Raw genomic sequence first — 115,343 nt, 5'->3', positions numbered from 1 at the left:
ATAACACCCGAACAAGTTTCTAAAGTCTTATACTCTTCTCCTGCCTCAACTTCAATGATTTCAAAAGGAATCTCTGTAGGTAAGTTGCCTAAAAAATAGGGCAAACAATGATCATAACAATTCGTATCTGTTAAGATAAATATCTTAGAATACTGTTCTTTATTTAAAAAGTCTCCTAATTCTTGGTATGCTTCCACACCAAATAAAATATCATAGTTCTCTGCTTCTATTCTTTTCATTTCTGTCCTTTTATCTTACACAAACTAAAGAATAAAAAATTAAAAAGACGACAAAACACTGTACAAATATCCCCTCCCAAGAGTAGATTTCTTTAAATTAAAATCATTTCAAATACCTCCTACTCTTTCTTTTTTAAAAATTCATAACATAAAATAAAAATATCCTAAATAATTACTAAAAGAGTATTTATATTTGCGAAACGATTTTAGTTTTTATAATGGAAAATTTATTTAACAATACAGAAGTTGCTTTCGCACTAAAAAGCAATAATGAATTAAAAAGAGCACACTTTCTTTTTAATATGATCAGCAAACCTACACTTGTAAAAATGGGTTCTGCACTTGCAAATTTTGCAATTAAAACACACCTTCCTGTTACAGGTTTAATTCGTTCTACTGTGTTTGACCATTTTTGTGGTGGAATCAGTGAAGATGACTGTTTAACGGTTGTTGATAATATGTACGGTAAAGGAAGAGTTGCTTCTGTCTTAGACTATTCTGTTGAAGGAAAAGAAACAGAGGAGCAATTTGATGCGGCATTGAATATGACAATTAAGACGATTGAATTTGGAAAACAACGTCCTGATGCAATTCCTTTCGCAGTTTTCAAACCTACAGGTTTTGGTAGATTTGATATGTTCGTTAAAAAAGGTGAAAATGTAAAGTTTACAGCTGAAGAAGAAAAAGAATGGGAACGTATCGTTTACCGTTTCAATATGGCTTGTAAATATGCTTATGATAATGATGTATTACTTTTAATCGATGCTGAACATAGTTGGATGCAAGATGCTGCTGACGAGATTTGCTTAGATATGATGCGTAAATACAACAAAGAAAAAGCACTTATTTACAATACAGCACAATTATACCGTTGGGATCGTTTACAATACCTTAAAGATTTACACCAAATAGCTAAAGCGGAAGGTTTCCACGTAGGTATGAAAGTAGTTCGTGGTGCATATATGGAAGTTGAAAGAGAACGCGCTGCTCAAAAAGGATATAAATCTCCTATTTGTGTTGATAAAGCGGCTACTGATGTTAACTATGATGCTGCAGTTACTTTTATGATTGAAAATGCTGATGTTATGGCATTATTTGCAGGAACTCACAACGAAAAGAGTTCTTACTTAATCATCGACTTAATGAAGAAACACAATATCGCTCACAATGACAAGAAATTGTTCTTCGGACAATTATACGGAATGAGTGATAATATCAGTTTCAACTTAGCTAAAGAAAACTACAACGTAGCGAAATACTTACCTTTCGGACCAGTTCGTGACGTTATTCCTTACTTAATTCGTAGAGCAGAAGAAAACACTTCTGTTGCAGGACAAACGAATAGAGAGTTAGATTTAATTACAACAGAATTAAAACGTAGAAAGCTTAAATAGAGCTTGATATATTTCATAAAAAAAGCACTACTAAAAGTTTAGTAGTGCTTTTTTTATATTAAATCCTTAATACATCGTACCTCTAATATATTTAACCCTTGTTCTACAGTATTGAAATTGTCTTTAGCAACACGAAACAACTATTCTTATTTAACCTCCCAGTTAATTGCTTGTAAACCTCTTGATACTAAGTAATCGTTCGTTTTCGAAAATGGCTTACTTCCATAAAATCCACGATAAACCGACAAAGGTGATGGATGTGCAGTTTCTATAACCAAATGTTTATTCCTATCGATATTCTTTCCCTTTTTCTGAGCGTAACTACCCCATAAAATAAAAACAATACCTTCTCTTTTTTCTGATAAACATTCTATAACCTTATCTGTAAATGTTTCCCAACCCATTTTTTGATGCGAACCTGCCCTCTTTTGCTCTACTGTCAATGTTGCATTTAATAATAGAACTCCTTGTTGTGCCCAAGTTGTCAAATCTCCACAGCGATTTTTAATACCTAAATCAGTCTCTAATTCTTTGTAAATATTAACCAAACTCGGAGGTAATTTCACCCCTCTATTTACAGAGAAAGACAACCCATTAGCCTGAAACATACCGTGGTAAGGATCTTGTCCTAATATCACAACACGTACATCGTTAAAATTAATAATCTCAAGAGCATTAAACACCTCTTCTTTTGGAGGAAAAACTACCGTAGTTTCATACGCTAAGTTTACTGCTTCTGCTAAATTCTTAAAATAGTCTTTTTCGAATTCCGCTTTTAAATATTTATTCCAACTTGAAGATGTAAGTTTCATTTTTCTATAATTTACTCAAAGATAATGAACTCACACAATGCTTACAATAAATAAATTTAATTGCTTTATAAATACCTCTAAATATTACAGCCTACAAATCACCTATACCTTTAAAGTTTGGCAAAAAAGCACCTCTAATACAGAAGATCTCCATAATATCTGCCGGATCAACATCTAAGTTCTCATAACTTGAGTTATCACTAACAAACAGTAAATGATTGTTTTCTAAAATACGCTTAAATCTATACGTCATCAAGCCTCTTCCTTTCAAAACGAATAAATATAAATGCCAGGGTTGCATATCTTTTATGCGTATCTTTTTGGTAATAACATAAGACGAAACTTTTAAGGTAGGATACATATTTTCAGAGGCTACTTGAAAAGCAATATCTACTTCATCTGTCGTTGGAAAAACAAACTTTGGTGCTTCTTTTAATGCTTTCTCTGCATCCAAAAAATACTCGAACTGATGATCTAATGAAATCATCTTTACTTGTTTCTTTAAAAAAGAATTACTCTGTGTAATAGTAGAGTCTTTTAAAAACAATTCATTTAAATCAATACGATTCTCCTTACATATTTCAATAATTCCTTCATATTGCAAACTATTTCTCTTCTTCCAAGAGGAAATAGTATTAGGTTTTACCTTCAAAATATCAGATAATTCCAAATCCGTTTTAATCTCAAGTAATTTCTTAAGTTTCTTAATTACAGTAGTTGCGTTTTGCATAGTTCATAGTTTTACTTTGTTTAGACATATGTTTGCGTTAAGGATAAACACATCCTTACCTAATTATTTAACAAAACGAACTTTCTATACTAATAATCCTTAATAGTTATACAATTAAACACTTATTACTAATAAAAGTTCGCAATAATAAATTATATACACATAAATCAATTATCTTGCCAATACACAATCCTTTAAATGACCATACAAAATTTTAACAATTACCATATAGCTTAATTATAAAAAACTCAATAATAAATCACCCTAAAAACAACTACTAACATCTGTTTTTATAATAATAATCAAAGATATTCTCAAATGAACTCCCGTTTTTTTTAACACATATCAATACAGCAACTTCCCTAACATAAAACGACTTAATAAATTATCTCTACAATCTGCGATAGTCAAAATGTACAATAATCGAAGATTTGATATCTCCATATCATACAAGACTTATCTTTCACTATTTTTTTACTCATATTTTTTTTAATTAACAATAAAAAGAACTAAAAAACACTTATTCTGAGTTGTTTCTGTCACTCTACTTTTCGTGTATTAAACAACAAAAAAGCGTAAAGTCTATTTCTTTCCTAAAAAATGAGAGTTTAAATCCAAAAATTAGCAAGGCAAACTACTCCTTAAAAAAACAATAATTCTATCCCTAATTATAAGTTCTACCCTCCAGTATTAAACTTTCTAAAATCGGTTACTTTTTATTCTTGACTTCTATAAAGTGAAATCAAAATGAGTAATACCTATAAAATTGAAATAAATAGCTCCCCTATTTAATCATACGGAAATTATGTTAATGCTTTCGTTTATAATTTTATACAATTTTCAAACTTTCCTTTTTGTTAATAAAATATTACTTCTCAATAATTTTAAACATTATCTAAACAAATACCTCTTTTATTATCCAATTAAAATCTCATTTAATATCAAAAAATTAATCACCATTTGGCATATTTCTTGACTAACACATTTTAAAAAAAGTATTTAATCTAATTATTGTAGTAGCTTTATTTAACAATGAGCATCACTTGACAATTCTCTAACCGAATTCTAATCTTGCTCTAATCTGTATTTAATCAAACTCAAATAAACCTATAACAACCAGATAATAATTTTGTCATTCAAATTAGTCAGAACCATGTTTAAGAAGATTTTTTTTACACTAACCTGCGTTATCTCAACGATGTCTTACGGACAACAAACTGATAACACTATACTACAGCTCTCTAAAGAGCAAGCTGAAGCTTTATTCTTAGAGCAAAACTTAGATATACTTGCTAAGAGAATGGAGATCTCTCAAGCTGAAGCACAACTCCTACAAGCGAGATTATGGCCAAACCCTACTTTTGAAATTGCAGAGGTAAATCTTTGGAAAACAAGAAATATAGAAGAACAACCTATCTTATTTGGAAACTATGGGGAAACGCAACAGTTTGCTTTACACTTAGAACAACTGATTCAAACGGGGGGTAAACGCCGTAAGAATATTGCGCTTCAAAAATTAACTATTGAAGAAAAAACTCAGGAGTTCGAAAGTGTATTAAGAGCAGCTAAGCTTGAATTGAGAAATACATTCTCACAACTTCAAGTGCTTCAACAACAGAAGTTGATCTTTGAAAAACAAATTGATAATACAAAATCACTGATCGTTGCTTATAAGAACCAATTGGACCACGGAAATATCAGTCAGGCTGAATTCATCCGTCTTAAAGCAGCTGAGCTTCAGTTCAAAAAGGAACTGATGTCTATTAATAACGACTTAGAGGAGGCATTGAAAGACCTGAAGAACTTCATCAACATCGGTCGATATACTAATATTATCATTACGGATCCTCTTTCGGTTCCTGCAAAAGAGCTTTCGGAAATCGAATTAGAAAATTGGATTATTACGGCTCAAGAGCAACATCCTGATGCGTTGTTAAGCAAAAACTTAGAACAACAATCGCTTAAAAAGCTTGAGATTGAAAAAGCAGAACGTGTACCTGATATCACATTGGGTGTTGATTATGACCGCGGTGGGGGTATTATGACTGATTTTGTTGGTTTCGGAATCTCTTTTGATTTACCAATTTTCGACAGAAATAAAGGAAATATTAAAGAGGCTAAACTGGATATTGAAATTGCCAAGTTAGAAACGCAGAATAAGATGAACGAACTGGCGAACGACATTGTTGAGGCTTTTAGAAATTACTACCACGCCAATGAGTTGTATAAAGATATTGATAGTGATTACGAATCGCAATTAGACAACCTTTTAGAGGCTTACAATAAAAACTTCCAAAAGAGAAATGTGAGCTTAATTGAATATTTAGATTTTGTGGAAGCGTATATCGACAACAAAACAATATTACTTGAAACGAAAAAAGACCTAACGGATCACTACGAAAAACTACAGTTTGCTATTGGAAAAGAATTATAAAATGAAAACAATCAAAATTATGCCAAGATATACCTTATTAACTGCTGCCCTTTTTAGTGCATTCCTTGTGAGTTGCAATAAAGAAACTAAAAGTGCTGAACAGACTGAAAGTACTTCTAACTGCATCACTGCAAGCATTAAGGAGGGACTTACTTTTGAAAAAGTAACACTTAAACCTATTGAAAAGAGTTTAACCTTAAATGGTTATGTCGATTATAATCAAGATAAAACAATTCCTTTTACAAGCCTTGTGGATGGTGTGGTTACAAACACTTACTTCTCTTTAGGTGATTATGTGAAAAAAGGACAATTGTTAGCCGAGATAAAGAGTACGGATCTAAACGAATTCTATGACGAACTAAAATCAACTGAAGCGGAATTGAAAGTAGCGCAACGCGAACTCCAATCTGTTGAGTCTATGTTTAAAGATGGAATTGCTTCTCAAAAAGAACTAATTGAGGCACAAGAGGATGTTAATGTATTGAAAAGTAAATTAAACTCTGCTAAGAATAATTTAGCTGTTTTCAATAATGCTGACCACTCTGGCGTATTCAAAGTTGTTGCCCCTCAAGCAGGATACATTGTTACAAAGACTATTGCAACAGGAATGCCTATTGCTGGTGGCGAGGAACCTTTGTTTACAATTGCCAACTTAGAGGATGTTTGGATAATGGCGAATGTGTATGCTACTAATATGAGACACATTGAGCCTAATTTAGAGGTAAAAGTTTCAACACTTGCCTACCCTGATGAATATTTCTCTGGTAAGGTATCTAAAATGTCTCAAGTTTTTGATAGTGAAGAACGTGTATTAAAAGCGCGTATCGTACTTGAAAACAAAGAAATGAAACTTAAACCGGGTATGGCGGCTGATATTATTATCCAACTAAAAACAGACAAAGGTCAAGCACTTGCTGTTCCTAATAACGCTATTGTTTTTGACAACAATCAAAACTATGTGGTTGTTTATAAGGATGAATGCAACTACGAGATTCGCAAGATAACACCTACGTCTAAAAACAACTTATATACGTATATCAGCGAGGGTGTTGAAGAAAATGAAACAGTAGTAACGACAAACGAGTTACTATTATATGAGCAATTAAACAATAGTTTATAATCTCTAAAGCTTAGCTAATTATGCAAAAATTTGTACAGAAAATAGTTTCCTTCTCTCTTAAGAATACATTCATTGTAATTTTTGGAGTACTCTTATTGCTGTTTGGGGGAATCTATAGTTATATACACACGCCAATTGAAGCCTTTCCGGATGTAACGAATACAAGAGCTCGTATCATCACCCAATGGCCTGGCCGTAGTGCAGAAGAAATAGAAAAGTTTATTACACTACCTATTTCTAAAGAAATGAATACAATTCCTAACAAAGCAGAGGTTCGATCTATATCGCTTTTTGGTTTGTCTGTGGTTACTGTATTATTCAATGATGAGATTGACGATTTCTACGCGCAACAATATGCGTCTAACCGTATGGGAAGTGTTGACTTACCTGAGGGAGCCGACTTTGAAATTGAAGCTCCGTCTGGGGCTACGGGGGAAATCTTTAGATACATCATTAAAAGTGATTTACCTATCAAAGAAGTTACAGCTATTCAGGATTGGGTAATTGAAAGAGAACTTCTTTCAGTACCTGGTATTGCTGACGTTGTAAGTTTTGGTGGAGAAGAAAAAATCTATGAAATTCAGATTAACCCTACGGAGTTAGTGAATTATGACTTGTCGCCTTTAGACGTTTATGAAGCAGTTGAAAAAAGTAATATCAACGTAGGTGGTGATGTTATTCAACGTGGAGACCAAGCGTATGTTGTTAGAGGTGTTGGTCTTTTAGATAATTTAGAGGATATTGAGAATATCTTAATTGAGGTAAAAGGTAATACTCCTATTTTAGTTAAACACGTTGCTAACGTGTCTATTGCAGCTAAACCTCGTTTAGGACAAGTTGGTTTTCAAGATGAAGATGATGTAGTACAGGGAATTGTGGTTATGTTACGTGGAGAAAATCCAAGTGCTGTAATTGCGAGTTTAAAAGAGAAAATAGCAGACCTAAATGAGCGTATCTTACCTAAGAATGTTGAGATTGTTCCGATTGTTGATAGAACTGACTTAGTAAATACAACGGTTCACACGGTAACTAAAAACCTTGTAGAGGGAATTATCTTAGTGTCGCTTATTGTATTTATCTTTTTATACAATTGGAGAACTACGTTTATTGTTGCTTCTGTTATCCCATTAGCTTTCTTATTTGCTATTGTTATGCTTAAAATACAAGGACTTCCAGCCAACCTTATTTCTATGGGGGCTTTAGACTTTGGTTTACTATTAGAAGGAACTCTGGTGATTGTAGAACACGTGTTTGTGGGGCTCGAGAAACGTGCTGAAACCGTGGGGATGCAACGCTTTAATCGTATGTCTAAATTAGGTACTATTAAGAAAAGTGCGAGTAGCGTAGCGGGATATATCTTCTTTGCGCTTCTTATTTTGATTGTTGCCTTAATGCCTATCTTCTCTTTCCAAAAAGTGGAAGGTAAAATGTTCTCACCGCTTGCATTCACATTAGGTTATGCTTTATTAGGGTCGTTGATCTTGAGTTTAACGTATGTGCCTGCGATGTGTAAATTGCTATTAACTAAAAATATACGCGAACGCGAAAACGTTATTTCAAGATTCTTCAAAAAGAATATTTACAGAATGTTCAATTGGAGTTATATGCACAAAAAACTAACGATTTCAATCTTCGCAGTTATCCTTGTTGTTTGTGGGGTTAGATTCCATTACTACGGTTCTGAATTCTTACCTAAACTAAACGAAGGGGCTTTATATATCCGTGCTACATTACCAAGTAGTATCAACTTAGACGAGTCTGTTCGCTTGACAAAAGAAATGAAAGCGATTATTCGCGAGTATGACGAAGTTGATTTTGTATTAACGCAAACTGGTCGTCCTAATGATGGTACGGATCCAACTGGATTCTTTAATATTGAATTTCATACAGAGCTTAAACCGCAAGATGAGTGGAAACGCCATATTTCAAAAGACGAATTATTAGAGGAAATACGTGTTTCTTTAGAGAAATACCCTGGTGTAAACTTCGGGTTTAGTCAGCCAATCCAAGATAACGTTGAGGAGTATGTAGCGGGTGTTAAGAGTTCACTTGTTATCAAAATATTCGGAGACGATTTGTTTGAGCTTGAAAAATATGCTAATCAAGTGGCGAGTAGCATTAAAGATGTTGACGGAATTACAGATTTGAATGTGTTTAAAAACATTGGATTACCTGAACTTCGCATTGCTCTACACGACCAAAAGATGGCAAAATATGCGGTTACTACTGCTGATGCTCAAGCGGTAATTGCAATGACAATTGGCGGACAAGCAGCTACAACATTCTATGAAAATGAAAGAATGTTTGATGTTGTCTTGCGTTTTGAAAAAGACTATAGAGATTCTGCTGAGAAAATTGAAGAGATCTTGATTCCGACATTAGACGGAAAACAAGTACCTCTAAAAGAGATTGCAACTATTGACTACCACACTGGTCCTGCTTTTATTTATAGAGAAGGTAGTAGCAGATACATCGGTGTTGGGTTTAGCATTGAGGGACGTGATTTAGGAAGTACAATTGCTGAAGCGAAAGCGAAAGTTGAAAAAGAAGTACACTTACCTACGGCTAACAAAATGGAATGGGCTGGTGAATTTGAAAGTAAAGAGCGTGCTGCAAACCAATTGATGTTAGTGGTTCCTGTATCGCTAATCTTAATTCTTGTGTTGCTTTACTTTAACTTCGGAAATGTAAAAGATACCGCTATTTCAGCCTTGACAATTCCGTTTGCTTTCATTGGTGGATTTATATCACTTTGGGCTACTGGAACTATCTTTGGTATTTCTGCGGGTATCGGATTTATTATCTTATTCGGTGTAGCTACAATTGATGGTATTGTACTGATTGGTGAAATGCGAGAAAACCTACGCAGTAGAATGCCTCTGAAAGATGCTATTCACGAAGGGGTTAAAAGTAGAATTCGACCTGTTATTATGATTGCCCTAATGGGGTCTATGGGACTATTACCGGCTGCATTGTCAAATGGTATGGGGTCTGAAATTCAGAAACCCTTAGCGATTATGATTGTAGGTGGATTGATTATTTGTATGATATTATCCTTTACTGTCTTGCCACAGGTTTTCTACTGGGCATATAAAGACAAAGAGAAAAAATAAAGTTCATATTCCTTTTTTTTTGAGAGACCGTTGCTATATAGTAACGGTCTCTCTTTTTTATATACGCCTCAAAACCAGCGACCACGGGACTTATACGAGTTTCAATAAGACCATGTTCGAGACAAGTTCGAAACAAGTCCCACATTTGCTCGGAAATCCCCCCCTTTTCCCGAAGGTCTTCAGAACTTGTGTGGGACTAATCCCGAACTTGGTCCCTACAAAACACAAATAAAAAAGCACCTTGTTTGCTATGAGGAACAACAAGCATTGTTATACAAAACAAATCAAGCCCAATTACAACACCCTCGCCTGTTCACCCTGCTTACAGACTATCTCCTACTTACTTACCTCCTATCGGCTACGAAGTGTAACAGAACTAACAGATTAGCTATTCAAACCAATAGGTTGATATTATTGCAATTAAACACAACTTCTTCTTATACAGCCTAAACTTCTGTATAAAGTGTATTTAGGCCAATAAAAAAGGCCTTATCAAAACGATAAGACCTTTTTCAGTAAGTGCTGTGTTGTATAGTGATAGTGTGTATCCTAATTAGTGAAAAGTAACTCTCTGTACTTTGTCAAAGTCCACAATTCATTGTCAACCATCATTTCTAACTTATCGCTATGGTAGCGAATTACGTCAAAATAAGGTTTTACATTGTTACAGTAAACTTCCGCTTGTAATTCAATATCATCAATATTGTTTGCTTTTTTACGCTCATTAGTCATTTCAACTACTTTCACGTTTATTTGCTCAATATGGTGTGATATTTTTTTGATGATGTGGATTTGTTCTGTCGCAACAGATGCAAAATCATTCTCACCAAAAATCTCTTTTAATCCTTTTACGTTTTCGATTACTAAGTTTTGATACTTAATCGCCGTTGGAATCACGTGGTTTTTAGCGATATCACCTAAAACACGTCCTTCGATTTGGATACGTTTAACGTATTCTTCCAACTCAATTTCATATCTCGCTTCCATCTCTACTCCTGTCATTACTCCCATTTCTTCAAATAGTGCAATTGACTTAGGGTCTTTCTTAATTTTTAAAGCACTTGGCGTGTTTTTATTATTACTCAATCCTCTTGCTTCAGCTTCTTTTTCCCATTCATCACTGTATCCATCTCCTTCAAAAAGAATTCTTTCACTTTGTTTGATATACTCACGTAAAACGTTGAAAATAGCCTCATCGCGTTTTAAACCATCGTTTCCAATTAAGCTGTCAACCTCTGCTTTGAAGTCTCTCAACTGCTTAGCTACAATTGTGTTTAATACAGTCATCGGTCCAGCACAGTTTGCTGTAGAACCAACAGCTCTAAACTCAAATTTATTTCCTGTAAACGCAAATGGAGAAGTTCTGTTACGGTCTGTATTGTCTAATAATACATCTGGAATTTTTCCTACTACGTTTAATTTTAAATCTGTTTTCTCTTCTGGAGATAATTTACCATCAGTAACATCTTTAAGCTCGTTCAACACTTTAGTCAATTGTTGTCCAATAAAGATAGATACAATTGCTGGTGGTGCTTCATTTGCCCCTAAACGGTGATCATTACTTGCAGATGCAATTGACGATCTTAATAACTCTTCGTTATCGTTTACAGCTTTAATTGTATTGATAAAGAATGTTAAAAACTGTAAGTTGCTCTTTGGTGTTTTACTTGGGCTTAATAAGTTAACCCCAGTATCTGTTGCCAAAGACCAGTTGTTATGTTTACCTGATCCGTTAACACCTTTAAATGGTTTTTCGTGGAAAAGCACTTTAAAATGGTGTCTTTCAGCCACTTTTCTCATTACATCCATTAACAATGAGTTGTGGTCCACTGCTAAGTTTGTTTCTTCAAAGATTGGCGCTAACTCAAATTGGTTTGGTGCTACCTCGTTGTGTCTTGTTTTTACTGGAATACCCAATAAAATACATTGGTTCTCTAAATCGTGCATATAATTCAATACACGTGTAGGAATAGAACCGAAATAGTGGTCATCTAATTGTTGCCCTTTTGCTGCTGTATGCCCTAATAAAGTTCTACCAGTAGTCAAAATATCAGGACGAGATGCTGCCAAAGCGGAGTCCACTAAGAAATATTCTTGCTCCCACCCTAAAGTTGGAGTTACTTTACGTACATTTTTGTCAAATAATTTAGCCACTTCAGTTGCAGCGTCATCAATAGCAGTAATTGCTTTTAACAAAGGTGTTTTGTTGTCTAATGCCTCTCCTGTATAAGAAATAAATACAGTTGGAATACACAAAGCTGAGTTAAAGATAAACGCTGGAGATGTTGGATCCCAAGCAGTATAACCTCTTGCTTCAAAAGTGTTACGGATTCCTCCGTTAGGGAAACTTGACGCGTCAGATTCTTGCTGAACTAACTGACTACCGTTAAATTGTTCTAATGGATCACCATCGAATTGTGTTTCAAAGAAAGCATCGTGCTTTTCTGCAGTAGTACCGGTCAATGGTTGAAACCAGTGTGTATAATGAGTAACGCCTCTTGACAGAGCCCACTCTTTCATACCTAATGCTATGTATTCTGCAAGTTTACGGTCAATCTTAATACCTAATTGAGCGTTTTTAACTGCTTGATAAGCTTCTGGCGTAAGAAATTGACGCATTGACTTATCGTTAAATACATTATCGCCAAAAATTAATGATTTTCTACCCAGTTCTTCTACCTGTACAGTTTCTCTTGAAGCTGCTTTTTCAATTGCTCGAAAACGAAATGTTGACATAATATTGTTTTTTGAGGTTACCCCCTTTGTTATAGACTACAAATTTATACTATTTCAACTTATTTTCGACACACACCCCCTATTTTTTTTTGAAAAAAAATTTAAAACACCACTTTTTACGAGTTGACCCCCTAAAATTTAGGGGTTAAAAAATAAAAAAGGCGAAATATCTCTATTTCGCCTTTTCTGTTTATTTCTGGAATAGCAACTAATTTTGATTTTTCACTGTTACATTTTGTAAGTTATACTTCGCTACTGCTTCTTCATAACTTAATGGTGTTCTTACATTTTTACCTTCTACAGATTTATTTACTTGTCTTGGGTCTTGTGCTGGAATATAAGCTACTCTGAAAATTCTACCTTTTAGTAAACCATTTTTTCCTTGAGCATCCCCATTAAATAATCTTAATTTAGTTGAAGCACTTGCAGTAATCTCGATATCATACGGACTAAAGTTATAGCTAAACTCTAACTCCTCTTCTTTATTTGTATCAATATCAGTTACAAAATAGCGATGAGGCATTGGTGTCCAAATTGGTCTATTATCCTTAGTCAATCCTGTCATTATATAAGCTAAAACAATATCTCCATCGTAAACCTTTACTGGAGCTTGTTGTAAATGTCCTACTACCTCTTTATCTAAGTCCCCATCAAAACTGAATGTGTATTCAAATATTTCTGGATAGATAGCTGGACCTGGTTTACCCTCTGGCCCTGTTGGTCCTTCACAACTTCCTAAAAACAATGCACCTGTGATAAATGCAACTATTAAACTTAACTTTTTCATACTTTACATTTTTATATTCTATGCAAAATAAGGATTATTCAATTGCAAGTATCAATTTTATATTTTTTTTTAGATATTAACGATCTCCGTGAAGTCTTTTTCTCATCTCTTCTTTGATCGCTTCATACTTATCTACTAATTCTTGGTCTATTTCTCCTGCGTGTTTCTTAATCCTTCTCAAGAAGAAACCATACATAATACCATATATACCTAATAATATAAATGAGAAAGCAGTCCAATACACAATTGTAAATGCTCCAAACTCAAGATTCCACAACATAAAGAAAGCGAAAATCATTCCTAATAAAGCGAACACAAATAAGCCTGTCCACGATTTAACACCGTAATTCTTCAAGTCAAATGCAATTCCCATACCTCTCATAGAGCGGAACATCAATCCAAATCCTACAAAAATAGGTAAGACAACTGCTGATAATGATGGATTACCAATCAAGATTGTACCTAAGATTAAATCAACAATACCCGAAAATAACATCCATCCCCAACCGTCTAACTGATCACGGTTAGAAAATGCAAAGGCAATTTCAAATATCCCTGATATTAAGAACATACAACTGAACAATACCGTCAGTGAAAAATAAGAAGCCAACGGCGTCATAAATATATAGATTCCACCAACCACAAATAGTGCCCCAACAATAGCGGGAATATACCAGTTTTTAACTCTGTCTTTGACAGTTTTTACAAATGAATTAGTCATAATTGTTTAAATTTTATATATTATTCTAAATTACAACTTTTATACTGCAGGTAAAAATATTAAGCCCTAACTTTGAAAAAGTTTTATTTATAGGGCTTTTACTTATATCTAAGTTTAAATATTACAATTTATGATTAGAAAAATTCTACTAACTTGTTTATTTGTTTCCTCGCTTTCTTACGCCCAGAACTTAAAACCTCAACTTGAGAAACAAGAGGTATTAAACAGTGCTATATTGGCAAATGATATTCACGAGGCATATAGCGTTGACTCACTTCGTCAAATGACAGGGTATACTAATATATATCGATCACCTGAAGTGGGACTTACTAATATGTGGGGACTTTACAAGAACAATGCATCAAATGTGCACGAGGTTGTTATACGAGGTTCTGTCAACAAAGGCAGTAGCTGGTTAGCAAACTACTATGCAGCAATGATTCCGAGTCAGGGTAAGATACAACTTGATAATAAAACAACGGTAGATTACAAATTATCTGATGATGAAAGGGCTACGGTACACGCTGGATGGACAATTGCTTCGTTATACTTATTGCAAGACATCAAACCGAAAATAGATAGCTTGTATAAAAATAATGTAAAGGAACTTATTATTTCAGGACATAGTCAAGGCGCAGCGATTGCTTTTTTGCTAACTGCCAACTTAATACAAATGCAACAACAAAGCTTGTTACCAAAGGATATGCAGTTTAAAGTTTATGCTATTGCTCCTCCCAAACCGGGTAATATGTATTTTGCTTATCAATATGAGAAGATGACTAAAAACTGGAGTTACGCAATTATCAATACACAAGACTGGGTTCCGGAAGTACCTCCAACAACACAGACCTTGCGCGACTTTAATGAGATTAGTCCCGTTTCTGATGGTGAAGTGAAACAAGCGCTTAAAAAGCTTTCTTGGCCGAAGCGCATCTTTGCAAGAGCGATATTCAACAAGATTAAGAATCCACCTGAAAAAAGCGTTAAACGAAGTAAGAAATACTTGGGTTCGTTTGTTTTCTCTATGGTGCAAACACACCTACCTGAATTAAAAGAACCTACTTATAGTTCAAATAGCAACTACGCTCGTTGTAGTAATCCTATTATATTAGACGGACAAGCTGATCCTGAATACCAAAGGGAGTTTCACAAACCGGAGAGTATTATGACACATCACTTACCTCCTGCTTATCTACACTTAATAGAAAAACAATTATAAGCACACACTGAAGATTGATGTTCGTTTTGAAGAACACAATACGAGATAAAACAACAAGAGGCTGTCTAAATAGACAGCCTCTTGTTGTTTCTACACTATGCAGAACAAATACCAATAAAAAAAGAGACTTAAAAAGTCTCTTTCAGAAATAAAACAATCTTTCAATTGTTATAGTTATAGTTTGGTTAGGGTTTCGTATCTAATGACTCACTTGCAAGTCTCTTTTAATCTCTTTAAAAACGCAATTCTATTACCTCATCTATTGCCATTCTATTTCGTTTTTTAAAGTGTTCCAATATACACAACTTTTTTATTCACTTGCAAGCAACTTAAAATTTATACAATATTTAAACAAAATATCCGAGATATCGAAAAATAAAACATTGTCATTAAGAGTTAAATTACACTATTCTTAGTATTTTAACTTTATAAAAACGTGATGCGTTTTTTAAAATGGATATTTTGAATAGTTTTCAATAAAAAAGGTTTAAAGAAATACATCTTCAAACCTTTTTAGATATTATTTTGTTTAAAAACAGCCTACATATTTCGTCTGTATTGTCCACCCACTTCAAACAAAGCAGAAGTAATTTGTCCTAACGAACACACTTTTGAAGCATCCATCAACGCTTCGAAAATATTGCCATTTTGAATAGCCACTTCTTGAATATGCTCCAATTGCTGAGCTACCAAGGCTTCGTTAGCTTTATTCAGATTCTCCTTAGTTTTAATTTGGAACAACTTCTCTTCTTCTGTTGCGCGAATTACCTCAGCTGGAACTACTGTAGGCGACCCTTTAGAACTCAAGAAAGTGTTTACACCGATAATTGGGAAACGGCCGTCGTGTTTTAAAGTCTCGTAATACAGCGACTCCTCCTGAATCTTAGAGCGTTGGTACATTGTTTCCATTGCCCCAAGTACTCCACCTCTTTCAGTAATTCTATCAAACTCTTGTAACACAGCCTCCTCAACCAAGTCAGTCAGCTCCTCTATTATAAATGATCCTTGTATTGGGTTCTCATTCTTAGCTAAACCTAACTCCTTGTTGATAATCAACTGAATTGCCATTGCACGACGTACAGATTCTTCTGTTGGTGTTGTAATTGCCTCATCATACGCATTTGTGTGCAATGAGTTACAGTTGTCATAAATAGCATACAATGCTTGTAAAGTTGTACGGATATCGTTAAAATCAATCTCTTGTGCGTGAAGTGAACGCCCTGAAGTTTGAATATGGTATTTCAACATTTGTGCACGTTCATTAGCGCCGTACTTATTTTTCAATGCCTTAGCCCAAATACGACGTGCTACACGCCCTATCACAGCATATTCTGGATCAATACCATTAGAAAAGAAGAACGACAAGTTTGGCCCAAATGCATTGATATCCATTCCTCTACTCAAATAATACTCTACATACGTAAACCCGTTAGCAAGGGTAAATGCCAACTGCGTAATTGGGTTAGCACCTGCTTCTGCAATATGGTATCCTGAAATAGACACAGAATAGAAGTTACGCACATTCTTATTGATAAAATACTCTTGAACGTCTCCCATCAAGCGCAGAGCAAACTCTGTAGAGAAGATACACGTATTTTGTGCTTGGTCTTCTTTTAAAATATCCGCTTGTACAGTACCGCGCACTTGCGATAGGGTATTCTTCTTAATTTCGTCATATACTGCTTTTGGCAACACTTGGTCTCCCGTTACCCCTAATAGCATCAGTCCTAAACCATCATTCCCTTCTGGTAGTTCGCCATTGTAACGTGGTCTGTCCACACCTTTTTTCTTGTAAATCTCAGCAATCTTAGCTTCTACCTCATCTACTAAATCGTGTTCTTTAATGTACAATTCACATTGTTGGTCAATTGCGGCATTCATAAAGAAACCTAATAACATTGGCGCAGGCCCGTTGATTGTCATAGATACAGAAGTAAGTGCGTGTGCTAAGTTAAAACCAGAGTACAACTTCTTTGCATCGTCTAAACAACAAATAGACACTCCCGCATTACCAATTTTCCCATAAATATCAGGTCGATGCCCCGGATCATTTCCATATAAGGTAACCGAGTCAAAGGCAGTAGATAGTCGCTTAGCAGGCATTCCTAAGGACACATAGTGGAAACGTCTATTTGTACGTTCTGGTCCACCTTCTCCTGCAAACATACGCGTTGGGTCTTCTCCCTCTCGTTTAAACGGATATAGTCCTGATGTAAACGGAAACTCCCCTGGTACGTTTTCTTGTAACGACCAACGCAAGATATCTCCCCACGCCTCATATTTAGGCAAAGCTATCTTCGGAATTTGTAAATGAGACAAACTCTCTGAGTGAGTAGCGATCTTAATCTCCTTGTCGCGCACTTTAAATGAGTACACCGGATTCTTATATTTATTAACCTTTTCATCCCACATTAGGATAACCTCCCAATTGTACGGATCTAAGTTCATCTTAACCTTGTCAAACTCTTTAATAAGTAAGTTCACAAACAATTGTGTATCCTCGTCTTTAGAAGCAACACTTGCCTCTACAATACCAGACTTATCTATTTCAGGTTGCTTACCCGCTACACTGTGTAATGTTTTGAAAATACCGTACAACTTTTGAGCTACCTCTTTTTGCGTTAATACCGTATCGTCATATTTGCGGTTATTCTCTGCAATTTCAGACAAGTAACGCGTGCGGTTTGGTGGAATAACGTAAACCTTCTCACTCATCTCTTTGGTAATCTCAAAGCCTGTTTTTAAGTCAGCCCCTGTTTTTTCAACCACCTTATCCATAATTGCTTTGTATAGTGCATTGGTACCAGGATCGTTAAACTGCGAGGCAATCGTACCAAATACAGGCATCTCATCTGGGTTTACATCCCATAAGTTGTGGTTGCGTTGATACTGCTTCTTCACATCGCGAATAGCATCAAGTGCACCTCTTTTGTCAAACTTGTTTATCGCAACAATGTCTGCAAAGTCAAGCATATCAATCTTTTCTAACTGAGTAGCTGCACCAAATTCTGGTGTCATAATGTATAAAGACGCATCTGAGTGGTCTAAAATCTCTGTGTCAGACTGACCAATACCAGAAGTTTCTAAGATTATAAGATCATAATTAGCCACTTGAAGTACTTGTAGCGTTTCCTCAACATAGCGAGACAGTGCTAAATTCGATTGACGGGTAGCCAACGAACGCATATACACACGAGGATTGTTGATAGAGTTCATACGGATTCTATCTCCTAATAACGCACCACCAGTCTTACGTTTAGATGGATCAACAGAAACTAAGGCTACTATTTTTTCAGGGAAGTCTATAAGGAAACGACGTACTAACTCGTCAACCATTGATGACTTACCAGCTCCTCCCGTTCCTGTAATCCCTAATACCGGAGTGTTTTTATGTTTCGCTTCATCAAACTTAAATAGTTTCAAAAAGTCTTCTTCTCTATTCTCCGCTAATGAGATTAAGCGTGAAATTGTAGTAATGTCTTTATCGGCAAGAGATTGATAAACATCTTTCCCTTCTGGCAATTGCAAGTCCATCGTAGGATAGTCTGCCCCTTGCACCATATCGTTAATCATTCCTTGTAGTCCCATAGCACGACCATCATCTGGAGAGTATAATCGGGTAATTCCATAATCCATCAATTCCTTGATCTCACTCGGAAGGATTACTCCCCCGCCTCCTCCAACAATTCGAATATGACCTGCTCCTTTTTCTTGTAATAGATCGTACATATACTTGAAGTACTCATTGTGTCCTCCTTGATATGACGTCATTGCAATAGCGTTAGCATCTTCTTGTATAGCAGTATTCACAACCTCCTCAACACTTTTATCGTGTCCAAGGTGAATGACTTCACAGCCTGTTGCTTGAATAATACGACGCATAATATTTATAGCTGCGTCATGGCCGTCAAATAAAGCCGCTGCTGTAACTATACGCACCTTATTCTTAGGCACATACGGTGTATTTTGTTGCATAATATAGTTTTTTAGTTTTTGTAGAGTAGCAATATAGTAAAATATTCAATATTGCAAACAAAATCTACACAACTCCTATAAAATCAAATTATTATCTAATTATAAATATAGTATTAATAATTATATCTTAATAAGGCTATCCTATTGATATATCAAGCCTATTTTATGCCTTTAAACTTCAAAAGGACATTTTTACATAATTCATAAAAAAAAGTAAAAAAACGCTCTTAAAACTGAATATCAGCTTATACGTAAAACAACTTAATTGCCAAAAACTCAATAATTACAACAAATAACAACATCATAGTTAATTATAACGAATAATAATAACGAAAAAAGTTTTTACATATAGTGTTTTTTAAAAAATTTTATATAAATTTCGAATTCTAACAAGACAACTAACAAACCACTCTTAAATTATGAAACTTGAACTTTTTGAAGAGGTCTCAGATACCTTGGCAAAATTCATTAATGAATTTGTCGACATCCCAAGCTCTGCAAATAAGTATAGCATTGCTTGGCAAAGATTCCACTACAACTTTTTTAAGTCGATGACAACAAGCCTATTTGAATCGATGTTACACCTAAACTATGCTACTTTACTGAACCAAAAGAAGGAAATTCAATATGCACAAGCATTTAGTATCGTTGTAGATAGTAATTATAATATTATCAATACAATTGACTTTGATACAATTGATGAGACTACTCAGTATAATGTAATGGATGTAGTAATTACAGAATGTAAAGGCCAACGCGACAATTGGCAAGAAAACAAATATCACTTTATTAAATTTAACTGCCTCAACAGAAAAAACAAACTTTGTACTATTAGTGGTACTGTATTAAAAGACGTACGTAATAATAAGTTTATATTCAATCTTTTCTATATCAATATTAAAACAAATCTAAATGATGTTTTATTAGAAATTGACTATTACACTAAAGACAAGAAAAAATATAACGACTTATATCACGAACTTATCAGTATTAATAATATAACTGAAAGTAAATTATATGCTATCTTAGAGGATAAAGGCATTTCTAAAACTACATTTAACGATGATTTTATGTACTTCTACGGAGACACCTTTTGGAACTTTTATAACAAAGAAAGATATATTAGAGGTTTACAATTATTGTTTTTTACGAAAGATTCTCTCTATGAGATTGCTACACAATGTGGTTTTAAATCTATTCGTCCGATGTATGTAAAATATATTAGAGCAAATCACTTAAAGAAACATTCGCTTATACGTTATTCTAATATGATGTAAATAGCGTTTAGAATACACACCTTATAAAATAATCGCCTTACACTAACCGATTGTTTTAAACACTAATTTCTCGCTTATTAAATTAAAAAGGGCGATACATCACCAAATGTATCGCCCTTTTAATATCTACACTTATCTAATCTATTAGATAGCTTTTGTTTTCTCTTTTAACCAAGCTGCTTCATCAGCAGATAATTTAGAAGAAATAGAGTCATAAACCCATTGGTTATAGTTATTTAACCAATCAATATGCTCTTGTCCTAACAATGATTTCTCAACTAAGTCTGTAGCAATATAGCAAATAGTCAATGTTTCAAAGTCCATAAAGTCACCAAACTGATTTGATGCTAAGTCTTTAGACAACACTAAGTTTTCAATACGAATACCGTGTTTTCCTTCTCTATATAATCCTGGCTCAATTGACGTAATCATCCCTGGTTCGATAGCAATATCAGTTGCTGTACCATTAAACACTTGTGGACCTTCGTGTACGTTTAAGAAGAAACCAACTCCGTGTCCTGTACCGTGTCCGTAATTACGCATAGTAGCCCAAATAGGACGACGCGTAATTGCATCTATCTGATACCCTCTTGTTCCTTTAGTATAAATAGCCATAGATCCTTCAATTGTTCCTTTTAAAACAATTGTATAATCTTCTTTCTCTTCTTGAGTTGGTGTACCTAAAGCAATTACACGAGTAATATCAGTAGTTCCTGTTTCATACTGACCTCCTGAATCGACTAATAATAATCCTGTTGTTTCTAACTTATAGTTACTATGTTCTTCTGCTTTGTAGTGCGGTAACGCTCCGTGATCTTTATATCCTGCAATTGTATCAAAACTGATATCTTTGAAACCAGGCTGTTCTGCGCGAAGTCCTCTCAAATGATCAGCAATGTTCATCTCTGTCAATTCTCCTTTAGCCACGTTCTCTTCAATCCATTTAAAGAATTTAGTCAACGCTACACCGTCATTAACCATCGCTTGTCTTTCGTGATTAATCTCCACTTCGTTCTTAATTGTTTTAAGAAGCGTAGAAGGATTCATATCTTCAATGATCTTTACTCCATCTGCAACTGAATCGTAAGTAGCAAAACAAGTACGTTTAGGATCTAACAAGATTACCTCATCTTTACCTAATCCTTGTAAATAAGCTTTTACTTCTTCATATGGCTTAATTGTAATACCATAGCTTTCTAATTCTGCTCTTGTTGCAGCATCAAGTTTCACAGCATCAATAAACAAAATCACTTGTTTGTGATCAATGAAAGCAAATCCTAAAGTAACAGGATTACACTTAACGTCTGTTCCTCTAACATTTAACAACCACGCTAAATCGTCTAAAGAAGAAACTAAATGTGCTGTTGCTCTTTTTTGTTTCAATGCTTTACGAACAGCTTCAATCTTATCAACTGTTGCTTGTCCTGTCGTAGTAATTGGTAATGTATACGCTTTTTCTGTTGGCAATGCAGGACGTCCTTTCCACACTGGATCAAGTAAATCCACGTGTCCATTCACCTTAATTCCCAATGGGTTTAAAATACTGTTCACTGAATTAGCAACTGCTAATGAAGCAAGATTACCATCAAAAGCAACCGTAGCTCCTTCAGACAATTTCTCTCCTAACCAAGTTACATATTCTGGTGCGTGTTGTACTTTCAACTTCACTAATTCAAAACCAGTACCTGCTAATTGCTCATTTGCCTGCACAAAGTAACGTGAGTCTGTCCATAATCCAGCAAAGTCTTGTGTAATAACAAGAGTCCCTGCAGAACCTGTAAATCCAGATGTCCACGCAATACATTTATAAAAATCAGGTAAATATTCACTAATATGTGGGTCAGATGAAGGAATGATATATCCGTCAATTCCCTTTTCTTTCATCAAGAAACGGATCTCTGATAACTTTTCTAAATTTGTCATTTTTTCAATAAGTTTTTCAAGCTAAAGGTACAAAATGACAAGAAGTATTAGAAGATATTTTTGTTAAAAAGCCCCTTAAAACTACTCGCCTTTAAATCACAAGCCTAATAATCAGATTTTCAAGCTTATCTATAGAAACCTAATTACCTATAAATAAAAAAAGCCAACTTTATTAAGTTGGCTTGTTATTTTCTATTTTGGTTAACTGCTTACTTTAAGGTAAACAGGTTTTTCTTATCTTCTTTTAAGTGCAATACGTGTGTTGATAACAATTGGTCAAAAGAAAAGTCTCCTAATCTCACGTCTATTCTAAATAACTCAGGGTTATTAGCTAAAGCTACTAAAACGTCAAAAAAGACACTTTCTTTCTCTATAGCCTTATCTAATACCACCCTCGCTCTTAGCACCTTTTTATTAGAATTCTTCACATAATCGAAAATGTACTGATTAGGCTGATTCCAACCACTTGGAGCAAAGTTCTCAAAGTAAATATCAGAAATAGACTTACCTTTTTCTGTACGTGCAGTTATGCGCTTTCTGTCTAACCCCATATTTTGAACTACTGCATTATTGACAAAACCTCCTTTTACAATGCCATCAACGACAGTAAAATGCTGTTCATACACATAAATAGTATGACCTTCTTTCTCAAGATACACATAGTGCAACATACCTTGCTCATCACCCACTTTAAAAATCATCTGCTCTACTTTAGCATCTGGGTTAGTTAGGCGAATTAACTCTCCTTCTCTACCTCCTAAGTTGATTGTTGATCTCTCTCCTTGTTTGTCCCATTTACTCCAATCACCATTTACATACATCTCCTTAGTAGGTAATATATCTCCTTCCTCTATATCGTAAAACAAATCACGTACATCTTCATTTTTCTCAATTTCTGCTCTAACATACGTGTAAAAATGATTATCTGTATCTAACACATAGCGATACAAAGGTTGTCCCTCGTTGTAATAAACAAAACTAAAGTCATTTGACTGTATTGGTTCTAACACAACTCCTTGCATCAACTCATTAACAGCGTATGTAGCCTTAGCCGTTGCAACACTATCATTAACCGTAACAAACGATTGTAACAGTTCGTCGTGCTGTTCAATAAACTTTAAGCTATTGTACATTTGCTTAGCCTCTTGAGGAAAAGAAACAACTCTCTCTTCAATTGACAAACTATCATTTACTATACAGTTTTCTACATTAAACTCCTGATTGATAAACAGTACTTTATCTTGTTTACAATTAGACAAAGAGTCTACAACCTCTTGCGCCTGTACTGACGCAGTTAGAGTTAGTAGGTATAGTAAGGTTATCTTTTTCATATTTCTTCTTTTTATAACAACAATCCCTTTGAAACAATTAGTTTCTAAAACAGTAAAACAGCTTACAGGGGTATTTACCCAAATTTACGAATTTCAAAGGAAAGTTACCTGCCTTTTCAAAGCGATCCTCATTTCACAAGCTTTTAAAGTGAACAAAAAACACCAACATTCTAATTTTCAAACAACTATCACTTAAATAAATTCATAATAGCATAGACTATTTTCTCTAAAAATGTTGCAGATTGACTTTTAACTGCTTGTTGTTCATACAAACATTTCTTTAAAGCCATCTCTACTTTTGCTTTCTCTAACGTAAAACTATCCTCATTAACTGAAAATTGTAGAAAATCAACCTCATTTATCAATTTAAAAGGTTCACTACTTTCAACATAAGTATTTATAATCAACTCTTTTACATCCGTAATCCAATTGTAAAATTGATCAACAAATACCTTATCTCCTTCACGAAAATTGTCATAACTAAACAATTCGCTTTCTCGCAATAATTCTATAATTTTATATTCCATCTGTACGAGGTATATGCTTGTAATAATATATTAGTTTTCAGTTCTATAGGTCTTAAATATTTTATCCCAAAATAGAGTATAAAACCCGTAATTACAATCTGGGTATTGATGATGACGATTATGAAAAACACTTAAGCACAACACCTTACTTATCCATTTTTTTAATCTCGTTTCTTTTAAAACCTCTTGATTCAGATGTCCAATTGTGCCCCAAATTAGATTAATTGTTAAGTATGCTGTGATTGCCCATACATTGAAAGGATACAATAGCAATAGAACAATAAAGAGCATCCCAAAACCAATTGCTTCAACGGGATGTAAGACAAATAAGCTTAAAATATTGACACTACTATGTTCGTGATGCTTTCCGTGTACTAAACTATAAAGCCCTGGTAAATGTGCTATGCGATGAAAAACATACATCAGGAAATCCATTCCACCAACTAAGACACCTATTTGTAGTAAAATGGTAAAGACTGACTCCTTCTCTGAAACAATGATAAAACCACGTTCCCAAAGATATTCACCTAACAGAAATACAGCTGAGTTACAAACTAAGACCAATAATGCAAGCTGTAAATCCCCCTTGGATAACTTCTGTTCTTTCTCTTGAATTAATTCCTGTGTTGAAAACTTTTTTACTAATGTGTACAAGCCAACCGAACTTGCAAAAAGCACGATATTTATTGCTAAACTCAGCAATAATAATTGTAACCACGATAAGTGTGAAAGGGCCTGTAACATTGATATTTAACAATAATATTTTATAGCAAAAGCAAACTTACAAAAAGTAGTGTAATATTTGTGTACCTCTCTTTTAATAACCTTTAAAATAATCGAAAAATATGCTGTTACACAATTCATTTTTTATTTCTAAAATACCCCCTTTAAAGAAAAAACATCTACGTTCTATAGCCTTTCTTCTTTGCCTCTTAAAAAGAAATAAATAAAAAAGAGGCTGTCTTTTATTAGGACAGCCTCTTACTTTTATATTTATAGCACAGATTATTTTTTCTGTTTTTTTCCTTTTTCTTTCGTACTTAACTCCGCTACATTAAGTCCAATTTGTCTTTTAATTAAATCCAATGCCATTGTTAACTCTGGATCTTTTTCTTCCACTAAACCAGCGTAAAACATCGTCTCATCTACAACATAATCAGGAATTACCCCTCTACAAGCACCGCTTTTACTTGCTGAATTATTAAAAAACACTTCCGAACGAGGTAGATCAACAATTGTCTGTGTATTCGGCAATTTATAATTTATAAACCAAGATGCAGTTGTAAAATTACTACAAGTACGTGTTTCTTGTCCTATCACTACTCCTCTCTTGTTCTCTTTAAATAAAGCTGCAAAATAAGCTGCTGCCGACACCGTATTATTATCTATCAATAATATGGTATTCCCTTCAAACACATTTCTATCACGTGGATAATTCTCTACATACGATTCGTCTAAGCGATTGTTACCATAATAATACTCATCATCTTCACTTTTATCATAACGCTGCAACATAAAATTGTTCATATTCTTGATATCTAAATCAGAATACTGACGTCCGCTACCATCTATTAAATTCTCTCGAACTTTTATATCAACAACTTTCGTTGCATAACGGTAACTATTCTTAAACACCTTATCTTTTGAAATAAAAGAATAAAATAATGGAATATTACTTAAAAGCCCTCCTCCGTTACTACGAATATCTATGATTAAGTTTTTAATTCCTTTTTCATTTAATTTTTCAAAAAAAGCACTTAACTTTTGATAAGCAAACTCTTCTGAAAAGGCAAACGTTTTTATTGTCAAAATATAAGTATCTTCATTTACTTCTCTACCATAAATACCATAAGAATAAGTAATCAAATCGAATGGTAAAATTGACTTCTGAACGTTGTAAAAATTCCGGAAATAACTCACTGTATTGATTGTCACTTCTTTTACCTCTTCACTTTCTAAACTATCTTGATAAGTAATAACGTATTCCTTAGCATCTGGAAACATTAGCGATATATAAAACGTAAAATCCTTAGCATCATCAGCTTTGATCTCTCCATCACTACTCACATTTATACGACTTAATATCTTACTCGCTTCAATTCCGTTGACACTCTTAATTATACTACCTGGTGGAATGTACGGATTGTGCTGATTAACAAATACTTTACTATTAAAGACAAGCGTAGCTAAAGGAAAAAAATGAGTCTCCTTAGTAAAGTCTTCAAAAATAGTTGTATCTGTTGACAAAGAAGAATGTGCATCGTGAATATAAGGTATAGGATTTGATAGTAAAAACGTAGCATAGCTCGGATTCTCTTCTAAAGTCTTTCTTATACTCGCAACTTTCTTATCAAAGTCTTTCTCTGATATTACGCGATATGGATTTGGATGTTGATTTTTTACGATATTGATTAAAATGTCGAAGTCTTCAAGATAATCTTCTTGTGTTAATTCCGAATATTTCTTTTGACCAAAAACAAAACATTGACTCACTAATAAGGTAACTAATAATAAACCTTTTTTAATCATTTCTTAGTATAATATTTAATTGAATAGAACCTGTAAAAAACATTACTCTTTTTTTAGAAGTTCACTTCTATCTCACGATTCTATTTCCATTTACAGTAAATACAAGCTATTATAATTTAATTAGCTTTATTCTTAAATACTTTATATTTTTATATAACAGATAAACTTAACTTTTATTATATAATATTACTACTAAGTTTTCTTTTTTTCATATACTATCTGACTTGACATATACTATCCTTTCATATTTTAAGGTGTTACTTATTCGAATTTAAGAAAATAAAACTTACTGAGTACATATTTTTACATATTTATATTCTTGTTAAGAGCTTTCATTGCTCTTTAAAGAGTATAATATTCAAGTAAATCTATTAAAAACAACTGTTTGTCAATCTAAAATCTATTGTTGATATTTACAGAAACTAACCTATTAAACAAAGACTTATGACAAAAGCAATTCAAGACTTATACCCTGAAAACTTAGCGCATTGCTACGGCTGTGGAAAAAACAATCCTAATGGTTACCAACTCAAAACTTATTTAATTGGAGAGGAAACTACTGCCGAGTTTACTCCAGAATCTAAATATACTGCTCTTCCTGGAAGTGTATATGGTGGATTAATTGCGTCTTTATTAGATTGCCACGGTACTGGTTCTGCTGCGGCTTTTCTGTGTAAACAGGAAGGCATTTCCCTTGAAGTAAGCCCTATTCCTGTACGTTGTGTAACAGCGTCCTTAAAAGTTGATTTTAAAGCCGCTACACCGATGGGTGTTCCTTTGCTATTAAAAGGTAAACTGCGCAGCATAGAAGGCCGTAAAGTATGGGTAGATATGAGGCTTAGCGCAAATGATGTTGTATGTGCTACTGGAGAACTTTTAGCTATTCGATTAAAAGAAGAATAACCTTTCGTACTGAAGTAAGATTACTTACTAAAAACATCGCAATAATTATAAAAAGGGGTATCAAATTGACACCCCTTGTATTATTTTATATATTTCTATTTATCTCAGTCTTCAAAACTAAGCTTTCTACCAAATCAGGGCTCCTAATGCTATAAAGCAAACAAAGAACATTAGTTCTATTCTTAGAATACAGTTTTCAAATACTCTTGAACAATAGGAATATCTGCTGCTGCCCATTCAAAATCCATTAACCTTTGCTTATCACTCCAAACAATATTCTTGTGTTCCTTCTTTTCAAAATGAGCCGATTCACAGCTACAAACAAAAGGAATTAATTCAAGTGAAAAAGTATCATAGTGATGTATCACTGGGGTCAGCGGCTTAACTACGGTAATATCCATAGCTAACTCTTCTTTTATTTCTCTAACAATACACTCCCCAACCGTTTCCCCTACTTCTACTTTCCCTCCTGGAAATTCCCATTGCAGAGGAAGCAACATTGTTTCACTTCTTTGAGCAACTAATATCTTCTCTTGATGTTCTATTATTGCACAACAAACTTTAAGCATTTCTTTCATTTTTTACTGCGTACAAAGATAATCAACTTTACTATGCTTGTTTATTATCATTTGGAACCACAAACTCATTGCGGTATATCTTAATTAACCAGAAGAATAATGAAAATAAGATTGGACCAAAGATTATTCCTATAAATCCAAATAGATTAACCCCTACTATTACACCGAATATTGTAATTAAAGGATGTACATCAGCCATTCGCTTTTGTAACATAAAACGAATTAAATTGTCAGATAACCCCACAAGAATCAAACTGTATAGCAATAGCCCAATTGCACCTGTAGTATCGCCTTGTGCTATTAACATACCAACTAAAGGAATATAAATTAACGCCGCTCCAACTACCGGTATCATTGCAGCAAATCCTGTTAATACAAAAAAGACAAAAGCATCATCTACTCCAAATATCAAATATCCTATATAAGCAACCACAGCTTGACAAAAAGCAGTTAACGGAACACCTATCGTATTTGAAACTACTAATTTCTTCATATCAATCTTCATATTGTCCATATTTGCTCTGCCAAGGGGAATGTACTTATTAAACCAACGTTCTATTGATTTATAATCAACCAACATAAAATAAAGTAATAGATAAGCAACTCCTATTTCCATTAGTCCATTCACTGAGGTATTGACAATTGACTGTAATACCTTACCTCCTATTTCAGTAGCCTTTTCTAAATTACTTTGGTCAAAAATATCAATATTGTATTTCGTGTGAAGCAAATCTACTACACTCTTAATTCCTGTTTTTATCTTGTCTTTATCGTCCAACATAACTAATATTTTCTTAGTTAATGTTTGAATCAACAAGTACATCGGACCTAAGATTAAACAAGCACTACCTATGATCAAAACTACTATTGACCATATTTTTTTCCAACCTTTTTTTTCTGTTAGCCATCGAAATGGATTGATCAACAAAACAAACAGACAGATAGCTCCTAAGAAACCTGGTAAAAACACAACTAAATTCTTTACCAATAAAAAGAATACGAAAACAATAACAAGTAAAAATGCTATTTGCACTAAAATACCACTTGGTATTGCTGATTTTATTTTATCATTCATCACAATATGAGTTTTAAACTTTGCTAAATTTATGAAAACCCCTTTATAATTGTATCTCAAATCAATTTTAATAAACAATATTTTTATTATCGCAACAAAAACTTATTGGATAGAGGGCTATGCTTATCCCTTTGGGATAACATTTGTTAAAAAACAACATATAATGTCATTTTACAAAATCACTCACTTATATTTGTATCAGTAAGATGTAGAATAATTACCACTTCTTATAAAATTACTAAAATGCTATGAAAAAGAAACTCCATAAGTTTTACACCTATGGAGTTTTTTTATTTTATTTTAATTGTAATTCTTTGACTAAATTACTTCTTTGACTGCTTTTAGCTTTTGTTGATTTATTAGTTCTTCTAAATTCTTCAACTTCCTCAATATAAGACACCTTATCATAAAATCTAATCGATGAATTATAAAATACTTCAAGATTCCCTATCGGTGATTTAATAGACATTTCTGTATTGATTGTCCCATTCAAATAACGATCGTCATCGTGTTCTTTATAATCATAATCATCATCAAACAATCCATTCTTTGCTACTTCTAAATTTTGAAGCACTACTTTTGAATCTAATATTTCATCAAAGTACACATCGTAAATATCTCCTTCAACATTAGCATAAATACTTTCTATCATATTATCTTCTCCTTTTTTGGGCAATGCACGTACTCCGTAATCTACAATTTTTCCGTTTTTCTTGATTATACTCGGATTTGCTACAAGAAAATCTACAAATACAACATCCCAATCCTCACCAATCTTTCTACCCAATAGATAATAATAGACATTTGCTAAGCGGCCATCAGGCAATTCTCTAACTTCATCTACTACTTTTTCGTTACCAAGCTTATCAATATGCAATTCTCTACTCAATACTAAAATATAATCATCTATAGCAAAAGTTTGCCCTTTTAAAACAAACCTATCTACAGGAGCATTAACCTCTATAGTCACTTCATAACTATCACTATATCCTGTTGACTTTGCTATGAAACTATAAGTACCTGCTTCAGTTGGCTTAAAATAAGGAGAATCTAATACTTCATTTGTTTTATTGTTATAAATAAACACTTCTTCATTTACCTCTTTATTGTTGTATAATACAGAAAACGTTACATACTCATTTACATTGACTTTTGTTTTATCTGCTTTTAAAAGCAATCTTTTAGCACCAACGGTTACTTTTAAAGTATTGCTATCTGTATAGCCTGTTCTTTTAGCAATAATATTAAAAGTTCCCTCACTTCTAAAGATATGCTTTGTTAAAGCTGGCGCACCATCAATAAAGATATTACTCTTAATACCTCCGCCCTCTGCGTTAGTAACAATAAACTTAACCTCTTCACCAACTGTCAAATCTTTTTGTTCTATTTTTAAAACAAGTGCCCCATTATTTGTAATAGCATCTACACTATCATCATTTTTAGAACATCCTACTAATACAAAAAATGCTATAATACCATATAATAAATTTTTCATCTCTTTCATTTTTAAATAGTTAAAAAACTAATTCACATTACTTTTAGTTGGCTTAAATATTGCATTCTTTACGCGAATTGCACTTTCACTTTGATTGCTTTCAGGAATCTCAGAAAAATTAATTTTACCAGTGTAGTCAACAAAAATATCAGCTTCAAAATCTTTATATGAAATATTTAAAGAAGCTTCTGCATCTATACCATCAATTCCTGCATTATACCCTTTATCTTTCACTTTCAAAGACTTAACATTTAAAAAAGCTTCAGATTCCTCAAAAGTACTGTAGAACATATAATCATTCACGACAACCCAAGTTTCAAAATACAATGTGGAATTTACTTCATTTGGAAAAACACGTCTTCCTAAATCTACTATTGCACCATTTTCTACTTTTATCGTTTCATTAGGAACAAAGAATGTAAAGAACACACGCTCTAATTTACCTGATTGATAACTTTTGAAAAGGAAATTATATTGATTTGCATATAACCCATTTCCTAAATCAAAAACCTTATCTATTTCAAAAATCTCTCCATCTGTTTCATTTACCACATCCATACGTTCAACACTAATAGATACTCCAGAAATAAGATACTCATTGTCATTTATAATGAACTTCCCTTCTGTCTGACGTTCCTCTACATTAATAGTAATCACATTACTATCTATGAATCCTTTTCCTTTTGCTCGAAACTTAAATTCTCCTACATCATCACCATAGAACATTTTATCTTGAACAATTTCATTTGTCTCTATATTGTAAATCGCAACTTTAGAAGACACATCTTCTCCTTGCCAAGTAGCACTAAACAACGCCCTTCCTTGTAGAAATAAATTTTCCTTGTCTACTTCCAAAACCAATTGTTTAGTCCCTACATTAACTTTGACAACATTACTATCCAAAGCTCCTTTTTTTCTTGCAATCACATCAAATTGACCTTCCTTTTCAAATACAAACGGATTAGAAGCTTTTACTCCATTTACATATATTTCAGCATCTACTTTATCCGCATTTGCATCTTGAATAATAAAAGACAAAGAGTCGTACACAAAAATTGACGTGTTCTCTACAATTAAAAAAAGCTCTTGGTTTTTCGTCTCTGCTACCTGATTATCATCACTGCTACAAGACAGAAAAGACAATCCAGTGATCAGAAAAAATAACAATTTCTTCATATTAAATACTAATTATGGTTAATAAAACAAATAAAGAGCATTTTAATTAGAAAAAATATCAACAATCAAACACATTTAACACTAAAAAATAAACAAATCAAATATTTTATAAACATCCCTTAATTATAAATGCTTTATGTAATTAAAAAGGCCTTTAGCTACTGTAGCTAAAGGCCTTTTTAATCTCTTATCAATAAATATTTATTTATCTAAAAATCACTTACGTTTTCTGTTTTCTCACAAAATCTAATTACACCGTCATAAACAATATGAATAGGCGTATTTCCATCTTTATATATTATTTCAAACGATCCTTTAGTATCTAATCCCAAATACCCCACTCCAACTCCCTTATTCACTAATTTATCTGCTCCAACTTCTAACTCTGAACTTGCAAGATTCCAATCTCTTGCAGCATCATAATTATCTATTACAACCCAAGAGTTGTGATAAATTATATCCTTACTATCTACTTCACTTGGCAAGACACGCTGTCCATAATCAATAATGTTATTGTCTTTAGCAACAATTGTTTTATTTGGTACATAATAACATATTTCAAATCTTTCGTACCCAGTACTACCGTTAATTCTAATATCAAAGTGATAAATATTATACCATTCTCCATTCGGTAATCTTATCGCTTTATCAACATAATACTCCTTACTCGCCTCATAATCTATTTTACTTATCTGTTCCACAGACATTGAGACACTTTTGATATCGTAATACTGTTTATTGATATTTAAGTAATTCAATCCTGTTTTTTTAATCACAGTAATCTCTATCGGATTGCTATTCTCATACCCCTTTTTCTTTGCTGTAACCTTATAACTTCCTATTTCAGAGAATTTATACGGATTGTGCACTAAAACACCCTCAACATATAAATCAGCATTGACATCTAAAGAAGAGCCATCTAAAACAACAAAATGTACTGCCTTCCCCTCCTCAACAGTAGACTTCTCTGAAGACAAATGCAGTTTTTCTTTTGTCATCTCTTGAACATCACTGTTATCGCTACCAGAACACGCTATAATGGTCATACTAACCAATAAAAGAAGTATAACTTTCCTCATATTTCAACTTAGTTTTTGCTACGTTAATCAAAAAATATATTTTTAGTTAATACTAAACAATTAGCTCAATATTTTTGAATAACAACCCTATTCATTCTAATTTATATAACAAAAAACTCATTTTTTACTATATTTCAAAATTAATAAAAATAAGATAGTTAAAATCCTTTTAAATTATTTTTAAATTATTTACAACACTAATAACCAATGAGTTACGTATAATTCAAAAAACTATAGCAATAACAGAGGATATGCTTGTATAATCGCTGAAGCACTCATTGTTGTTAATCCATTTTCTTTGGTAAATGTCAACACACTACAAACAAAATTCATTGCATTTTGTATAGCATCGCCTACTTTTCTGCCATTAGCTAATTGAGAAGTCATAATAGCTGTAAACAAATCTCCTGTTCCTACTACCTCAATATGTATATTTTCTGTACTAAATCTCGAAATTTGGCCATTTTCTACAACTATAACTTCTATTTGGCCAGCTGGTGTATCTGCCAACACGGCACTTGTAAGTATAACTCGTTTATTATTTAAAATTGGATGATCTGCTATTAAAGAGCTTAATTCAATTTCAGTAGTAATTTTTTGTCCTACAATAAACTCTAATTCAAACTGATTTGGAGTCAACACATCACATAAAGGAAGTAATGTAGCCACAGAATGCTTCGCAATAGCTTCTGGAATATACAGTCCATTTGCGCGAGTGTCCCCTAATACAGGATCGTATATATAGATAGCCTCTTTCTGAACCTTTTTCCACCCCGTTATAAATTCTGCTGTCACATCAATCAACTCAGAAGTATTGATATAACCACTGACAGCGAACTTGGTTTTTTCTCGAAGTCCAACCTCGCTAATACCTCTTATCAATTTCTTGAATAAATCTGGAGAAACTACATCTCCGTAATATATATTTTGTTCAGCGTGGCTCGACAGCATAACTGTCGGCAAAATAATAGGATTTATACCGTGTAACTGAATTGCTAAACCAGCAACACTATTTCCAACATAACCTGCCGAAACTAAACTTTGAATAGAAATGATATTTCTTTCAAATATTTCCATCTTCTAAATAATGATTTCAAATACTTTTAAATTAAAAACTATTTGAACTATTAAACACTCCTTTTATCAGCTATAAAAATAACCTATGTACAAAAGTATTTTAAAATTAACGAGCAGAATAGTTATTACAAACATATTTACTCATAACAACTTTTTTTAAAGCGATTTTACACCTAAGGCATACAAACTCCTCTTTTTTTGTTTAAAGTTGCTCAAATTGCTTTAAAAAAGAAAAAGGAGCTATTATGCTCCTTTTCTATTTTTATATTCCTTGCAATCTAATCCATAGTCGTTTTAGCAACTTCACACCATCTTTTCTTTCTTTCTTAACCTCTTCTGCTTGTAACTCACCGTCTTCATTTACAACAAATCGGTAACTAAAAGCAAACTGAACATCTTCTCCTTCATTCTTCAACAAACCAAATCGCAAATCATTAAAGTGAATTTCATCATTGTATTCAGAAAAAGTATAATAACCTTCTGATATTTTCACTAATCTATTAAACAAATTGTGATTAGCTATATTGTTAATGAAATGCTCATTTTTATCAAAACGTTGGAATGTAATGTCTGAATGATCAAAAAATGAATACTCGCCAATTAAAAAAGCATCATCTGTTTCTACCATTGCATTCCACAAAATAGTATTCATTACAGTGGGTTTAACAGACATTTCTTTATACTTAATACCTTGTTTATCCAAAGCATCAGTAAACTCGTAAAAAGCCACTGCTTTTAACAACAACGTTAAAAACAAATATGAACTACTAACATAAATACCTAATCTATTCAAACGCATCCTCCTGTCTATATCTACTTTTTCACGCATAGAACGAACCAAAAAATAGATAAACGGAATAGTGTATAGAGGGTCAATGACAAAAATAGACTTAAAAGCAAAAGCATAATCAAAAGGCCACAGTAATCGTGTACCCCAAGTCGTAAACATATCTAACAACGCGTGTGTAAACAACCCCCAAAAAAACAACCAATATCCCTCTTCATAGGTAACGCCGTTTTTCTTTTCTAATTTGTACACAAGATAGCCAAACATAAAAGAAGCTAAAATGGCAAACAAAATAGAATGCGTAACCCCTCGATGCATTTCTACAGCGGATATTGGATCAGTAAAAAATACAGATAGAACATCTAAGTCTGGAATTGTTCCTGCTATAGCACCATATAAAACTGCTCTATTACCAATCTTACGTCCAGCTATCGCATTCCCTACAGCTCCACCTAATACAATTTGTGTTAAAGAATCCATTAACTTTTTTTTCAAAAATACAAATAAAAAAAAAACTGCCATAGGGCAGTTTTTATTATTTCTTCTTATAAGTGTTTGATCTCTTATAATTCTTTAAAAATCGTATGCATTAAACGTTTTTTATCGTTGATGCTTTCTTCTAAAGAAATCATTGATTCAGTTCTGTAAACTCCTTCAATATCATCAATCATATAAATAACCTCTTTTGCGTGACGTGTGTTTTTCGCTCTAATTTTACAAAAAACATTGAATTTACCAGTTGTAACGTGTGCTACAGTTACGAAAGGAATTTCGTTAATACGCTCTAATACAAATTTAGTTTGCGAAGTATTGTGTAGGAAAATACCAATATAAGCTATAAAAGCATATCCTAATTTTTCGTAATCTAATGTTAATGAAGAACCTTGGATAATTCCTGCATCTTCCATTTTCTTAACACGAACGTGAACAGTACCTGCAGAAATCAGTAATTTTTTTGCAATATCTGTGAAAGGAACTCTCGTATTGTCAATCAACATATCTAAGATTTGGTGATCGATTTCATCTAAACGAAATTTACTCATAAAACAATTATTTATCTTATTATAATCTATAATTCTGTACAATAATACTAAATAAAATTCTTATTTTCTAAAAAACAACAAATTTTATTATTTATTTAATAATCCATTATCCTGAGATACGGTAGAATCTACAACCTCAAGATAATTTTTATCTAATGCATCTTCTATTTTAACCAAAGAGTTCTTAAAAATTATACTCTCTTTTATATAATGATGGGCAAATTTACTTTCTTTTTTAATAATATCCACAATAATGGGACAAAATTTAACATTATTATTTTTTAATTGCTCTAAATACTGAATTTTCACAATATATTCTTCTTTACTACCAGCCAAGGAAACTGGTCCAATTGCCACATCATTAAAGCTTTTCTGATTCTCCGGAATGCTTAAATAAGATTCTATAGAATTATTCTCATAATTCTTAGTAAATATACTACAAATTACAGATAATAAACTTAAAAATACAATTTCTCTGGTTTTTTCTCGATTATAATCATTCTGATAGTGTCCTGCTTCAAACAAGATTGTTGGAACTCCTTGGCTTTGAAAATAATCTCCTATACAGTTAATATTAAATCCATCATCAAATCTTCCTACTTGTCCTGGAATCACTTTCTGAACTTCTTGATTCATTGCTACAATTAATTTTATAGCTTTTTCTCTATTAGCATTTATCTCACGTTCCTCATTATAAGAAGGTGCTAAAAAAGAAATCGTTGCTGGCATTGGTTGATCTCCTACACCAAAAATAGTTCGTTGATCGTGAAGGTTAAATGCATAGTCAGGTTTAAAGTCTTCAAAAAGTTTTCGCAACAACTGACTTTCGGGTTGAGTCAAATTTATTGAGTCTCTATTTAGGTCAACTTGATTTGCATTTACTCGCGTATAATAATGTGCCCCATCTATATTTAAAATAGGTACAATTAAAAACGTAAAACGCTTTTTCCAATCTGCTATAAAAGACTCTTTTTCCTCGTTCAATAAGTTTAATAAATCGAGTACAGCTTTTGTTGTTGTCGATTCATTTCCGTGCATCTGTGACCACATAAAAATCTTCGTTGGTCCTTCTCCCCAAGTCACCGTTTTTATGTCTCTTCCTTCAACTGATTTTCCTTTGACCTCTACTTTAAAGTAATCCTTTAAGTCGTTCAAAAAAGAAGCTATTTTTTCACTCGTAATATATCGACCACTTATTTTATGATAGGTGTATTTTTCTACTAAATATTGATAGTTCATATCTGCTATTTTTTTACAATTACAAATGTAAACAACTTATTTTTTACATTTGTAAACAATTTAAAAAAGTGTTTTAATTACAAATGTAAACAAATCTCCTATTCACAGCTGTAACGTAACCTTTAGAAGTTTACATTTTTAAATTCATAATCATAATCAATTGATTACCAAATAAAAAACAGAAGTAACCTAAACCTTAAATTTAATACTATTTACAATATTATCGTTGTATACATTTGTGATATCATTATTTTTATTACATTTGTAAACAGTTGATTCATTCACTTTCTTAAACAATTTACTATGGAACATTTTGTAAACAGGCTCGCTTTTCTTCTTGAAAATTTAGACTATACTGCCTCTGCTTTTGCAGATAAAATTGGGGTTCAAAGGTCAAGTTTGTCTCACCTATTGTCAGGTAGAAACAAGCCAAGTTTAGACTTTGTTATGAAGATAAATGATGCCTTTCCTGAGATCAGTTTAACCTGGTTATTGAAGGGAAAAGGTAATTATATAGAGAGTGAAAATGTTACTTCTATCACTAAAATTATACAGCAACCTACTCCTACAATTGCCCCTCCTATTGACCCTTTGACTGGTCATATAATTACTTCGAAAGAAGATGATCAAACGGGTAATAAAACACAAGAAAGCAATAGTAATACAGTTCAAAAACAAGGAGATAACGCTGCGCTTAACAACAGTGATTCTATCTTAAACCAATTCCCTTTACACGTAAATTCTAACGTAGATCAGATCGTTGTTTTCTATAAAGACGGTACTTTTAAACAGTTTAAACCACGCCAATAATATACATTACCTGCTCTTTTTATACAGTAAATTGCCTTTAAAAAGAGCTTTTTTTACTTGTATCTACACTATTTTTAAACCTTATTTTGGCCTAAAAATGGTGTTATTTCTATTACAATACTCTCTCTTCTCCCCTTTATTTTCAAGACTTCCCAAGGTTTTAATGCGATCAAGTTCGGAACAAGTACCACATTAGTACCACACTTCTTCGGAAAAAAGGCTTATTTCCGAACGAATATGGTACTTGTCTCGAATATGTCTCGAACAAGTTACAATGAAAACATATATAATACGTGTATACAACCGCTTACGGCTATCATTTGAAGTCTTCATAGAGCTAATTCCGCGGTTTTCCTTAGTTTTAGACATCAATTAATAAAAACGCCATTTTTTGCATAAAAAAGAACTGATTTTTCCTTGATTTTTTCTCCTAAAACAGTTCTTCTATCCTCTTGCTAAAAAGGTAAAACACCTCCCCTCCCCCACCGTTGCTGGGATCAGCTATTTTTTACAACCTGCTTCATACGCGCTTAAAGGCACTTTTTTCATTTTTTAAAAAAGCCAACTCCCTTTTCTCTTAGGTTTTCGGAAACAGGCAAAGCTTACTTTTAGCTCCCCTTTAAAGGAGAAAAAAGCCTTGTAAATACACTATCTTATTAGCTTTATTTTAAGTTTGAGAATGACTAAATATTTATTTAAACTATCTTTGACTTTTAGCAAGTAAAATGAGATGATTAAAAGATTCCTTAGTTATTTTACCCCTATTATAGAAAAGAAGATTCCGTCTAAAGTTAGCAAACAGCTTGAAGTAACGTGGAATAGCGGCCAATTGGTAGTGGATACTGAACATACCAACTACTCTTATGGAAACCTGGAAAAAGTGCTTAAAAAAGGCTTACAATTCGTTGGTTACGAGAAAGTAAGAGCTATGGAAAATGTACTTGTTCTCGGACTGGGAGCTGGTAATATTATCGCGCTTTTAAGGGAAGATGTCAAGTTTAACAAGCAAATTGATAGCGTAGAATTAGACCCTGCTATTGTCTATATCGGACAGAAATACTTTGATTTAGACAAGTATTCAGAGCGACATACAATACACCAAATGGATGCTTTTGAGTATGTTTTAAGATGCCAAAAACGCTATGATCTAATCGTTATAGATATCTTTCAAGATGCTAATATGCCTACGTTTTTGTTTGAAAACTACTTTGCAGAAAGACTTAAACGAATACTTAATGTAAATGGCTTTATCTTGTTTAATACCATTACATTAAACGAATTAGAAAAAAGGAGAAATAAAGAGTATTGTGCCTTATTTCGACCGGAAGAATACTCCGTTAGAAGTCACCCAAAACTACAGAAATACAACGAAATATTAACCATTAAAAAATTGCGATAAGATAATAGCGTAAACACTTCTATGGGATAAAAATAGATATCGCACTGCTTTTATTTATATTTGCATTAGACTTAGTGGAAAGAAAAATACTTGAATTAAAATGGTAGAAATTAGAGAAGCGAAGACAAACCAGCAAATGACAGAGTTTGTTAAATTTCCTTTTAAATTATACAAGAACAATGCGTATTGGGTTCCTCCAATGATTAAAGAGGAAATCAAGAGCTTTGACAGAAACAACGATATTTTCAAAACGGTTGACGTACGCTTTTACTTAGCGTATAAAAATAACGAACTTGTTGGTAGAGTTGCGTGTTGCGTCAATTGGACTGAGGTAAAGGATTTACACAAGCCTAAGGTACGCTTTGGATGGTTAGAGATGATTGACGACGTAGAGGTAACTAAAGCGCTTATAGACGCTGTAATTGCTTTTGGGAAAGAACACGGTATGGAGTATATCGAAGGTCCAATGGGGTTCTCTAATATGGATAAGGCGGGAATGCTAACAAAAGGGTTTGATTATATCGCTACAATGATTGGTATTTACAACTTTGAATACTACCCTACTCATTTGCAACAATTAGGGTTTAAACCTGAGGCAGAGTGGATTGAATACTTACTTGACTTAAAAGCTTACGACAAAGAGAAGATTGAAAAGATGTCTGCTATTGTCAAAAACAGATACAATGTCAAAGTTTTAGAGTTTAAGACAATTAAGGAGCTAATGCCTTATGTTGATGAGATGTTTGCTTTATTAAACAAAACGTATGCTGATTTACAGAGTTTTGTTCCTATTCAGCCTTTCCAAGTAGAACATTATAAAAAGAAATACTTGCAATTTATACATCCTGATTTCATTACTTGTATTATGGATGAAAACAATAAAATGGTGGCATTTGCCATTACAATGCCTTCTTTTTCACGTGCTTTCCAAAAAGCGAATGGTAAATTATTCCCATTCGGGTTCTGGCATTTGTTACAGGCTATGAAAAAGAACAACCACGCAGAGTATTACTTAATTGGTGTGGATCCAGAGTACAGAAATAAAGGGGTTACTGCTCCTATTTTTGAAGAAATCTACAAGTGTTTCACTAAACACAATATTACTATCATAGAAACAAATCCATTATTAGTTGAAAACAATAAGATTCAACAATTGTGGAAAAATCTAAATCCGATTATTCACAAAGAAAGAAAGACGTACCGTATGGACATCTAACTTTTCACTACAATATAGATAGGCAGATAACACTTTTATTAAGCGGTTATCTGCTTTTTTTATGTCCTTTTTTCTATTTCAAATTCATAATCAACTACTTATATCTCCCTTCAAATCCACTGCTTTATTTATTTTAACAAAAAAATAAGGTTTACAACAATCTCCTCTCTTTTTCATCTTTAAAAGCGACACCTTAGCTGCTGTATTCCCTTTATACTTGGGAACATAGCCCCTCTTTTGTTTATTAACAAATAATTTTACACATTTTAGAATTAATGCAATTATTCGCCTATTTTGTTAGCAAAAAACACACTCCATTTGCCTATTCTGTTATATTTCAGTAAATTTGTACTCATCAGATTTGAAATCTAACCAAGCTTATTTAGCTTTTTTAAAAAATGACACTGTTATAATTTGCATTATTCTTTGGTCATTCCATTTCATATAAAAGTCCTTATTACGCCGACTTTTATTCTATATTTACAATCAATGGTTTTTATTATTAACGCGAATAATGCGCTAAAAACATCTATTTTATGCTTACTATTTTAAAGAAAAATAAAGAAACTCCCATCACAAACGAAGAGATAGCTACATATACTGCCTTTTTATTTCAACACCTTGAACAATATGGTGATAAGCAAGAGGACATTACAAAGGCTATTGACTACGCTTTAGCGCGTAATAATAAGCCTGGTGGTTTTGTCTTAATTGCTAAGGATGAGCAACAAGACATCGTGGGAATTGCTGTTGTATTGGACACATTAATGGACGGATTTATTCCGGAACACATTCTTGTTTACTTAGCTGCAGATGCGAAGGTGAGAGGAAAAGGTATTGGTGGTCAATTGATTGACCGCATTAAAGAAGAAGCTCAAGGTTCTATTGCTTTGCACGTGGATAGAGATAACCCTGCACAAAACTTATACGAAAGAAAAGGTTTTGAGAAGAAGTATATTGAAATGAGATTAACAAAATAAGCATGGCTTTTATAACATTAAATAAAAATAAACTTAAACACAACTTTACAAAATTATCTGAACTATTTGACGAGAATCAAATAGAATGGGCAGTAGTTGGAAAACTATTGTGTGGTAACGACTTGTTTTTAAGAGAATTACTAAGTCTTAACCCGAAACAAATTTGCGACTCAAGGGTTTCTAACTTAAAGAGTATCAAGCGAATTGACCCTGATATCGAGACTATTTACATCAAACCTGCTCCTAATGGGAGTATTGACGAGATTGTAGAGTATGCTGATATCAGCTTTAACACCGAACTGGAAACTATCAAATTGCTTTCTACTGAGGCTGTTAAACAAGATAAAACCCACAGAATCGTGATTATGGTTGAGTTGGGAGAATTGAGAGAAGGCGTTTTAAGAGACGACTTGATCGACTTCTATGAGCAAGTGTTCAACCTTCCGAATATTGAAATTATTGGTTTAGGAACGAATCTTACTTGTATGTATGGGGTACTTCCTAATAGTGATAAGCTAATTCAATTGTCGCTTTACAAAGAACTGCTTGAATTAAAGTTCAACAAAAAGATTCCGTATATATCTGGTGGCGCATCGGTTACCATTCCCCTTGTGTTAAACAACACAATGCCTAAGGCTATTAATCACTTTAGAATTGGGGAAACGCTGTTTATGGGTACAAATGCTTATGATAGCTCGGCTTATGAGAGTTGTGAGCAAAACGTGTTTAAACTTCACGCAGAAATTATCGAATTACACGAAAAGCCAATGATGCCTGACGGTGAAATTGGTTTGAATATGACGGGAGAAAAAGTAACGTTTAATCCTGAATGGGAAGATAGTACGAATTACAGAGCTATTATTGACCTTGGATTATTGGATATTGATATTGAACACATTACTCCTATTCAAAGTGAATTAGATATGGTGGGGTCGAGTTCTGATATGATGGTCATCGACTTAGGAAACAACCCAGACAACTTAAAAGTAGGTGATACAATTGCCTTTCATATGAATTATATGGGGATATTGAGAATTATGAATTCTGATTATGTAGATAAAAAAGTTATCTAAATAACAGCAAACTAAACCTTGAGAAAGAGGAATACGAAGCCATAAACGCTTGGTATTCCTCTTTTTTATGGTAACACACCAACACATCATTAAGAAAAACCTATACCAAAGGAATGTTAAAAGATATTTACACAACAATACTCTTAATTAAATTTGTTTTCTATAACAAGAACAATCATACGGTATGATTACAACAAACATCCCCTTAGGTGTAGTTGCACCTTCAGAGTTGATAGTTGTTGTTGCAATCGCTCTATTACTTTTTGGAGGAAAAAAGATTCCAGAATTAATGCGAGGACTTGGAACAGGAATTAGAGAATTTAAAGAAGCGACAAGAGAAGTGAATACAGCAACGCCTGTAAAGACTCAACCTACAGTAGTAAAACAAGAGAGTGTGGATAACAATATTCCCCAATCTTAATGCGAGAAAGAGCTATCTCTACCACAATTGAGATAGCTCTTTTGCTTTTATAGTCAATCCTCTTTTTGATTTACCCATAAAAAAAGAGAACATCCGCATAATAGATGTTCTCCTTGAAACTTTTATTGCATAGTAATGATATGCTGACACTGCAACATACGCAAGTATATAAGCATTCTTTATTGTTTACAATAGTTAGACTGCAATGTAAATATTCACACCCTTCGCGTTTTCACCATATACTTCATAATCATAAGTGTATAAGCGATTTAACGCTGCATCCTTTGACCAGATGTTATTCCACGCCTCTCCTACTGCTTGCGGCATCTCCCCAACTGCTTCATAGACAATAAAGTTACCTCCTTCAAAGGTTCTGCCCACTAAACCAGTCGGTATGCGTTCTAACGAATTTACAGCAACCCCGATAATAGCTGTGTAACTCCCCGTATAATCACTTTCATAATCTGTATAAATACAATAAACACAGCTGTTTACCTTATTAGCAATTTTTTGGGGGATATTCTCCTGTATAAAACGTTGCCACAATTCCCCTAAATCACGCATTGCTTGTCCTCCCTGATTCGTTGTCTCTACTGCAAGGCCAATGATATGCATTCCCTTTTTTTCCATCTATTGATTCTTTAAAAAACAAAAATACCCCAAACATCGCTGTTATGGGGTATTTGTATTGCTATTAAAATTAGCAATTATTGTAAGAATTCTCTCTCTAAATCCAATGGTGCAATATAAACTCCGTCTTTGTAAACGCGCATATTACCTCCTGAAATTTCATCAATTAAAATGATGTCGTTTGTCGCAGCATCTCTACCAAACTCTAACTTAATATCATAAAGCTCAAGTCCTTTTTTACCTAACTCCTCTTTTACAATTGCGCAAATCGTTTTAGTTAAGTCTTTTAAAATGCTGTACTCTTCTTTGGTAAGGATTCCTAACATTGCTAAAGCGTCGTCAGAAATAGTTGGATCTGCTCTCTCGTCATCCTTAATAGTAACCTCAACAAAGCTATCTAAAGCTTGTCCTTCTGTACAATAAGCGCCATATCTTCTAAAGAAACTACCTACAGCTCTGTATCTGCAGATTACCTCAAGTCCTTTTCCAAACGGAATAGCCTCTTTTACTACCATTGAAACGTCTTCAATATCAGCAGAAACATAGTGCGTAGGAATTCCCTTTTCTACTAATACCTCAAAAAAGTGCTTTGTCATTTTTAAACCACTCTTTCCAGCTCCGTCAATTGTAAGTCCAACTGTGTTTGCTCCTGGATCGAATACGCCATTCTCTCCTGTTACATCATCTTTAAACTTTAAAAGAACCTGATTGTCTGAAAGACTATATACATCCTTAGTCTTTCCTTGATACTTTAGTGTCATATTTTGTGTGTGTTGTTATTAAGCATCAAAAATAACACAATTGTAGTAACTGCCTAAACTTAATGACGAAATCTTACAATAAAAAAATCCTTAAAAGCTTTCGCCTCTAAGGATTTGATATATTTTGTGTCTAAAAGCCTACATCACTTCAAAATCACATCTTCTAAATTCTGCACTTCCTCTGCTTGCTCCTTCTCTTGGAGCTACATTAGAACTAACTCTTTCTACCCATTTCTCCAATCGTGAAGCTGGGATTCCTTGACTGATTATATAGTCAATTACTCTATCTGCTCTACGTTCAGACATCCACTCATTATACTTAACATTAGATTTTGTTCCTAAATATACGTGTACTCTAACTTTCGCATCAGGACTATTCTTCATAAAGCTAACAATTTGATCAATTGTGTATTTATTAGCATCAGTCAAATAAGAGCTGTTGAAATCATAGTAAAAGTAAGGTAATGACGTACTTACACCTGCTCCGTTTGAAGCTTTAGTATTTACTTTTAGTACTTTCTCTTGAGTATAAGGTACATTGGCAATTGTAGTAGTGGCAATTTCACTCTTTGGCAACTTTAATCCAGTTCCCTTAGAATAACTAATTGAATATTGTACGTGTTCTTCTGTATTAAGTTCATTTAATCCAAAATTAGCAGTTAACCCCTCTTTTACCTCACTAATCAACACTTCTGCTGTATTATAGTTTTTGGCTGAAGTAACTATTTTGTGTACATTTTCCAATTCATCTGCATCAAACGAGTAGATTCCCTTTGCATTTGAATACAATGATAATAACTTGTTTTCCTCATCGTCTATAAATGTAATCTCACTTCCTTTAATTGGCTCATTTGTCTTTAGGTTAAACACTCTACCTTCAACTTTTTGTGCTGACATAGAAGCGAAACTCATTAATGCTACACCAAAAGTAATTAATTGCAGTTTTTTCATAATATTAAACAAGTATAGTTTAGATTTTGTTTTTCAACACAAACATAATCAATTATTTAATATAAAACACTCTCAAAAACACTCCTATTCTTCTCTTTTTAACAACTCCTGACTAAGCAAAACTTGCTTGCGTATGATACCCCAACGATAGCCTCCCAAAACACCTGATTGTTGTATAACTCGATGACACGGAATAAGATACGCAATTGGATTAGCACCGATAGCTGTACCCACGGCTCTACTGGCTTTGTCGTTACCAATCTGTGAAGCAATAGCCCCATAGGTAGATAATTGTCCTTCCGGAATCTGTAATAAAGCTTGCCATATCTGCATTTGAAAGGGAGTACCTTTTAGGTGTAATTTTATCTGTTCTATATCTCTTTCTCCGTGTAAAAATGCCATCACTTGCTGATGTGCTTCTGTAGCTTCTTGTACAAAAGTCGCTTTAGGGTATTGTTGTTTAAAAATAGCCAACTCTTCACTTCCTTCATCCATAAAGACAACTTTACAAATGCCCTTATCTGTTGAAACAACCAATACATCGCCCAATATACTGTTGCCCACAGAATACTTAAAGGTTAGGTACTTACCTCCATCTCTATATTCTGCTGGAGTCATCCCTTCTATGGAAACAAACAAATCGTGCAAGCGACTACTACTGCTTAAGCCAACCTCATCGGTTAGATCAAATAATGTAGGGGCCTGCTGTTGCTGTATTAAATACTTCGCATAATTAATGTTTACAAATTGCAGAAACTTCTTCGGACTTGCCCCTACCCATTGGGTAAACAAGCGTTGTAAATGGGCCTCACTTAAACAAACTTCTTTAGCTACATCTCCTAAAGAGGGTTGTTCTTGATGATGAACTACTAAATAGGTAATTGCTTGGGCTATGCGGCGATAATTATCTTGACTTTCGACTACTTCACTCATTGTTAATGGCTTTGCTACAAAGTAAAACAATAATCAACTCATAAAAAATCCATTTCTTGCTATTTATACCCTTTTCTTCTAACTAAAAGAGAATCAAAAAGTTACAATTGCATTTAATTCATCAATACGTTGTTAATACTGCATTAAAACAATTTTAACACGAAAAAACTAAGGAAAAAGTAAATAACTAATTAAACGTTTGTTTAATTTTGTCACAGAATTCAAACTTATAACTACAGTAATGGTACTTAATGAGAAGCAAAAAGAGATATTATTAGTTGCTGAAAACCTATTTTCTATGAATGGAATTGACGGAACAAGCATCAGAGATATTTCTAAGGCTGCAGGAATTAACGTGGCAATGATAAGCTACTACTTTGGTTCTAAAAACCAACTGATTAGTGCTCTATTCGAAATTCGATTAACGCGTATTAGAGAGAAACTAACCAACTTAACACAAAACCACGACCTAAATCCTCTTGAAAAGTTGGTCTTCTTTGTAGAAGATATGCTGACTATTTTAATGAAGAATGCTGATTTCCATATTATTATGATTCGTCAGTTTTCTAAGAAAAACGTAGATGAAGAAATCAGTGATAACATCTTTTTACTGCAACGCGAAATAATGAAGGTTATCAGAGGATTTATTCAAGACGGACACCAACAAGGGTATTTTAAGGCACAGCCAGACCCTGAGGCTTTGGTTATCATAACAATTGGTAGTATCAGTTACTTAATACACCACGAAAAGATGTATTCAAGTTATTGGAATACAGAAAATCACGAAGAATATAGTTTGTATATCAAACAACATATATATCCTTATTTAATAAACTCACTTAAAGCAATCTTACAATACAATGAGCAAAAGTAATTATATCCTTCTTGCCTCTTTGTTTGCCTTTAGCGTGTTTGCTCAAGAACCTCATAAGAAACCACTAACGCTTGATGAGGCAATTGGGTTGAGTATGCAAAATGGTAAAGAAATCAAAAAGGCTAATGCTAAAACAAACGCCTCTAAATTACAGGTAAACAGTGCTAAAAACCTGAGATACCCTACTATTGAGGTTTCCGGACAATATATGCATTTGTTTGAAGGAACAGACGTTAAACTGAAAATGCCTTTACCTGGGCAAGGAGCTGCAAACGGGGCTTCTCCTGTTAAACCAGAACATTTATTAATGGGACAAGCAAATGCTATCATTCCTATTTTTAGTGGGTTTAAGATTAGAAACCTTGTGAAACAAAGCCAACAAGCGTATGAAATGGCTACGATTGCAGAAAGTGCAACAGCCGAAAATACAGTGTGGCAAACAATTAACTTGTACTTTGCTCTTTATAAAACACAGCAGTCAATCGACTTGTTGCAGGAGAACTTGAAAAGAGCACACCAACGTGTTACTGATTTTCAAAACTTCCTTGATAATGGGCTGATTGCTCGTAATGACTTTTTAAGAGCGCAATTACAAGAATCTAATGTGGAACTGTCGTTACAGGAAACATTGACTTCGTTTAAAAACCTAAATATGCGTTTAAATACCATTTTAGGATTACCTATGGAAGAGGCATTCGCTATTCAACCGATTAAATCTCTTGATGTATTGCCTACTGGTGAAAGTGATATTGAAAGCAGAAAAGACTTGCAAGGGGCACAGAAAAATACTGAGTTAGCCCAATCGTCTATTCGCGTTGCGCGTTCTGACTACTACCCTTCTATCGCAGTACACGGTGGTTATGCTGCTATGCAGTTAGACAAGGTAATTGATATTACGAATGCTAACAATATCGGTATTGGTCTTAAATACGACTTGTCGTCCATCTTCAAAAATAGAACGGAAGTTAAAATTGCTAAGGCTAAAAAGATAGAAGCTGACTATCAGTTGCAAATCGTTGAAGACTATGCAAACTACGAGATTAAGGAAGCATTCAATGCGTACGAATTAGCGTTGAAGAAAAACAACGTATTGGCACAGGCATTGGAACAAGCAAATGAGAATTACCGTATTACAAAAGATAAATACGACAATGGTTTGGCAGATACAGACCAACTTCTTGAAGCTGATGTGCAACAACTACAAGCGCAAATCAACGAAATGATTGGTAAAGCAGACGAGACAATGTCTTTATACCAATACGCTTACAAAACAGGTAAATTATTAGACAATATTGAATTACAATAACAATGGAAACAAACGATAAAGTACAAAAGAAACCACTTAACAAAAAGTTCATCGTAGCCCTTAGCGCCTTGGTTATTTTAGGTGGTGGTTATGGTATATATAAATATGTACACTCTCTTTCTCACGAGGTAACGGATGATGCACAAGTAGAATCGAGAATTACACCTGTTGTTTCTAAGATACCAGGTTATATTAAGGAGATATTGGTTCACGATAACCAGGTTGTGAAAAAAGGTGATACGCTTATTCTTTTAGATGACGCGGAATACGTTATTAAAGTACAACAAGCTAAAGCTGCTTATGACGCTTCTGTGAGTCAATTACAAGTAGCTGAGGCTGGTAAAAATACGACAGAATCTACTGTGGCTTCTTCTCAAGCGGGTGCAAGTACTGCCTTAGCCAATGTTTCTACAGCGAAAGCGTATATCGAAACAGCTAAAGTACAATTGTGGAGAGCAACTAATGATTACAACCGTTACGAGAAGTTGTTTGCTAATCAGTCAATCACTAAGCAACAGTTTGAACAGGCAGTTGCTGCTAAGGAAACGGCTGAGAAACAGTTACAAGTTTTACAAGAACAATATAAAGCAAGCGAAAAACAAGCATCTGCTGTGGCTCAACAAGTAAACATCAGCAAATCTCAATCGGTGGCTTCTGTTTCTCAAATTGACGCCGCTAAAGCAATGGTTGAGCAAGCGAAGGCAAACTTAGACAATGCGGAACTTTACTTGTCTTATACGGTAATTACAGCAAAAGAAGACGGACAAATTTCTAAAGTAAATTTACAAAACGGACAGTTGATTCAACCCGGACAAGGATTGTTCAACACAGTTCAAAAGGATAATATCTGGATTGTAGCAAACTTTAAAGAAACGCAAATGCAATATATGCGTGAAGGACAACCTGTTGAAATTAGAGTTGACGCGTTTCCTAAACATAAGTTTGAAGGGGAAATAAACTCTATCTCTCCAGCTACTGGGGCTAAGTTTGCTTTATTACCTCCTGATAATGCTTCTGGTAACTTCGTGAAAACAGTACAACGTGTACCTGTTAAAATCTTATTTACTAATGCTAATGACGAGTTGCGCGACCACATCCGTGCTGGATTAAATGTGGAAGTGGATGTAAACATTAAAAGTGCTCGCTAAAAATAAATAGTATGACTGAAGAAAGCTTAGTTGAACACGGCTACAGACGAGTCATCATTACTATTACGGCGATCCTGTGTGCTTTACTTGAAATTGTTGATACTACGATTGTAAACGTAGCAATGAACGATATGAAGGGAAGTTTGGGGGTATCGCTAACGGACATTGCTTGGGTGGTTACTGCCTATGCTATTGCCAATGTAATAGTAGTACCAATGACGAGCTGGCTGTCTCAACAATTCGGAAGACGTAATTACTTTGCGGCATCGATTATCATTTTTACGGTTGCCTCGTTTTTATGTGGTTATTCTACCACTTTATGGGAAATCATCTTATTCCGTTTTATACAAGGTCTTGGTGGGGGTGCGTTATTAGTAACTTCACAAACGATTATTACGGAGAGTTACCCAATTGAAAAACGTGGAGTGGCTCAGGCAATTTACGGAATGGGTGTTATTGTTGGTCCAACGTTAGGTCCTCCTTTAGGTGGATACATCATTGACAATTACTCTTGGCCGTTTATATTCTATATCAATATTCCGATTGGAATACTGGCTACAATACTAACCGTATTATATGTGCGTAGTCCGCGTTATGCAGAGAAAAGTAAGTTAAGTGAAATCGACTTCTTAGGAATCATCTTTTTAGCCGTTGCTGTTGGTTCGTTGCAATATGTGTTAGAACACGGACAGCAAGACGATTGGTTTGAAAACAGTACGATTCTTACCTTGAGTATCACTTCTTTCTTTGGTTTCTTCTTCTTTGTATGGAGAGAGCTAACGTGTGATAAGCCAATTGTAAACCTACGTGTATTAAAAGACTCAAACCTTGCTATTGGTACGGTATTGTCGTTTGTACTTGGTTTTGGACTATATGGTTCTACGTTTATCATTCCAATCTACACACAGTCTATCTTAGGGTGGACAGCTACAGATGCAGGGATGTTATTAGTACCGAGTTCACTGATGACTGCTTTAATGATGCCGTTAATTGCAAGAATGTTACAAAGAGGTGTACCTCCAAAATACTTAGTAGCCACAGGGTTCCTTGTATTTTTCGTGTACAGCTTCTGGGCACATAATATATTGACACCTGATACGGGGAAAGAACACTTCTTCTGGCCGTTAGTTGTTAGAGGGGTTGGTTTAGGACTATTATTCGTTCCAATTACTACCCTATCGCTTTCTAATTTGAGAAACAAACAAATTGGAGAAGGTGCTGCTTTTACGGGGATGATGCGTCAATTAGGAGGTTCATTCGGAATTGCCTTAATTACAACATTTATTTCAAGATGGACAGTAAATCACAGACTTGCCTTGGTGAGTCATTTAGATACAGCTTCTGTTGAGGTACAAAATCGCGTGTACGCTCTACAACAAAGCTTTATAGCAAAAGGATATCCTGTAGATGAGGCACTACAAAAAGCATATACCCTATTGGATTTAGGTGTTAGCAAACAGGCAACAGTACTAACCTATATGGATGTATTTATGTTTTTAGGTGTTTTATTCTTAATCTGTATTCCCTTTATTCTAATCCTAATTAAAAAAGGTGCAGGGAAAATAATCGCAGGTGCAGGACACTAATTAAATTTATTTTCGTTTTTTTCAAAAAGGTGTAGTCTCGCAAGGGACTACACCTTTTTTATTTGTCATAATTACTGCGTCGTTCACAAAAAACATACAAAAATTATAAATCCCTCTACTCCTTTTCTATCTTTGTGATAAAATATGTCTTTATGGAAAAGAATGCGAATATCCCAGTTTACAACATCTGTAATTTAATTGATACCAATAACAACTTTCAAGATTGTGTTGTCTATCGCTTAGAAGATTACATTTCGAATAGACCTACTATCGTATCCTCTCCTCATAGACACGCATTTTACCAAATCCTTTTTGTAAGCAAAGGAAAAGGAATCCACTCTATTGACTTTGAAAAATTCTCTATTGAAGAGAAGTGTTTGTTCTTCCTAAATGCCTCTCAAGTGCATAAATGGGAGTTTGAACCGGGTACTGAAGGGTTTCTTATCAACTTTAACGACAACTTCTTACGTACGTTTTTAGTGAATCCAAGCTACTTAAATCAGTTTTCTTTTTTCAGTGGTAACGCACAGTATTCTAAGTTTTCTTGCCATAAGTGTCACGAAACTTTACACCAACGATTTGAGAAGATTCTTTATGCCTCTATGGATGATAGCCCTTTAAAAAAGGACTATATGAAGGTGTTGATGCTTGAATTGTTCTTAGAAACACAGTTATTTTTGGTTACAAAAGTGTTTGATAATGAAGAACATCACGAAACAAATAATGCACAGTTTGTTATTAGAAACTTCGAAGAGCTGTTAGAACAAAACTTTAAGACAATGCGCCTTCCTGGTGAATATGCAAACTTGCTTAATATTACTCCTAACCACTTGAATACCCTGTGTAAAAAAGTACACGGGTTAACCTCTGGAGAAGTTATACGAAATAGAGTGATTTTAGAATGTAAGCGTTTACTTGTAAATGCAGACGTTTCGGTTTTAGAAATCGCCTATGAATTAGAGTTCAAAAACACAGCTTATTTGTCTCGCTTCTTTAAAAAGTACACAGGCCTTACACCAGAGGAGTTCAGAAAGCAAGCCAAATAATCTAAATAAAATTCCGCTTTTCTTACATCAATTGCGTTGAAAAGTGTAAACATCCCCACGATTAGTGTAATATTTTTCAGTAGATGTCCTACTAACTTTGCTGAAAAATAACACTACATGGATTTTCCTTTATTTCATTTAGACTGGTTGAATGATCGTTTCCTCATTGCGATGATAGCGATTATTCACGTATTCATTAACCACGGTTTAGCCGTAGGTTTTATTCCGTATATTACATTATTAGAACAACAAGGTGTTGTTAAAAGTGGCCGTAATGAAGTCACAGATTTAGCTTGGGACGCTACGGTTCACCGTATGATGATGGTGGGGTTTGTAGTTACCACTACTCTTGGTGCTATGACCGGAGTTGGTATTTGGTTCTCGGCTGCCTTGATTAGTCCAAACTCAATTGGTAGTTTAATCCGAGTATTTTATTGGGGCTGGTTTACAGAGTGGATTGTCTTCGTTTCAGAAGTTGTATTCATTATGATTTACTTCCTTACTTGGAAAAACTCAAACAAATCGCTTAAAGCAAAACAAAGACACATCCGTTTCGGTTGGTTCTTATCAGGATTCTCTTGGTTGACAATGGCAATCATTGTGGCAATCCTTGGATTTATGATGGACCCAGGTAACTGGTTAACACATCATTCGTTCTTCAACGCTTTAACAAACCCTATTTACTTACCTCAGCTTTTATTTAGAACACCTACTGCTATGGTTATTGGTGGTGCTTTTGGACTATTGCTTATTATGCTATTTACTAAAAAAGATAGCTTAGTGCGCAGACCTGCTCTAAAAACTACTGCTATCTGGATCTTAGTTTGGTTGCCTTTCTCAATCTTAGCGTCTATTTATTACTACAACGTAATTCCTGAAGCAATGACTGCTAATATGAGTACTGCTGTTGGTACAATGGACTTTGCGAAGTATTACAACTTATTAAAATACATCATACTTATTGCTACGAGTTCACTTGCTTTCTTAGCGGTGTTTATCTTGTGGAAACCAAAACGCGTAAACTTTGTTATGGTGTTAATTCCGTTCATCCTTTCATTAGGTTTCTTAGGAATCTTCGAACGTGTGAGAGAGTTTATCCGTAAACCTTACGTAATTGGAGACTATATGTACTCTAACTTAATTAGAGAAGAAGACTACCCGCTATTGCAAAAAGAAGGTATTTTAAAACACGCTACTTATACTGGTATTACTGAGATCACAGACGAAAACAGATTAGAAGCTGGTAAAGATGTATTTATAATTGCGTGTTCAAGATGTCACACAAGTCAAGGGATAAACTCAATCGTTTACGTATTCGAGAAAATGTATGGTTTTGACAAACCGTTAGACATCAATTCGATGAAAGCTTATATTCCGAATATGCACAACGGTAGAACGTATATGCCTCCTTACCCTGGAAATGCAGAAGAATTAGACGCTTTAGCACATTACATTTTTTACTTACAACTAAGTGGTACTTCTGTACAAGGGGCACAAAGCGCTGGGGTTAAACTAAACCCAGGACACTCAGTTGAACATTTTATTGAATTAAAAACACAAGAATAATATGAATACTCCATTACCAAAAGATATTCCTTTAGACTTACCACTACCAGAATGGCTACTTGTCGTTTTATTAGTAGTTTCTTTCTTAGCTCACATTGTATTTGTCAATTTGATGGTAGGTGGTTCTATAACTACGTTATGGGCCGAAATAAAAGGACTTAAAAACAAAGAATACGATACGTTAGCAAAAGAGATTGCCGCTACAATTACGGTAAATAAAAGTATGGCTGTTGTACTTGGGGTTGCTCCTCTTTTAAGTATTAACGCTTTATATACTATCTACTTTTATACCGCTAACTCCCTAACAGGAATTATGTGGATACTAATTATTCCGTTAGTAGTGATTGCTTTCTTATTGACTTATTTACATAAATATGCGTGGGAGGCTATGAAAAACATGAAGTATTTACACATTGCTATTATGGCATTGGCGGTACTTATCTTCCTTTTCATTCCACTAATATTCTTAGTAAACATCAATTTAATGCTGTTCCCTGAGAAATGGACTACTATTCACGGATTCCTTTCTGCTTTAACTCTGCCAAACGTATTCCCAAGATACTTCCACTTCTTGTGTGCCTCGCTTGCCTTAACTGGTTTATTCATTGCGTGGTATATGGGACGTAAGAACTATCCTTTTGAAGAATACTTCCAAGTATTTACAAGAGCAAAAGTAAAACGTATTGGTTACCAAATTGCAATCGGTGCTTCTGGAGCTCAGTTCTTATTCGGACCTATTGTATTAGCTACATTACCTTCAAAAGGGGTTAATTGGGGATTAATGGCTGTTATCCTTCCTGGAGTTGCTATTGCTGCTTACTCTGTTTACTGGATGTGGCAAACACTGAAAGGAAAAGATGAGGATTTAGACAAACATTTCTACAAAATTGTTATTTCAATGGGAATTGTAGTCTTGTTTATGGGTAGTGGACGTCACGTTTACCGTGCAAATGCATTAAACCCACACCGTGAGTTAATGGCTCAGAAAACAGAACAATTCTTAGAAGCTTCAAGAAAAGCGAGAGAAGAAGCTGCTAATCAAGAAGCTGAAGAAGCGCAAGCTATTGCAGAAGCAGAACAATCAGGAGATACTACAGCTAAAGGTAAAGCTGTTTTCAACTCATACTGTGCTGCTTGTCATAAAGTAGACTCACAATTAGTAGGTCCTCCTGTAACTGAAATGAGAAGTATTTATGAAGGAGATAAAAAAGACTTAATCAAATGGATTAAATCACCAGGTAAAAAACGTCCTGATGCTCCTCAAATGCCACCATTCCCACAGATTAACGACCAGGATATGGAGGATTTAACAGAATTTATTTTAAACATTTAATATAAAACTTATTGTTATGATCATAGCCCTATGTGTTATCGTTATTATCGCAATACTATTGGTTTGTGTCTCAATGATCTCCAGAGTACTGCGCGTTTACCTATTGGTCTTTAAAGATAAAGAGCTATGGGATAAAGAAATTGAAGAAGATACTAAATACCAATTTATAAAAGGATTATACTAAAAGCTTTTTCCTAATTTATACATATACACTTTTTCATTTTACTCTAAAAAAGGGAATTACAACTGAATGTAATTCCCTTTTTTCTTTTGATGAGGTAAGTGGTTTTAGTTTACCAATTTAAAGTATAATGTGTACTTCTCCCTCCTGCCCCTGCTTTTATAAGTATGTTTTTTTCTACTAAATCAGTAATATCCCTCAAAGCAGAATCTTGTGATGTCTTTGCTATTTTTGCCCACTTACTCGTTGTTAAATTACCTTCAAAGCCTTCTATCAACTTATTCAACATCAAACGTTGTCTATCATTACCTACTTTAATAGCATTTCTCATCCAAAATTGATGTTTCCTTATTACTTTATCAATAATTACATTTGAGTCAATTATCGCCTCTTTTAATCGTTCTAAAAACCAAACTATCCAATCTGTAATATCCAAGTCGCCTCTCTGGGTACGTTCTAATATTGTATAGTAAGACTTTTTCTTATCCTTTATTTGCATAGACATACTATAAAATCGTTGATTAACACCATCTGATTTAGACAACTGCATATCTGCTATTGCTCTAGCTATACGACCATTTCCATCGTCAAATGGATGTATTGTCAAAAACCATAAATGAGCGATGCTTGCTTTTATAATCGAATCTATCTCAGAAAAATTGTTAAACCAATCTATAAACTCACTCATTTCCATCGATAAACGCGAAGGTTTTGGTGCTTCATAATGGACTATTTCTCTTCCCATACCACCTGAAACAACTTGCATATCTCCCTCTCGCCAGTCACCAACTTTAATTTTATGCATACCACTTCTTCCTGTTGGAAACAAAGCTGAATGCCAGCCAAACAACCGTTCTTCTGTCAATTTTTTACTCTCATTCTGAGTGGCATCAAGCATCATATCAACTATACCATCAATATGTCTATCAGAATGTTCTATACCTGAATTTTCAAGCCCTAGACGAGTTGCAATAGAAGAACGTACTTGCTCAGGATTTAGCACCTCTCCTTCAATTTCAGACGACTGAACAACATCTTGAATCAAGGTTTCTAAATTAGCTTCATCTTGCAATTCAAAACCTAATAATTCTATCTTACCCATTAATTTGCCCTGCAAGTTTCGAACTTCACTCAATAAAGTAATTAAATCTTCTTCATCCCATTGGAAATCAGGCCATTTTTTCAGATTATGTATATAACTTGACATACTTTTTTTCTTTTATGCGGTAAATATACACCTTATTCACCGCAAAATGTGCGGTGAATAGAAGCTTTTTTCACCGCAAAAAGACAAAGAAAGGCTATCATTAGAGTTACTAATAATTAAAAAAGCCCTAAACAGATTACTGTTTAGGGCTTTTTTATTGTAAATGAAGGTAGCTTATTCCTTTTAAAATAATCTACCAAGTATATCCTTCAAAGGAACAGTAAGATCAAAATACTTAAATGCTAAGCCTTTATGCTCTTTTAAGGGTAATATCATTTTAGAAAGTGCTTTTCTATCTTTAGTAATAAAAGCATCAATATTTCTATTTTGAATTTGAGCAAACAACTTTAAATCATTAATTATAACCTTTCTTTCCTCAACCTCTCTCAATGTTTCATCACCTTTCAAAAGTGCAAAATAATTTCCAGAAATTTTAGCATCTCCATAATCAAACTCTAATATGCGAAAACTATTTAACTCCAATAAATTATCGGGATTATCAGCTACACCATACTCACTAATTACAATTGTAGACAAATACATCTCAATCTTATTTTCCAAAAAGTACTGATAATATTCAACTACGCAATCATGGTATTCATCATCAGATTTCAACAATCTGGTTACAAAAGAATTATCTACTAAAATACTCTTTATCTCTCTCATATTCCCTCCACTTTAATAGTTTCTATCCACGCATCAACATCTTTGATTTTACTCAAATTAACAGAGGCTTTCGCAATAGCTTTATCTAATAAAGTACGGTCAAAAACAGGACGGTAATCAATAAATTCAATTAGAGATAAATCGCTTAATTTACCATTTTCCACTAAATTTTTTTTCCCTCTAACTTTAACACCATAGGGTTTATAGGTTTTTTTCTTTCCATCCAATATCTGGTTTTTCGTCGCTGAAATTGCTAAATTTCCATATTGGGTAGTTGATATATGAATATTAGGATTCTTTCCCCCCTCTTGATAGATCTCTCCATATAAATAAAACTCACTTTCTACGTATTGAATCTTACTCATTTCATAAGATGTTTCTGAATTTATTACCAATAAAGGAACAGTAGTTAATGAGCTATTAAACTCAATGCTATATCCATCTGTACTTGCTCTTTTCTGAAATCTTGAAATAACCTCTTGTCTTTTATAATCTAAAAAACTTAAATCTCCTCGTTTATTAATCTCTGTTACAAGTCCATTAAATAATAAAACAGCAGAAATAGGAAGGAAAAACTTATGTCTTGCAGACCCTGCTTCAATATCATAAGCTATATGAGGGCGTAGTTTTTTTTCTTCTCTGGTAGGATACAAAAAAGCCTCGATGTCAGATATAATACTTGCTATTTCACGTATATCAACATCTTGAGGTGTTAGAGTTTTATTATAATTTTCAACTCTTAATTCTATGTAACCTTGTTCTTCCATTTTGCAAATTTATGAAACTATTTCTTGTAACAAAATTCTTTTCTCATCACTGATAATCAATACAATAAATATAAATAAAATTTAATAATTATACAGTATACTTCCTTTATTTTCTTATTTTCTTGTTCCTTTACTCCTTTCATTTCCCCCTCCCCACTATATTCCTTAACTTTACCCTTCCAAAAACACCGATATGAACTGCACCTTGTGTCACACACCGCTTGTTGATAAAATCGATCCTGAATACTTTCAATGTCCTACTTGTAAGGCGTATGTAAAAGACGAAACACTCTATTTTAACCAAGAGAAAGAGAAACAACACTACGAGTGTCACAACAACGATGTGAACGATATTGGATACCAAAAATTCACTTCACCGATTACCAATACCATCTTAGAACAGTGCTCAGCAACAATGTTGGGACTCGACTTTGGCTGTGGTAAAGGTCCGGTTATCACCAAGCAATTGGTTGACAAAGGATACCAAGTAAAACTATACGACCCCTATTTTTATCCAGATATGGATTACCTCAACCACCGCTATGACTACATCTTTAGTTGTGAGGTATTTGAACACTTTTACAACCCTTTTGAAGAAATTGTAAAACTAACCGATTTGTTGCATTCGGGAGGATTATTAGTAGTTATGACTCACCAATACACAGGACAACAACCCTTTGACAAGTGGTATTACCGCAAAGACCAAACCCACGTGTTTATCTACACCCCACAAACAATCACATACATTGCCAACAAATTCGGATACCACATTGAATCACAAACAGAAAGAATGTTTGTATTGAGAAAAAAGTAGGCTTACACACCAACTGAATCAGCAGTATTTTAGGTATAATTATTGTAGTATATAAACCTAAAAAACACAATGAAAACACTGCTAATCAGCTTGTTATTTTCCACTTTTTGCTTTGCACAACAAGAGGCGAATCCCCCTACCTATCGCACGCGAACATTAGATCAAAAGAACATCGCTAAAATACACTTTGACAAAGAAGGTAGTCAGACATATACGTATCTATTAGATGAAAAAGACTTTCTCAAAGAGCTAACACAATATTACCAAGCGATAGTACCCTATACAATTCAAGTGCAATCGACAGCGATAAACTACATAAAAGACAACTATTACCTTCAAACAAATACAGACACACACAGCATTACAACCCTTTTACACAAAGTAATGGTTCGCGATATCACTACTCCCTACCTCATCATTGGTACGAATCACTGCATCGTAGCCAATAATTCAAAACTGTGCTACCCACATCAAGATGGAATAAACTGTATTGACCAACAGTCCCATTGCCAGAAAATAAACTCTAAAAAATAAAAATCGGAATAAACTTTCTCCCTATTAGCAGCAAACCAAGTCTCAAAACACCTTATCATTTCCCTACGATATGGTGTTTTTTATTGGGTTTTATACAGAGTGTATGTATACTCTATGTATAGTCCTTGTATACCCAATGTATAAAATCTATGTAAAAAGATACATTGAATATACATAAACATTATATAAGATATACATACACTATGGTATAATTATTGATATAACTAACAAATAATCAGTCATTTATAAAAAATAAATATATCAAAAATCAAAGAAAACCACTTACAGAAAAGCCTTTAAATTAATTGCATTAACAACAAGGGTACACACAAGAATATGCTATACTTATTGCTGTTTTAACAAGGACAATCAGCAATGCTAATCGACCTCAACTGTATTAATTACAGATTTTTAAAACATAAAAAATCAAATAATTTATAACTACACTACCTTATGGCAAGACTTGACAACAAAGGAAAACTTCACGGATTAGTTGGTACTGTTATCGCAAGAGAAATTGGAGGTAAACAATTCATACAATCAAAAGGAAAGAAAAGAAAGATGAACAAACAATCGCTTGAAAATTTTAACGAGTTTAAAATTGCAAGTTCAGACGGAAAATTGATTCGTGCTAATATTGAAAAGATATTAGACAACAAACACGATAAATACTTATACAGACGATTTACTGGAGCACTGTACAATGCGCTGAAAAGTAACAAAGAACTCGATAAAGGACAACGCAATCTACTTAACAGTTCAATGGAAGGCATAAAGGGGTTTGAGTTTAATACTACACAACCCTTTGAAAAAACATTTTATGCAAAAATTAAAACGGAATTATCAGAAGACAATAAACTACATATTACTATTCCTCCTTTTGAGCCAAGCAAATTTGTAATGTTTCCCTATATAGCCACAACGGCTTGTTTAAAATTTAGTCTATACACTGATGAGTTAAAGGGAGAAAAACAGACAGTTTTACCAAATCATATATTTGTGTTCTCATCGTCAAAGACAGCAACAGAAGAATTTCAGTGTTATTTTGAAATACCTAAAAAAGAACACTTTACAATTGTAATTGCAGAATTACTCTTTTACTATACTGCTGAAGATGATAGTGAAAATTTGTACAACAACAAACTATATCATCCAAGTACAATTATTTTCGGTAAATAAATTACTCCTCTAAATTAATATAAAACAACAAAAAAGCACAGTTCGTTTAAACTGTGCTTTTACTCTTTTATTCGTTTACCAATGCTACGTCATCCCCTTATAATAAATGTCTTTACATAGAAATACCAATATCTAAACCAAAACATTTAAATAGACAACATACCTTTAACCTTCATATCTTTCTGATTAATGTTATCCAAAGGCATAAAAAGAAATACGTTTTATACACTTAACATAGATTACACAAAAAACAAACTACCTAATTAAGTTTTGCTTTCTTTACTTATCCCGTTATAAAATGCAACAAATTTTTCTTTTCTCTTTATAACTAACATTTGTTTTTACTCACTTTTATTCTACTTGATATTCTTTCAAATGTTAATTTATTTACACCAAATTCGACCAAATAATAACAATCTGTCAAAAAGCAAGGACATATTGCGTCAAACGCCATTAATTTTTATCCTTATTTCTCTTTAAAAATAATTGTTTTAGTAAAAATTCAAGGTTTAAAAAACAAAGATTAACAATCCCAATAATTTATTCGCAAAAAGCAATAATACACAAAGTTTTAGCTACTTTTTAAGTCTTTGCAGTACCTATTTTATCTATTTTTGTACAAGAATAAATCAGTAGAGTAATAATAAGTACAATACTTTAGATTAATTTTAAGTAAGAAATATTACAAGTAAATATTGATTCGCAATATGTAGAATTACTTTTAAAACATCTTCTTCAATTTAATAGCTATAGACTCATTAATTACCTAAAATATTTCCTGCTTAAACAAACATTCTTGTTGTTATGAAGCACTATAATATTCATCCTGATTTATATGTTGATATATTGTGTTAAGCTATCTTATCCAATATTTATAAATCAACACTAAATTCGAACTATATAGAACTCGTTTCTATAACGTTATATGTTGTTTCCTAATTAAAGCTCTATTGTTGTTGATAGAGCTTTATTTTTTTCTACTCCTTTGAAACAGCTATTCTAATCAAAACCATTTACGCCACTTGAAGTACAATATCATTACGATAACCAAGGCAAACATTCCACCTAAAGTCCAATAATACCCATTCTCATACTTCAATTCTGGCATATTCTCAAAGTTCATTCCGTACACCCCAACGATAAATGTCAAGGGAATAAAGATGACAGATACTATTGTCAATACCTTCATAATCTCATTCATACGGTTGCTTTGTGCTGAAAAGAAGAAGTTTGTAGCACTGTCTAATTTGTTGAGGTTATACTCTATCTGATCAAGCAACTCCACCGATTTAAACTGTAAACGCTCAAAAAATACCATACTCGACTTGCTGATAATACAATCCGTATTTCCTTTGTCGTGTTGGGTTTTAAGACTATACAATACCTCTCTCAGTGGAATAATAGCTCGTTTAATATCTTGTAACTCCTGCGTATATCCTTCAATATTGACCAACGTACGTCTTTGATACTGCGTCTTCGCATCTATTAACACCGTCTCTACCCCATCTTCAACTACATCTAACACCGTCAGGAAGCTGTCCATCAACGACTCCATTAAAGCGTACAACAAATAACTCGAATCACGCTTGCGCACTAAACCCGTTTTCGTGCGAATACGCTCTCTAATTACATTGAAAAAATCGCCTTTCTTCTCTTGAAACGACAGTAATATTTCGTTTTTCAAGATAAAGCTAACTTGTTCTACGTCTATAGTAACATCCGTTTCTTTAAACGGTAAAATTGCCTTGACACTAAAAAACATAACATCATCCAACTCCTCAACACGCGTACGTCTTGAAAAGTTCAGTATCTCCGCCATAATATAAGATTCGATATTAAAGAAACGCCCTATCTCTTGAAGCAACTCAATATCGTGTAATCCGTGTAAATTAAACCATTTGATAGCATTTGGACTTGCCGCATTCAGAATATCCTCTATTTCCTTTAAACTCAAATCGTTGTACTCCTCAAATTTGTTTTCATCATAGACAAATAACTGCATTGAAATAGGAACATCCGGAAAATCACCTGAATATTCTAAATAATTGCCCTGAAGTTTTCTTATTTTATTATATTTAACTCGCCTCACATTTCTTAATTTTGAATAAATATACTGGTTTTTCCAATTAAACAGTATATTGAGGACTAATAACAAAACAAAAAACAATGACTATACTACTGAAAAACATCAAGGAAATTCTACAAGTTAGAAATCAACATATCGACAAATTAGAAGGACAAGAAATGAAAACACTACCTGTGCTTGAAAATGCTTTCCTTTTAATTGAAAACGACATCATTAAAGACTTTGGTCCGATGAGCGATTGTCCGACTGCTGATTTTGACGAGGTAATTGATGTTACGGGTAAAACTGTTTTACCAACTTGGGTAGATAGCCACACTCACTTAGTATATGCTGGCAACAGAGAGTTGGAGTTTGTAGATCGAATCAACGGATTGAGTTACGAGGAAATATTCAATCGCGGAGGGGGAATTTTAAACTCAGCTAAGAAGTTACAAGAACTTTCAGAAGAAGAATTATACGAACAATCGCGCAAACGCTTAGAGGAGGTTATCCAACAAGGTACAGGTGCGGTTGAAATAAAGTCTGGATACGGACTTACATTAGAAGCGGAACTAAAAATGCTTAGGGTAATCAAGAAGTTGAAAGACAACTACCCTATTGAAATAAAAGCTACGTTTTTAGGGGCTCACGCATTCCCAACAGCGTATAAGGACAACCACAAAGGATACATCGATTTACTGGTTGATGAAATGATTCCAGCTATCGCAAAAGAAGGGTTGGCGGAATATGTAGATGCTTTCTTAGAAACAGGATACTTCTCTTGTGAAGAAACAGAACGCATTATTCAAGCAGGACAAAAACACGGAATGATTGCTAAAGTACACGTTAACCAATTTACGGCTATTGGCGGAATTGAAATGTGTGTGAAGAATGGTGCCTTGTCAGTTGACCACTTGGAAATAGTAACCGATGAAGATATTGCTATCTTAAAAGGGAGTAAAACAATGCCTGTAGCCCTACCTACGTGTTCGTTCTTTATTTCGATTCCGTACACACCAGCACGTAAAATGATTGACGCTGGATTGCCGATTGCCTTAGCCTCTGACTCAAACCCAGGAACTACACCTTCAGGTAATATGAACTTTGTAGTATCTACGGCTTGTATTAAGATGAAAATGACTCCAGAAGAGGCTATTAATGCCGCTACAATAAACGGGGCTTATGCTATGGGCGTTGGACAAGATTATGGTAGTATCACAAAAGGGAAAAAGGCAAGTTTGATTATCACGAAACCATTGCACTCTTTTTACGAATTGCCATACGCATTTGGTAGTAACAACATTGAGCAGGTTATCTTAAACGGAAAGTTGCAATAAGACAGAGGAACTCCTCTTTTTTACACACCACAAAAAATTGAACTATGAATAGTCAAAAGATAAAATTATTCAAGAAAGCTGATTTAATTGCCCTTACAAAGTTTAGAAGTGGCGAAATTAAGTTTGGCGAGAGAATACATACCTTAGAATCAGATGCTAATTGGGAAGACGAATTAGCAACGATAGATGCAAAATACGCTATTATTGGTATTCCGGAAGACATTGGGGTTAAAGCAAACCTTGGTCGCCCTGGAACCGCTACAGCTTGGCAATCGTTTTTAAATAGTTTCCTCAATATTCAACACAACCGCTTTTGTAAGGGAAGTTGGACTACAATTGTTGGTCATTTAGACTTTGAACAAGAGATGGCTGAAGCGAGAAACTTAGACACAACAAGTAAAGAGGACAGAAAACGCTTGTGTGAATTGGTTTCTTGTATTGACAAAGAGGTATCTCATACAATTACCAAAATAGTTAATGCTGGTAAAATTCCGATTATTATTGGCGGAGGACATAACAATGCTTATGGTAATATCAAAGGAGTTGCTTTAGCAAAAGGGAAGCACATCAATGTCATTAACTTTGACGCGCATTCTGACTTCCGTCCTTTAGAAGGTCGCCATAGTGGTAATGGGTTTTCTTACGCCTTTGAAGAAGGGTTCTTGAAGAATTACTTCATTTTTGGACTACACGAAAACTATACTTCAAAGACTATATTTGCTGATATAAAGGCGAATGCAGACCGTGTGAAGTACAATACGTATGAGCAAATACGCATTAGAAAAGAAAAGTCTTTTGACACTGAGTTAATTACAGCTCAAAAGCACATAGACTATAATTACTATGGAATTGAGATTGATTTAGACGCGGTGCCAATGATTGCAAGTAGTGCCATTACACCAACAGGTTTCTCGGCTGAGCGATTACGTCAATTCATCCACTTCTTTGGAAAGTCGCGCAATGCAAGCTACCTACACATTTGTGAAGGAGCGCCGTCGTTAGACTTTGAACAAAACAGTCACTTAGTAGGTAAACTGATTGCTTATTTGGTAACTGATTTTATGAAATCAAATATGGAAAGACTTTAATTGTGAATATACTATTAGTTGAGGATGACACACGCATTAGCGATTTCATCGTAAAGGGTTTAGAGGAAAACGGAATGAGAGTTGAACTCGCACAAACGGGTGAGCACGCAAGAGAGCTTATCTTAAATGGAGAGTGGGACTTAATCTTGATGGACATTATGCTGCCGGGCATTGATGGTATTCAGTTGACTAAAATGATTCGTTTTAAGAAGAACTACACGCCTATTCTAATGTTGAGCGCTTTGAGTGAAACCTCAGACAAAATCTCTGCTTTAGACGGTGGTGCTGATGATTACTTGACTAAACCGTTTCACTTTAGCGAGTTGATTTCTCGTATTAATGCACTGACAAGACGTACGAAGTTTAACTACGAAAAAAGGGAACACGTTTATGTATGCCGCGATTTAAAGCTTGACCCAGAAAAACACCTTGTAATGCAAGGAGATAAACAAATAGACTTGTCTCCTCGTGAATACAAATTGCTGTTGTTCTTGTTGGAAAACAAAGACAAGGTCGTGTCGAGAATGCAAATTCTGGAACGCGTGTGGGGTATTCAGTTTGACACCAATACAAATGTAGTAGATGTGTATATCTCTTATTTGAGAAATAAACTGGATGAATCACAAGGCAAAATGATTCACACGATCAAAGGAACGGGTTATATGTTACAAGAATAATTATGAATTTACGCAACCGCTTGACGCTTTATAGTACGATTACCTTTGGTATTGTATTCTGTTTGGCTTCTCTACTGATATTTTTGGCTTACTACAAACGAGCACAAGACAATATCTTTAGTGAGCTTGAGAATACAACCCTGCTTTCGGCTATCTACTATTTAGAACAAGACGAGTTGCCTCAAAATGAGCATTCAGTTATTCGCGACCAATTTAGGACTACTATCCTAAGTAAGAACGTGGCTGTTATCAATGCTAATAACACAGTGGAGTTTGGTCAACTAATTGACGACCCAAATATTACAGATAAGATCCTGTCGTTAGTACGCAAGAATGAAACCTTCTATTTTAAAAAGGACAACTCTTTTTACTACGGAATGTTTTACCCTGATAATCAAGGTGATTTTGTGGTCTTTACAAAAGAACCCGGTACTGAATATGCCTCTCAAATCAAGAGTTTACTACTGATATTGGGTATTGTTTTACTATTGGGATTAATGGCTATTTACCTATTAAGTCGCTATATCTCTAATGTGGCGTACAAGCCGATTAAGAATATAGTACAACAGGTAAACGAAGTAAACTACTCAAACTTAGAGCAAGGAATTGCTGTGCCTAAAACAGATGATGAGTTAGAAGAACTTATCACAACGTACAACAAGCTATTGGCTCGTTTGTCTGAAAGTTTCCTTGTACAAAAGAACTTCATCAACTATGTGTCTCACGAATTTAAAACTCCGCTTACGGCAATTAGCGGAAGCTTAGAGGTATTTGCACAAAAAGAACGCTCTCCTGAAGAATATAAACAGGTAACCCAAGAGGCATTAGACAATGTTTATAAGATTGAAAGCATCTTATCTAACTTGCTGCTATTATCGGGGTTAAAAAATGCAGAACACCAGTCACAGCTTGTGCGTATAGACGAATTGATATGGGATATTAATGAGGCATTGCACAATAAGCTAACGGAGTTTAAAACACAACTGCACATTGATATACAAGTAAACGACTTCTCGTTGTTAGAGTTCAAAGGGAATGAAACGTTGATTCACCTGGCATTGTACAACATCATTGAAAATGCCATTAAATACTCTAATAACAATCCGGTTGAGATTGTATTAAAGTCTGTCAATGGTCGCCTGAACGTTGTGGTTACAGACCACGGCAAGGGTATTGCCCCTGACGATTTAACCTTTATCAAACAAACATTTTATCGCGGTAAGAATGTAGGGAATATCAAAGGAAGTGGTATTGGGTTATCACTTGCTACAATTATCTTTGACCAACATAGTATAGGCTTTGATATACAGTCGTCTCTAAAGAATGGTACTGTTATCACATTGACGTTTTAGGTAGTCAAGCAAAAGGACATCTATAGAGTCCTGTCTGGTTTTAACACGATTACGTCTACTTTATAATGCTTTGTCATTTTGTCAAACAAGTGTATTTCATCACAACTAAACCACAAGGATAAGACGATGACAACAATGTATTGTAACACTTATTAGAAGGCTTTATTTAAGTAAGTAAACGACAATACCTATAAGCAGTGTATCCCTCGTTGATACAAGGTTTACGTTGTCACATACATCTAAAGCCATTATATCCGTAACTATACTGCACACCCCTTCTATACCTACTCTACCCCTATAAACTAAGGAGAATAGCTATTCATTACTTGACAACAACAATAAAATAGTGAAGCTATAGAGGTCAATTTAATCCCCTATTTTTGTTTCTTATAACCGTATTGTTCGATAAACATATCCGCTAAAGTAATTGCGGTCATTGCCTCAACAATAGGCACTGCCCTTGGTAACACACAAGCATCGTGGCGACCTTTCCCTTGTACTGTAACGACTTCATTTGCGCTATTGATAGACTGCTGATCCTTCATCAAAGTAGCCGTAGGTTTAAACGCCACACGAAAATAGATATCCATACCATTACTGATACCACCTACTATTCCGCCTGCGTTATTCGTAGCCGTTTTTCCATCAGGTAAGATAACGTCATTATGCTCACTTCCACGCATCGTAGTACCAGCAAACCCACGTCCGAACTCAACACCCTTAACAGCGTTAATCCCCAACATTGCCTTTGCCAACTCCGCATCTAAACGATCAAAGACAGGTTCGCCTAAACCAACAGGAACGTTTTGAACCACGCAGAAGATAGTTCCCCCTATAGAGTCTCCATCTTTCTTTACCGCTTTGATTAACTCCTCCATTTGAATTGCAACAGCAGGATCAGCACAACGCACTGGGTTTTGTTCGATTGTAGAAAAGTCGAGTTCTTGATACGGTTTATCAATTGAAATATCACCTACAGACGCCACATAGGCTGTAATCTTAACAGAAGACAACACTTGCTTAGCAATAGCTCCAGCTACTACCCTACAAGCAGTTTCACGAGCAGAACTACGTCCTCCTCCGCGGTAATCTCTATGCCCGTACTTTTGGTCGTACACATAATCAGCGTGGCTTGGGCGGTAAACATCCTTAATATGGTCGTAATCTTTAGACTTTGGATTTGTATTTTCAATGATAAAACCAATTGGCGTACCCGTTGTTTTACCCTCAAAAATACCCGACATAAAGCGTACTTCATCAGCCTCTTTACGTTGCGTTACTATCTTCGATTGCCCTGGTTTACGTCTATCCAACTCCGCTTGAATTTCCTGTAAATCCAATGCTATTCCAGCCGGACAACCGTCAATGATACCACCAATCGCATCACCGTGCGACTCGCCAAATGTTGTTACTCGAAAACGATTACCAAATGTATTACCTGCCATAACCTATGTATTTACTACAAGTTTACTACATTTTTCACAGATAGCGTGTCTGTTTTGGCATTTTTCTACGTGAAAAACAGTTATAAATCTTGTTTTAATAGCAGAATATTAAAAAAGTAACTAAACAAGAATAATACAAGGGAACCCACCAAAACCTCAATCAACAGAGATAGTTATATGTCAGCAAAACAATTTATTTACACGCACAATGCTTTGAGTAACAAGCTAAAATACAATCACATAAATAAGACAACACAAAGAAACAAAGCCACTATAATACTTAATAAATTCCGTTGCCCACCTATCAGTTGATTGCCTAACCCCTTAAAAGTAGACATAAAAAAACGAGGTATTGCTACCTCGTTTTATATTATTAAAAATAATCGAATCTTAATTTGTTTTGTACATAACAATTGATGTACCCTAAATAATCGCGGAATTTAGGTAAACGGTGAGAATCTTCAACAAATAATATCTCACTGTTGTAAGACCCTTTTTCTTGAAAACCTTTGTAATCAATTACTTCATCTTGTTTTCCAATCAAGATAAACGCATCTTTAGGATCGTCTATAGTAATCAAACTATTCTTTAAATTGTCTGGAAACTCTAAGTTTGACCCTTTACGCATACCGTAATCTAAAAGCGGACTAACCATAACAAGTACAGACGCTAATCCTTTCTTCTTTCTACGTTCTCTCAACTGATAGGCAAAATTAGCACCGGATGAGTCCCCCATAAGAATTACTTGCTCCTCTTCAGCTATACTTGCTTCAACGATATTTAGAATACCATTAAAGTCGGACTCAGGTGTCCATTCAACACAATAGCTTGACGAGCTTTTAAACAACTTTTTGAAGTCTTGGAATTTACGAGAAGTACGGTCAGACCCGTATCCGTGAAAATAAATCATTATCATGGGCGTAGATTTTAGTCTTTATTACAAAGAGTTAAATTACGGAGTTTTACGGGGTTTAGGAAATGATAATTGTCAATTTAACAATAAATAATTCGAAAACTGTACTATTTCCTATAAAACCTTTAATCTACACGCTGTAAGATGCTTTTACAACATATTGTTAATCAGCTTATTTTGTTAAAAATAAAGTGTATTTTTAGCCTTATATTTTTTTAGATGAAAAAACACCTTGTATTACTTACCCTATTCTCTTTTTTAGGATGTCAAAACAATAAAATTGTTAGTTCGCACGAGCGTATTAACTACACACCTACGTTGTATGAACCGAAAAGAGAAGTGATTGGAATAGACGAAACAACAGGTAAAGAGCGCTTTACGACACGTTTAGTTTCTTATCGACAAGATGTAAACCACAACAAAATAGCAGCGATACACATTAAAGAAAACCAATTGAACTATACTGTACAAGGATGGTATCCATCATCTGGGTTATCAGTAAGTAAGATGTCGCTAACTAAAGAAAAGAGCATTGACAACGATACGCTTATACTAACCCATCAAATTCACATCACAAAACAAGCCGGTAAAGAATCAGCTATGGTTTATGGATATAACTTTAGACAAGCCAACAAAGCGCAAATTAAATCAAGTTATACAGCTGTTATCATTCGCCTTAAAGACACCAATGGAGCGTTACTTGACGAACAGATTATTGCGTTATAATAGTGTTCTTTAAAGTATATATTTACAGTTACACTACAAAACTAAATAATGACAAATTACACGAATACTTAATTGATTAACATACTAAACAGCAACTATTTAAACACAAAAAAGCCAAGGTTACCCTTGGCTATAAAAAAACACGTAGTATGAGTAAGCAAATTCCTACTTCAATTTATTTTCTGCGTCGTTAAGACCTTCTTTTAACTTATCTCCTGCTTGTTTAGCAGCTTCTTTTACATCTTCAAAAGCTTCTTTTGCTCTATCCTTACCTTCTTCTACAGTACCTTTAATATTGTCTACAATTTGTCCTGCATCAGACTTCATATCTCCAAGCCCATTCTCTGTCTTCTCTTTACTTTCCTCTACAGAAGCTTTTGCCTTATCAATTACTTCATTAGCTTTATCTTTAGCCCCTTCATAAGCATCTTTAACAGAATGTTCGACTTTTCCGACCTCTTCCTTAGCAGCTTCTCCCAAATCTTTAAGACTATCTACAACATCTTCCGCAACGTCCTTCGCTTTATCCCATAAGTTTTCAATAAACCCCTCCGCTTTATCTTTAGCTGAATCAATTACATCATTCGCTTTTTTCTTCAAATCTTCTTGTTTTCCTGATTGATTGTCTTTCATAATAATGCTTTTTTGATTTTTAGTTTCTCTAAAATACAAAAAAAGCTTTTTAATGAAGAGATTTTATTAGTTTATTTTAAAATAAATTACATTAAACACACGAAAAACACCCGATATAAAACAAAAAACATATTTAGCCTATTACTATTCGAAGTGTTGTACCTTTACCTTTAGCACTTTGAATATGGAAAAACGCATTCACCAAATCACATCGATCTTGTATATTATTTAGTCCTAAACCCCGTTTAACTTTCTTTACTTCAAACCCTACTCCATTATCTTTAATTAACAATTCTATCCCCCCCTCATTAAGTTTTCTAAAAATAACAATACAATTGGTTGCCTTTGCATATTTATGAACGTTTTGTAAAGCCTCTTGTATTATTCTATATAGGTGAATCTTAGTTCGGTGACAAAGGTTTTGTAAATCTAATTCAGGTGCAATAACTAACGTAAACTCTGTTTGTTCATTTCGATTTTGTATCTGCACTAAGTCTTCTAACAGCTGATTATAAAAACTAATCTTAAAGCTTTCTTCATTACCAAGCGAATGCGATACACCTCTAATATACTCTTCAACTTCTTTTACTTCATTTATCAGTAAATTTCTTTGCTTTTCAAGTGTATTTTCTGTTATCTGCATTAATGAAAAACGAGTTACAAAAAGCTTATTTAGTACACCATCGTGTAGTTCTTTAGCGACCTCTTTTCTCTCATGAGAACGCGCCTGTCCCATTTTGTCGTGAATCGTTAAAATAGAGCTATAGTATTTTTCAGTGTCCTGTTGAAATAACTTAACCATTTTTACTTCACGCGATTTCTGTCTAAACAAAATAATAAAAAAGATAAGTACAGCTAAACCTAACATTGTACTCCCCACTTGAGTTATTACATCTTTCTGGCTTTGTAGTTTTTTATTTGCCTTAATTAAGAAATCTGCCTCATAACTGATACGAGCAAAGGTATTTTTGATCATCCTATTTTCATCAGTCAATAAATCACCTAATTCCTCATATCGTATAAAATATTCTTGATGGTGAACTTTATCAAATTTCAGCAGTTTAGATAAAACTTCCTTTTCTAACGCAAGATCATTGAATTTTATGGTATAAGCTCTAACCTCATTCAAAACAGATACAGCTTGTTCTGAATCCCCTTTTAAAAACAGTAATTCACCTAAAGCGATCTTAGCAATATTTTCATCTTTAGGATTTGAATGCTTTATATTAAAAGCAATAGCTTTCTTCAGTTCACTTTCAACTCCATTTACTTTTTTTTCTGCAATATTTGCTGTTGCTTTTAAAGTAATTAATTGTGCAGTTAATATATCGTCATAAGCCCCCTCACGTCCTAAGTACTTATCTATAGTCTCATCTACAAGTTGACGAACTACTTCATAGTCCTCTTTTTTAAGATAAGCTTCAACTATATTTTTGTAAACAGTGACAAAGTTTAATCGTTTTACATTCTCATTGTAAATTTTATCAATTCGAGGATCGTATAAATAATCAAGAGCTTCAAATAAAGAAACAATTGCTTCATCAGTTTCTCCAAGTCCTGCCAAAATACTACCAAGAATTAATTTTGACATATAGTCAACCTTTATATCATCTTGATATTTATTTAAACGTATTAGCTTTAAAACATTTGACTGAGCCTCTGTAAAAATGCGATTATTTAATAAAACAACACCTTTAGAGCGATAAACATCTCTTAATAGTACAGTGTCATTAATAGCGGTATAAATATATTCTGCTTTTGTGTAGTAATAATACGCCGTATCAAAAACAAATCTGCTCTCGTAGTTAACTCCTTTTAAATAGTAACTCCTTGCCTCAAAACGTTGATCGTTGTCTTTAGTAGCTAATTCCGATAATAAATCAATATAAGACATATCGGCATAAGTTTTTCTAATGTAATGAGCCATCAATTCTCTTGTTTCCTCTGAATTTGGCAACTTTTTTACTAACTGCCCTATAGAATCTATTTCTGCCTTTTCTTTTTCATTTGCAGTAATTCTATCATACTTATCTATATGCTGTCTTAGAATATCAACTTGAGAATAACTCGTGTCATTTTCCCGATGGCAAGCCATACTCATAACACCAACCAGTGTGATAAAGCCAATATAGCCAAATGTTACCTTTATATTATCTCTAAACTTTTCCATCGAGTTCTAAATCAACTAACAAAACGAATATAACCTCACGAAAATTCAAATATATAAGCCTATAATTCAGTACTATAAACTTAAAATTGACATTTCATTTCCAAAAGTACTCATTACAAAACTATTTATGTTATAATAACAATAATAATTACACTATTTATAAAAAAATAAATAATACTTTCTGCTATAATTGACAATAATTCGATATTTTATATTTATATTAACAAATAAACCTATAGTATATACTTCAAATGTTCTATTACTTTTTAAACACTAATAGAACAATAGTACCAACTCCAACACTGCTTTTAATTTCAAACTGTCCACCTATAAGTTCTGTGCGTTCTTTTATATTGAGAAGTCCTTGTCCGTATTTAACCCCACGCTGATCAAACCCTTTTCCATTATCATTAACTTCAATTTCAAACGTATCCTCTGTTTTTTGTTTTATAGTTACGTAACACTTTGTTGCTTCAGAGTGTTTTTGAACATTCTGTAATACCTCTTGTAAAATTCTATATATATTAATCTTACAATGATGTGATAAATTATCAATATCTAATTTTTCATCAATATGATATCTAAACTTTATTGCCAAGTTTCTATTCTGTAGTTCAACTAATTCTCTTAATAACGGAACAAACTGTTCAATTAGCATACTATTTTCGTTGGCTAAAGCGTGTGATACACCTCTTAAATAGTTTTCAACATCTTTAAGTTCATTAACAAGTAAATTTTTCTGTTGACTAAAATTATCTTCTTCTAACTGCATCAATGAAAAACGCGTTATAAAAAGCTTATTTAATACACCGTCGTGCAGTTCTTTTGCTATTTCATTTCGCTCACTTTCTTGAGCCTCAGACATCTCATTATGACTCTTAATAATTGAATTATAGTACCTCTCAGTATCCCCTTGTAACATTCTTACAATCATTAATTTTCTTTTCCTCTGTAAATAGAAAACAACTAATAAAATTAATAAAGACAATAAAAATAATATTCCACTAACTACTACAATTGTGTTCTTTTCTTGTTTTAAGGCAATATTTGATTTTTCTAAAGTAGTTGCTTCATACTTAATTCTTGAAAACTTATTTCTTGTAAGATTGTTCTCATCCACTGCACGTCTTTGCAATGACAAATAAGTATTGAAATTTTCAGATGCTTTGTCTTCTTCATACTTCAGTAATAACTCTACAGCGTTCAAATTTGTTTGAAAGTCATCTTCCTTTTCAGCATAGTCTAAAACCTCTTTTATTATACTATGTGCAGTCTTAGGTTTATTACTCAAATAATTATATTCTGCTAAGCATAATTTTGCTAAGTTTTCTAAGACTAAATTTCCGAACTTTGTTGAAATATCCATAGATATATTAGCTAAACTACTTACTTTAGATAACTCACCACTTTTCATTTGAGCAATTGCTAAATTAAGTGCTAAAGCTGAATAAACCTGTTTATCTATTGGATGATCAAAATCTATCTGTTTATCTATTGCGTCTTGTAAAGAGGTGATAGCTAACTCATATCGTTCTTGTTTTATTAAAATACGAGATACATTATTATGGATATTCGCACGATTTAATCTCCTATAATAATCTGTTGTTAGATTTCTTAATTCCTTAGTATCCAGCATCTCATATGCTTGATTATATAAATCAATCGCCTCATCATTTTGTCCTAATCCAACAAGTATTTCTCCCATTATACAGCATTGTTGAAATAGACGTTTAGAATCGCGATTGCTTAATCCATAACCAATAGATTTAGTCATTTGATTTTCAGCCTCACCATAAATTGAATTTCCTGTTAACAGTTCGGCTTTATGGATATAAACCTCTTCTAAATCTAATGAATCTTGCGTTTTTAAAAATAACTGCTCTGCTTGTGTGAAGAAATAATAAGAACTATCAATCTTAAATCTATTTTCGAAAAACTTACCTAATGACATATAAGCACGAGCCATATCTGTAGAGTCTTCCGCTTGTTCTGCGTACTTCAAAAGATGATGTGAGAAAACTTTATCTGCTTTTGTTTTTGATATAAAACGATGTATTATTTCCCTGTTTTCCTTAGTATTGGATAAACCTAAAACTTTTGCTTCTATATCACCAAGTTGTTTGACTTGTAAGCTATCTTTTCTATAATAATCGTATTTATTTATAAATGTACTTATAGCTATGCTATCTGAATGCAATTTTGCTGCATTCCTCTTTTGACAACTATATAATACCAACAAGAATAATACTGCAAACAGTAGTACTGATTTCTTAATAAACACTCTTAAATTCATACTGTGAAAAGCCTTAATTAAATACCAAAGACAAAAGCTAAAGTGACAAAGTGCGAATTTACTATTATTTACATAAATAAAAATATGATATATCACTATTTTTTCAAAAAACAATATAAATCACTCATATCATTTAAACATATTAGTATTTTTAGGATAGTAAGAATTACTATCAAAAGGTAGTGATTACAGCCTATACGGTGCAATTATATTTAACATATAACCTCTAATTAAAACTCTTACTATTTTAAAAACTACAAACAAAAAAAGCACCCCTTTTTCAAGGAGTGCTTGTTATATAAAGTAAGAATATTCTTATTTATTATGAGGGAATACCTTCAATACAGAAGAACAATTCTCTCTAATTTCAGCTACCAATTCTGGATGCTCATTCAATTTTAATCCAAAAGAAGGAATCATTTCTTTGAATTTCGCTTGCCATTCAGTTGATTGAAACTCTTGTTTGAAACATTGAGAAAGTAATTTCAACATAATAGGTGTAGCTGTAGATGCACCAGGAGAAGCTCCTAATAACGCAGCAATTGACCCATCAGCAGAGTTTACTACCTCTGTACCAAACTGTAAAATACCTTTACCGTCTTTGTCTTTTTTGATAACCTGAACACGTTGTCCAGCTTTCTCTAATGACCAATCTTCATCTTTAGCATCTGGATAGTACGCTCTTAACGCTTCGTAACGAGATTTCTCAGACTGTAATACTTGTCCGATCAAGTATTTAGTCAAATCCATATTACGCATTCCTACACCAAGCATTGGTCCAATATTATTCATTTCTAATGATTTGAATAAATCAGCATTTGAACCTTGTTTTAAGAACTTAGTAGAGAAACCAGCATAAGGACCGAATAACAATGAATGTTTTCCATCGATAAAACGAGTATCTAAGTGAGGTACAGACATTGGAGGTGCTCCAACAGATGCTTTACCATACACTTTAGCCATATGTTTTTTCACTACTTCAGGATTACGACATACAAGCCACTCACCTCCTACAGGGAAACCACCATAACCTTTACTCTCTGGAATATCAGCCTTTTGTAATAACAAAATAGCTCCACCACCAGCACCTACAAATACAAACTTAGAGTTAACTACTTTCTTAGCTCCTGTTTTGCGATCTGTAGAAGAGACTGTCCAAACATCACCTTTGCGTTTAATATCTGTAACTTGAGTATTAAAACTCATATTTACACCATTCTCGCTTTTTAAGTGATCAAATAACTGACGAGTTAAGTCTCCAAAGTTAACATCCGTTCCTAATGGCATATGCGTAGCAGCATAAACATCATCCGTTTTACGGTTGTCCATTAATAATGGCGCCCACTCTTTAATTTGTTTTGGATCTTCAGAAAACTCCATTCCGTGGAATAACGGGTATTTTTGAAGCTCTGCATAACGTTTTCTCAAGAAGTTAACGTTATTTTCTCCCCATACAAAGCTCATATGAGGCACAGTATTAATAAAACTATTTGGCTTTTTAAGAATGTTTTTCTTTACCAAATAAGACCAAAATTGTCGAGACACTTCAAATTGTTCAACAATATTGATTGCCTTAGTAGCATCAATTGTACCGTCTGCTTTTTCAGGCGTATAATTTAATTCACAAAACGCAGAGTGTCCAGTTCCGGCATTATTCATTGCATCAGAACTTTCGGCAGCTGCACTGTCGAGACGCTCAATAACCTCAATGGTTAAGTTTGGTTTCAGCTCTTTCAATAGGACACCGAGTGTAGCACTCATAATTCCTGCACCTACCAAAACAACATCAGCCTCTGATTTTTGTATACTTGACATTATATCGGATTTATTTTTTTGCAAAATTAATCTATATTATAGAGAAATTGTAGGAATCTCTCAAAAAATATTTTAAAAAGACAATTTAGAATTTATTCATATAATCTTGAAGGATTATAGTAGCAGCAATTTCGTCTATCAACGCTTTATTTTGTCGCTGCTTTTTCTTCAACCCACTGTCTATCATTGTTTGAAATGCCATCTTAGAAGTAAAGCGCTCATCAATACGCTCTACTGGCATTGCTGGAAAGTTCTTTTCAAACTTACCAATAAACTCATTTAGCAAAGGAACTACTTCAGATGGTTCGTTATTTAAGCGCTTAGGTTCTCCTATAATCACCTTTTCCACCTTCTCCTTTGCAAAATATTCTTTTAAAAATGGCAACAATTCCGATGTATCAACCGTCGTTAAGCCTGAAGCTATTATTTGAAATTCATCAGTAACTGCAATTCCAGTGCGTTTTTTACCGAAGTCGATAGATAGTAATCTTGCCATTTTTATATGTATTCTTTTTAGTAATTAAATGTTCCGTATTCTGATGTAATCGTTAGTTTCTTCTCTTCTGAAGCCTCTACACGACCTACAATTTGTGCTTTTACATTAAACGATTCTGAAATAGCAATGATATCTGCCGCTACTTCTGGTTTAACATAAAGCTCCATTCTATGACCACAGTTGAACACTTGATACATTTCTCTCCAATCCGTATTAGATTGTTCCTGAATCAACTTAAACAAAGGTGGCACAGCAAATAAATTATCTTTTACAATATGTAAATTATCTACAAAGTGCAATATTTTCGTTTGTGCTCCCCCACTACAATGTACCATTCCGTGTACGCTATCTGCTTTGTATTTAGACAGAATAGCTTTGATAATTGGCGCATACGTTCTTGTTGGAGACAATACCAACTTACCAGCGTCTATTGGAGAACCCTCCACTGCATCAGTTAAGTTCACCTTTCCTGAATACACTAATTCTTCTGGTACAGACGAGTCAAAACTCTCTGGGTATTTTGCTGCTAACGAGTGATCAAACACATCGTGTCTTGCTGAAGTAAGTCCATTACTTCCCATTCCACCATTGTATTCTTTTTCATACGTTGCTTGTCCGAATGACTCTAATCCTACGATTACGTCACCAGGTTGAATATTCGCATTGTCAATCACATCACTGCGTTTCATACGAGCAGTAACAGTCGAATCAACAATAATTGTGCGAACTAAATCTCCCACATCTGCTGTTTCCCCACCTGTTGAGTGGATCGTTACACCAAATGCTTTCAATTCTTTAATCAAATCCTCAGTACCATTGATGATAGCAGAAATAACCTCACCTGGAACCAAGTTTTTATTACGACCAATTGTACTTGACAACAAGATATTATCCGTTGCACCAACGCACAGTAAATCGTCGATATTCATAATAAGCGCATCTTGAGCAATTCCTTTCCAAACAGAAATATCTCCTGTTTCTTTCCAATACATATAAGCTAAAGACGATTTTGTACCTGCTCCATCAGCGTGCATAATCAAGCAGTAATCTTCATCTCCTGTTAAATGGTCTGGAATAATCTTACAAAAAGCTTTAGGAAATAACCCTTTGTCAATGTTCTTAATAGCATTGTGAACATCTTCTTTTTCCGCAGAAACTCCGCGTAGTGCGTATCTATTGTTAGTATTCATAAAAAGTGTGTTGTTTGCGCAAATTTAAGCTTATTGTTGATGTAAAGCAATGTTATTTTAGAGCAACATTATTTTTATTTCTCAAAAAGCCTTAGCCTTGAATATAAGGCAAAAAAAAATCTACCGCCTTAGCAGTAGATTTCTATAAATCTGTTAGATAGTTTTTAATACATCTATCAAAATATCAATATCTTCTTTTGTATTTTCGTGACTAAAAGAAAGTCTTAAACTCGGTTTCTTTAAATCCTCAGCACATAAAAACTGAGACAATACGTGAGATGGTTTTTGACTACCTGACTGACAAGCACTACCTCTTGATACAGCGATTCCTTTCATATCTAATTGAAACAACATCATTGCTGCTTTCTCTTCTGATAAAGGTAATAACACGTTTAAAATATTGTAGAATCCTGTTTTGTTACCATTAAAATGTACATCTGGATACACTTCAACTAATCGCTTGCTACAATACTCTTTTAACGAAGTAATATGAGCGCGTTCTTCATCCAACAACTCGTACGCCATTTCTAACGCTTTTGCCATACCAACTACTTGATGTGTTCCCTCTGTTCCTGCGCGAAGTCCTTTTTCTTGTTCTCCTCCAAACATTACTGGTCTCAACACGTTTTTCTTACGGATAAATGCAAAACCAATTCCTTTTGGTCCGTGGAATTTATGAGCACTTGCCACAATAAAGTCTACAGGAATTTCAGCTAAATCAATTCTTGTTTTACCAACCGATTGTACTGTATCACAGTGAAACAAAGCATCATTCTCTTGACACATAGTAGCCACGCGTTTCAAGTCAAGTTCAGTACCAACCTCATTGTTTACGTGCATTAAACTTACTAAAGTTGGCTTATCACCCTCTTTTAATAATTGTTCAAGTTGCTCGTAATCAATTTCACTTGTTTCTTTTATATCTAAAAACACCATCTCCACACCATATTCAGCATTTAATTGCTTTATAGTGTTTAACACAGCGTGGTGTTCTAATTTTGTACTAATAATTCTCTTAACTCCTAAATCTCTAACAGCAGAGCGCAAAATCCAGTTGTTACCTTCCGTTCCACAAGAGTTAAAAATAATCTCAGAAGAACTAACGTTAAACTGTTTTGCGATTATCTTTCGTGCACTTTCAATTAACGCCTTTGCGTGTCGTCCAATAGAATAAGTAGATGACGGGTTTCCATAATCATCTCTTAATACTTTAATCATTTCCTCTACTACTTCAGGACGCACAGATGTTGTTGCTGCACTGTCAAGATATACTTGTTTCATTTCCTAATAATTTGTTGGTATTAATACTATGCTTTACAAAGAAAGCAGTTGTTGTGTTCTTTAGTTAATCAATAAGCAAATATAATAAAAACTCGAAAAAAGAGCATAATTATATTAACAGTTTTACATCAAATGTGATTATTTATAAATCATTCAACGTTATCTATGATAATATCCTGTTCTTTTAAGACCTTTTTAGCAATGATTCCAAATAAAAGCAAATACACAAAACACAATAAACTAACAATATATGATTGGTGTATTCCTATTATATCTGCTACTTTTCCTTGTATAGGTGGAATAATACCTCCTCCTAAAATCATCATAATTAAGAAAGAAGACCCTTGTGCGGTATATTTTCCAAGACCGATAATTGCAATATTAAAAATAGCTGGCCACAATACACTACAAGCTAATCCTCCTGCTAAAAAGGCATAAACAGCAGTCATACCTGTTGTCATCAATCCAATCACCATTGCTACGAGTCCAAATGTACTAAATAACACCATTGTTCTGGCAGATTTATTTTTACTCCAAAAAGAGAATAATATTTGAATAACCACACAGATGATATAATAATACAAATGTTGAATATCATTTCCTGCTAACACATTGGCAAACAGCACAACAACGTACGCTAACAAGGGGACTACCACTAAAGCTAATACGCGTTTTGTTTTACTTAAATTAAATACGCTTACAGCACCTGCCCATCTACCAATCATCAAACTCCCCCAATACATCGAAATATAAGGCGCAATCTCTGACGACTGCAACGACCCAAATTCTTCAAGTTTTAATAATTCTCCCAAATTACTCCCGATTCCAACTTCAACACCTACATAAGCGAAGATGGCAAACATACCCAATAACAATTGCGGATACTGCATAGCTCCCCATCCTTCTTTATTTTTTCTACTACTTACATAAGCAAAAGCTATACTCCCTGCTATAACGACTAACGCACCACATAGCAACAAAATACGCTTGTTCTCTAAGGGCACTTTTAGTACTTCAATCGCCTGATCTATTGTTTGTAAAGGGTCTCCTTCAAGTAAAGCAACTTGTGGTAAATCACCATTTTCCAAACGTTGAGCTAATACTATACGTTCTGATTCTAATTGTTCAATATCTTTACTCGCCTGACTGCTATATGTTCCAAAAACAGGAATAAACAAGGCAATAAGTAAGCCAGTCATAATTAACAATAACTTAATCGACTTACTTGCAGGCTCAATCTCCTCTGTACTAACTCCGGCTGGAATCTTCTTTGAAAAGTAAAACATCGCTGCCGCAAGTAAAAATAGTCCACCAACAGCGGCATATAAAAATGTCATCGTATCCAAACTTAAATGCTGAATTTGATCATCTGTCAACGCTTCCGTACTTCCAAAAAGCGCATACGCCATTAAAAGCGGACCTACCGTTGTTCCCAACGAATTAATTCCCCCTCCAAGACTCACTCTACTCGTTCCCGTTTTAGGATCTCCCAGAGAAATAGCTAATGGATTCGCCGCAATCTGCTGTAGTGAAAACCCAAGGGCCACGACAAACAAGCCAACCAACAACGCTACGTAAACACTCACCTGTACTGCCCATATCATTGCAGCTGCCCCGATTGCAGAAAACAGTAATCCATAAACAATAGAGCGTTTAAACCCCCAATTACCGATCAAATCTTTTCGCTTGTAAGAACTCACTAAAAACAAGATTAGCGCCCCAAAATAATAAGCTGTATAAAAAGAAAAGTCGATAAGCTGTGATTGAAACTGGTCTAAATGAAAGAAAGCTTTACAGAATGGAATAAAAATACTATTACCCGCAGCAAAAAAGCCCCAAAAGAAGAAAACGGTAACCAATATATACAACGCTGGATAATTGGTTTTTACAGATGAATTACTCATATATAAGTTGTTGGATTACGATTTTAATAAGTTTTCCAAATATAGATAAATCCATAATCTCCTAAGCAATTTATCCTTTCAAAAAAGAAACTCTGTGCAAAAGTTGTTGTTCAAAAAAAGAGCCTTTACTGATTGTCTACGCAAAAATCAAAGGGGACAAACAGAAAATCGCGTTAAAAAACGATTAACTACGTTGTAATTTTACTTTATCCCAAGAAAAAAACTATTTTTGTCACTGAAAATAATTCTAAACTTAATATGAAAAAGTTTTTAGCCATTGCAAGTATATCTTTGCTAACTGTTTTATCTTCTTGTGACGACGGTGATCTTGTATATAAAGATATCGATTTTAGTAAAAACACCTCTGTTTCAAGATGTAGCACAGTAGGTGCAGAAAAGATATTTTACAAACTTCAGAATGACGAAGCACTTATCCTTGTAGTGGATGCAGAAAATCTAATGAAAGACCCAACACTTAAAACTATTGCGGTTAATATTGATGGTCAATCAACTTCATTAGACTATAGAAAATACACAGATAAAGTAGATAGTAAATCTATTTGTAACCTACCACCTCCTGCATCGCCATCAGTGATTCAAAGCATTCCTGCATCGCCTGGGGGAACAGTTATTATCAATAGAGAAATCGCTTTAAACAACAATACTTCTGAAACAAACAATTCTGTATCGTTGACTTACCAATACGCGTTTTATTTACAAAACATCAACTTCAAAGAGGGAGAAACGAATATTAAGTATGATAAAATGTTATTTGGAACGAACAACTATGCCAACCGTACTTTAGAGTTTAAGTTTACTGGAGCAGATGGAGTCTTAAAAACATTGAATGAATGTGAAGGACGCACTGTTACACTTTCTAATAGAGAGGCTGTTTTAGTTGGCTTATCAATTGATGAATTACCTAATGAAGAAACTGTTAAAACGATTAACTTAGACAATGAAAGAGTAGCTACTTTTAGATATTACAGTCGCACGGGAATTAATCTACCTAACGTATGTAAATATGAAGGAGATATTCCTGGTTCATCTGAAGCAAACGTAAACAAGTTAGAAGAACTGTGGACTGCTACTAAGGGGCAAATCGTTATTGAAACACGTAAGACAAATCCTGTTGAAGGACCAGCAAAATTGGTTCACAAAGTAACACTTAAAGGGGCACACTTTATCAAAGACCAGTATGACAACCTTTCTTTTACAAAAGATATTGTGTTAGGTGAATATACTACTGATATTAAATAACATAGATTATATATAACCAAAAAAATGCCACCTGATTAGGTGGCATTTTTTGTTTTGTATTAATCGATTACAGCAACATATTTAAAAAATACATAGCCTATTTGTTTCGTTCTTTTGTTTTCTACTTTTACCCATTCTCCTTGCATAGATAAAAAAACTAATAAATCACCTTTATACAATTTATCAGTAGTTGCATAATGTGTTCCTGGTCCGGATCTTACATTCAACATATTTGAAGTTACCACTAAGGTTTTCAAGTAATATTACTTTCTTTTAAAAACATTTATTATACTGAAATTCAAATTAATACCACTTGTAAAATCCACCTTTTAATTTCTAATTAAATGGTAGAATATGATCACTTACTTTTTTTAAATTCCATTTAAAAAAACCACCGCAGTCATTTAATTTTAAACAATTAGAACATTCAGGCAAATACTCATTTTTCCAATCTGAAATAGATTTTCTAGAAACCCCTCTTATGCTCATTGGTAACAAACATAAAGGAGTATTATAAATAGAAACATTCATCCCTTTATCTACTAAATATTCAACGGCTTCTTCTAATTCATCTTTGTAGTCGTAAGGATCAATCCATAATTTATCTATGTTGTAAGGCGTATAACCTATATACTCCAAGCCCATAAAAGCAATATGCTCTACAAAAGGTAAATTTTTATAAATATACTTAGCTAATTTCACAAGCCTATGAGTTGTTTGTTTATGAAGAACAATCCTAATCTCAATACGTTGATTAAATCTATTTAAATTATAAAGACCTAAAATAGTTTGATCAAAAGCATCTTTAGCTTGAACGATATAGTCATGAATTTGATAAAAATCAGAATATAAAGGTATTCCAAACATAATTCGATTACTAGAAATATCTGTTAATTGCTCCGTAAAATCATACCATGCAAAAGTCCTTCCATTTGATAATATATGAACTTCTGTTTCTGGTAAATACTCGACTATCATTTTTAATAATTCAAAAAAATACTTACCTAGTAGCGTAGGCTCTCCACCAGAAATTCCTAATTCGACACAATCTTTTGGAATTAATGGAATTAATTTTTTATGTATATTAAACAAGCGTTCAATATCATCAATATTCTTAGGAGGCTGTGAACACATCAAGCAATTACTATTACATCTTTCTGTAACTAGTAAAGTGTTATGAAGTGAATTAACCCTATATAATGTATTTACATTACCATCATCTGAAACTACAATAATATCTCCCTCTTCTAAATATTCTAATGTACTAATACCCTCAACTAAGGTTTGATTATAACCATTTACATTTTTAGATGTAGTCAACACAGCTAATGAATCATTTAGAGGTATTTCTCCAACAATAATGTCAATTATTAAAAATGTATTTTTATCTATTTTATTAAAATCTCTTGTAACTGAGCCAACAAGAAAATCGTTAATGTTTTTTGACCTACCTTTTACTCGTAATAACATTTATTTAAAGTATTTCATGTTTACTCCTTTAATTTGCTGTTCTTATCCAACCTTGAAAAATTTTTTCTATTCTAACATCTGAATCCATTAACTCAAATAAATATCTAATAATTTCCATATTTTTAGAACAAAAATCACTCGTTGGTCTATGTCCATACATATGCCCTTGCGTTGCATAGTTATGTACAGGATCTGCTCCACAATATTGTTGAAAGGCACATTCTGAACACCCAGCAAGACTCTCATTTGCCCATACTTCTGATATTTCTTGTGCCTTCTCTCCAAAAAACAAATGTTCATATGAGTCTTCCAAAGACCCCATTCTGAATGTAAAGTCATTTTGTTCTGCTAGCATTCTACTTTCATCTGTTGCATACACATCCCCATCATAATTAAAAACAACAACACCTGTTATTAATCCAGCTGGTGATTGTAAGTCAACAAAACCAACATTGAAAGGGGTTAACATTTTTGTTAAAAAAATCCTCGCTAAATCCTCCGAGAAAAACTCCCCCTGGAAATTATACTCCAATATTCTTTGAAGAGCTTTTTTATAAAAATCTAAAAATCGATCTGTTTCATATCTATCTTTCTGTGTTCTCAGAGCAAAGCCATAAGGACTTATATTTCTTAAAAAAACACCATTAAAACCTCTATTTTTATATTCTTCAACAATTTCTATCGGATAATCTAAAGAAAGCTTTGTTGTAGTCATTAATGCAGAAACCGCATCTTTTCCGTTTTTTTCACGTGCTAACTCAATACCTTTGATTGCTAGATTATAACTACTTGCATTAGGTTTTCGCCTATTTGAATCATGAACTATTTTCGGTCCATCTAGTGACGCAGACAAATAAACATTATGCTCTTTACAGTATTCCAAAACTTCCTCAGTCAACAAGGCTAAATTAGTACAAATTACTTTTGTCAAACCTCGATTAGTTCTTATTGCTATATCTTCTGCTTTGTTTACTGCATACTTAATATTGTCAAATGCCAATAAAGCCTCACCACCTTGAAACTCCATTGTAACGTGTGGATTAGGTGATTTAAACATTATTTCAATACCTTTATCAATATGATAACGAGACATATCGTATTTCTCTTTATCCTGTGTAACTCTAGAAACTTGGCAATAACTACATGTATGTTCACATCTTAATGAAATAACAAAAATATGAAGACCCGTAAAATAATTTAAGAAAAGTTTTTTTGTTCTATATCTAGTAGCTAACACATCAATCAAAGGACTGACTATTTTTTCTGAAATAAAAAAATTAGCAATTAAATCCCCATAAAGTTCATTATCAGTTTCTTTACTAATTTCTTTTTTAACTATACGTTCATATGTTCCTTTAGGTATTATTAAGAAATCTCCTACTTCATTGACAATTAATTCTTTATTTTCATTAATTCTATGAAACCTAAATGGTAATAAAAAATAATTATGATTCTCTGATTTTAAATCAAAATGCGAATCATCTTTAAATTTACGACTTTTCTTTTTATCTGTAATCTGCATAATTTAGCTAATATTAAACCCAACAGGATCTGTTACTTCTCCTGGAGGATTCTCATCGAATTCACCATTTGAAAAAGCTTTTGCAATCAATAAATCTCTGATATTTTTTGTTTCTTTTGTAACTATATCCCTTAAATTAAAATCAATCAAATCATTTTCTAATTTTTTTAAAACTAATTTCAAATTATGCTTATTTTGTTCTAATGGCACCAATACAATTTTAAAATACTGATTGTCCTCGATATTCACTATATCAATATTGCAATGAAAATCATTGCAATACCAATACGTACATTTAAAAACACTATCTTTAGAATATAGCTCTGCATTTGCAAAAGCTACAATCTCATTTTCTAACACTCTATTCATTATTAAAATTTTTTAAGCGTAACTGCTAGAATAATGTGAACGATGAGAGCTATGAGAGCTATGAGAGCTATGAGAACTATGAGAGCTATGAGAACTATGACTTGCTATAAACTTACTATCTTCTAAATTATTTATATTAAGCTTTAATACTGGCATAGGCCTAACTTTTTGGGCATTTACTTTAATTTCGACTGGTTCAAAATTAGTATTTGGTAGTTCAACTGCTTTAACTTGATTAGAAGTCAATGCTGCTATTGCTAATCCAAAAATAGACGACACTTTTTTAGTCAAATTACTTGTGATTTTCTTATTTCGATCTTTCATACTCTATTAAATTTTATTATACATTGAGTAAAACTATAACAACCTAAATCACAAATAGCAATTTGAAATTATAGGCACTATAAAAATACAAATACATAAATAATTTTCATTTAATTATTTAGTGAATTAGCCCTTTTTTTGAGTATATGAATTCTAATTTATCATCAATCAAAAAAATAAGAAAAAATCTCCTATTTCATATATATTAATAATTAACTTTAAAAAACAGAAAAATCCGTTTAAATCATACATCCATAGGTTAATAGATTTCGCTTTCTTAATATCTATATTACTACTACTCCTCTATATTCCAACTCTTGCTATGAAACATAGTTATTATTGCATCAACATAATGTTTGTAAACAACATATTTTACCAAAACACCTCTTCTTACACCAACAATTCTTACAAATTAAGAAATTAAACTATGATAACTTTTAGAAGCCAGTATGCTGGCTTCTTTTTTTACTTATTGGACTACATATTTTTATCGGACACCACTAATAGTAAATTATACATAACAATCAACCCTATTTCTTCAAAATTGTAATCTCACCTACATACTGACTTTTAGAGTTACTTTGTATCTCATCTGCACGCACTTGATACCAAAAAGCCCATACGTGAACCCGGTGATTTTCCCAGCTTTTAAATATTGGAAGAACTAACTTGTAATGTATATCTTCAGCTTCATATTCGTAAATAGTGGACTCATGTACTATCGGATTGAACAAATAAACTACCAGTATGTTCTTTTTATCTGAATCTTCACTTGATTTAAACCTTCTCCATTGCATTGATAATTGAAGATTTGACATCATTTTTAAACTATGTAACTTCCGTTTTTTACCACGACCCGTAGTAAATCCCAACTTACTCATATCAACATATGCGTGATTTCCATATTGAAAAGTTGCTTCTTTCATTCCTTTTTCAACCAAAAAAGGGGTTACCATTTTTTTCAGGGAATTAAGCCTGTAAAAAGGATTTGTGAACTCTTCTAAATTGGTAAAAAAATTAGTCAAATATTCCTCTTCTTCGCCTGGATTTACACTTACATACGTTTTTTCATAAAAGGAATCCTTCTTTTCTTTAGTACCTTGATGACGAATCTCCGTGTGGTTTAGCACATTTTGCTTGGCTTTTTTAACCTCCCCATCCACTTGTAAACATTCATTATTTTTTTTCATAGCTTTTGTTTTTTTACGAACCAATTGATTTTGAAATAATTACAAAGCTATTTTATAATTTACTATCTTTTCTTCACCCTTCCACTTTTGTCCTTTCTTTTCTCTTTTTTTCCTTTCTTTTCTCTTTTTTTCCACTTCTGTCCTATTCCCATTTCTACGCATCCCCCTTGTTTTTACCTGTAAACATAGAAAACCACAAACTACTGTAAAACAAACAGATAGATATTTTACACCACCTTTTATTTAGCATCGCTTTGCATAAACAGTAGTCTTGCTTGCAAAACAGGGGCCTTTTCCGAAGAAGTCCCGATGAAAGCTACAACCGTTCTCGATGAAATGACTTAAAGAAACTCACACTTAGTTAAGGCATCATTTTTGAACTTATACAAAAAATTGTCAATCAAATAATATTCTTATTTTTATAAAAAAGCAACACTAAAAAATAATTAAGTGTATTTTTAACACATTATAATAAATACTACTCACTCAAAAAAACAAGACACTCACTAATCTTTTAAAAAAGCACAAATAAATTTTACTAATTTTATAATAATTAAATAAAGTTAATTATGGCTATATACAAACATAAACTTGTTTGCATTCTACTTCTTGTTACAACTTTATATAGTTGTAATAAACCAAAAGAAGATGAAAATTTATCTACCTCACATTTTGGGAAGTCTATTTCTTATGAAAAATTTCTTTGGAAAGATGCTCGAAATGATACTTTACAAAAGTCTTTTGTGTATTCATTTAACAATTGGGCAACTGAATCAAACTCATCCGTTACAATAACTTTAAATAACGGAGAAAACGAGATAATTAAAAATAAGACTCCTTACCATTTTCTAGTAAATAATGCTCCTATTACTGATGGTAAAATAATTTTGAAATCAACTAATAAAACTGGGGATACAATCAATTTGAAATTAGTTATTCCTAATCAAATTAATACTGACTTTTTTGGATACATTACAATTGCAGATCACAATCTTGATCGTGTAAATGATATCGAAAATCCTAAAAACACTAATATTTACAAATGGTCTGCTACTCAAGAAATTCAAATGAATCCCTTGAAAGTTATATTACTTTGGACATTAGCCATAACAGCAGCTTTCCTATTTATTTATTTGTTAATACTGAGACCTATTATTTTTAAAAGAATGGGAAAAGGACAAATTACAATTCAACAACCTTTCTTTAAAAACATAAATGTTAAAAATAACATTGAATTAGTTTTTACTAATAAAAAACATAAACAAGGATTCTTTAATAAAATATTTCAAGGAAAACGAACAACAATCACTAATAATTTCTTCACCAATCCTATCTACTTTACTCCAAGTGTAAAAAGTAAAATTAGAATTAGAACAGGAGGTCATTATAGTATAGAGCCCTTTACCACAACTTTTGAAAAAGGGATTATTTATGAGATTACAAATAATAACACTAACGAAAAAATAACTATTACATATTTATAGACTATGGCACATACTTTAAAAAGAAGTTTATTCATTGGATTAGGAGGAACTGGAGCACAAGCATTATTACATACTAAAAAGAGATTTTTAGATACTTATGGTGAAGTACCACCTATGATCGGCTTTCTAGCGATTGACACAGACATAAGCACAGGAGAGAAAACAATTATGAGAGATAATATATTAGATATTCACTCTAATAAAGACAATAAAGTCTCTTTTACTCCCTCTGAAATTATTCACATTGGTGTACAAGGTGCTGCTTCTGCATATCAAATAAACAAAGACACCATTTTTGATTGGATGCCTCAAGAAAATGAGTACGCTTTAAGAAATTTATGGCAAGGTGCTGGTCAGGTAAGAACAAATGGTCGTTTTGGTACATATTTCAACCAAAACAACATTATGAATGCTGTTCAAACTAAAATTAATGCTATTCAAAATATAGATATAGCAAACCAAAACAAGTTCATTCCTAAAGACGCTGGAATTGAAATTAACTTTGTCTTCTCTATTGCAGGTGGTACTGGTAGTGGAACTTTTATTGATACGGTTTATTTAGTTAAGCACGCTTTAAGAGGTAATGATAATATTAAGTCTATCGGATTTGCAGTGTTGCCAGATGTATTTAATGCGATGCAACAAGGTATTTCTATGGCAAATACAAGACCTAATAGTTATGGAGCTTTAATGGACTTAGATTATTTAATGAGTAAAGATGTACATAACTTCGGGTTATCAATCAATCTAAATCAACAAATAATTCCTGTTACGGAAAACCCTTTTGATATTTTATTTACCATAGGTAATAAAAATACCAGCGGTGCAGTTGTAAACCATATTTCAGATATCTCAGAACAAATTGGACTTGCTATGTTCACAGGAGCAAGTGAGTTAAGTGCTAATGTAAATAGTGTTTACGATAATGTATTAACAGTTCTATCTGGAGGTCAATTAGATATTCTTAATAAACGTGCTTGGGCTTGTGGTATGGGAGTTAGTGAATTATATTATGATGGAAATACGCTCGGAAATATTTATGCAAGAAGAGTTTATGGAAATATGATAAGCAACTTATTATCAGAAGATTCTAATGCTCAACCTCTTGCTTCAGCTTTTATAGATAATCCTTCTATAAATATTAGAGAGAATAATGGTAATGACAACCTTATTAATGCGTTATTAAATAAAAACCCGCAAAACCAATTCCCTAATATTGATGATATCACTGACTTAGCTAATCAAATTAATGCTTATCTAAATAGTGTGGAGAAAACGGCTGATCAAGCTATCACTTTGAGTGAAAAAACAAAATATAGTGATGTCGTTTCTCAATTAAAAGAATTCATTACAAAATCATTAAATGCTAATTATGGTATTGGTAATGTCAAACATTTCTTAGGTGATTTAAAAGAGCAGTTAACTATTTTCTTTAAGGAAATGGATGAAGAAGAAGAAAGCTTTATTAAAGAAAAACAGAATAATGAAAATGCTATTAAGAATGAAATAGAGAGTTTACAAAACATTTCTACAGGATTAGCTTCTTTTTTAAAGAAATCATCTATAAATGAAAGTAAAGAAGGTTTAGGAGACTTAGTTAATCGCCAAGCAATTACTATTAATGAAATTAAAAGACGTGTTTTCGCTAAGCAATTCTTAACAAAATTAATTGATAATGTAAATGATTATCAAGCAACCATTGCTACACTTATTAGTAAATTAACACAAGTTAAAGAGAGTGCTACAAGCTTTGTTAATAGCATCATTAACTCAACGAATGAAAAACAAAAAACATTTATCATTGACTTGCACAAAGAAGATTTAGACAAGACATATGCTAAAGATGGAGACTTTTTAATTGCTGATTTCATTGCTACATTTAACGATACGCTTGATAATGGTATGTTATCTTTTGAAACATTAAAAAACGAGCAAATTGAAAAGATATTCTGGAAATATACAAAAGGACTACCTAAAGCTTTAGCTTTTAAAAATAAATCAATTGACGATGTATTAAGAGACTTATCTCCTGAGAAAACAAATGAAATAGCGAATAAGCTTATTGCTAAATCTCACGCATTATGGCAACAAAGCTCTAAGGGATACGCTATTGGTCAGCAATTATTTGATTATTTCGTTATTGGTTTACCTACAGCAAACTCAACTTTTAAAAACTCTTTTAAAAATTTAGTTCAAAATCAAAATATAGAGTACGTTTCTACAGGAATTCACAATAAAGTTATTTGCTACAGAATGGAAGCTGCTTCCCCTATTTTTGGAGTTTTAGATGTAGAAGGATATGCTAGAGACCACGATAAAATTAAAGAGAATTCAAACTCTATGATTTACCATATTGACAAAAATTGGTTGACAAAAATGGAACGAACAAACTTCTCTATCTGGCCTGCAAAAAAAGAAGACAACAGCTTACAGGCTTGGGTATTAGCTTTTGGTTATGATCTTATTAAATTAGAACCTACTACCAATAAATATAAAATATATTCGACCAAACAAGGTGACGCTTTAGATGGTTATTGGCTTGAGCTTTCTGAATATAGAGATGAATCTTTTGACATATTTAAAAGAGGCAAATTTATTGATGAAATCATTAGTAGTATTGAAGCAAAACAAGCACAAGATGGTGAACAACAAAGTAGTGGGCTAATCGCTGATATAAAAATGAACTATATCACAAATTATGCTCAGATAAATATTAGTCGTGATGATCTAAAAAAATCAATCTACAGCAAAGTTGCTGACTTACTTAGAAAAGAAATTGACTTTGTTACAAAAGAATTAAAATAACAATGACACTTTATGATTAGTCCTTGCATTAACATAGCAATTGGAAAAGATGGGACAATTTGTGTTCAAAACCTTGCGAGTATTTTCCATACTCGTGAGGATTTGTTTCCACAACTTATGTCTTTCTATTCCATTGAGATAGAAAACGAAATACAATTTGATGTATTTGATAAAACTACACATCAATTTATAAATTACAGACTACCTAATAAAGAAGATGACAAACTAACAAATAACCATATTTTTATTGCAAATGCATATAATGACTTAATTTCTATCATTAATGTATTGTTTAAAGATTTGCAATACACTTATATTAATGTAAATCTTGTTTACTCTGCATTAGAAGTAGACCTGAGTATTATTGAAACCATAAGTAATATAATCAAGCAATACACACTTGATGGTACTTTTGGTACAGTGATAGTTAAAAATTACGTAATACTATCTGATGGTACAGGTATATTATCTACTAAACAAGAAGAACTAATTACATCAAACTTATCTTTTTTAGAGAATGTCAGAGAAACTAACCCGATTGTAGATAGTATTTTTCTGCTTGATGATAAAAACATCAATGCTGTTTTCTTGGGATATAAGCACGAGTATTTGTCTTTTGCATTATATGAGTTTCTCATTGCTATAATGACTAATCAGTATAAACTAATTAGCAACTTACCTGGAAAAAATAAATTAATGTCATTTGGAATAGGTTCTGTCTTTTTTGATAAGTTTTATTTCAATGCTTTTTTTGATAACAAAATATTTAATGCTTTCCTTGAAAAAGAAAGTATTGCTACTAACAAAAGAAATTATTATAACATATCCGTCTTTGATAGTATAAATGGAATTTTTAACAATTTTTATAGCGATTGTACTATTGACATTTCAATGCTTTTAAAAATAGTTACTGCAGATTCTAAAGAATCTGAAAACTTAAACATTGGTTCATATTTACATATGTTGCAATTATTACTTGGCAAAACACAAGACCAAGTTATCAATGAAGAAAAGTTCACGCTACAATACAATATTAAAGAACTAATTTTCAATATTGTTCACGAATATATCTTAGAAAACAAAAAAGAATATATTTCAGTCAATGAAGCAAAAAGAAAGTACGTTGAACATATGTACAACGAAAAGGAACTTTACGAATTAAAGACTTTAGAAGAAGATTATAGCGAAGAGATTAATACTTTAGAAAAAACGATTAAAGACAGTAATACAATATTAGCTGCATATAATAAGCAGTTAGAAAAAAGCTTTTTAAAATACAAGAAACCTTTAGAACGAAAGTACTTACAATTAAATCAACTAACTGATTTAAACAAACGTTTAGAGGAACTAAACAAGAAAAAGCAAATTACTAAAGAGCTTCACAAACAAAAGAACTTCTTTTCAAGACTTTTTACAAATAGAGCTTTTAAACGTGAGATTATAGAAATTAACCATGATATTACAGCTTTAAAGCAGGAAATAAATTCTAAAAGTAAAAATATTGAGCAAATTCAAAATGCTCTAAACGAATTATATAAGCTATATGAGATTTGTAATGATTTAAACAATAAAATTAGTTTAATTGTTGATGATCTACACCAACATCAATCATTCCTTTACCAAGAATGGAAGGGAACTCCATATATCGACTATTCTTTCGTGCAGAATATCTTAGATATCGAACTTTTAGAAGACTATTTTATAAAACATAAATCTCAATTAACTAGAAATACAACTATACCAATAATTGAATTAATAGACGAGAAAAGCGATATAATAGACATTGTAGGTGACTATATAACAAAGACCCTAAATAATAGATATGAAATAATTGATTTCTATATTTCTGATTATATGCTTGGTGAATACGATCATTTAAAATTGTTTACACCATTTGATTTTAACACGGATATTCAAAAGTTGAAAGAAAGAAGTAGACCTTTTGTAAATGTTATTCCTACTTATATAGTGCAAACACACGAATTATTTTCAATTTGTAATTGTAAAAAGAAAGACCAAGTGTTACAACAAATGACTAAATATTATAGTAGCTCAATTCCACAAACAATGGAGAACCCTAATAAAGATCGCTTTATAGCAATCAATATTGAGAGTATAGTTTCTACTAAAAAAATTGCAAAATCAACTAAAAAAGATAAAGAATGAAATTCAAAACATTTTTAATATTAATATGTTTTCTCTTTTTAAGCTTTCCTATGTTTTCACAGCATAGTTTGAAAGAAAAAAAATACATATTTGAGCTTGATATCACCAAATCAATGTGGGGAATTGGTGAGCCTGGATCAATCAATATTTTCGATCAAGTAAGAACTCAATTAATTAAAGCAATTGAAAATATAGATGATCCTTCTGCTGAAATTGTTCTTGTGACTTGGCAAGACCAAATTATTAGTACGTGGAAAGAATCTGCTAACTCTGTTGGTAAAGAACGTTTAGTAGAACAACTAAAAAAAATCACTGTTAAATCTGTACCTGGTCAAAATACCAATATCTATAATGCCTGGGTTGAAGCTAAAAAACACGTAAACCCTTCTAAAATTAATATTGTATATCTATTAACTGATGGTAGGCATAGTGTTCCCAATCCTCCTATTTCTAAATTGTATAATGAAATTCCTAAATGGGCTTCATTCTCTGCTGAAAAGGATGCCTATATGTTTTTAGTTGAACTTACTTCACAAGCTATTGACAATAAAATGCGTTCACTTGTTGAGGCAACTGATAAAGTGGAGTTTATTCATGGTATTGAGTTCTATACGCTATTTGTAAATAACACTTCCCCTATTATCAATATTGATGAGAAGCTTGAATTCACACTTAATATCAATAAACAAAATTTACCTGAAAAGTATAATGATATTAAAATAGGCTTACAGTTGAATAGTGATCTATTTGAAATCGTAAATTCGTCTATTACATTAGAGCAAACTCCTACTGCTATAAAACTACGTTTGAAAAAATCGTTAGAGGAGGTTAAAGCTTCTTTATCAGAGTCTTCTATTCTACCAATTACTATTATTTTTGATGACTCTAAATACAAACATATTAAGCTTATCAATAAAGATATCAATTGTAAAATTATAAATAAGAAAGAGAAGGTATTCTATTTCAATGAACTTTAATGAATCATTTCATTCTAATAAATTCAATAATGCCCTAAAAGTATTTAACTTTTAGGGCATTATTTCTATATAAATTCTCCAAACCAACAAAACTCACAAATAGGAAATTAAACTTCCTACACTCCCCTTTACTTTGTAGTGTTCAATAGGCAGTGATTTATTCTTTAAATACATAGAGCTGACTACAACAAAAAATACAATCATTCATTTTAAATTCTAATATTATGGCAACGAAACCTATTTTAAGCAAGAACCCAACTAATCAAGATAGTATTCCAGAAGGAATTGGAGAGTTTGGATGGGATGTTACAAACCCAATTCCTACCGCTTCTGTAGCTCATAATCGTCTATACTTAAATGCATTAACAATGCCTAATGGAAATAAAGTACAATACACACGTATGGGAAGTGTAGGGGCAGAAAATATTCCTGATATTATTGATAAATACCAGATTTCTTGTGACTCTATTCTTGTCGGATATTTACACTTGTGTCCATATCACTTAAAGACATCTGAAAAGGCACCTAAAGACTTAAAGTTATCACATTTAGGTAAGGATATCTTGTTAGGTGTTGCTGTTGCTGATGCAATGGGTGCTCCTGTTGAGTTCTTTAAACCGACCTCAATCGACTTGAATGAAGTTCGTTCAAATTACGCGAGTGATCCTGATAGATTAACAGCATTTGGTGCCTGGCATAAACCTGTGGGTACGTTTACAGATGATTCGTCTATGACTTTTTGTTTGGCTGAATATTTAGCGAAAGGAAAGACTGATTTAAAAGATTTGATGCAGTTGTTTACAATGTGGGCCGATTCGGGATATTGGACTGCAGATGGAGAAACATTTGATATTGGAAATACTTGTTCTGCTGCTATTCATAATTTCTCTCTAAGCAATGATCCTACTACGTGTGGAATGGCTTCTGAAAAAGATAATGGCAATGGTTCGCTTATGCGTATTCTTCCTTTATTATTTCCTTTTAGACAGACAAAAGATAAAGATAAATACCAACTTGTTTCTGAGTTTAGTGGTCTTACTCACGCTCATAAAATATCGGTAGATTGTTGTTTTATCTACTTGTGGTTTGCTTCACTTTTAAATGATCGAAAGGATGTTACTGTTGCTTGGAATCAATTGCTAAAAACACTTCCTCCTCATATTTTAAACGATGAGCTTTATGCTAATTTGTTTAAAGGAGACATCACACAAGCGGATGCTTCTACATTTAATGCTAAAGGATATGTATTAGGTACATTGGAAATTGCTATCTATTGTTTATTAACTACTTCTTCGTATGAAGATGCTGTTATAAAGGCTATTTCTTATGGAAATGACACGGATACAAATGCTGCTGTAACGGGTGGTTTAGCAGCTATTATTTATGGTTATCAAACAATTCCGCAACATTGGTTAGCTCCATTAAAAAGAGTAAACAAAGTGGTTGAATTAGCCGAAAACCTTGAACTTGAATTTGAAAATGGATATGTTGATGCGACCTTTGACCCTATTGGCAAGTATACAGAGGAACAATTAATCGAAATTGTATGTAAGTTACAAGGTAAAGTTCCGAGTTATATTGATGATTATAAAAATAGAGATTTCTTAGACCCCGAATCAGACGATTTTCATAACTATTGGATAGATATTTATACGCATCTTGCCTTTGCTTATGGTGTCAAATATGGTTATATAGACTTTGATGCGTATTCACCCTCTTTCCAATTCATTTATTTTGGGGAAGATTTTAGCCATCCTATTGCTAAAGATAACTATGATTTTGATATTTATGGTTATTATAGAGAACTTGTACCAAATGGAGATTACTATATTCTAAATAACTTAGAGTTTTATCAACACGAAAATATTGAAGCTATCTTAGATTTTGTTTAATTCTTTCTTAAACAAGCTTATATAGTTTTACCAAAATACGCCCTTTTAAAAGGAGGTATTTGAAAACAAAAGAGGATGTCTTAAAAGTTCATCCTCTTTGCTTTTTGTTTTTATTTTTAATTAAAAGTATACTTTAACCCTACTTGTATTTGATATGGATTACCTGACTTGACAGGCGTCCCCTTTGTATTTACTCTGTAATTGAACTGTTCTAAAGCACTATCAAAACCAGGTAGTGCAGCCTGTGTATCCGTTTTTGGATTTCCTAATGCATATAAAGACTGTGTTCTCATAGACTTATTTATTCCCCAATCCTTATTTAATAAATTCGCAACATTAAAGATATCAGCAGATAACTCAAATTTATGCTTACCTTTAATTTTAAACGCTTTTGATACTCTTAAATCAAAAACACCATAAAACCCATTTTCCCCACCATTTCTGTCAGCTACAGAACCATAACTACTTTTAATATATCTTTTTAAACTATTGCTTACATTGGGATTATCTAAAATTGCTTGTAAACCATTTTTGATATATTCAGGAGTATCTGCACTATTAATATCAAACACATATGCTAAGTCATTAGAAACACTCACAAAATCTCCATTCGTATTTCCCCCAGATAATAAGCTATATCTTGTTCCTCCAATACCCGAAAATCTAACTCCTACATTTACACCATAGAAACTTGGGACATTTCCATAGACAACTACTTTGTGTCTAAATTGATTATTTGAATAAGACATTCTATTCAAGTCTCTTGGATCATCAACTACAGGAAGTCCTAAAGTAGCAGAGTTAGCCACATTTCCATTATAAGAAGTATTGTCTTTTGTTGAGTTCCAAGTATAGCTTACAGATATTTCTCCATCTTTGTAATAATTAAAACTTGAATCAAAAACTAAAGCATAGTTGTTAACCTTACCTTCACTCACTAATTCCAAAACTCTTCCTAACTTATCTGTTTTACGACCTGCCTTCCAATCAGATGCTCCATTTGCTAAAATAGAAGTACTTGGCACATACACTCCTCTATTTCCTTCATTTTTCAAAGTAAAATAGGGTGTATCTACCATATTTCTATCCTTGTAGAAATAGTTATTTCGTCCTAAGTTCATATAACCTGTTACTCCTACTCTAAACTTATTACTGAAAAAGTGCGTATAAGATATATTAGCTTTATAAACCACTGGTACTTTCGCATTCTTTCCTGTAAAATTAATAGTACTCAATTGGTGCTCTGGAAGTACAGGAATACTATTCTTATCCCTTCTGTAGTCGTTGAAATTAACTATAGGCAATGCATCACCCATAACATCAACAGTAGCCAACTTACTTCCATCAAAAGTCAAATTATTAATCAGTACATAATTATTAATATCAGAACCAAAAATTCCTCCACCAAGTCTTACAATATCTGTATTAGCTTCATTGATATTCCAATTAAACTGAACACGTGGTTGTATAATTAAAGAATTAAAACTATTATCCGTTTTTAATCCTAATTCATCATATACTGTTTGATTAAACTTAGCCTTTGGATAACTCGCATAGTCCATTCGCAAACCAACAGTAATATCTAAACCTGCTGCAAGATAAGTTTGCATCTGACCATAAAGTCCAATATTAAAAATATTACCCCTTACAGCCAAATCATCCACTAAAGGAACTTCTCTATAAAAACGATATGGCCGTAAATTGGTAAAATTATCTATTGATGTAGCTTCAATACTCGGATCTGTATTAAAGTGAAAACGTCCATTAACCTCACTACCATAAATAGACTTTGCATTAGTTTGCATTAAGTCAACCCCAAAAGTGTAATTAATTTTATCCGTCGTATAATACAAGTTATTTACTAATTGAAAAACATTATTGGTAAACTTCTCTTGTGCAAACCTATGACCTCCTATTTGAATATTAGCAGAACGCACACCATTGCCTATGTTAGACGTTACATTTTCTACTATTGCTCGAGGAATATTCCAGCTTGGTAAATCGTCTCCAGGGTAACTATCTTGAAAAGTATACAAATATTGTAGTTTTAATTCATTCGTTAGTTTAGGATTAATATTTGTTCGCAAAGTTGCCAATAAGCTATTGTCTAAACTTTTATCATTTGCATATGATTCATATAAATTAATTTGCGTATTATCTGCAAGTCCAAGCGGATTCCTATCACTTGTAAAATTGTTTCTAATCGTCAATAAATTATTCTCATTTATTTGCCAATCCAAGCGTAAAAAGGCAGCATCTGAGTTTCTTCGCTTATTAAAAGCTCCATACTGAGGCTTATTTGAAACTCCATATTTACTTCTTGCTATATTTACAAAATTGTCCAATGTTTCTCTGGTAACACCATATCGTTCTTCATCCTGAGGTCCTCTGATATCCGCAATGAATAACGAACGCGCATCTAATTGATGATCCCAAGCAATAAAATAGTGAAGTTTATCTTTAATAATTGGTCCTCCTAAAGAAACTCCGTACTGATAAGTAGCATAATCCGCATCTCCTCTCTTATTACCATTAACATCATAAGGACTTGATAACCAATCTGAACGCATGTAAGAAAACATTGATCCTGCCATTTCGTTGGTACCAGATTTTGTTACTGCACTTACTGTTCCTCCTCCACTGCGTCCCAAGGTAACATCATATTGATTTGTTACGACCTGAAACTCACGAACTGCCTCCATCGATATAGAATAAGGTGCTCCACTTCTACTTGTAGTTGAACCTCCTGAAGTTGGATTTTTTGCTGTTGTACCATCTATTGTAAAATCAATAGAAGATCCTAACTGACCTCCTATAGAGGCACCATTAGACAAAGGTGATAAATCAGTTAAATTAGAAAAGTTACGTCCATTAATAGGTAAGTTTTTAATAGTACTTGCAGAAAAAGCTGTTGATGCTCCTAAGGTTTCTTTTCTGTTTTTTAAACTAACCCCATTAATCAAGATCTCTTCTAATTTGTTTTCTTCTAATCCTAAAAATAAATCAACAAATATATTATCACCTTGATTTACATAATAACCAGATTTTTTAAATTCATTTTTATCAGAATCACTCACCACTATTATATATGGCCCACCTAATGGAATTTCTTTAAACACAAACTCCCCACTGTTATTTGTTTTGGTTCTTGTTGTAAAACCAGTAGAAGTATTCCTAATAAGTACTTCAGTACCTATTTGAACGGCATTGTTTTCGATAACAATTCCTTGAATAGATGCTTGAGTAGTTTGCGATAGTACTTGTACTCCAAAGAGTAAGGTACAAGCCATTGTAATCACTCGTAATTTTTTTCTCATGCTGTTATAGTTTTGATTAATATTATAAACTACCTCAAAACTACTCTCAACAGATTACCTCATTATTAACAATAGATTATGCTTATATTTTGTTAAGTAAACCAATATGTCTTTACTGTAACCTATTTGTTTTAAACAAACAACATATAACCGTAATTTCTAACAAACTAAACCTCATTCAACAACAACTTATTCATCTCGGTATCTAAAATTGCTGGCAACTCCCAATAAGCAATAAAATCCATAAACATCTGACGCCCTCTATCTTCTATCGTTGCCTTGGTCCACTCCTGATAATTCAGCAAGTCTAACTCCGAACTTGTCAATCGGTACTCGTGTTTTATGGCATTGCGCACTTTATTTTGAACATTTACAAAAGTATTCGCTTCTTGCTTGTTGTACGATAAGAACATATTCCCCACTGAGTAAGTGTACTTATTTCTGTTTAATTTCTGTTGACTATTGATATCTTTATACGTACTTCGCTCCATATAGTAATCTTCAGACGGATAAACCAGGTTAATACGCGGCTCTCCACTGCTCAACAGCGTTCCTTTATACTCTTCCAACGATTTTAAAAAATACTCTAAGCCTGTCCAGCTTTTAAAGCCTTCTCCTTTTTGAATGTGCTTGCTAACTTCACGCCACTTAAAGTGTTCTACACGCGACTCCATCAATGTCTCTAAAAGATAGGTATTGTCGTGTGCACGTCCTCGTAGATAGTAGTTGTTCACATCTCTAAACACGTCTTCTTGGTTTAGGTTGGAGTTGTTTCCTTGTAACAAAAAACACATAATATTGTGACGCTCAATGGCAAATAACAACCTCTCAATCGTAGCTATTTTCTGAGCTATTTCTATTTCTGTAGCCTTCTCTTTTTCTGGTAAATCGTGCATTAAAATTGCTAATACCAGATTCAACATATACTTACCATATCCACGCGGAAAATTGTTTAATCGTTGTATGCTACGTTGAATCTTTTCACTGACAATGTACTTGAAATCCTCATCACCATCTACGGCAAACGGATTATTGATAAAATACCACAGTACTACTGCCTTTCGCATACTTTCTAACCATTCGGTAAGCTCACTGTATTCGGCGTAATTCGTATCGCCTAACTCCTTCTCTAAATGGAAGTCTTGGGTAAATAGGTGTTTCTGGTACGATTTAAAATCGGTAGATACCATAGAAGTACGAGAGAAGTACAACAACCAAAACGCCTTTAAGAATGCGTCATCATCCATTGCTTGCTCAGGGTTTCTTCCCAACCATTTATAGACCTCCAGCCACGATTGGTTTACTTTTTTTCTACTTCTGTCAATCGTACCTTTGGTAGTCAATTGTTTAGACACAATGTACAACACACGGTTTTTTAATCGCTCTAAACTCGACAATTGTTTTCCTCTAAAGTTCAACGTTTCAAAGACCATCGACACGTCTAATGGACGCTCTTTAGACTCGCTTAAATTTAGAATTGAAAACAATAAATGCTTGGTTATTTTCTCTATCCACAGCACAATTTCTTGTTGTGGGAAATTTGCTACTTTCTGAGCAAAATACGTCTTAGCAAGGGTTAGGTTGTGCGTGTACAGCGTTTCTGTTTCCTCACGCATATAGGCCTCATCATTGAAGATTTCACGAATCAAATAGTTGTGTGAGGGTACGTCAACGTGGTATCCGAAAATATATCGGTTACTATTGTTTTCACGCACTTTGAAATAAGTACCAATTAACGCTTGTTTCATTGGGCCATCTTCTAAGACAACTGCTAACTCAGACAAGAGAATCAACAAAGTCGTTAAACGCTGTTGTCCATCAACAAGATTTACTCCATCATACGCCTTGTTGTTTACATACAACTTGTCGCCTCTCAAAGTAAATCCCTCTTTGCGAATACTCTCTTTGTCGTTTGCAGTAAAATCGGTTAATGTCAGAATACCAGTAAAGTGAAAAGCGTTTCTCAATTGATGGGTGTTAGAAAGGTCGTTCCACAACTCCTCTAACTCCTTCTTAGTCCACGAATACCCACGTTGGTAATCGGGAATACGGAATACTCTCTCTCTAAAAACCTCTTCAAATGTTACTATATTCATATTAACTATCTTTAATCCTCTTACTTACAATAGTACCTCTAACTATGATACTTCATAGGGTTGACTGCTGTAAGGGGGAGTAAAAATAAGACTATTCAAGGGAAAAATGAAATGTAAGACTAAGTAGTTAAAATGTATAATGCGTTAACTGTAAACTATCAATTTTTAAATAATTTTATTGTTATTAATAAGTACTTGCTTAGCGATAAACAATTACGATTTAACAATCATTTGTACTATTGCTTTTAGAACTTAAATACCTTGTATAAACACTACAAATCGTCATTTATACACTTATAAAATAATATATCTGTACAATTTGACTATTTCTTTTTCAACTTTCACTTAGTAAAAGAGCCCCCTTTTTCTCTATAATTTTATGACTATGAATAGTTTATTAAACAAAAACTTCATAATCACATATTGTATAGCAAACATCTTTATAATCAGCTAAACATTTTATATATTGCATCTCCTTATTTCGCCTTTTTTACAAGGATAAAAGCTACTTAATTAAATATTATTTCTCTTTTAGATTTGAAACAACTTTAAGTAGTTACACAATTTTATCACTATTTGTGCGTAATAGATAGTGATATATAAATATGAACCTTAAATAAGCATTTGTATAATAAAAGATTAAAACACATTTAAATGAGAAAAACAATCATGCTGGCCGTTTCCTTACTAACTTTTAATACAATTTGTCTTGCTCAAGATCAAACAAACTCTATTGATAGTCAGTTTACAACACTTGTAAATGAATCAAACAATTACCAAACGTATAAAATTGTTCCTAAGGTTAAATTGCAACAATTACAAACTAATGTAAATAATGCAATGAACAAGTTACAATCAGTAATTGACAATCATTCAGCTGCAACTCAAGCACAAACTGACTCATTAATCTCGATGTCTAATAAATTGGAAACTGCACAAGCTGATTTAGCTGTTGCGTTAGAACGTGAGAATAGCTTCCAAGTTTTAGGAATGTCAACGCAAAAATCGACATTTACTTCTATTGTTTGGACTATTATCGGGATACTAATTTTAGCTTTGGCTTTCTTTGTTTTTAGATTTAAAAAGAGTCACGCGGTTACTCGTGAGGCAAATTTAAGGTTAGCAGAAACAGAACAAGAATTAGAAGACCTGAGAAAATCATCTCTTGAACGTGAACAAAAAATTCGTCGTCAATTACAAGACGAAATCAACAAACACAAAAAAACAGTTTAATATAAACTGTTAAATGACACTTTTGAACATAACAAAATACCTTATACAAAAAAGACAGACATTGAATAATGTCTGTCTTTTTTTATGATTAATAAACTTACTAACTCAATTAATCTCTTTTTAATAATTTTGAATAGATTAAAGCTCCTACAATAGCTCCAGCAACTGGTGCTAAAATAAACAACCACAATTGTGATATATAATCTCCTCCTACAAATAATGCTTGTGAGATTGAACGTGCTGGGTTAACTGACGTGTTCGTAATCGGAATAGAAATTAAGTGAATTAACGTTAATGCTAAACCAATAGCAATTCCCCCAAACTTATTATTAGCTTTCTCATCCGTTGCCCCCATAATGATAATTAGGAAAAAAGCTGTTAAAACAAACTCAGCTACAAATGCTGACAATGCATCATACCCGTGTGGAGAAAGATGACCATAGCCATTTGCTGCAAAAGCCCCTGGCATAGTATTATCTATAACATTAGCATCTACTCCTTTGTAAATAACGTAAAGAACAGAAGCTGCAGCGACTCCTCCTAATACTTGTGATCCAATATAACCAAATAAATCTTTCGGAGAGAAACGTCCTCCTGCGTAAAGTCCGATTGAGACAGCAGGGTTGAAGTGTCCTCCTGAGATATGACCAACTGCATAGGCCATCGTTAATACAGTTAAACCAAAGGCTAATGCTACTCCAGCATAACCTATTCCTACTCCTGGTAATCCAGCAGCGAATAAAGCACTACCACATCCACCAAATACTAACCAAAATGTTCCAAAGAACTCTGCAAAATAATTTTTCATAGCGTTTTTAAAAATATTATACACTATTAAGAGCCCTTAATTCGCATTTAGTCACTATGTTTAACTTTTGACTTTTTAATCTATATTATTAATAGTTTTAAGACAATAACAAGCACCTTTTAGTATTTATTACTCGTTTTCAGCATTTTATTACTTAATAAACAAAACCTAAAAGTTTGAAGGCATAGTTCTTTTTATTCTCAAAACGTCATTTCCATTGTGTTTTTTATTTATTAGCTCCTCTTTATATTCCTATTTCAACTTACTAATTGCCAAATATTTCTTACTATTTGTAGTAAATAAAAAAGGTATTCCTTTTTGAGAAATACCTTTTTTACTTTCTATATTATTATACTTATGACTCTAATCGTACACAACTACCAGAAATAACTTTTAAACCATCTAATGTTTTTTTCCAGGTACGAATATATTTAAACATCCCTTCTATTGGCATATCCATAAAGCGACCTTTTGTTTGATAAACACTCATCACAATAGCACAGTCTCCAACTATATTAATATCTTTAAAGGTAACTTCCAATTCATCTACAATCATAGTACCTGAACGGTGTGAGGATAATTCCATTTCTTTAGTTATTGTCAAGCCATTAGGTGCAATAAACAGAAAATCATCGTGTATAAACTGATTCAATTCACTTAAATCGCGACTTTTAATTGCTTGGGCTAATTTCTCTTCTAACTCCTTTATATCTTGTTCTGTAATCTCCATAACTCATCTGTTTTCAGTTACCTTTAAAGTTACGAAGTATTACTCCATTTAGCCAATTATTCAACGTTTTTAACATCCAAATCTACATATTTCATCCCTATATGTAGCCTCTGTCTTTTACAAATCGTGTTCGTATTCGTCCATATTCCAAATGTCTATAAGTGCAATTAAACTGCCCATTATCCCCTCGTAATACTGTTGTTGTTTAAAGTTTGGAAAAGCAATATCTCTAAGAATATTGGCACATTTATCGTCAGTAAACACCTTGTTAATTTCATCACCTGTATGAATAGCTGCTCGTTTATTTTTTAAATCAACAATGATAGTAACACCATTGTGTTTCCCTGGCTTACCTACTTCCCAAGTATTACTCAATTCAATACAATATCTCTTAAAGTCACGCTCTATTGGTACTGATTCCAATAAAGCAATCACTATCTCGTTAGATGTTTGCTGCTCAAAAGCAGCAATATACTGCTCTATTTCCTTTGCTTGCTCAAGTGTCAGTACATTTGTATAATCACTAACACTCCCTAAAGATTTAGGAAAGTTATTTTGTTGAGCTACTGCAATATTTGTTGCTTGTTTATCCCCGACTTGCTTACAACTGTTAAAGGATAGACTTGCTAACAGCATAAATAATAGATATTTCTTTGCCATTAATGGTGATTTTATATGCTAACTTACAACTATTATAAATAACAATTTAGTTATTTATAATTTAATCTACTGTTTTTAAGCACTTTGCACTTATCAAAAGTAAATTACAACCAATCTCTCTTTTCTTTTATAACACAAACCATTGTTAATTAACACATTAACTCACTTTTTTTTGTAACTTGTACCTATGTTTCTTTGATATAGCCTTACAACCACTATGTTATAAAACTAAAAAACCACATTCAATTATGAAAAAAGCCAATCTACAAGTACTCCACTCTTTCTTGTCGCCACTGGAGTACACAGCCATTTTATCTGATACGAGAGAAACTATTGAAGACTGCTCTTTCATAGATTTCTTATTGGCACAAAACATCATTTTAAAGGTAGATAAAAACAGCCAACACTTGGATATTGACATCTTAAACTTTATTATGAAACGTCTTGATTGCAGAGGAAAGGCATTGGATATTGACCCTAAAAAACTACACAAAAAAGTAATTACAGCAATTCGAAAGGAAAAAATCACAAAAGAAGAGGCTATTCCTTACATCATCAAAAACATCAAAAAGAAATTAGACAAGGATTACTTGATTTGTAGACTTGAACGTTTTGATGATGACGAGCTATACTTAGGCGTACTAAAGAAAAAAGAGTATAAAAAACTGGGGAAAATTGAACTTACGTACGGAGAGTTTTTCAAATATGGGAAACAGAAGTCAGAGGATAATGACGTTAGCGTTGAGTAAACTAAATAAAAAAAGAGAGGAACGCAGGTTCCTCTCTTTTGTATTAATATGTATCATCTATTCCTCCTACATCGGTGATTTCTCCATTTGTGAATCTAAACTCTAAGCCGTGTTCATTATCTAAAGCATATCTTATAAGCAATATGATAACTCCTCCTGCTAAAAAGCGGATATGCAACAATTCTTTGATATATGGATTGTGTTTTTCTACCGCATCAATTCCTAAAGGGGCTTCTCCTGATTCTGCCTCGTCTTCATAATAATGAGCATAATAAGCACAATAATACTCGTATGCTCTCTCTTGTATCGCTTTTAAATACAGATCTATGTTTGCAATAAACAACTGATGTGTTTGAGCCATTTCAGTCAATTCAGCTTCTGTTGGTGGCGAATCTACTTCTTCTCCTTCATCGTCGTATGCTGGACCTAAAAACACGGTTACTTCTTCTGAAAAGCTTGGGTGTGAAAACAAAACAGATGCTGAATACCCAGCCCAATCTTGTTCTATTGTCTTAAAATATGTATGTTCTACCATCTTCAAATTATGTTTTCTTATTTGTTGTGTTCAATCCACAATAATCTACTTGTATCATACCCCGCACGTTCAGCTATTTTGAGATATTCTTCTTTGATTGCATCAGGCATTGTCTTTGCACGTGATAAAATCCATAAATAATCTAAGTCTTTCCCTCCTATCAATGCAAACTGATAGTTCTCATCCAACGCTAAAATGTTGTAACCTGAGTAAAAAGGACCAAAAAAAGACACTTTTAATTGTCCAATGTTTTCTTCTCTAACAAACTTTGCCTTTCCTTCTGCTACTTTCCACTCTTCTGTAAAAGGATTATATCCCTTATTTACAACGCGTATTGATCCATCTTCATTTAAACTATAACTCGCCGTTGTATTATTCAAGTCTTTTTCAAACTTAAAGTCAAAGCGAGCTATTTCATACCAATTTCCCAAATAACGCTTAACCTCAAAGTTTTCAATTGCTTGGGCTTGCTCTGCTTTTTGTTGACACGAACTAAAAAACAATATAACTGCACTAAAAACTAATAATAACCTTAAATGTACTTTTCTCATAATGTCTAATTGTCAAATGAACTGATCTATTCTTATTTAACGTTTTATCCGTAGTGGTTTACAAGTAACACGCCATTGTTCTGTTTGTCGTAATACAAAAAATTGTCGTTACCATCTGTAAAAAACTCACCCCCTATTGTGTAACCAATGGCTTCAAACTGACCACTTGCCATAGCATCACAATGCGTGTCAAGTCCTTCTAAATCTGTGTACACATAATCGCTTTCATCTGCCTTACCCCAACCGTCAATGACTTGTCTAAAACGACCAAACTTCCCACTGCGTTGATAGTCTGCTTTATTGATAGAATACTCGTAAAACGTTTGCAGGTAATAATCTACATCAAAGTCCCCAACGTTTATATCACACAACTTCGGCAATATTTCATCTATGTAATCTCCTGTTTTCTTCTTGCTGTTTAAATACGTAATGCCATTAGCAGTAAAGTCGGATGCAATAATCGGATACACTTGCTTTGCTACTTCATATCCCTTATAAACAGTAGTTTTACCAGCAAATACGTACTTGCCATCTTGTAGGGAAAATCGGGTAAACTGTCTGTTATTTTCTTGTGAATCCACCTCCTCATCAATCCACATTCCGTTGTGAGATACAAAGTGCAACTGCTCATTTGACGCAGTGGTGATTGTACACAAGGGATAAAAAACTCCCTCTAATTCACTCGTAGCAAATACTTCTGAATAAGTGGGATATAGCGTTATTTCAAGCATTGTTTTTCCTTTTGATTAATTGCAAATATATAATCTTAGCCTAAAAACAGACTATCATCGCTTATTTTTATTTTAAAAATGTGATACGTAAGAAGTGATCTATGATGAGTGAACTGTAACGAGTAAAACAAATGTCGATGTACGTACAAAAAACAACTGCTCTATCTTTGCAGAATTACCATAGAAAAACCACAGAAATAGTCTAATTTTGCAGCAAATAGTAAAATAATGAGAGACGCAAAGGCAACTAAAAAGAAATTACACGAACGAAATAAACACCAAGAGCTTTACAACTTTGACAAGCTAAAAAGCTATGTTCCTGAATTAGAGGCTTTCGTTATTAAAAACCCGTCAGGGGTTGATACTATTGATTTTGCTAATCCGGAGGCAGTGCGCTTGTTAAACAAAGCAATCTTAATGAAGGATTACAAGATAAAGTTTTGGGATATGCCTAAAACAAACCTATGTCCCCCTATTCCAGGGCGTGCTGACTATATTCACTATATCGCTGATCTGTTGGCAGAAGGGAATAATATGCAGATTCCGACCGGAAAAGCAGTGAAGATTTTAGACTTAGGAATTGGTGCTAATGCTATTTACCCAATTATTGGAGTAGCTGAATATGGCTGGCAATTCGTAGCTTCTGAATCTGAGAAACAGTCGATTGATACTGCTTTGCATATTATAGACAACAATCCTCATTTGAAAAAAAGCGTAAACATTCGCTTCCAACCGAGCAAACGCAACATCTTGAAAAACATTATTCAAGAGAAAGAGTACTTTGATGTGGTAATTTGTAACCCTCCGTTCTTTAAATCGCGTGAAGAGGTTATGGCTAAGACTACTCAGAAACTAAAAAATATTGGTAAAGAAGTTATCGGGCGACCTGTTCAGAACTTCAGCGGACAAAACAATGAATTATGGTGTGACGGTGGTGAAAAAGCGTTTATAACAAACTACATTTACGAGAGTAAACATTTTAAACGACAAGCTGTTTGGTTTACAACATTGGTGTCTAATAAAGATCACTTAAAACCATTGCAAAATCTATTGAAAAAGGCAGAAGCTAAAGAGGTTCGCGTAATTACAATGGAACAAGGAAATAAAGTTAGCCGTATCTTGGCTTGGAAATACTAAAATATAAAAGCTCATTTGTTAGTTCAAATGAGCTTTTTTTATGGTTTATTATATCAGCATATAACACCTTTTATCGCACGTGTAAACGTGAAGCCAATGACAATAATATACATCTAATGTTATATGCTCATTACGCTTTGTTTTTATACATTCTTCAACAGTACTCTACAGCAAGCTAAGTAGCTTCATTCTTGCTAAATCTTAAACCTATCAATTCTCCTTACATCACAAGCTAATACACAGAACATCGCTAAGTAAGAACAAAAAAAAGACGCTATACAGCGCCTTTATTCAAACAAAAAGCTGTGAGAATCTCACAGCTTTTATTGTCTATATATCTTACCAGAATCCTAAGAATTTCCACCAAGCTCCACCGATAATAATCCAGATTAGCAAGTTGACAACACTCATAACAAATCCTGTTTTCCACCACTCACCCAGTGTAGTATATCCTGATCCAAAGATAATTGGAGCAGTACCTGTTCCGTAGTGAGTTAATGACATCATTAAAGATGAAGAGAAACCTAATGCTAATGCTAATAACATTGGAGGTGCTCCTAATGCGATACCTGCTGCGAAAAACGCTCCAAACATCGCAGTAATGTGTGCTGTTGTACTTGCAAAGAAGTAGTGTGAGTACACATAAACTAATAACAAGATAATCACACCTACAATCCAGCTTACTCCTAAGTGGTCAATACCTGTTCCAACTGTTGTTGCTAACCAAGATACCAATCCTAATTTACCTAAGAAACTCGCCATCATTACTAAAGCAGCAAACCATACTACTGTATCCCAAGCTCCTTTGTTTTTCAAGATATCATCCCAACTTAACACTCCTGATATGATTAAAATCGCTAATCCCACAAAAGCTGCTGTAGTTGGTTGTATCACAAAGGCACTACCGAATATCATCGCTGGTACACCTGCCCACATAATTAACAACAAGATGAATACACTTAATGTAATTTTCTCAGCTAATGAAAAAGGACCTAAATCTTTAATCTGTGCTTTTGCAAACTCAGGTGCATCTGGTGTCTTTTTAATTTCTGGTGGGTAAAGGAAAAAGATAACCAACGGCATCACGATTAATGAAACAATTGCTGGTACAAACGCTGCAGCTGCCCAAGTCATCCATGAAATGTGTTGATTAGGAGATGTTCCTTCATAAATCAAACTTACAATTAACGGGTTTGGTGCTGTTGCTGTAATAAACATCGCTGATGTAATTGGGTTAGTGTTGTAGTTTACTAACGCTAAATACCTACCGATTTTCTCTGTAGAACCACGCTCTGGTTTAGAACCAAAACTTGAGGCAATCGAACGCATAATAGGGTGAATAATTCCTCCTCCACGCGCTGTGTTACTTGGTGTTACAGGAGCTAAGATAGTCTCTGCAAAAGCCATTGAATAGGCAATACCTAATGTCTTTTTACCAAATAATGATATTAAAAAATAACCAATACGTGCTCCTAATCCTGTTTTACTCAAACTGATGGAAATCATAATTGATATACCAATTAACCAAATAAGGTCGTTTGAGAAACCACTCAAAGCATCTGCTAACGCTGCTTTTGAGTTACCCGGATTAGTAACTCCTGTTATGGCTACTAATGCTATAGCTACAATGGATACCCCTCCAATAGGTAGGGCTTTTCCAATAATTGCTGCAATTGTTCCTACGAATAATGCTAACAAATGCCACGCATTTGGACTTACTCCTTCAGGAACTGGAACTAAAAACCAAATAATTAATGTTAACGCGACAGCGACTAACGCTGGTACTGGTTTAATGGGGTCTAATTTACTTGCCATCTTACTCTCAATTTTTGTCTTATATACAATCTTTAAATAGAAAGAAACAGTTGTTTATGTTAAACAACAAGAATCTAATTAACCAAAACATTGCATTAAACAACAATCGCATTTCAGAGGAAATGGAGACACCTTATACGTACTCTTTTGCTAACAAAGGTTGTACTAAAGGCAATAGGGACTTTATGAAGTCTTAATCACAAATAGGCTTTGGCAATAGGTTCTTACTTCTATCTTTTACCTTTTTTTCATTATATAGCAACAAACAAGCCAAACATATTTATCCTTAACAGATTTTTATATTTTTTTTATTTATTAGCCTAAAATAATTGAATCACAGCTCAAAAAAAAGCTGATATAAAGCCTTTTTTGACCGTAATTACTCAAATGAGTTTGATGTAAAAAACAGAAATAATTCTATGCAAAAACATTAAAGATTATAATTTTCAATACACTGAAAAACAAACATTTAAAACCAAACCCATCCCTAATTATTTCATTATTAAAATTACAAAAAAACAATCAAACCAAGGGTACAATATGCGAAAAATATCATATCTCAAATAAAAAAATAAACTAAATTGAAAATTATAAGAAAAACACTTGTTTTTAACTACCTTGCTTCTAAAGCCTTATAAACAAAATAGAAGTTAAAGGTATTATTTAGAATTGTTGTTTTTTTACATTTATTACCTTTTTTTACACTAAAATGGCCCTGTTTTATGGTTTTTTAAGCCCATTATGACGTATAATGGCATAAAAAAGACTATTCAAAAATCGTATTTCTGCGTAAACACAAGGCTACACGCTAATTTTTCTCTCAAATAGCATCTAACCCACTTCCTTTATTTGTACTCACAAAGACATATAAACACAAACACCCTTGTAAAATTACAAGGGTGTTTGTGTTTATAAAACGTATGTTCAGGAGTAAATATCTCCTATGAAATCATATTTTGACTAAAGTCAAACTCTCGTTCAACACTTTTAACCATTCGTCACGATCGTTTACTACAAACTTAAACTCATGACCATTTATTGTACGTACCAATAAACTATTATTTATAATGAGCATTGTCTTTTGTTTTTCGATACTTTCAATTCTATCTAAAGTCAGTTTAATAGTTCCTGTTTTTAAATTCTCTTGAAATGATTTAAAAACAAGCTGTTTATTGGTTAAAAACAACTTCCCGTTTAAATTACGAAACAAATTAGCAACTCCATAGGCTATTAGCTCTTCTCCTTCTTCTAAATCAAGTTCTATTTCTTTGTCAACCTTTTTAGAAAACTTATTCATTGTAAAATCAAATAATAGAAACCAAAAAATACCAAAAGACACGGATTGTATGGCATAAGACCTAAATGTACCTAATTCATCAAAAATTAAATCTATAACCACTAATGCTATAGCATAAGCCACTATAGTTATAACAATAGAAATAGCCTTTGCCAGTAGACTTACCTCAATCTTATCTTTTCCAATCTTCATCTTGTTGTGCTTTAGATTTCTTTAACAAATATAAAGAAATACAACTATTTAATTTATAATAAAATAGCAAAAAAGAAAAGGGGTATCCGACATTTCGAACACCCCTTCTCAAACTTAAAAAACTCAACGTTTTCGGTGGTTTAAGATATAACCACCGTGATATTTTATACTACAATCAGTAGTCCTTGTTTTATAATTTACTCTATTTCTTGAAAAATTGACGCATTATAAATGTCGTCTAATCCATAAAACAGAACTTCTTTATACTGTAAAGTTGGTCGAATCACTGTCGAATCCAGCGCTTTATTAATACTCATAGCAACTAATTCTGAACAATACAACTTATCGTCATTCGCACTATCAAATTCTAAATCAAACGCTACTTTAGCTTTGTAATACGCTGTAGCTTGACTAACCACTGCTTGTTGTTGTGAAGCGGATAGCATATTCGCATAAAAAGCATACGTATCTATATCCTTTAAAAATGTCGAAATCGGCTCTCTCAATACTTCCCCTTGACCAGTGAGTTCACTTGCTTCAATATGAATAACAAATAAACTATCTCCTACTTTATCAATCAACCCAATGTGAGAATACTTTTTCTCGTGTGAACCAAGTTTCCTAAAAAAACCGGAAAAATACCCATTGCCTTGACGAACAACAACATCTCCTTTATTCAAAGTGGCTGGTAGTCGTAAACCATCATCTACTTTCTTAGGTGAAGTGCATCCTATGAAAAGCACGATAAAAAGCAAATAAAGCCCTTTTAAGCGATTTATTTCTTGCTGTCGATATGTACCAACCATTTACCATCAATCTTCACTACTTGCATCTCCTCTTCTTTCCCTTCTTGGTTTTTAAATTTTACCCACGCCTTGTTATCAACGATAGAATCTTTTATAAACTCAAATTTATAGTTAGGCTCAATAGGCGTCCCTCCTACTGAAGCTGCAAAGTCAACTAATTTCCCTGTTGATTCTGTAGCGTATTTCTTAGCTTCATCCACTTTCCCTTTAGCCATATTCTCAGTAAAACTCTGCACCGTATTTTTTGGTCCATTTGAACACGACACAAATAATAGTGCTGCTCCTGCAATTGCAATTAATTTTTTCATCTTAGCATTTTTTAAAATCTCTTTAAAGATATAATTTTTTGTTAAAACAATAAAACAGAAAAAGCCATCTTTTCAGATAGCTCTTCCTTAACACTTACTTTAATTTACTTCCTTTTCAATACTATTATAATTCAATTACGCACATATTGAAAGAAAATGAAAACAAAACAATAATAAATATTTTCTTGTTCCTTACTAAAGCGAATTTAACACTCAAAATGCGAACTTCTTTACGGAAATCCTCATCTGCATAAGTTTTTTAAAAATTTAGTATCAATTATATATTACCCCCTTCTTTAAAACAGACTATTTCATACTAATTATCAACAACTTACAATACAAATATTTTTATTATTATTTTCTTACTTCAAAAAAAAATAATAAAAAACAGCTATTTATATGACTGTATTTTTATTATAACTAATGATTCACTAATATATGTACAACGGATTTACCTCATCAAATAAAAGCTTGATGAGTTCTTGTAACAAATCTATTTTTCTTGTGCTACTATTGGGATTACACAGGGTACTATAGAGAACAAATTCGAATCAAGTTCGAGACTCATACCACACTTCTTCGGTAAAAAGGCTGATTTCCGAGCAAATCCCGAACTTGTGTGGGAAGACTCTCGAATGAGGTCCTATCAAATCTTTTCTAAAACTTCTGTTGAATCTCTTTAACGTTGGTGGAATTTAGCTAAGAAGTTTAGCTATTGCTGAAAGCATATAGAGTATATGAAAGTTTACTCCAAAAAAAATCCCCGATTAGAATTGGAAGCCTAATCAGGGAAAAAATCAGCAGTTATAACAGTAGCTGCTAACGGTTGCAATA

The 115,343-nt window shown here is 33.3% G+C and carries 96 protein-coding genes (1 of these 96 cut by a window edge); 39 read left to right on the top strand and 57 right to left on the bottom strand.

The window, feature by feature from the left end; translation table 11 throughout:
• Nucleotides 1-239: the 5' end (the start) of a 3-dehydroquinate synthase gene (aroB, locus tag GQS07_RS10655; RefSeq protein ID WP_158210786.1), read on the bottom strand. 829 nt of this gene lie to the left of the window's left edge; only the first 239 of its 1,068 coding nucleotides appear in the window; its start codon is at nucleotides 237-239; the stop codon falls past the left edge of the window.
• 218 nt (nucleotides 240-457) lie between these two features.
• On the opposite strand from aroB, the gene GQS07_RS10650 reads away from it, so the two are divergent.
• On the top strand, nucleotides 458-1,633 hold the full coding sequence (locus GQS07_RS10650; protein ID WP_158210785.1) for a proline dehydrogenase family protein: 1,176 nt from the start codon (nucleotides 458-460) through the stop codon (nucleotides 1,631-1,633).
• Nucleotides 1,634-1,779: 146 nt separating this feature from the next.
• On the opposite strand, the gene ung is transcribed toward GQS07_RS10650, so the two are convergent.
• Nucleotides 1,780-2,445: a uracil-DNA glycosylase gene (ung, locus tag GQS07_RS10645; protein WP_158210784.1), complete on the bottom strand. Its 666-nt coding sequence runs from the start codon at nucleotides 2,443-2,445 to the stop codon at nucleotides 1,780-1,782.
• A 91-nt stretch (nucleotides 2,446-2,536) separates the two neighbouring features.
• Complete coding sequence (locus tag GQS07_RS10640; RefSeq protein ID WP_158210783.1) at nucleotides 2,537-3,175, bottom strand: helix-turn-helix domain-containing protein; 639 nt, start codon at nucleotides 3,173-3,175, stop codon at nucleotides 2,537-2,539.
• Nucleotides 3,176-4,328: 1,153 nt separating this feature from the next.
• Between GQS07_RS10640 and GQS07_RS10635 the strand changes: the two genes are divergently transcribed.
• Genes GQS07_RS10635 through GQS07_RS10625 form a run of 3 tightly spaced genes read left to right on the top strand, consistent with a single transcriptional unit; the run spans nucleotide 4,329 to nucleotide 9,842 of the window.
• On the top strand, nucleotides 4,329-5,609 hold the full coding sequence (locus GQS07_RS10635; RefSeq protein WP_158210782.1) for a TolC family protein: 1,281 nt from the start codon (nucleotides 4,329-4,331) through the stop codon (nucleotides 5,607-5,609).
• 1 nt (nucleotide 5,610) lies between these two features.
• Nucleotides 5,611-6,729 (top strand): efflux RND transporter periplasmic adaptor subunit, encoded by a 1,119-nt coding sequence (locus GQS07_RS10630; protein WP_233269269.1) that lies wholly within the window; start codon nucleotides 5,611-5,613, stop codon nucleotides 6,727-6,729.
• A 20-nt stretch (nucleotides 6,730-6,749) separates the two neighbouring features.
• Nucleotides 6,750-9,842: an efflux RND transporter permease subunit gene (locus GQS07_RS10625; protein WP_158210781.1), complete on the top strand. Its 3,093-nt coding sequence runs from the start codon at nucleotides 6,750-6,752 to the stop codon at nucleotides 9,840-9,842.
• Nucleotides 9,843-10,391: 549 nt separating this feature from the next.
• Here GQS07_RS10625 and GQS07_RS10620 read toward each other — a convergent pair.
• From GQS07_RS10620 to GQS07_RS10610, 3 genes are all read right to left on the bottom strand, one after another.
• Complete coding sequence (locus tag GQS07_RS10620) at nucleotides 10,392-12,578, bottom strand: glutamine synthetase III (RefSeq protein ID WP_158210780.1); 2,187 nt, start codon at nucleotides 12,576-12,578, stop codon at nucleotides 10,392-10,394.
• 208 nt (nucleotides 12,579-12,786) lie between these two features.
• The gene (locus tag GQS07_RS10615; protein ID WP_158210779.1) at nucleotides 12,787-13,365 is read right to left on the bottom strand and encodes a hypothetical protein; all 579 of its coding nucleotides are present in this window, start codon (nucleotides 13,363-13,365) and stop codon (nucleotides 12,787-12,789) included.
• Between the two features lie 76 nt (nucleotides 13,366-13,441).
• A complete protein-coding gene (locus GQS07_RS10610; RefSeq protein ID WP_158210778.1) occupies nucleotides 13,442-14,086 on the bottom strand; it encodes an HdeD family acid-resistance protein in 645 nt (214 codons plus the stop codon).
• A gap of 130 nt (nucleotides 14,087-14,216) precedes the next feature.
• On the opposite strand from GQS07_RS10610, the gene GQS07_RS10605 reads away from it, so the two are divergent.
• Complete coding sequence (locus tag GQS07_RS10605; protein ID WP_158210777.1) at nucleotides 14,217-15,305, top strand: lipase family protein; 1,089 nt, start codon at nucleotides 14,217-14,219, stop codon at nucleotides 15,303-15,305.
• A 540-nt stretch (nucleotides 15,306-15,845) separates the two neighbouring features.
• Here the strand turns inward: GQS07_RS10605 and GQS07_RS10600 are convergent.
• Nucleotides 15,846-19,280, bottom strand: coding sequence for a methylmalonyl-CoA mutase family protein (locus GQS07_RS10600; RefSeq protein ID WP_158210776.1), 3,435 nt, complete (start codon nucleotides 19,278-19,280; stop codon nucleotides 15,846-15,848).
• A gap of 419 nt (nucleotides 19,281-19,699) precedes the next feature.
• On the opposite strand from GQS07_RS10600, the gene GQS07_RS10595 reads away from it, so the two are divergent.
• A complete protein-coding gene (locus GQS07_RS10595; protein ID WP_158210775.1) occupies nucleotides 19,700-20,557 on the top strand; it encodes a hypothetical protein in 858 nt (285 codons plus the stop codon).
• A 144-nt stretch (nucleotides 20,558-20,701) separates the two neighbouring features.
• Here GQS07_RS10595 and GQS07_RS10590 read toward each other — a convergent pair whose 3' ends face one another.
• The 5 genes from GQS07_RS10590 to GQS07_RS10570 all read right to left on the bottom strand — a co-directional run bounded on the left by GQS07_RS10590 (nucleotide 20,702) and on the right by GQS07_RS10570 (nucleotide 26,867).
• Nucleotides 20,702-22,480, bottom strand: coding sequence for an aminopeptidase P family protein (locus GQS07_RS10590; RefSeq protein ID WP_158210774.1), 1,779 nt, complete (start codon nucleotides 22,478-22,480; stop codon nucleotides 20,702-20,704).
• A 209-nt stretch (nucleotides 22,481-22,689) separates the two neighbouring features.
• Complete coding sequence (locus GQS07_RS10585; protein WP_158210773.1) at nucleotides 22,690-23,811, bottom strand: hypothetical protein; 1,122 nt, start codon at nucleotides 23,809-23,811, stop codon at nucleotides 22,690-22,692.
• A gap of 188 nt (nucleotides 23,812-23,999) precedes the next feature.
• Nucleotides 24,000-24,338 (bottom strand): hypothetical protein, encoded by a 339-nt coding sequence (locus tag GQS07_RS10580; protein ID WP_158210772.1) that lies wholly within the window; start codon nucleotides 24,336-24,338, stop codon nucleotides 24,000-24,002.
• 30 nt (nucleotides 24,339-24,368) lie between these two features.
• Nucleotides 24,369-25,082, bottom strand: coding sequence for a sterol desaturase family protein (locus tag GQS07_RS10575; RefSeq protein ID WP_158210771.1), 714 nt, complete (start codon nucleotides 25,080-25,082; stop codon nucleotides 24,369-24,371).
• 261 nt (nucleotides 25,083-25,343) lie between these two features.
• Complete coding sequence (locus GQS07_RS10570) at nucleotides 25,344-26,867, bottom strand: S41 family peptidase (protein WP_158210770.1); 1,524 nt, start codon at nucleotides 26,865-26,867, stop codon at nucleotides 25,344-25,346.
• A 444-nt stretch (nucleotides 26,868-27,311) separates the two neighbouring features.
• Here GQS07_RS10570 and GQS07_RS10565 point away from each other — a divergent pair, with 444 nt between their 5' ends.
• The gene (locus GQS07_RS10565; RefSeq protein WP_158210769.1) at nucleotides 27,312-27,770 is read left to right on the top strand and encodes a PaaI family thioesterase; all 459 of its coding nucleotides are present in this window, start codon (nucleotides 27,312-27,314) and stop codon (nucleotides 27,768-27,770) included.
• A gap of 182 nt (nucleotides 27,771-27,952) precedes the next feature.
• Here the strand turns inward: GQS07_RS10565 and GQS07_RS10560 are convergent, their stop codons facing one another.
• From GQS07_RS10560 to GQS07_RS10520, 9 genes are all read right to left on the bottom strand, one after another.
• Nucleotides 27,953-28,348: a (deoxy)nucleoside triphosphate pyrophosphohydrolase gene (locus tag GQS07_RS10560; protein WP_410505280.1), complete on the bottom strand. Its 396-nt coding sequence runs from the start codon at nucleotides 28,346-28,348 to the stop codon at nucleotides 27,953-27,955.
• 31 nt (nucleotides 28,349-28,379) lie between these two features.
• A complete protein-coding gene (locus tag GQS07_RS10555; RefSeq protein ID WP_158210768.1) occupies nucleotides 28,380-29,423 on the bottom strand; it encodes an AI-2E family transporter in 1,044 nt (347 codons plus the stop codon).
• Nucleotides 29,424-29,718: 295 nt separating this feature from the next.
• Complete coding sequence (locus GQS07_RS10550) at nucleotides 29,719-30,918, bottom strand: hypothetical protein (RefSeq protein ID WP_158210767.1); 1,200 nt, start codon at nucleotides 30,916-30,918, stop codon at nucleotides 29,719-29,721.
• Nucleotides 30,919-30,945: 27 nt separating this feature from the next.
• Entirely contained in the window at nucleotides 30,946-32,094 is a 1,149-nt protein-coding gene (locus tag GQS07_RS10545) for a hypothetical protein (protein WP_158210766.1), read from the bottom strand.
• A gap of 209 nt (nucleotides 32,095-32,303) precedes the next feature.
• Entirely contained in the window at nucleotides 32,304-33,173 is an 870-nt protein-coding gene (locus GQS07_RS10540; RefSeq protein WP_158210765.1) for a hypothetical protein, read from the bottom strand.
• Between the two features lie 231 nt (nucleotides 33,174-33,404).
• Nucleotides 33,405-34,250, bottom strand: coding sequence for a pyridoxal kinase (pdxY, locus tag GQS07_RS10535; protein ID WP_158210764.1), 846 nt, complete (start codon nucleotides 34,248-34,250; stop codon nucleotides 33,405-33,407).
• Between the two features lie 262 nt (nucleotides 34,251-34,512).
• Nucleotides 34,513-35,517 carry a metal-dependent hydrolase gene (locus tag GQS07_RS10530; RefSeq protein WP_158211371.1) on the bottom strand — a complete coding sequence of 335 codons (1,005 nt, stop codon included), beginning with the start codon at nucleotides 35,515-35,517 and terminating at the stop codon, nucleotides 34,513-34,515.
• An 83-nt stretch (nucleotides 35,518-35,600) separates the two neighbouring features.
• Entirely contained in the window at nucleotides 35,601-36,080 is a 480-nt protein-coding gene (locus GQS07_RS10525) for an Lrp/AsnC family transcriptional regulator (RefSeq protein ID WP_006258948.1), read from the bottom strand.
• Between the two features lie 87 nt (nucleotides 36,081-36,167).
• Nucleotides 36,168-37,319 (bottom strand): M14 metallopeptidase family protein, encoded by a 1,152-nt coding sequence (locus GQS07_RS10520; RefSeq protein WP_158210763.1) that lies wholly within the window; start codon nucleotides 37,317-37,319, stop codon nucleotides 36,168-36,170.
• 303 nt (nucleotides 37,320-37,622) lie between these two features.
• Between GQS07_RS10520 and GQS07_RS10515 the strand changes: the two genes are divergently transcribed.
• From GQS07_RS10515 to GQS07_RS10490, 6 genes are all read left to right on the top strand, one after another.
• Entirely contained in the window at nucleotides 37,623-38,129 is a 507-nt protein-coding gene (locus tag GQS07_RS10515) for a helix-turn-helix domain-containing protein (protein ID WP_158210762.1), read from the top strand.
• Nucleotides 38,130-38,859: 730 nt separating this feature from the next.
• Entirely contained in the window at nucleotides 38,860-39,528 is a 669-nt protein-coding gene (locus GQS07_RS10510; RefSeq protein WP_158210761.1) for a spermidine synthase, read from the top strand.
• 100 nt (nucleotides 39,529-39,628) lie between these two features.
• Nucleotides 39,629-40,744, top strand: a complete 1,116-nt coding sequence (locus GQS07_RS10505; RefSeq protein ID WP_158210760.1) for a GNAT family N-acetyltransferase — start codon at nucleotides 39,629-39,631, stop codon at nucleotides 40,742-40,744.
• A 536-nt stretch (nucleotides 40,745-41,280) separates the two neighbouring features.
• Nucleotides 41,281-41,724 (top strand): GNAT family N-acetyltransferase, encoded by a 444-nt coding sequence (locus GQS07_RS10500; protein WP_158210759.1) that lies wholly within the window; start codon nucleotides 41,281-41,283, stop codon nucleotides 41,722-41,724.
• Between the two features lie 2 nt (nucleotides 41,725-41,726).
• The gene (locus GQS07_RS10495) at nucleotides 41,727-42,797 is read left to right on the top strand and encodes an alanine racemase (RefSeq protein WP_158210758.1); all 1,071 of its coding nucleotides are present in this window, start codon (nucleotides 41,727-41,729) and stop codon (nucleotides 42,795-42,797) included.
• A gap of 184 nt (nucleotides 42,798-42,981) precedes the next feature.
• Nucleotides 42,982-43,218 carry a twin-arginine translocase TatA/TatE family subunit gene (locus GQS07_RS10490; RefSeq protein WP_158210757.1) on the top strand — a complete coding sequence of 79 codons (237 nt, stop codon included), beginning with the start codon at nucleotides 42,982-42,984 and terminating at the stop codon, nucleotides 43,216-43,218.
• 195 nt (nucleotides 43,219-43,413) lie between these two features.
• Here GQS07_RS10490 and GQS07_RS10485 read toward each other — a convergent pair whose 3' ends face one another.
• From GQS07_RS10485 to GQS07_RS10470, 4 genes are all read right to left on the bottom strand, one after another.
• Nucleotides 43,414-43,848, bottom strand: coding sequence for a GyrI-like domain-containing protein (locus tag GQS07_RS10485; protein WP_233269268.1), 435 nt, complete (start codon nucleotides 43,846-43,848; stop codon nucleotides 43,414-43,416).
• Nucleotides 43,849-43,925: 77 nt separating this feature from the next.
• Nucleotides 43,926-44,609, bottom strand: coding sequence for a phosphoribosylaminoimidazolesuccinocarboxamide synthase (locus tag GQS07_RS10480; RefSeq protein ID WP_090406517.1), 684 nt, complete (start codon nucleotides 44,607-44,609; stop codon nucleotides 43,926-43,928).
• 138 nt (nucleotides 44,610-44,747) lie between these two features.
• Nucleotides 44,748-45,560 (bottom strand): OmpA family protein, encoded by an 813-nt coding sequence (locus GQS07_RS10475; protein ID WP_158210756.1) that lies wholly within the window; start codon nucleotides 45,558-45,560, stop codon nucleotides 44,748-44,750.
• An 84-nt stretch (nucleotides 45,561-45,644) separates the two neighbouring features.
• Nucleotides 45,645-46,493, bottom strand: coding sequence for a methylated-DNA--[protein]-cysteine S-methyltransferase (locus GQS07_RS10470; RefSeq protein ID WP_158210755.1), 849 nt, complete (start codon nucleotides 46,491-46,493; stop codon nucleotides 45,645-45,647).
• A 241-nt stretch (nucleotides 46,494-46,734) separates the two neighbouring features.
• Here GQS07_RS10470 and GQS07_RS10465 point away from each other — a divergent pair, with 241 nt between their 5' ends.
• The 8 genes from GQS07_RS10465 to GQS07_RS13700 all read left to right on the top strand — a co-directional run bounded on the left by GQS07_RS10465 (nucleotide 46,735) and on the right by GQS07_RS13700 (nucleotide 55,536).
• Nucleotides 46,735-47,367, top strand: a complete 633-nt coding sequence (locus GQS07_RS10465) for a TetR/AcrR family transcriptional regulator (protein ID WP_090406505.1) — start codon at nucleotides 46,735-46,737, stop codon at nucleotides 47,365-47,367.
• Complete coding sequence (locus tag GQS07_RS10460) at nucleotides 47,354-48,673, top strand: TolC family protein (protein ID WP_158210754.1); 1,320 nt, start codon at nucleotides 47,354-47,356, stop codon at nucleotides 48,671-48,673. Before GQS07_RS10465 ends, GQS07_RS10460 begins: the two co-directional genes overlap by 14 nt.
• A 2-nt stretch (nucleotides 48,674-48,675) precedes the next feature.
• Nucleotides 48,676-49,821: an HlyD family secretion protein gene (locus GQS07_RS10455; RefSeq protein ID WP_158210753.1), complete on the top strand. Its 1,146-nt coding sequence runs from the start codon at nucleotides 48,676-48,678 to the stop codon at nucleotides 49,819-49,821.
• Between the two features lie 11 nt (nucleotides 49,822-49,832).
• Nucleotides 49,833-51,407 carry a DHA2 family efflux MFS transporter permease subunit gene (locus GQS07_RS10450; RefSeq protein ID WP_158210752.1) on the top strand — a complete coding sequence of 525 codons (1,575 nt, stop codon included), beginning with the start codon at nucleotides 49,833-49,835 and terminating at the stop codon, nucleotides 51,405-51,407.
• 152 nt (nucleotides 51,408-51,559) lie between these two features.
• Entirely contained in the window at nucleotides 51,560-52,453 is an 894-nt protein-coding gene (locus GQS07_RS10445) for a helix-turn-helix domain-containing protein (protein WP_158210751.1), read from the top strand.
• A 117-nt stretch (nucleotides 52,454-52,570) separates the two neighbouring features.
• A complete protein-coding gene (locus tag GQS07_RS10440) occupies nucleotides 52,571-54,019 on the top strand; it encodes a c-type cytochrome (RefSeq protein ID WP_158210750.1) in 1,449 nt (482 codons plus the stop codon).
• 1 nt (nucleotide 54,020) lies between these two features.
• A complete protein-coding gene (locus tag GQS07_RS10435) occupies nucleotides 54,021-55,352 on the top strand; it encodes a c-type cytochrome (RefSeq protein WP_158210749.1) in 1,332 nt (443 codons plus the stop codon).
• 16 nt (nucleotides 55,353-55,368) lie between these two features.
• Entirely contained in the window at nucleotides 55,369-55,536 is a 168-nt protein-coding gene (locus GQS07_RS13700) for a hypothetical protein (RefSeq protein WP_176770719.1), read from the top strand.
• A gap of 109 nt (nucleotides 55,537-55,645) precedes the next feature.
• Here the strand turns inward: GQS07_RS13700 and GQS07_RS10430 are convergent, their stop codons facing one another.
• From GQS07_RS10430 to GQS07_RS10420, 3 genes are all read right to left on the bottom strand, one after another.
• Nucleotides 55,646-56,740, bottom strand: a complete 1,095-nt coding sequence (locus GQS07_RS10430; protein WP_158210748.1) for a Fic family protein — start codon at nucleotides 56,738-56,740, stop codon at nucleotides 55,646-55,648.
• A gap of 183 nt (nucleotides 56,741-56,923) precedes the next feature.
• The gene (locus GQS07_RS10425) at nucleotides 56,924-57,406 is read right to left on the bottom strand and encodes a PIN domain-containing protein (RefSeq protein ID WP_158210747.1); all 483 of its coding nucleotides are present in this window, start codon (nucleotides 57,404-57,406) and stop codon (nucleotides 56,924-56,926) included.
• Nucleotides 57,403-58,173 (bottom strand): hypothetical protein, encoded by a 771-nt coding sequence (locus GQS07_RS10420; RefSeq protein ID WP_158210746.1) that lies wholly within the window; start codon nucleotides 58,171-58,173, stop codon nucleotides 57,403-57,405. The genes GQS07_RS10425 and GQS07_RS10420 overlap by 4 nt, the downstream gene beginning before the upstream one ends.
• Nucleotides 58,174-58,366: 193 nt before the next feature.
• On the opposite strand from GQS07_RS10420, the gene GQS07_RS10415 reads away from it, so the two are divergent.
• The 3 genes from GQS07_RS10415 to GQS07_RS10405 all read left to right on the top strand — a co-directional run bounded on the left by GQS07_RS10415 (nucleotide 58,367) and on the right by GQS07_RS10405 (nucleotide 60,700).
• On the top strand, nucleotides 58,367-58,987 hold the full coding sequence (locus tag GQS07_RS10415; RefSeq protein WP_158210745.1) for a class I SAM-dependent methyltransferase: 621 nt from the start codon (nucleotides 58,367-58,369) through the stop codon (nucleotides 58,985-58,987).
• A 69-nt stretch (nucleotides 58,988-59,056) separates the two neighbouring features.
• Nucleotides 59,057-59,521, top strand: coding sequence for a hypothetical protein (locus tag GQS07_RS10410; protein WP_158210744.1), 465 nt, complete (start codon nucleotides 59,057-59,059; stop codon nucleotides 59,519-59,521).
• Between the two features lie 453 nt (nucleotides 59,522-59,974).
• Nucleotides 59,975-60,700 (top strand): hypothetical protein, encoded by a 726-nt coding sequence (locus tag GQS07_RS10405; protein WP_158210743.1) that lies wholly within the window; start codon nucleotides 59,975-59,977, stop codon nucleotides 60,698-60,700.
• A gap of 1,003 nt (nucleotides 60,701-61,703) precedes the next feature.
• Here the strand turns inward: GQS07_RS10405 and corA are convergent.
• Nucleotides 61,704-62,789, bottom strand: coding sequence for a magnesium/cobalt transporter CorA (gene corA, locus GQS07_RS10400; protein ID WP_158210742.1), 1,086 nt, complete (start codon nucleotides 62,787-62,789; stop codon nucleotides 61,704-61,706).
• Between the two features lie 77 nt (nucleotides 62,790-62,866).
• Between corA and hutI the strand changes: the two genes are divergently transcribed.
• The 4 genes from hutI to GQS07_RS10380 are packed head-to-tail and all read left to right on the top strand — an operon-like array spanning nucleotide 62,867 to nucleotide 67,219.
• Nucleotides 62,867-64,102, top strand: a complete 1,236-nt coding sequence (gene hutI / locus GQS07_RS10395; protein ID WP_158210741.1) for an imidazolonepropionase — start codon at nucleotides 62,867-62,869, stop codon at nucleotides 64,100-64,102.
• 44 nt (nucleotides 64,103-64,146) lie between these two features.
• Nucleotides 64,147-65,190 (top strand): formimidoylglutamase, encoded by a 1,044-nt coding sequence (locus GQS07_RS10390; RefSeq protein ID WP_158210740.1) that lies wholly within the window; start codon nucleotides 64,147-64,149, stop codon nucleotides 65,188-65,190.
• 2 nt (nucleotides 65,191-65,192) lie between these two features.
• The gene (locus GQS07_RS10385) at nucleotides 65,193-65,867 is read left to right on the top strand and encodes a response regulator transcription factor (protein ID WP_158210739.1); all 675 of its coding nucleotides are present in this window, start codon (nucleotides 65,193-65,195) and stop codon (nucleotides 65,865-65,867) included.
• 2 nt (nucleotides 65,868-65,869) lie between these two features.
• Nucleotides 65,870-67,219, top strand: a complete 1,350-nt coding sequence (locus tag GQS07_RS10380) for a sensor histidine kinase (RefSeq protein ID WP_158210738.1) — start codon at nucleotides 65,870-65,872, stop codon at nucleotides 67,217-67,219.
• 374 nt (nucleotides 67,220-67,593) lie between these two features.
• Here GQS07_RS10380 and aroC read toward each other — a convergent pair whose 3' ends face one another.
• Both aroC and GQS07_RS10370 read right to left on the bottom strand, forming a co-directional pair.
• On the bottom strand, nucleotides 67,594-68,664 hold the full coding sequence (gene aroC / locus GQS07_RS10375; RefSeq protein ID WP_158210737.1) for a chorismate synthase: 1,071 nt from the start codon (nucleotides 68,662-68,664) through the stop codon (nucleotides 67,594-67,596).
• A gap of 373 nt (nucleotides 68,665-69,037) precedes the next feature.
• Nucleotides 69,038-69,580 (bottom strand): YqiA/YcfP family alpha/beta fold hydrolase, encoded by a 543-nt coding sequence (locus GQS07_RS10370; RefSeq protein ID WP_233269267.1) that lies wholly within the window; start codon nucleotides 69,578-69,580, stop codon nucleotides 69,038-69,040.
• A 216-nt stretch (nucleotides 69,581-69,796) separates the two neighbouring features.
• On the opposite strand from GQS07_RS10370, the gene GQS07_RS10365 reads away from it, so the two are divergent.
• The gene (locus tag GQS07_RS10365; protein WP_158210736.1) at nucleotides 69,797-70,303 is read left to right on the top strand and encodes a hypothetical protein; all 507 of its coding nucleotides are present in this window, start codon (nucleotides 69,797-69,799) and stop codon (nucleotides 70,301-70,303) included.
• A gap of 165 nt (nucleotides 70,304-70,468) precedes the next feature.
• On the opposite strand, the gene GQS07_RS10360 is transcribed toward GQS07_RS10365, so the two are convergent.
• The 8 genes from GQS07_RS10360 to GQS07_RS10325 form a co-directional block, all read right to left on the bottom strand.
• Nucleotides 70,469-70,936 carry a hypothetical protein gene (locus tag GQS07_RS10360; protein WP_158210735.1) on the bottom strand — a complete coding sequence of 156 codons (468 nt, stop codon included), beginning with the start codon at nucleotides 70,934-70,936 and terminating at the stop codon, nucleotides 70,469-70,471.
• Nucleotides 70,937-71,069: 133 nt separating this feature from the next.
• Complete coding sequence (locus tag GQS07_RS10355) at nucleotides 71,070-73,106, bottom strand: ATP-binding protein (protein WP_158210734.1); 2,037 nt, start codon at nucleotides 73,104-73,106, stop codon at nucleotides 71,070-71,072.
• A gap of 259 nt (nucleotides 73,107-73,365) precedes the next feature.
• Nucleotides 73,366-75,399 (bottom strand): tetratricopeptide repeat-containing sensor histidine kinase, encoded by a 2,034-nt coding sequence (locus GQS07_RS10350; protein WP_158210733.1) that lies wholly within the window; start codon nucleotides 75,397-75,399, stop codon nucleotides 73,366-73,368.
• A gap of 315 nt (nucleotides 75,400-75,714) precedes the next feature.
• Nucleotides 75,715-77,214 carry a malate:quinone oxidoreductase gene (locus GQS07_RS10345; RefSeq protein ID WP_158210732.1) on the bottom strand — a complete coding sequence of 500 codons (1,500 nt, stop codon included), beginning with the start codon at nucleotides 77,212-77,214 and terminating at the stop codon, nucleotides 75,715-75,717.
• 85 nt (nucleotides 77,215-77,299) lie between these two features.
• Entirely contained in the window at nucleotides 77,300-77,710 is a 411-nt protein-coding gene (gene ruvX, locus GQS07_RS10340; RefSeq protein ID WP_090406434.1) for a Holliday junction resolvase RuvX, read from the bottom strand.
• A 17-nt stretch (nucleotides 77,711-77,727) separates the two neighbouring features.
• Nucleotides 77,728-78,900 carry an AIR synthase related protein gene (locus tag GQS07_RS10335; RefSeq protein ID WP_090406432.1) on the bottom strand — a complete coding sequence of 391 codons (1,173 nt, stop codon included), beginning with the start codon at nucleotides 78,898-78,900 and terminating at the stop codon, nucleotides 77,728-77,730.
• Between the two features lie 153 nt (nucleotides 78,901-79,053).
• Nucleotides 79,054-80,181, bottom strand: a complete 1,128-nt coding sequence (locus GQS07_RS10330; protein WP_158210731.1) for a cysteine desulfurase family protein — start codon at nucleotides 80,179-80,181, stop codon at nucleotides 79,054-79,056.
• A gap of 149 nt (nucleotides 80,182-80,330) precedes the next feature.
• Nucleotides 80,331-82,085 carry an MFS transporter gene (locus GQS07_RS10325; RefSeq protein ID WP_158210730.1) on the bottom strand — a complete coding sequence of 585 codons (1,755 nt, stop codon included), beginning with the start codon at nucleotides 82,083-82,085 and terminating at the stop codon, nucleotides 80,331-80,333.
• Nucleotides 82,086-82,343: 258 nt separating this feature from the next.
• On the opposite strand from GQS07_RS10325, the gene GQS07_RS10320 reads away from it, so the two are divergent.
• Nucleotides 82,344-83,345, top strand: coding sequence for a hypothetical protein (locus GQS07_RS10320; RefSeq protein ID WP_158210729.1), 1,002 nt, complete (start codon nucleotides 82,344-82,346; stop codon nucleotides 83,343-83,345).
• Nucleotides 83,346-83,404: 59 nt separating this feature from the next.
• Here the strand turns inward: GQS07_RS10320 and GQS07_RS10315 are convergent, their stop codons facing one another.
• From GQS07_RS10315 to GQS07_RS10290, 6 genes are all read right to left on the bottom strand, one after another.
• Nucleotides 83,405-83,575, bottom strand: a complete 171-nt coding sequence (locus GQS07_RS10315) for an SH3 domain-containing protein (protein ID WP_158210728.1) — start codon at nucleotides 83,573-83,575, stop codon at nucleotides 83,405-83,407.
• A gap of 106 nt (nucleotides 83,576-83,681) precedes the next feature.
• Nucleotides 83,682-84,815, bottom strand: coding sequence for a His-Xaa-Ser system radical SAM maturase HxsC (gene hxsC, locus GQS07_RS10310; RefSeq protein WP_158210727.1), 1,134 nt, complete (start codon nucleotides 84,813-84,815; stop codon nucleotides 83,682-83,684).
• Nucleotides 84,816-84,843: 28 nt separating this feature from the next.
• Nucleotides 84,844-86,337 (bottom strand): His-Xaa-Ser system radical SAM maturase HxsB, encoded by a 1,494-nt coding sequence (gene hxsB, locus GQS07_RS10305; RefSeq protein WP_158210726.1) that lies wholly within the window; start codon nucleotides 86,335-86,337, stop codon nucleotides 84,844-84,846.
• 3 nt (nucleotides 86,338-86,340) lie between these two features.
• Nucleotides 86,341-86,706 carry a His-Xaa-Ser system protein HxsD gene (hxsD, locus tag GQS07_RS10300; protein WP_158210725.1) on the bottom strand — a complete coding sequence of 122 codons (366 nt, stop codon included), beginning with the start codon at nucleotides 86,704-86,706 and terminating at the stop codon, nucleotides 86,341-86,343.
• Between the two features lie 12 nt (nucleotides 86,707-86,718).
• Nucleotides 86,719-87,030, bottom strand: coding sequence for a hypothetical protein (locus tag GQS07_RS10295; protein WP_158210724.1), 312 nt, complete (start codon nucleotides 87,028-87,030; stop codon nucleotides 86,719-86,721).
• A gap of 530 nt (nucleotides 87,031-87,560) precedes the next feature.
• On the bottom strand, nucleotides 87,561-88,220 hold the full coding sequence (locus GQS07_RS10290; protein WP_158210723.1) for a hypothetical protein: 660 nt from the start codon (nucleotides 88,218-88,220) through the stop codon (nucleotides 87,561-87,563).
• Nucleotides 88,221-88,789: 569 nt separating this feature from the next.
• Between GQS07_RS10290 and GQS07_RS10285 the strand changes: the two genes are divergently transcribed.
• The 5 genes from GQS07_RS10285 to GQS07_RS10265 all read left to right on the top strand — a co-directional run bounded on the left by GQS07_RS10285 (nucleotide 88,790) and on the right by GQS07_RS10265 (nucleotide 97,544).
• Nucleotides 88,790-89,704 (top strand): hypothetical protein, encoded by a 915-nt coding sequence (locus GQS07_RS10285; RefSeq protein ID WP_158210722.1) that lies wholly within the window; start codon nucleotides 88,790-88,792, stop codon nucleotides 89,702-89,704.
• A gap of 3 nt (nucleotides 89,705-89,707) precedes the next feature.
• Nucleotides 89,708-92,509: a tubulin-like doman-containing protein gene (locus tag GQS07_RS10280; RefSeq protein ID WP_158210721.1), complete on the top strand. Its 2,802-nt coding sequence runs from the start codon at nucleotides 89,708-89,710 to the stop codon at nucleotides 92,507-92,509.
• A gap of 12 nt (nucleotides 92,510-92,521) precedes the next feature.
• Nucleotides 92,522-94,675 carry a hypothetical protein gene (locus GQS07_RS10275; RefSeq protein WP_158210720.1) on the top strand — a complete coding sequence of 718 codons (2,154 nt, stop codon included), beginning with the start codon at nucleotides 92,522-92,524 and terminating at the stop codon, nucleotides 94,673-94,675.
• A 68-nt stretch (nucleotides 94,676-94,743) separates the two neighbouring features.
• Complete coding sequence (locus GQS07_RS10270; protein ID WP_158210719.1) at nucleotides 94,744-95,652, top strand: hypothetical protein; 909 nt, start codon at nucleotides 94,744-94,746, stop codon at nucleotides 95,650-95,652.
• A 224-nt stretch (nucleotides 95,653-95,876) separates the two neighbouring features.
• On the top strand, nucleotides 95,877-97,544 hold the full coding sequence (locus GQS07_RS10265; RefSeq protein ID WP_233269266.1) for an ADP-ribosylglycohydrolase family protein: 1,668 nt from the start codon (nucleotides 95,877-95,879) through the stop codon (nucleotides 97,542-97,544).
• A gap of 116 nt (nucleotides 97,545-97,660) precedes the next feature.
• Here the strand turns inward: GQS07_RS10265 and GQS07_RS10260 are convergent, their stop codons facing one another.
• Both GQS07_RS10260 and GQS07_RS10255 read right to left on the bottom strand, forming a co-directional pair.
• Nucleotides 97,661-100,861 (bottom strand): TonB-dependent receptor, encoded by a 3,201-nt coding sequence (locus GQS07_RS10260; RefSeq protein ID WP_158210718.1) that lies wholly within the window; start codon nucleotides 100,859-100,861, stop codon nucleotides 97,661-97,663.
• Between the two features lie 167 nt (nucleotides 100,862-101,028).
• A complete protein-coding gene (locus GQS07_RS10255; protein ID WP_158210717.1) occupies nucleotides 101,029-102,957 on the bottom strand; it encodes a DUF262 domain-containing protein in 1,929 nt (642 codons plus the stop codon).
• A gap of 654 nt (nucleotides 102,958-103,611) precedes the next feature.
• Here GQS07_RS10255 and GQS07_RS10250 point away from each other — a divergent pair.
• The gene (locus GQS07_RS10250) at nucleotides 103,612-104,190 is read left to right on the top strand and encodes an LPXTG cell wall anchor domain-containing protein (RefSeq protein WP_158210716.1); all 579 of its coding nucleotides are present in this window, start codon (nucleotides 103,612-103,614) and stop codon (nucleotides 104,188-104,190) included.
• Nucleotides 104,191-104,299: 109 nt separating this feature from the next.
• Here the strand turns inward: GQS07_RS10250 and aqpZ are convergent, their stop codons facing one another.
• The 3 genes from aqpZ to GQS07_RS10235 all read right to left on the bottom strand — a co-directional run bounded on the left by aqpZ (nucleotide 104,300) and on the right by GQS07_RS10235 (nucleotide 106,388).
• The gene (gene aqpZ, locus GQS07_RS10245) at nucleotides 104,300-104,998 is read right to left on the bottom strand and encodes an aquaporin Z (protein ID WP_158210715.1); all 699 of its coding nucleotides are present in this window, start codon (nucleotides 104,996-104,998) and stop codon (nucleotides 104,300-104,302) included.
• Between the two features lie 355 nt (nucleotides 104,999-105,353).
• Nucleotides 105,354-105,728 carry a nuclear transport factor 2 family protein gene (locus tag GQS07_RS10240; RefSeq protein ID WP_158210714.1) on the bottom strand — a complete coding sequence of 125 codons (375 nt, stop codon included), beginning with the start codon at nucleotides 105,726-105,728 and terminating at the stop codon, nucleotides 105,354-105,356.
• 117 nt (nucleotides 105,729-105,845) lie between these two features.
• Nucleotides 105,846-106,388: a TPM domain-containing protein gene (locus GQS07_RS10235; RefSeq protein ID WP_158210713.1), complete on the bottom strand. Its 543-nt coding sequence runs from the start codon at nucleotides 106,386-106,388 to the stop codon at nucleotides 105,846-105,848.
• Between the two features lie 248 nt (nucleotides 106,389-106,636).
• Between GQS07_RS10235 and GQS07_RS10230 the strand changes: the two genes are divergently transcribed.
• On the top strand, nucleotides 106,637-107,137 hold the full coding sequence (locus tag GQS07_RS10230) for a hypothetical protein (RefSeq protein ID WP_158210712.1): 501 nt from the start codon (nucleotides 106,637-106,639) through the stop codon (nucleotides 107,135-107,137).
• A 43-nt stretch (nucleotides 107,138-107,180) separates the two neighbouring features.
• Here GQS07_RS10230 and GQS07_RS10225 read toward each other — a convergent pair whose 3' ends face one another.
• The 3 genes from GQS07_RS10225 to GQS07_RS10215 are packed head-to-tail and all read right to left on the bottom strand — an operon-like array spanning nucleotide 107,181 to nucleotide 108,954.
• Complete coding sequence (locus GQS07_RS10225) at nucleotides 107,181-107,672, bottom strand: DUF6985 domain-containing protein (protein ID WP_158210711.1); 492 nt, start codon at nucleotides 107,670-107,672, stop codon at nucleotides 107,181-107,183.
• Between the two features lie 17 nt (nucleotides 107,673-107,689).
• Complete coding sequence (locus GQS07_RS10220) at nucleotides 107,690-108,223, bottom strand: lipocalin family protein (protein WP_158210710.1); 534 nt, start codon at nucleotides 108,221-108,223, stop codon at nucleotides 107,690-107,692.
• Between the two features lie 44 nt (nucleotides 108,224-108,267).
• The gene (locus tag GQS07_RS10215; protein ID WP_158210709.1) at nucleotides 108,268-108,954 is read right to left on the bottom strand and encodes a hypothetical protein; all 687 of its coding nucleotides are present in this window, start codon (nucleotides 108,952-108,954) and stop codon (nucleotides 108,268-108,270) included.
• Between the two features lie 228 nt (nucleotides 108,955-109,182).
• Between GQS07_RS10215 and rlmF the strand changes: the two genes are divergently transcribed.
• Nucleotides 109,183-110,091, top strand: coding sequence for a 23S rRNA (adenine(1618)-N(6))-methyltransferase RlmF (gene rlmF / locus GQS07_RS10210; RefSeq protein WP_158210708.1), 909 nt, complete (start codon nucleotides 109,183-109,185; stop codon nucleotides 110,089-110,091).
• Between the two features lie 339 nt (nucleotides 110,092-110,430).
• Here rlmF and GQS07_RS10205 read toward each other — a convergent pair whose 3' ends face one another.
• Entirely contained in the window at nucleotides 110,431-111,906 is a 1,476-nt protein-coding gene (locus tag GQS07_RS10205) for an anion permease (RefSeq protein ID WP_158210707.1), read from the bottom strand.
• A gap of 56 nt (nucleotides 111,907-111,962) precedes the next feature.
• Between GQS07_RS10205 and GQS07_RS10200 the strand changes: the two genes are divergently transcribed.
• The gene (locus tag GQS07_RS10200; RefSeq protein ID WP_158210706.1) at nucleotides 111,963-112,103 is read left to right on the top strand and encodes a hypothetical protein; all 141 of its coding nucleotides are present in this window, start codon (nucleotides 111,963-111,965) and stop codon (nucleotides 112,101-112,103) included.
• Between the two features lie 752 nt (nucleotides 112,104-112,855).
• Here GQS07_RS10200 and GQS07_RS10195 read toward each other — a convergent pair.
• The 3 genes from GQS07_RS10195 to GQS07_RS10185 all read right to left on the bottom strand — a co-directional run bounded on the left by GQS07_RS10195 (nucleotide 112,856) and on the right by GQS07_RS10185 (nucleotide 114,509).
• Entirely contained in the window at nucleotides 112,856-113,395 is a 540-nt protein-coding gene (locus GQS07_RS10195; protein WP_158210705.1) for a GRAM domain-containing protein, read from the bottom strand.
• Nucleotides 113,396-113,592: 197 nt separating this feature from the next.
• On the bottom strand, nucleotides 113,593-114,201 hold the full coding sequence (locus GQS07_RS10190; RefSeq protein ID WP_158210704.1) for a YiiX/YebB-like N1pC/P60 family cysteine hydrolase: 609 nt from the start codon (nucleotides 114,199-114,201) through the stop codon (nucleotides 113,593-113,595).
• On the bottom strand, nucleotides 114,171-114,509 hold the full coding sequence (locus GQS07_RS10185; protein WP_158210703.1) for a DUF4878 domain-containing protein: 339 nt from the start codon (nucleotides 114,507-114,509) through the stop codon (nucleotides 114,171-114,173). The genes GQS07_RS10190 and GQS07_RS10185 overlap by 31 nt, the downstream gene beginning before the upstream one ends.
• Between the last annotated feature and the right edge of the window lie 834 nt (nucleotides 114,510-115,343).

Origin of the sequence: Myroides phaeus, from assembly GCF_009799805.1 — a bacterium.
Taxonomy (GTDB): domain Bacteria; phylum Bacteroidota; class Bacteroidia; order Flavobacteriales; family Flavobacteriaceae; genus Flavobacterium; species Flavobacterium phaeum_A.
The sequence above is the reverse complement of the archived record's forward strand: the minus strand, read 5'-3'. Positions and strand labels throughout refer to the sequence as shown.

Coding starts and splice junctions, on each gene's coding strand:
- GQS07_RS10390 (WP_158210740.1), top strand. CDS start 64,147: ATGAATAGTCAAAAGATAAAATTATTCAAGAAAGCTGATTTAATTGCC.
- GQS07_RS10480 (WP_090406517.1), bottom strand. CDS start 44,609: ATGACACTAAAGTATCAAGGAAAGACTAAGGATGTATATAGTCTTTCA.
- GQS07_RS10640 (WP_158210783.1), bottom strand. CDS start 3,175: ATGCAAAACGCAACTACTGTAATTAAGAAACTTAAGAAATTACTTGAG.
- GQS07_RS10650 (WP_158210785.1), top strand. CDS start 458: ATGGAAAATTTATTTAACAATACAGAAGTTGCTTTCGCACTAAAAAGC.
- GQS07_RS10350 (WP_158210733.1), bottom strand. CDS start 75,399: ATGAATTTAAGAGTGTTTATTAAGAAATCAGTACTACTGTTTGCAGTA.
- GQS07_RS10420 (WP_158210746.1), bottom strand. CDS start 58,173: ATGGAAGAACAAGGTTACATAGAATTAAGAGTTGAAAATTATAATAAA.
- rlmF (WP_158210708.1), top strand. CDS start 109,183: ATGAGAGACGCAAAGGCAACTAAAAAGAAATTACACGAACGAAATAAA.
- GQS07_RS10225 (WP_158210711.1), bottom strand. CDS start 107,672: ATGGTAGAACATACATATTTTAAGACAATAGAACAAGATTGGGCTGGG.
- GQS07_RS10485 (WP_233269268.1), bottom strand. CDS start 43,848: ATGGAAAAAAAGGGAATGCATATCATTGGCCTTGCAGTAGAGACAACG.
- hxsC (WP_158210727.1), bottom strand. CDS start 84,815: ATGTTATTACGAGTAAAAGGTAGGTCAAAAAACATTAACGATTTTCTT.
- GQS07_RS10265 (WP_233269266.1), top strand. CDS start 95,877: ATGGCAACGAAACCTATTTTAAGCAAGAACCCAACTAATCAAGATAGT.
- GQS07_RS10540 (WP_158210765.1), bottom strand. CDS start 33,173: ATGAGGAAAGTTATACTTCTTTTATTGGTTAGTATGACCATTATAGCG.
- GQS07_RS10605 (WP_158210777.1), top strand. CDS start 14,217: ATGATTAGAAAAATTCTACTAACTTGTTTATTTGTTTCCTCGCTTTCT.
- GQS07_RS10205 (WP_158210707.1), bottom strand. CDS start 111,906: ATGGCAAGTAAATTAGACCCCATTAAACCAGTACCAGCGTTAGTCGCT.
- GQS07_RS10475 (WP_158210756.1), bottom strand. CDS start 45,560: ATGAAAAAACTGCAATTAATTACTTTTGGTGTAGCATTAATGAGTTTC.
- GQS07_RS10565 (WP_158210769.1), top strand. CDS start 27,312: ATGACAAAAGCAATTCAAGACTTATACCCTGAAAACTTAGCGCATTGC.
- GQS07_RS10260 (WP_158210718.1), bottom strand. CDS start 100,861: ATGAGAAAAAAATTACGAGTGATTACAATGGCTTGTACCTTACTCTTT.
- GQS07_RS10520 (WP_158210763.1), bottom strand. CDS start 37,319: ATGAACTATCAATATTTAGTAGAAAAATACACCTATCATAAAATAAGT.
- GQS07_RS10490 (WP_158210757.1), top strand. CDS start 42,982: ATGATTACAACAAACATCCCCTTAGGTGTAGTTGCACCTTCAGAGTTG.
- GQS07_RS10240 (WP_158210714.1), bottom strand. CDS start 105,728: ATGGAGATTACAGAACAAGATATAAAGGAGTTAGAAGAGAAATTAGCC.
- GQS07_RS10600 (WP_158210776.1), bottom strand. CDS start 19,280: ATGCAACAAAATACACCGTATGTGCCTAAGAATAAGGTGCGTATAGTT.
- GQS07_RS10285 (WP_158210722.1), top strand. CDS start 88,790: ATGGCTATATACAAACATAAACTTGTTTGCATTCTACTTCTTGTTACA.
- GQS07_RS10275 (WP_158210720.1), top strand. CDS start 92,522: ATGATTAGTCCTTGCATTAACATAGCAATTGGAAAAGATGGGACAATT.
- GQS07_RS10430 (WP_158210748.1), bottom strand. CDS start 56,740: ATGTCAAGTTATATACATAATCTGAAAAAATGGCCTGATTTCCAATGG.
- GQS07_RS10615 (WP_158210779.1), bottom strand. CDS start 13,365: ATGAAAAAGTTAAGTTTAATAGTTGCATTTATCACAGGTGCATTGTTT.
- GQS07_RS10360 (WP_158210735.1), bottom strand. CDS start 70,936: ATGAAAGACAATCAATCAGGAAAACAAGAAGATTTGAAGAAAAAAGCG.
- GQS07_RS10500 (WP_158210759.1), top strand. CDS start 41,281: ATGCTTACTATTTTAAAGAAAAATAAAGAAACTCCCATCACAAACGAA.
- GQS07_RS10290 (WP_158210723.1), bottom strand. CDS start 88,220: ATGAAAAAAAATAATGAATGTTTACAAGTGGATGGGGAGGTTAAAAAA.
- GQS07_RS10280 (WP_158210721.1), top strand. CDS start 89,708: ATGGCACATACTTTAAAAAGAAGTTTATTCATTGGATTAGGAGGAACT.
- aqpZ (WP_158210715.1), bottom strand. CDS start 104,998: ATGAAAAATTATTTTGCAGAGTTCTTTGGAACATTTTGGTTAGTATTT.
- GQS07_RS10445 (WP_158210751.1), top strand. CDS start 51,560: ATGGAAAAGAATGCGAATATCCCAGTTTACAACATCTGTAATTTAATT.
- GQS07_RS10440 (WP_158210750.1), top strand. CDS start 52,571: ATGGATTTTCCTTTATTTCATTTAGACTGGTTGAATGATCGTTTCCTC.
- GQS07_RS10255 (WP_158210717.1), bottom strand. CDS start 102,957: ATGAATATAGTAACATTTGAAGAGGTTTTTAGAGAGAGAGTATTCCGT.
- GQS07_RS10580 (WP_158210772.1), bottom strand. CDS start 24,338: ATGGAATATAAAATTATAGAATTATTGCGAGAAAGCGAATTGTTTAGT.
- GQS07_RS10335 (WP_090406432.1), bottom strand. CDS start 78,900: ATGAATACTAACAATAGATACGCACTACGCGGAGTTTCTGCGGAAAAA.
- GQS07_RS10325 (WP_158210730.1), bottom strand. CDS start 82,085: ATGAGTAATTCATCTGTAAAAACCAATTATCCAGCGTTGTATATATTG.
- GQS07_RS10250 (WP_158210716.1), top strand. CDS start 103,612: ATGAGAAAAACAATCATGCTGGCCGTTTCCTTACTAACTTTTAATACA.
- GQS07_RS10620 (WP_158210780.1), bottom strand. CDS start 12,578: ATGTCAACATTTCGTTTTCGAGCAATTGAAAAAGCAGCTTCAAGAGAA.
- GQS07_RS10550 (WP_158210767.1), bottom strand. CDS start 30,918: ATGAAAAATTTATTATATGGTATTATAGCATTTTTTGTATTAGTAGGA.
- aroC (WP_158210737.1), bottom strand. CDS start 68,664: ATGGCAGGTAATACATTTGGTAATCGTTTTCGAGTAACAACATTTGGC.
- GQS07_RS10365 (WP_158210736.1), top strand. CDS start 69,797: ATGAAAAAACACCTTGTATTACTTACCCTATTCTCTTTTTTAGGATGT.
- GQS07_RS10345 (WP_158210732.1), bottom strand. CDS start 77,214: ATGTCAAGTATACAAAAATCAGAGGCTGATGTTGTTTTGGTAGGTGCA.
- GQS07_RS10215 (WP_158210709.1), bottom strand. CDS start 108,954: ATGCTTGAAATAACGCTATATCCCACTTATTCAGAAGTATTTGCTACG.
- GQS07_RS10455 (WP_158210753.1), top strand. CDS start 48,676: ATGGAAACAAACGATAAAGTACAAAAGAAACCACTTAACAAAAAGTTC.
- GQS07_RS10555 (WP_158210768.1), bottom strand. CDS start 29,423: ATGAATGATAAAATAAAATCAGCAATACCAAGTGGTATTTTAGTGCAA.
- GQS07_RS10425 (WP_158210747.1), bottom strand. CDS start 57,406: ATGAGAGAGATAAAGAGTATTTTAGTAGATAATTCTTTTGTAACCAGA.
- GQS07_RS10435 (WP_158210749.1), top strand. CDS start 54,021: ATGAATACTCCATTACCAAAAGATATTCCTTTAGACTTACCACTACCA.
- GQS07_RS10595 (WP_158210775.1), top strand. CDS start 19,700: ATGAAACTTGAACTTTTTGAAGAGGTCTCAGATACCTTGGCAAAATTC.
- ung (WP_158210784.1), bottom strand. CDS start 2,445: ATGAAACTTACATCTTCAAGTTGGAATAAATATTTAAAAGCGGAATTC.
- GQS07_RS10510 (WP_158210761.1), top strand. CDS start 38,860: ATGATTAAAAGATTCCTTAGTTATTTTACCCCTATTATAGAAAAGAAG.
- GQS07_RS10370 (WP_233269267.1), bottom strand. CDS start 69,580: ATGATAATGATTTATTTTCACGGATACGGGTCTGACCGTACTTCTCGT.
- hxsD (WP_158210725.1), bottom strand. CDS start 86,706: ATGAATAGAGTGTTAGAAAATGAGATTGTAGCTTTTGCAAATGCAGAG.
- GQS07_RS10575 (WP_158210771.1), bottom strand. CDS start 25,082: ATGTTACAGGCCCTTTCACACTTATCGTGGTTACAATTATTATTGCTG.
- GQS07_RS10410 (WP_158210744.1), top strand. CDS start 59,057: ATGAAAACACTGCTAATCAGCTTGTTATTTTCCACTTTTTGCTTTGCA.
- GQS07_RS10625 (WP_158210781.1), top strand. CDS start 6,750: ATGCAAAAATTTGTACAGAAAATAGTTTCCTTCTCTCTTAAGAATACA.
- GQS07_RS10505 (WP_158210760.1), top strand. CDS start 39,629: ATGGTAGAAATTAGAGAAGCGAAGACAAACCAGCAAATGACAGAGTTT.
- GQS07_RS10320 (WP_158210729.1), top strand. CDS start 82,344: ATGAAAAAGTTTTTAGCCATTGCAAGTATATCTTTGCTAACTGTTTTA.
- pdxY (WP_158210764.1), bottom strand. CDS start 34,250: ATGGAAATATTTGAAAGAAATATCATTTCTATTCAAAGTTTAGTTTCG.
- GQS07_RS10545 (WP_158210766.1), bottom strand. CDS start 32,094: ATGAAGAAATTGTTATTTTTTCTGATCACTGGATTGTCTTTTCTGTCT.
- GQS07_RS10590 (WP_158210774.1), bottom strand. CDS start 22,480: ATGACAAATTTAGAAAAGTTATCAGAGATCCGTTTCTTGATGAAAGAA.
- GQS07_RS10630 (WP_233269269.1), top strand. CDS start 5,611: ATGAAAACAATCAAAATTATGCCAAGATATACCTTATTAACTGCTGCC.
- GQS07_RS10185 (WP_158210703.1), bottom strand. CDS start 114,509: ATGAAAAAATTAATTGCAATTGCAGGAGCAGCACTATTATTTGTGTCG.
- ruvX (WP_090406434.1), bottom strand. CDS start 77,710: ATGGCAAGATTACTATCTATCGACTTCGGTAAAAAACGCACTGGAATT.
- GQS07_RS10610 (WP_158210778.1), bottom strand. CDS start 14,086: ATGACTAATTCATTTGTAAAAACTGTCAAAGACAGAGTTAAAAACTGG.
- hxsB (WP_158210726.1), bottom strand. CDS start 86,337: ATGCAGATTACAGATAAAAAGAAAAGTCGTAAATTTAAAGATGATTCG.
- GQS07_RS10235 (WP_158210713.1), bottom strand. CDS start 106,388: ATGGCAAAGAAATATCTATTATTTATGCTGTTAGCAAGTCTATCCTTT.
- GQS07_RS10560 (WP_410505280.1), bottom strand. CDS start 28,348: ATGAAAGAAATGCTTAAAGTTTGTTGTGCAATAATAGAACATCAAGAG.
- GQS07_RS13700 (WP_176770719.1), top strand. CDS start 55,369: ATGATCATAGCCCTATGTGTTATCGTTATTATCGCAATACTATTGGTT.
- GQS07_RS10515 (WP_158210762.1), top strand. CDS start 37,623: ATGGAACATTTTGTAAACAGGCTCGCTTTTCTTCTTGAAAATTTAGAC.
- GQS07_RS10495 (WP_158210758.1), top strand. CDS start 41,727: ATGGCTTTTATAACATTAAATAAAAATAAACTTAAACACAACTTTACA.
- GQS07_RS10460 (WP_158210754.1), top strand. CDS start 47,354: ATGAGCAAAAGTAATTATATCCTTCTTGCCTCTTTGTTTGCCTTTAGC.
- GQS07_RS10195 (WP_158210705.1), bottom strand. CDS start 113,395: ATGAAGATTGGAAAAGATAAGATTGAGGTAAGTCTACTGGCAAAGGCT.
- GQS07_RS10570 (WP_158210770.1), bottom strand. CDS start 26,867: ATGATTAAAAAAGGTTTATTATTAGTTACCTTATTAGTGAGTCAATGT.
- hutI (WP_158210741.1), top strand. CDS start 62,867: ATGACTATACTACTGAAAAACATCAAGGAAATTCTACAAGTTAGAAAT.
- GQS07_RS10525 (WP_006258948.1), bottom strand. CDS start 36,080: ATGAGTAAATTTCGTTTAGATGAAATCGATCACCAAATCTTAGATATG.
- GQS07_RS10315 (WP_158210728.1), bottom strand. CDS start 83,575: ATGTTGAATGTAAGATCCGGACCAGGAACACATTATGCAACTACTGAT.
- GQS07_RS10415 (WP_158210745.1), top strand. CDS start 58,367: ATGAACTGCACCTTGTGTCACACACCGCTTGTTGATAAAATCGATCCT.
- GQS07_RS10635 (WP_158210782.1), top strand. CDS start 4,329: ATGTTTAAGAAGATTTTTTTTACACTAACCTGCGTTATCTCAACGATG.
- GQS07_RS10295 (WP_158210724.1), bottom strand. CDS start 87,030: ATGAAAGATCGAAATAAGAAAATCACAAGTAATTTGACTAAAAAAGTG.
- GQS07_RS10355 (WP_158210734.1), bottom strand. CDS start 73,106: ATGGAAAAGTTTAGAGATAATATAAAGGTAACATTTGGCTATATTGGC.
- GQS07_RS10405 (WP_158210743.1), top strand. CDS start 59,975: ATGGCAAGACTTGACAACAAAGGAAAACTTCACGGATTAGTTGGTACT.
- GQS07_RS10330 (WP_158210731.1), bottom strand. CDS start 80,181: ATGAAACAAGTATATCTTGACAGTGCAGCAACAACATCTGTGCGTCCT.
- GQS07_RS10230 (WP_158210712.1), top strand. CDS start 106,637: ATGAAAAAAGCCAATCTACAAGTACTCCACTCTTTCTTGTCGCCACTG.
- GQS07_RS10190 (WP_158210704.1), bottom strand. CDS start 114,201: ATGGTTGGTACATATCGACAGCAAGAAATAAATCGCTTAAAAGGGCTT.
- GQS07_RS10465 (WP_090406505.1), top strand. CDS start 46,735: ATGGTACTTAATGAGAAGCAAAAAGAGATATTATTAGTTGCTGAAAAC.
- GQS07_RS10450 (WP_158210752.1), top strand. CDS start 49,833: ATGACTGAAGAAAGCTTAGTTGAACACGGCTACAGACGAGTCATCATT.
- GQS07_RS10200 (WP_158210706.1), top strand. CDS start 111,963: ATGTTAAACAACAAGAATCTAATTAACCAAAACATTGCATTAAACAAC.
- GQS07_RS10530 (WP_158211371.1), bottom strand. CDS start 35,517: ATGGATTCTTTAACACAAATTGTATTAGGTGGAGCTGTAGGGAATGCG.
- GQS07_RS10470 (WP_158210755.1), bottom strand. CDS start 46,493: ATGAGTGAAGTAGTCGAAAGTCAAGATAATTATCGCCGCATAGCCCAA.
- GQS07_RS10585 (WP_158210773.1), bottom strand. CDS start 23,811: ATGAAAAAGATAACCTTACTATACCTACTAACTCTAACTGCGTCAGTA.
- GQS07_RS10380 (WP_158210738.1), top strand. CDS start 65,870: ATGAATTTACGCAACCGCTTGACGCTTTATAGTACGATTACCTTTGGT.
- GQS07_RS10220 (WP_158210710.1), bottom strand. CDS start 108,223: ATGAGAAAAGTACATTTAAGGTTATTATTAGTTTTTAGTGCAGTTATA.